Here is a 115343-nt window from a genome sequence, read left to right as displayed (position 1 = left end):
GTTCAATGGGTCATCAACGGTGTGCTTTTGACGACAGTCATCAGCTATGTTCTGTTTAAACTATTAAGGAAAAAAGCCCTCTTTGCCAAAACAAAACAGAAGGATAATATCTGAGAGGACCTCAAATGAATGAGGTCTTTTAACACGTTAAAGTACTAAGGGGGACTGTCCCCCTTAGTGCTTTAACGCGTTAAAATCTGTTTAGGTGGCTATTGTTTACATATTAAGAGAAAGATATAATAGAATTATGTAATAAATTGGCATGGACCAATATTAAAGGGCGATGGTATGGAGAATACAGTAGAAGAATTGAAGGCGAAGATAGAAAAGCTGGAGAAAGAGGTACAGTTTTACCGGGGAATGATGAAGGAACTTCCGGTCAGCTTTACTGACAGCGACCCTCTTTCCAGTAAAAAGATCGTCAAAAATAAGGATGGATTTTCTTTAATCAATGAGGATGAAAAGGGGAAACCAACATCCAGCGTTTCTGGATTAGATATTCCCTTTGAACAGATGGAACAATTCTTAACCCCGATTTTTGATTTGGTTCATCATCATATTGTTTTTATAAATAGCGAAGGAATGATCACTCTCTGCAACATACAGGCTGCTAATGATCTTGGGGTTGATAGGGATGCGATGATCGGCAGGCATATCAGAGAGCTCCTCGGGCTTACAGATTCCAAGATCAACCTTCTCGAAACGTTAAGAACTGGAAAGCCGATTGTGAATCGTGAAGTGTTAGATAAAAATTATGGAATCAACAACACGCATATCATCAGGGATATCAATGGAGAAGTGTTACGGGTAGTAGGGACCTTTCAATTTTTGAACGGAGTCAAGGAAGCAGAGAAAAGGGGGCTGGCAGGAAGGATTGCTGCTGGCATTGCCCATGAGATCAGAAATCCTTTAACAACGGTGAGGGGATTTTTGCAGCTTATGCATACGCAGACAGAACCTGAAACAAGTTCCCTTATTAAAGGTCTCTTAATACCAGAAATAGACAGGGCAAACAAAATCATCACAGACTTTCTTCGGATTTCCAAACCATTAGAAACTTCCACTGAGAAATTAAAGATTGAGTCATTTATCTTTGATTATATAGGCAAGTTTCTGAATAGCGAAGCTTTGTTATATAACATATCCTTCACCTGTACTGTTTCTGAAGATGCGAAAGACTGCATAATTGAAGGGAATAAAGAAGAATTCTTCCAGGTTTTCATCAATTTATTCAGCAATTCATTCCAAGCAAAGCAAGGCCAGCTGGAGATTGTCATTGATGTAGTCAGAAGGGATTCCAATATTGAAATCTATTTTAAAGATAATGGCACCGGAATCAAGCCTTCCATGATTCCGCATGTGTTTGATCCTTTCTTTACAACGAAAGATGATGGAACGGGACTGGGTCTTTCTGTAAGTAAAAAGATCATTGAAAATTATGGCGGGGACATGAACGTAACAAGTAATGGGAATGGTACTACATTCAAGATCACTCTCCCAGTATCGAGCACTTGAACGATCAGTAAAAAAAGACTTGTAATTCATTTGCGATCGTGCTATATTAATTAAGCGATGAGCTGAATTGTGTAAGTCGACAGACAAGCTTTCGAAGCTAAACGTGCGATGTGGCGCACGGTCTCTCGCCTCAATACGCAGGCGCCTGTTTTCGAACAGGCGCCTTTTTATGTTCCTTGGATTTATTTTATTCAAGCCTCTTGATCTAATTCTTCACATGACACTTCCTCTGCATCCGCCCTCAAAGGAATAAAACTCCAATTACCAATCAATTCACTTTTTTATAAAAAGAAAAAATGTTACATTTATAGTATCAATATATGAGCATGTGTTCATATAATAAAATACAAAGCGGGAAAGAGGTTTAACTATTCATGGAAAAAAGCAGACATGATTTTTTATCCGGCGATACGGTAGAGAAGGTGGCCAGGACTTTCAAGGCACTCTCCGACCCAACGCGTGTCAAGATCTTATATTTGCTTACACAGGAAGAATGTTCAGTAGGACATATTGCTGAGGTCCTTAATCTTTCACAGTCTGCAGTTTCCCATCAATTGTCTTTCTTGAAGAACCAAAGACTTGTCAAAGCAAGAAGGGAAGGGCAGTCTTTTTATTACAGCTATGATGATAACCATGTCATCGAGATACTGAAACAGGTTATCAACCATTCACTTCATGACTAGGAGGGATCGATATGCATCACCATCATGGACACGGACATGATCATCATGACCATCACGGACATGACCACGGGCACGCAAGAGAGGGGAACAAGAAAGGCCTTACCATTGCTTTGATCATCACGACGGGAATCATGCTGCTTGAATTCTTTGGCGGATTGATCACAAACAGTCTTGCTCTTTTATCGGATTCTGGACATATGCTTAGTGACGCCAGTTCACTGGCTTTAAGTCTTGTTGCCATGTGGTTTGCAGGACGGGCCGCGACATCTACGAAAACATATGGATATTATCGGTTTGAAATTTTGGCCGCCCTGTTAAACGGTGTCACTTTGTTCTTAATTGCTGGATTTATCGTATACGAAGCGTATAATCGCATGTTTGATCCGCCGACTGTTTCAAGTGGAACAATGATGCTGATTGCTTTTATTGGATTGCTTGCCAACTTACTGAGTGCATGGGCATTAATCAAAAAGGGTGACGTTAAAGACAATGTCAATCTGAGGAGTGCCTACTTACATGTGCTTGGTGATGCGTTAGGATCGGTTGGAGCGATTCTCGCCGGTGCAGTCATGCTTATCTTTGACTGGTACTGGGCTGACCCTCTCATCAGCGTTCTGGTAGCACTGCTTATTCTAAAAAGTGCTTGGGGGATTATATCACATACCGTGCATATCTTGATGGAGGGCACACCAAGTGGAGTTGAAGTAAAGAGCGTGAGAAACGAGTTGGAAAATATTCAAGGGGTTAGGGATGTTCATGACCTTCATATATGGACAATTACTTCAGGAATGAACTCGTTAAGCTGTCATTTGTTAATTGAAGACGAAGAAGACGATCAGGCCATTTTACAGAAAGCCATTGATATAATTGAAGAGAAATTTCATATAAACCATACGACCATCCAGGTGGAACGATCGGATCTTTCACATGGAGAAGTCCATGATTAATTTGAAAATCCCCTGCCGGCAGGGGATTTTGTTTGTTGTATTATTAACTTTTTGCAGATTGAGGCTCTTCAATTGAACGCATCCTATCTATTATCCTTCTTTTGCGGTATAGAAAAGAGCCGGCTTCTGCAATGTCACTGATCATGGCCCTGTTTGTAAAGGCGCCGAATACAATTCCTGCAACAGGCACCATTTGAAACAGCTTCTTCCACCCAAATTGATCTCTGTAAGTATAGACAACTTCACGCCAGCCTTGAATTTGGGCCATTATTTCGTTTGTGGATCCCTCACCGTCATAGTAAGCTGCAAGATTATCCAGGATTGCTCGTTTACCTACAATGTCAGCAGAAGCAAATTGCAAACATTTTATAATAAAAATCCTTTCTTTTTTTTCATTTGGGTCATATCCATGAATTAAGGCGATTTCCTGAAGTGTTTTCAATGAGATGCCGAGCAATGCAGGAATATCGATGGAAAGGGTAAAAAGGCCGCCTATTCCCGTAGTTGCTCCTTGCACAGCAGCTGCTTTTCTTCTGGAGCCGGCAAGGTCTTTACTAAGCATATCCATTTCTTCTAGGCGCAGTTTAGTAATATCTTCTATGCTGTTAATGGGACTGCCACTCTTTTTTTCAATCGATTTGTATACCATCTTCTGGGAAGTCAAATATTTTCCACCATTTTGTATATAGCTCCCCATTTCATCCAGAAAGGCTCCGACCTTTTTGTGTACAAACTCTGGAGTGATCTTATCGAGTAATTTAAATGGCAGTCTGGTCCACTTTTCCCAGAACCAGGCCTTCTTCTGATCCTCGATCCAAAGGTCGGTTTCTTCAAGGGCAGTCTGCAATTCTTGTTTCGTTTCCATACTCTTCCTCCTTCAAGTGAAAACCATTAGAACTTATCACTATCTTAATAATACCCGAAAGACAATTGACAAATCTAAAGAAAGAGGGTGAGACTATTATAATTAATGTTATAATAGTAGGAATCAGAAAGAAAATTACGGAGAGTGGAGATAACATAATGCGACTAAAGAAGAGCATTCCTAACATGTTTACTTTGGGTAATTTATATTGTGGATTTCTTTCCATCGGCTTCGCAGCAAGCGGACAGTTTAAAAATGCAGCAATCTTAATTTTGATCGGTATGATGCTGGATAGCATGGATGGACGTCTCGCAAGGATGCTTAAAGCCGATAGTGTCCTGGGGAAAGAGCTGGACTCACTTGCGGATATCGTGACTTTTGGTGTTGCACCGTCATTTTTGGTTTACTATACATATTTCTATCAATTCGATTTACTGGGATTTGCTGTCGCCGGTTTATTCCCGTTATTTGGGGCGTTCAGGCTGGCCAGATTCAATGTCAGCTCTGACAAAACAGGCCTGAGTTACTTCATTGGAGTTCCTATTACAGCAGCAGGGGGAATATTAGCCCTGCTGACTCTCTTCGGCAACAATATTCCCAGTATTTTAACAACGGTTGTATTCACTGCTCTATGCTTTTTGATGGTAAGCAGGATCCGGATTCCAAGCTTCAAAGATATCCCGCTTCCTAAGTATGGAACAATCGTCACTGTATTCCTGGGATGTTTACTTTTTGTAATTTATAGAGGAACCTACGAACAATTTCCCTATTTAATTTATGTGGCGGCGCCTTTATATATTGCCTATTTATCTTATAGATTTGTGAAGGGAAAGAATAAAAAAGAATAACTTTTGCTGGAAAAACCGCTGATTCAGCGGTTTTTCTATTGAATATATAAGCAAATAGTTATATATTTATATATGCATTTGGAATGGAGGGACATAGATGGTTAATACACTAGTTGATATTGAAAAAGCTTCAATGATTTTAAAACTTCTAGGTGATAAGACAAGATTGACAATGGTGAAACTCCTGGAAATGAATGACTGCTGTGTCTGTGAGTTTGTAGAGATTTTCAAGATGAGCCAGCCTTCAATAAGCCAGCATTTAAGAAAGTTGAAGGATGCTGAGATTGTCAAGGAGACAAGACGGGGGCAATGGATCATTTATTCTTTGAACAGGGACAGTGAATATTATCTTTTTATCATTGAATTGCTTTCACACCTTCCAGATCAAGAATTTAAGATTAAACAATTAGAACAGCAGGGATTGCGAATCTCTTGTGAATAGCTGGGAGGAATGAGTTTGGTTTCTACTTTATTAGCAACAATCATATTTTTGGTTACACTTACGCTGGTGATTTGGCAGCCGAAGGGTCTGTCAATTGGATGGTCGGCCTGCGGAGGGGCAGTGCTTGCCCTGATAGCGGGAGTAGTGGATTTTAATGATGTAATTGATGTAACAGGCATTGTTTGGAATGCTACCCTCGCCTTTATTGCCATCATCATTATTTCACTCATTTTGGATGAAATAGGATTTTTTGAATGGTCAGCATTGCATATGGCCAGGGCCGCTAAAGGAAACGGGGTACTGATGTTTATCTATGTGACCTTCCTTGGGGCTGTAGTTGCTGCTTTTTTCGCCAATGATGGGGCAGCCCTTATTTTGACACCGATTGTTCTGGCGATGGTGAGGAACCTGAATTTCAATGAAAAAATGGTCTTTCCGTTTATCATTGCCAGCGGATTTATTGCTGACACCACTTCATTACCGCTTGTAGTGAGCAATCTTGTCAATATTGTATCGGCTGACTTTTTCGGCATCGGGTTTGTTGAGTATGCTTCGAGAATGATTGTACCGAACGTCTTCTCTTTATTAGCAAGCATTATCGTTCTTTATCTATTTTTCCGTAAAAGCATACCTAAAAATTACGATTTATCTGATTTGAAAGAACCGGCAGAAGCCATTAAAGACCACAAAATGTTTAAATTATCCTGGGTGGTATTGGATGTTTTGCTTTTTGGATACTTTGCAAGTGAATTCATCTCACTTAATGAAGAAATGACTTTGCCAGTCTCATTCATTGCAGGTATCGTGGCCATTTTCTTTCTGCTGATGGCGAGAAGAAGCTCTGCGGTGAATACAAAGACTGTCATTAAGGGAGCGCCTTGGGCAATCGTATTCTTCTCTATCGGTATGTATGTGGTCGTTTATGGTCTGAGAAATGCTGGTTTGACTGATGTACTAGCGAATATCATCCAGTCAGCAGCCGACCAGGGCTTGTTTACAGCAACCATTGGTATGGGATTCATTGCGGCCATTCTTTCTTCAGTGATGAACAATATGCCGACAGTCATGATTGATGCTTTGGCCATCGCCGATACGAATACGACAGGAACAATAAGAGAAGCATTAATATATGCAAATGTCATCGGTTCAGACCTGGGACCGAAAATCACACCTATCGGGTCATTGGCAACATTGCTGTGGCTGCATGTTCTTTCATTGAAAGGCGTAAAAATTTCGTGGGGGACTTATTTTAAGACAGGGATTATCCTAACGATTCCAACACTATTTATAACACTTGTTGGACTTTATATTTGGTTGCTTATCATTTAAAAATCAATCCAAGAGGAGAAATTTATATGTCGAAGAAAACAATCTACTTCTTATGTACTGGTAATTCATGCAGAAGCCAAATGGCTGAAGGATGGGGAAAGCAATACCTTGGGAAAGAATGGGATGTGAAAAGTGCTGGAATTGAAGCGCATGGTCTAAATCCCAATGCAGTGAAAGCAATGAACGAAGCGGGAGTCGATATCTCAGAACAAACTTCTGATATCATAGACCCGGAGATCATGAACACTGCAGACTTAATCGTTACTTTATGCGGTCATGCAGCCGACAATTGCCCCGTAACACCTCCGCATATCAAAAGAGTCCATTGGGGCTTTGATGATCCAGCGAAAGCTGAAGGAACAGAAGAAGAAAAGTGGGCATTTTTCACTCGTGTACGTGACGAGATTGGAGACCGCATTAAACATTTTGCGGAAACAGGAGAATAACAAGAAAAGGGACCAGGAGAATAATCTCTTGGTCCTTTTAAAGTCCCGTATTTTCCTGAATGTTCAGAGAAAATAGAACACAAAACCGGAAATTGTCGACATCGCTGCGACTGAAATTACAAACATGATCACCAGATCCCTTTGGAAAATCGATTTCAAAAGAATCACTTCAGGCAGACTGGCTCCAGCAGAACTGATCATCATAGCCATCACAGGTCCGAGGGCCATTCCTTTCATAATGAGCACTTGAGAAATAGGAATCATGCTTGAAAGCCGTATATAAAGTGGAATCCCGACGAGTGCCGCTATAGGGATCAGCCACCATTTCTCTCCTCCAAACAGATAAGAAATAGTCTCTGTTGGAACTAATCCATGGATGAAGGCTCCAATGGCTGCGCCTATAAGAAGGTAGGGAAGAACGCTTTTCATTAAGCCAGCTGTTTCCGCAATGGCTAATTTTACATTAAACTTCTTCTCTGATTCCACATAACCGGTCATCACTACATGTTTAACAGACCTATCGAACCCTAACCTCTCCAGTGTAAATCCAATCATAATAGAAAGCACTGAGGTGATGACCGTATAAATGATGGTCACCTTCCACCCCAATACGACTGCCATCAGGGTTAAAATCACAGGGTCCAGAACCGGAGAGGAGAATAGGAATACCATCACAATCGAAAACGGTATTTTTTTCTTCAACATATTGACAACAATGGGGATTGTTGAACATGAACAGAAAGGCGTGATGAAGGCGAATATAACAGCAGCGGCTGCTGCGAGGGCTTTATTTTTTCCTATAAGCTTCCTTTCGATCTTTTTATAAGGAATCAAACCCTGCAGTAAACTGATTAAAAAAGAAATGATAATGAATAACAATGTTAATTCTACAGCGATGAACAAAAAACTTTTTAAAGTCTCGATCCACATAACAATTCCTCCTTTATTTCATTAATCAAAAAAAATTGATTTATACTTTTAAAAAGAGGCTGCTGTATTATCAGCAGCTTTTTCTAAACAAACAGCATAGTTCCTCAGACAATAAGTGATTAATTTCTTGAGGGTTTAGATTGTAATAACTCCAGGTTCCCCTGGTTTCCTTGGTGATGATATTTGCGGCCAGTAATATTTTGAGGTGATATGACAGCTTTGATTGACTCATATCCATCAGCGGTGCCAAGTCGCAAACACACATCTCGCCTTTTTCAGTAAGAATGTTCATGATATGGAGCCTTTTTTTATCAGCTATCGCTTTGAATTTTGCTTCATACTTCTCAAATACTTTATCCGTGGGAATATCATTAAGTTCAAATTCTATACTCAAGCAAAACACCTTCTTTTATCAAAATATCTTGATGTAACTATACTAATACCAAAATTTTCTTGTGTCAATTATAAATCAAATATTTTTGATTATTTGTTGCAGAAGAATTGAATTGGTAATATAATGAAATTATAAATATCAAGAAAAGTTGATTTACGGAAAGGGGATGGAGTATATGGAATTTATTAAAAAGTTAATCTGGGGAGGATCTGCAAAAACTTCAGATTGTTGCAGAGTAGTAATTAGAGAGGAAGAGAGCAATGAAGAAAACCCTTCTTGCTGCGGCTCGGATGATCAAAGAAATTGCTGCTGAATACCCAGAAAAAGGCAAGGGGCATGTTGATGCTGCCCCCTTGCCTGTTATTCTTCTTCCAATCCTAGAGCCCATCTTAAGAACTTAATCAATAAAACAGTTTGCTGTTTCAACTCGAGTGACTCATTGTCAAGCAAAGCATGCCCCAACGCAAGGCCGTCAATATAGGCAATGATGGATTTTGCTATGACTTGTCTATCAAACCGAGGAGAAAATTCACCTATTCTTTCCCCCTCCTCCAGTATCCTGGTAGTCATTTCATAGGCGTTGTGATATCTTTGCTGTGCATAATTTCGCCTGTCTTCTTCATTTCTGCCTGTAATGAAATATTCGAGCTTGGATGGAGAGAGAGGGTCCATTTTATCATTTGGCTTCTTATCTTCTCCGAGGAAGGTCATCAGCAGGGCATCCCAGCAGGTGTCCTGCTGTTTTAGCATTCTTTCCAAAGATTCTTCCATTACCTCCCTGTGTTGATCTTCAATGACTGCATGAAAGAGCTTTTCTTTGTTTTCGAAGTACTGATACAACCCTCCGCGGCTGACCCCGGCTTTTTCCATCACATGCTTCATAGTGGTGTTTTCGTAGCCATGTTCAATAAATACTTCTGTTGCAGCGTCGATTAGTTTAGCGCGACGCTGCGCCTTGTGTTCCCGGCTGACTCTCGGTGACATGAGGATCCTCCTGTTCAACTCTGTTTTTAAATAATATAGAAATGAAGAATAGAATGATTAGTAAAGAACTTGTGACAAGAAAGGAAGGAATGATTCCAATCACTGTTGCGAGCGCTCCCCCTGCTAGTGGACCTATGATGGTTGCTGTTGTCGTTGTGCTGTTAATGACTCCGAACACTCTTCCTGTCATATGAACAGGTGTCTTTTCTTGTGTGGCTGCCTGAAAAGGGATAAAAACCAATCCTGCCGATAGACCTGCCACGAGTGCCAGCCCAGGCACCCAAATAATGGAGTGAGCAAGGTCATAGTTAGTAAGTAAGGCCATCATACCAAAACCAAGCCCAATACCCAGCACACCTAGACACATATAAAGGAAAGCATTATAGTTTGTTTTTTTAGAAAGGAAGATACCTGTAAAGAGCATTCCCAAACCTGAACATGTAACTGCATAACCAAAGAGGTCAGGTGATACATTTGTAAGCTGGCGCAGCAATATGATGATTTGCGAATCTGAAAGCTGCAAAATGAGTAAACTCACGCCGAGCAAAAACAAACCGTACATCAGGTAGCTGCTCTGCCTGATGAAAGACAGTCCCTCCATCATTTCTTCTTTAAATGAAGGTCCTTGTTTACCATTGGATTTCCTCGTCATTCCTTCGTTCATTGTTTTCGGCAAAAACAAGATCAGGACTGCTGAAAGAAAAAAGGTTGCAGAGTCTATATAAAAGACATTATATGTTCCAATTGCTGTTACCAAGATTCCGCTTACAAGAGGGCCCAGGACTTTAGTGCTTGAATCGATCATAGAAGTGAGTGACATTGCCCCTTTGATATGTTCATCCTTAACTAACTCTTTCAATTTCCCGTTTTTCGCTGGAATGAAGACCGATGAAAAGATCCCAATTGTAAACAGGCAGGCGTAAACCATCCAGACATTGGCTGCAAGAGTCAGTAAGAGGATGAGCAGTCCCCGTACGACATCTGAAACAATCATCAGCGTTTTTCGTTCCATACGGTCCGCAACTGCACCAGACACAGGACCTAACAATGCCATTGGCAGGGCCAGGCTTAAAATGATGAGTGACATTTGAAGCGGTGTCGCTTCCCATTTTAACCCAACCAGCGTAATAATTGCCACTATACTTAACCAATCACCCAAACTTGAAATGGCTTGAGCCGTCATCAAAGTAATAAAATTCTTGTTTTGGCCTAACTTTTCTCCCATTTGAATCCCTCCGTTTAAATAAAAATGACACTAGTGTCGTTTTTCTTAATTTCATTATATCGACACTAGTGTCGTTTTGCAACACTTTATTTAAAAATGGGCTTGACCTTTTTTAAAGCAGGGGATTATGGACAATAAAAAAAGACCTTTATGCAGGTCTTAATGGTTTATAGATTTCTGGCCAAACCTCGTTCAAAGGCAGCTAAATGATTCAGTGAAGCATTCCTAAGCTGTGTGAATACAAATTGAACATCTTCAGGAAGTTGGTAGGTCAAAAACTTATCATACATTGCTATGTTGTCTATTTCTCCTTTTACGCCAGCAGCATAAGCATCTTTTATCGTTTCAGGAATACTGGCATACATTGTGGACGTATCAGGGGGTAGTGGCACTCCGTATCCCTGGAAAAGCGGCTGCAGTGCAGCTATATGCCTGAGTTCAGCCTGTTTAATCCTGGAAAATGTTCTTATTTCACCGAACTTTTGAAGAATAAGATTGTATCTTGTTTGCGCAAGGTATTCATCCTGCATGGCATAGGTCAGCATTTGAGCAAGGGATAGTGCGGAAGTGTTGATTGCTCCTTCGGCACCAAAGTTAATCGTTTGCCGAAAAAGTCTGTTAGATGTTGGGGAGGTGAGCAAATATAAGAACCAGACAGCGTGATTCTGCTCGTCTGCGGCAGCTCGTTGAAAGATCTTTTTAATAACTGGGTCGTCTGTTTTGTCTGCAATGTCCAAATAAAAATCCACCGTATTCTGTTCATCCTTAAAAGCTGCCTGTAAACCTCTCCTGTATTGTTTCGCACATTCTTCGGTGATTTTTGGTACTGGTTTTTTACCTGTTAACCTTTTATAAAAATTTGTGAATTCTTTATAATGACGTTTTTCATCCTGTTGAATTTCGAGTATTAGTTCCTTTGCTTCGGAGGTTTTTGCCTGCTTGCTTAATTCCTCATAACAAAGGATTGCGGTATATTCCCCATTGATTGCCCGCTGGATGTCATCAGCCAATTCCTTCTGTATTCGCGATGAATCAGTTAAATAGGGTGGATCATGATAAAGGTACATCTCTTAGCCCCTCCTTTGATAAGTCACCTGTATTTTATGTGAAGGACCGGCTCGGTGTTCTAATAATTCTGTATGACATTCTTTTTCGAAAAGTAAAATATAAGAGTAGAAGGAAGTTTCAGGATGAAAAACAGGAGCGCGAAGCGAATGATGTCCCCAAAGAGGGTATGGATAGACCTTTTGAATTTCGCATTAAATATAGCAGCAAGTTTACGAAAAGGGCCTTTAAAAAAGTTTAAGCAGCTGGAACTTCAGCTGCTTCTATACTTGTAGAAATAGGAGGGGAAGTTATGGTCGTCTTATCCATAAAGGGCTGTGTTCCAACTCGCCAGCAAGTCTGAATAAAAGATCTTCTCTTCCGCGTGCAGCCATCACCTGTACCCCGCAAGGCAGGTTTTCTTCCGTCAGATGCAATGGAAGAGACATAGCCGGCTGTCCTGATAGATTGGCCAATTGGGTGAAGGGTGTCCTTTCAAGGCTCTTTGTCACAAGTTCATCAACGAAGCCGCTTCTTTTTAATAGCCCCCCTGCATTCAGGGTTCCAACAGCTTTCATCAATAACTTCTCTAATGGAGTTTGATCAAGCTCTCCTATGCGTGATGGCGGATAGGCCGTTGCAGGAGTGATGTAGAAAGTATACTCTTCATGAAAGGATTCCATTATGATAGCGGACTGGTCCCATACCTGAAGAGCCTGTACAAATTCTCCCGCGGAAACTTTATTGCCCAGCTGGTTCAGAAGCCAAGTTGCAGGTTCTACGTCTTTCATGGACACCCGGCGGCCGATTATTTTCTCTATATTAGCCAAGGTTGCGGCCACTTCACCAAAGTACATCGTCATATAGCTTTCTGCAAGTTGTTTTCCATCAATTTCAGGGGCTTTTTCTTCAATTTCAAAGCCCAATTCTTCCAGTACCTTCATTGTTTTGAGAACGGCTTTTTTACATTCGGGGTGAACCTTTGTTCCAATTGGCGATTCAATGGAGAAGGCAATTTTTAATCCCTTTTCCAAAGGCTTATCAACTAAATCCAGATAGGACCCTCTGAATTCAGGGAGGTGAAAGGCAGCCGTCTTTTCATAACCATGCGTTTCATCAAGCATGGCTGCACTGTCCCTTACCGTTTTGCTGATCACATGGTCAACTGAAGCTCCCTGCCAGGAACGGCCTTTTTTGGGGCCGACAGGAGTTCTGCCCCTGGTAGGTTTCAGCCCGAATAAACCAGTGAATGCTGCAGGGATTCGGATAGATCCGCCTCCATCGTTACCGCCGGCAATCGGCACCATCCCGGAAGCCACTGCAGCTGCTGAACCACCGCTTGAACCACCTGGTGTATGATTCAGATTCCAAGGGTTTCTTGAAGGACCGTAGTGTACAGGTTCTGTTATCGCCAGCAGTGCAAATTCAGGTACATTGGTCTGGCCAAGTATGACAACACCGGTCTTCTTTAAGCGTCTTACATATTCCGCATCCACATCACTTATATAACCTGATAATATTTTGGCACCCAATGTAAGAGGATGACCCTTGATATCCTGCTGTGCATTCTTTAGAAGAACTGGAACGCCTGCAAAAGTTGAAGATAATTCGAGAGATTTTAGAGTTTCTTCAGCCTCTTCATACATCTTATGAATAACTGTATTCAATGAGGGATTTAGTTCCTCTATTTTTTCAATAGCTGATTCTATCAATTCTTTAGGTGTGATTTCTCCTTTCCTTATGAGTGAGGCAAGACCCAGGCCATCATATTGTTGGTATTCATTTAACATGAAATTACGAACCTCCTTTAACATAAATAAGTACATATTTACTATATAATTCGATACTAATATTTATATCCTTTTAATTTCTAATAGAAAAATAATGATTCCAAACTTTCCGGAACCAAAAGAAAGGAACGGCATATATATAAATTAAGTTGTTGACATATAAGAAAATTCCTTATAAAATTATCTCGAATTCGAGATAATTTTATGTTGATGTCTTATAGGGAGATTACTAAATTTTTTTAGTGTAATATCTCGAATTCGAAATAAAAAATTATGGAGGTTTTAGGATGTTAGATTTAGGTTTATTTATAATCAGACTGGTTATTGGTATATCATTCTTTGCCCATGGAGCTCAAAAATTATTTGGCTGGTTTGGTGGTTACGGTTTAAAAGGCACCGGAGGATGGATGGATTCACTCGGTTTGAAACCTGGTGTGACAATGGCTTTGTTCGCAGGGGTAGCTGAATTTGCAGGAGGGATTTTGTTCGTTCTAGGCCTGTTTACTCCATTTGCAGGAATAATGATTGCACTTACTATGCTCGTTGCTATTGGTAAAGTACACTTTGCCAATGGTTATTGGTCCACAAATAATGGGTACGAATACAATCTTGCTCTATTGGCAGTAGCAATTGGCCTGGCCCTTACTGGTGCAGGGAGATTTGCATTGGATGCAGTCTTATTCTAAGACATTTCGAAACTGAAATATTTTTGTGATAGGCTCCTTTTAGCTTATAATGGATGTACTCAATTAGCGGAAGTTTCTTAATCATAAGGAGTGATGAAATGAAGAAAAAGATAAAGGGAATACATCATATAACTGCGATTGTTGGCAATCCCCAGGAGAACGTGGACTTTTACGCAGGGGTTTTAGGACTGAGAATGGTCAAGCAAACTGTTAATTTCGACGATCCGGGGACCTATCATTTATACTTTGGCGATGAACAGGGGAGCCCCGGAACTGTAATTACCTTTTTTCCCTGGGATGGAGCACACCAAGGTAGAATCGGAGGAGGCCAGGTGGGAAGCACTTCTTATGCAGTCCCTAAAGGTTCTCTGCCATTTTGGGAAGACAGATTAAAAGGATTTACTATCTCTTTTAGTAAGAGTAAACGATTTGGAGAAACTTATTTGCAATTTAAAGACCCGCATGGACTTGAGGTTGAACTGGTGGAACGGGAACTGGGGAAGAGCAGTCAGTGGAGTTTTGGGAAAATATCACCGGATGTCGCCATCAAGGGTTTTGCAGGAGCATTTCTTTTATCAGCAAGTCCAGAGTTGACAGCTCAATTATTGGAAGAAGTGATGGGGTTTGAGCTGGTTGATAGAGAAGGAACTGTCACCCGCTTTAAATCCACAGCAGATATCGGAAATATCGTCGATTTGAATATGGAAGCTGTCCACCGCGGAAGAATGGGAGTAGGGACTGTCCATCACATTGCCTGGCGTGCAGATGATGATCAAGATCAACTGAGCTGGAAAGAACACTTGGAAAATAATCGCTACCCGGTTACCCCGGTTCAGGATAGAAATTACTTCAATGCTATATATTTCAGGGAGCATGGAGATATTCTCTTTGAGATTGCAACGGATCCCCCTGGCTTTACCGTCGATGAGACGCCTGATGAATTGGGTATTAACTTAAAGCTTCCTCCTCAATATGAACCACTTAGAGACAAAATTGAACAAGTATTACTTCCAATAAAGGTGCGGAAATTAGACTGAAAAAATCCCCTGTCATCATGGTATGACAGGGAATTTTTTACTCTATCAGTACTTCCTTTCATCCTCAGGAAATAGGAAATACGTTATGATACCAGATACCAACATACCCCCAAATGAGATCAATAGTCTGGCCGGCATGCTGATTTCGCCGTAGTTATTGGACAAAAACCATAGGGATAAAATAAAGACAAGAATAGAAACAGGAAGCACAACGGCCATTCTCTTATTCATGTATATCACGTCCTTCACTTACTAATGCTTATACATTTTATCATAGTTCCCATTAGAAAAAGTACAACTTTAAAAGGATATTAAGGATGAACAGTCCGGATTTAGAAGAAAATAATGTTATGTGATTTTATATGTATAAGTCGACCCAGGCTTGCTGATAAGGAGGATAAGAAATGGAGCCTTTTCCAGTTATACATACAAACTTCTGGGATGCAGTCACTGCCGTCCCCCTGACAATCATTTTGACACAGGTTTTTAAAATTATGTTATCTATCCGGCGGCCGTTTGTCCCGACTTTGGCAAATGTCATTGGTCTTATCATTTCAATCTTCTTCGCTCATAAGGGAAACATTTGGACAGGGATTTTTATGGGCTTCTTCTATGGTAATGCAGCGGTAGGTGTATATTCTTCTTTGAAAACAAGTATCATTGCTTACAGAAGCAGGAAGAGTTGACAGACTCAAAGTGCATGAAGGAACAAATAGGTATGATTGGCATATGATACTTTATAGTTTATAAGGGTAGAAGGGGTGTGCAATGATGCCATCTACTGTCATTAATTTGTACTATCTTAAGGTCAACAGTGTGTCGGGCAACGGCTCCATTACGATTGGGGAAGCGGTGCATAACAGTCATACTGCGAATAGCAAATCACAAGGGACCAATTCTTCCTTTGGAGATACTTCACCGACAGAAGGAATCATGGAAAACATTTTAATTGACCCGGATGTAAATGATATGGCGGCAATCGGGACGGCAGACTCCACAAATATTGGATTTAAGCCGTTAGTCCCCCTATAAGGGAAAGGAGTATGAAAGATGCCTTATGCAATAAATATCTTTAACATGAAGGTCAACGGAACAACGCAGAATGGGAATATTGATATTGGGCCGACTGTGCATAACAGCCATACCGCAAATACCAAACTCTTCGGTGCAAACTTTTCATTTGGTGATCTATCGCCAACAGCCGGATTATTAAACTCCGGAATTTTTGACCCTGATATTAGTGATCAGGACCAAATTGCCAATCCATCTATGCCGATATCTAATCAAATATAGAGGAAAAAGCTGATGGATATCGAAAAAATCAGAAAATGGATGGAGATTACCAATGAATACCGGGCAAGTGATTTTTGGACCAAAGTACTTCAAGAAAAAGGTCCCGACGAGTTTTTCAGGGATCAAAAAACACCGAGGAATTTCGACATTCACCAAAATAGCGAGTATACGTATATTACTTTAGAGATACCGGGTGTACTAAAAGAAGATCTATCTCTTAACCTGCTCTCAGGCACCAGGCTGCAGGTGAAAGGAGTTACACGGCAGGTGTTTCCTGATGAAATGGAACTAAGAAGCGAAAGGAAATATGGTGAATTTGAACAGGTCATTGACTTACCTGAAATCGCCAGAGCAGGGACTTTTACTACACAGATCCATAACGGGTTATTGTTTCTGACCTATCCCCGTCAAGTTGAAAAGATTCGGTTTGACACTTGAAATTCCCACCTATTAATAAATAGTGGGAATTTTTTTATGGAAAAGCATAGAGAAAGGTTTGCTATAATGTTTAAAGATTGGAGGAATTCAATGTTAAAAGAGCCGTTCAAGTTGTCGACAATCATTATCTTTTTTGTATGTTTGGTTGTATTATCTTCCTTACTGATAACCGATCTGCTTATAAGCAATACCACTACGGAGAGGATCCGCGGCAACCAAGAAGAAAAAGCTCAAATTGTTTCCCGGACCGTAGCAGAATCTCAGATCGTAAAGGAAGGATTATTGTCAAAAGATAAGGCCCCGGCAATTCAGGATTATACGAGCGAAGTGCAGTCCATAACGGACATGATGTTCATCGTGGTGATGGATATGCAAGGCGTCAGAAAATCCCACCCCAATCCTGAACTGATAGGAAAGAGGTTCGTAGGAGGAGACGAAGCAGAAGTCTTAAAAGGGAATGAACACATTTCCATCTCTAAAGGGACACTGGGCCAATCATTAAGGGCCTTTACCCCTGTCTACGACAATGAAGATAATCAAATCGGGGCTGTCGCTGTAGGGATTTCCTTAGAGCAAGTACAGTCATCACTATCCGAAGGCCATCAAAATATCATAAAAGGGACAGTGTTTGGAATAATAGCCGGAATTATCGGGGCTTTTCTTTTGGCAAAGTACATAAAGAGAATGCTATTTGGACTCGAGCCATACGCTATATCAAAGCTGCTCGAAGAACGAAGCACCATGCTTCAGTCAGTTCATGAAGGAATTGTGGCAGTCGATCAAGAAAAAAATATTACCCTGGTTAATAAATCAGCACTCAGAATCTTTAAAATGGCCGGATTATCAGATCAACCTGTGGGCATGAAGATTTCTGATTATATGCCAAGCAGCAAATTGGACAGGGTCTTACAGACAGGAAAGCCCGAACGTGACGAGGAACAGGTTCTTAACGGGGTTTCCATTCTTGTAAACCGGGAGCCTCTTATTGTTAACAACCAAGTCATCGGAGCGATTTCAACCTTCAGGGATATGACCGAAGTAAACCATCTGGCAAAGCAATTAACGGGGGTACGTACTTATGCTGAAACGCTCCGTGCCCAGTCACATGAATTCATGAATCGGCTTCATGTCATATTTGGAATGGTCCAATTGGAAGCGTATGATGAATTAATGGAATTTATCCGAAAGCTCGTCGATCATAATAATGAAGAAATCGATATGGTTGCCAAAAGCATAAGAGACCCGGTGCTTGCCGGCTTCCTGATGGGCAAAATAAGTTATGCACGTGAAGAAAATGTAGAGTTAATTGTAAAAAGTGAAGCACCAATAGAGCAAATCTTTGAACCTGAAGTCACTCATGAATTAATTACTATCATTGGTAATCTAATCGACAATGCAATCGAAGCATTAACAGAAAGTGAAAAGAAAGTAATAGAATTAAGCTTGACAGCGCAAAATGGGCGGCTGTCCATTCAAGTGGAAGATACAGGGCCCGGCATTGAAGATGTAAAAGGGGCGGCCATTTTCAAGAAAGGATATTCGACTAAAGGAGAAGACCGCGGTTTCGGCTTGTACTTGGTAAACAAAAGTATTGAACGTCTTAAAGGTGGTATGACAGTTAAGTCCAGTCCAGAAGGGACAGTATTCAACGCAGAAATAATATATGAAACAACGAGAGATGGGATAGAAGATGATTAAAGTATTAATAATTGAAGACGATCCAATGGTGGCAGAATTCAATAAGCGTTATCTGGATAAAGTAGGAGGTTTCTCATTAGTCGGTGTAGTTCATACTACAAAAGACGCTAGATTGGTAATAGAATCAGAAAAGGTGGACTTGCTGCTGCTGGATGTTTTTATGCCAGGAGGTAACGGCCTTGAATTGTTAAGTGAAATAAGGGAAAAAGGAATGGCTGTGGATGCGATATTGATTACAGCAGCATCAGACTCTGAAAAAATCCAGTCCGCGCTTCGATTCGGTGCTGCAGATTACTTGATCAAGCCTTTTGAATTTGATCGATTCAAACAAGCTCTTTTAAGATTTAAAGAAAAATATACTATCTTTCATAATAGTGATAATCTCAGTCAGGAGGAGATTGATCAAAGGTTATTTGAACCTGAAAGCACCCAGAGGAAGATGGATAAATCACTGCCTAAAGGGCTTACCAAAAGCACCCTCTTAGTCATCGTTGAAACTGTTAAGAAATTAAAAAACTTTTCAACAGATGAAATTGCCGAACAGACGAATATTTCCAGGGTCTCAGTCAGAAAATACCTTGTTTTTCTGACTGAAATCAATGTTTTGGAAGAAACGCTGGTATATGGAATTGGCCGTCCGGTTTATCAATACTCATACAAAGATAATGAAAAAATAGTAGAAGGATATTTGTAAGACTGACTCAAGAATCTTTACTGGTTCTTGGGTTTTTTGCTTTTTTAAGTCCTATTTTCAGTTATGCTGCTTTTTTTAATTTCAAAAAGAATGCATTAATTTCATAACCTGTTTATCTCTTTAAGAATTCTCTAAGATGAAAATACATTATGAAAGCGATTACTTGGAGGAGAGATAGAATGTCCAGAAGGAACCTGAGAGATGAAACAATCGAACTTCATCGATTGCATTCAGGAAAAATTGAAGTAAACAGCAAAGTGAATATTAATAGTGAAGAAGATTTAAGTCTTGTATATACCCCTGGGGTTGCGGATGTTTGTAAGGCAATTGCGGAAAATGAGGCAGAAGTCGACACACTGACTTCAAGAGGGAACATGGTAGCGATTGTCTCTGATGGAACAGCTGTATTGGGACTGGGTGATATTGGCCCTAAAGCTGCAATGCCTGTAATGGAGGGTAAGAGCATTCTATTTAAGAATTTTGCGGATATTGATGCTTTTCCGCTTTGCCTGGATACAAAAAATGTAGATGAAATCGTCAACATTATTAAAGCACTTCAACCAAGTTTCGGGGGAGTGAACTTGGAGGATATCTCAGCCCCCCGCTGCTTTGAAATAGAAGAAAGATTGAAGAAAGAACTGGACATCCCTGTATTCCATGATGACCAGCATGGCACTGCAATCGTTGTTTTGGCAGCGCTTTATAATGCTCTTAAAGTAGTGAGCAAAGTCCATAAGAACATTAAGGTTGTCGTTAATGGGGCAGGTGCTGCAGGTATTTCAATTGCGAAACTCTTATTGCATGCAGGTTATAAAAATATCACTCTGGTAAGCTTGGAGGGAGTCGTTTGCAAAGGTGAAAAATGGCTGAATCCTGCACAGGAAAAGATAGCGGAACAGACCAATTTGACTGGTGTCAAGGGGACTTTGGACGAAGCAATAAAAGAGGCAGACGTCTTTATCGGTGTTTCCGCTCCAGGCGTTATGAAGCCTGAGCATATCAAGGCTATGAATGAAAAGCCGATCGTTTTGGCTATGGCAAACCCGATCCCGGAAATCTACCCGGAAGAAGCACTGGAAGCCGGTGCTGCGGTTGTAGGAACAGGACGCTCTGATTACCCTAACCAGGTAAATAACCTTCTGGCTTTCCCGGGAATATTCCGTGGTGCTTTGGATGCTAAGGCAAAAGATATCACGATGGAAATGAAAGTGGCTGCCGCTTATGCAATTGCCGGTGTTATTACTGAAAATGAATTGAGTGCGGATTATATTATTCCAAAAGCACTGGATGAAAGAGTGGCGAGGCTGGTAGCCAAAGCTGTAAGAGTAACAGCTATCCAACAGAAAAAAGGAAGGAGTTCGGTATCATAAACCGGACTCCATCTGACAAAAAGGAGGAAAATTTCATGGGTGAAGCAGCAAGAGAATATGCAAATGCAAATGAAACGAAAAAGGCGTCCAGTTCAAATGTCCAATCATTAAAAGCTGGTAAGATTGCAATCTTTAACACACCTATTGTATGGTTTGGTATTTTTACCGCCATTACACTGATCAGTATGTATACAGGAAATCTGCCTGGCGGTATGATAGGAAGTTTGCTGGTCATGATTGTGCTTGGGGAATTATTTGGATATGTTGGTGACAGACTCCCGATAGTAAAGACTTTCCTTGGCGGTGGAGCAATTGTCGCCATTTTTGGTTCCGCTTACATGGTGTACAGTGGTTTGCTTCCAGAAGAAATCACCACTTCGGTGACTGATTTCATGAAATCGGGAGGATTTCTTAATTTCTATATCGCTGCATTGATAACTGGCAGTATCCTTGGCATGAACTCAAAGATTCTTGTGAAAGTAGGGCTCCGTTATTTCCTTCCTATTGGTGGAGCTGTCATAGGAGCAGTTGCGCTCACAGCACTAATTGGCGCAATGGTCGGATTTACACTGCAGGAAGCTGTACTGGTCATTGCAATGCCAATCATGGGCGGCGGAATGGGTGCCGGTGCTGTTCCGATGAGTCAGATATATTCAGAGCTTCTTGGTAACGAACCGAGTTATTATATCTCCATGTTGGTCCCTGCTTTGGCACTGGGAAATGTTTTCGCGATTGTTCTAGCAAGTATGCTTGATATCATCGGAAAGAAATTCCCATCGCTTACAGGAAACGGTCAATTGATTCAAGGATTCAAGTATGAAAAGCCGGAATTGAAATATGATATTCAAAAAATGGGTGCGGGTCTGCTTGCTGCTTTAACATTCTTTACAGTTGGTACATTACTGGCTTCATTCATCCCATTGCACGCATATGCAATCATGATTATCCTGGTTGCAGTTGCGAAAGTTGCAAACGCAATTCCTGCAGCAGTAGTAGACGGTGCCAGCCAATGGTATCAGTTCGTTGCAAAGAACTGGACCTTTGCATTACTATTTGGTATCGGTGTAGCGTATACGGATCTCGGAACAGTATTGGAGGCTCTGACTCTGCAATATATTTTAACGGTATTCGGTGTAGTTCTTGGTGCGGTTATCGGAGCAGCGCTTCTTGGCAGACTTGTCGGCTTTTACCCTATTGAAGCTGCAATTACAGCCGGTCTGTGTATGGCAAATATGGGAGGAACCGGTGATGTTGCGGTTCTATCAGCTTCCAAGAGGATGGAATTAATGCCATTTGCTCAAATATCTTCACGTTTGGGAGGAGCATTGATTCTACTTCTTGCCGGACTGCTGATACCGCTATTCACATAATAGATAACCATTTGAAAGAGCATTGAGATCATCAATGCTCTTTCTGTTTTAAACGGCTGTTTCCCTCTTTGTTAAGTTTCAATTTTCCTGCCGGCATTTGTTATAGTATTATAAAATGTGACAGAAATAGAAGTGGGGGGCAATATATTGAAGAAGTTGTATGCGGGCGGACTCTTGCTGGCGGTCTTACTCTTATTGGCAGGCTGCGGAAACAAGAAAATTGAGATGATAGAGGCTTCCAGTGTTTCACTATCAGAAGATGGAAAACAGTTGGAGGTTCATATAACTTTGGATGATGTAAATATGGAACCTGAAACATCCTTTCAGGTAAGGCTTTATACAAGCAATGGTGAACTTGCCAGGGCGCTGGGGACAGATATGTTTGTACTTGATGAGGAATATACCAGCCATAAAGAAGGCGAAGAATCTAAAATAGTTGAAATCGAGGAGTCTCTTCCGCTGACAAAAGACATAACGGAAGAGGAATTGACAAAAATCATAGAAAATAGGGAAGAAAACGCCTTAGAGATTGATGTCCTTAATACAGAAAGGGTATTCGCAACAGAAGGGATCCATACGGTGGAATAGGAAGAACCCCTGTGTTAGGGGTTCTTTTTGTTGAAACCTCTTGAAAAGCATTATTTAATAGGCCTTTTAAGAGCATACAAATCATCTTCAAGCTGCAGCATTTTATCCATTAATACTTTCTTGGAATCCATGATCCCCTTATTGTAAAAATAGGGTCCGACTTCCTTCATGAAAAACTCAAAGAGATTTTCGGCCCCGATCATGCCGATCTCTTCCCCATGCTGTTCATAATGGAAGGTTTGAATCCTTCCGATAATTTCTTCTTTTTCTTCTTTGGACATTTTTATTACCAACACTTTTCCACATCCTTCGGGCTCTTTTCTACATGGTAACATAGAAGACCATGAGCCGCCCGCAAGTGTTCCTATTTAAGGAGTTTATGCTCCTCAATGAGATCTGTTTTATATAGGCCTGATACGTATTCCTGTATATACTTTTGAATTTTCGGATAGAGTGTGACTGAATTCAGCTCAGACAGATGAATCCATTCGACGTCTATCTGATGAAGATCAGGTGTTTCCGCCAATGATGGTTTGCTGCCATTATTGATACGACAGTCAAAAAATAGGCTTAGATTTGGTGTCGTTCCATAAAGGTTATCATTTTGATGTGGAGCATATTCATAGATGAAGGCAAGTTGTTCAACGGTCACTTCCACCCCAGCTTCTTCTTTTGCTTCTCTTACAGCTGCTTCTGCGGTAGATTCACCTTTTTCCACTCCGCCGCTTGGAAGGTTATAGTGAACACCGTTTTCATCTTCAAACTTGGCTAACAGTATGCTCTGATCCTGAATGATAAGTGCACCAGCTCTTACTCTAATAGGATAACCCATTACACCACACCCTTTTCAATAATAGAAATATAGTTTACCAGATTTATACTTTACTGGAAATACGGTAAAATAAATTTTAAAGGGAAATAGCAAAGGGTGGTTATATTGATCTCACAAGGAATTATTGTCAGGGATGACTATGTATTAATGGTGAAACAATTCGTTGAAAGGGGAGACGTTGTGTGGAATTTTCCAGGTGGAGGAATTGAAAGCGGTGAAACCCCGGAACAAGCGATGATCAGGGAAGTGCATGAAGAGACAGGGTATTGGACGAAGATGATTGAACAACTCCCCGCCTGCTCCGGTAAACATTCTTTTATCGCTGAAATTGTGTCAGGGGAAATGTTTCTGGACAAAACTCTTTCTGAAAATGATGATATTTTGGAAGTGGCATGGATACATATTGACGACATAGAAAAATTTGATTCATATACATTGCCGATACGGGAACTGATCGTAAACCAACGCGGGTTGTCTGTATGAAACATTCATAAGCAAGCGGTATCTGCAGCCATTCTTGTATCAATTTGCACCTTCTAGTTGGACAAGTTTTCTAATTATTATGATACTATATGGAAGTGTTGAAAGGAATTTTTAGGGGGATGGAAAAATGCATATCGATGACAAGATGTTTTTGATTAAAGAAAAAGACGGGTATCAAAAGGACTTTTCTATTTTGATTTCAATGATGAATTATGCAAGGTTCACTACCTTGGCTGACTTAAAAGATGTATCGCAGGAAGAGGTCGATTTTCGCTACAACGGGGAGTTCAACTCAATAGCCATGCTTCTTGCTCATTTGACAGCTATTGAAAAGGTTTTTCAAAAATTCACTTTTGAAGAAGCCAGTGACGAAGAGGTCGATGAATATGCGGATACCCTTGAGCCGGCAGTCGGATTGGGTGAAGGTGCATCCGTCATTCAAGGAAAACCACTGGAGTACTATCTTGATGAACTGGCGGCTGTCAGACGTATAACAGAAGAAAAATTTGCTTCACTGGATGACAGCTGGCTGTATCGGGAAACCGATTTCTGGTACAACAAAAAGGGGAATAACTTCTTCAAATGGTTCCATGTATTCGAAGATGAAATCAACCACAGAGGCCAGATCAGATTAATCAGGAAACTTTATGCCAAGGAAAAAGGGCTGAGCAGGGTATAGCAGGCTGCTCTTAAAGAAGGGGAAACCAGGAACGAGAATGTTTTATGATTGGATGACTGAGTCAAAATGATTCTTTCGCTTCTGGGGGGACCTTTTTAAACTTATAATTTTACCATATGAAATGATTTTTATGGATTATTCTCTAATTAGAGGGTATGGGCGGATTGGAACGGAAGGTGTACGACCTCCTGCGGAACTAGCGGGACAGGTGAGACCCCGCAGGCAAAGCCGAGGAGGCTCACCGCCCGCCCCGCGGAGTCGGGCGCCTGGAGTGGAAATCAGGTTAGTTTGATACTTTAATAAGGATTATCTTCTCCTTTCCCTGAGTATACTGTATAAGTATCGAAGGAAGAAGGAGAGGAATAGTATGCCTGAATTGATTTTCTTCAGTTTGTTCGTGGCTGTGCTGCTCTTTTACAAGTCAATCAAGATCATGAAAAAGAGAAGAGTGAAGAATCACAAATCAATTTGACAGGTTTATAGCCTAGACTGCATAATCTTCCACTCTCCAACACTTTAATCGGGATGAATTTCCTGTTTTTAGTTGCATTTTCTAATGTTTGCCAATATACTAACAGTAGTTGATAAAGAAAGGACTGAATTTTTGAGCAATGAAGTAATTACCTATCCCACACAAAACGAGAAGTGCCAAAAGCATATTTGTAAAATTAAACTCGTTCCGGATAGGATAAGTATGTCCATTTTTCAAAGGACTCTTTGCTCAAAAAAAGTATACATTCAGCCTTCAAGAAAAAATTCTTGAATATTTTTCTGCACTTGTAACTTTTTTTAAACTTTGAGCATAGAATATTTACTAACCTTTCCGGAGCATTTCGGGGAGGTTTTTTTATGTTATTGATGAAAGCGAAAAATGTTCAATATACAATTGGTGAAAAGAAATTTTTTGATGAGAAGGAATTAAAAGTCTATCAAGGAGATAAAATCGGCTTGATTGGAAAGAACGGCCAAGGGAAATCCCTGCTCCTAAAGTACCTGCAAGGTTTGACCGATGCATTGCCTGATGTAGAGTGGTACGGCAGCAGCGGATACTTTGAACAGCTGAATAAGGAATGTACGACAGGTTACTTAAGCGGAGGGGAAGTGACGATTAAAAAGCTGAATGCCTTATTCTCTGAAGGCCATCAATTGATGTTCTTGGATGAACCGTCCAATAATCTGGATTGGGAAAGGATTGAAGAGCTGCAAACCAGATTGCAAGCATACAATGGAAGCTTTATATTAGCGTCTCATGACCGGGCTCTTCTAGATGCCGTCTGTACAAAGATCTGGGAAATTGAAGATGGCGAACTGAAAGAGTATCAAGGGAGCTATGAAGATTATTTACAGGAGAAAGAACGGCAAAAGAAAGAACTTGAAGCAAAATACGAAAGCTACACTAAAGAAAAGAAGCGTTTAATGGAAAGGTATGAACAAAAAAAGAGGCAGGCGCAGGGGATGGATAAACCGCCTTCACGCATGGGGAATTCCGAGTGGCAGCTGTATAAAGGAAAAGCTGCAGGAAAACGGGCAAAGGTCGAACGTGTATCCACCGTTATCAGAGAGCGGGTTGAAAGGTTGGAGAAAGTGGAAAAACCATTTGAATGGGATGAAGTGAAAATGGAGTATATTCTGCAAACGCCGATTCATAGAAGGACATTGCTTTCTGCCAAAGATATAGAAAAATACATTAGTGGCGAGAAACTATATCAAAGTTCTCACCTTAAGTTGAAAACGGGAAGCAAAACAGCATGTATCGGCCGAAACGGCAGTGGTAAAACGACCTTGATCCGGCAACTGCTGTTAGAAGAGTCAGAACAGGTAGACCTCGCTAAAAATGTAAAAGTGGGATACTTTGAACAGACTCTCGAAAATCTACCTGAAAGCTCAACAATACTGGAGTATGTAACAGAAGGAAGCATCCTGCCGCAGCATATCATCAGAATCATCCTTGCCCGGCTGAGATTTTATGAGGAGGATGTTCATAAGCCAATTCATGTACTGAGCGGTGGAGAGCGTGTGAAAACCTCCTTAGCTAAACTCCTGGTCGGTGACTACAACTTACTAGTGCTCGATGAGCCTACAAACCATGTCGACCTTGATACGCTGCAGGCATTGGAAAGTCTTTTGAAAGACTATCCAGGAACTGTCCTTGTAATATCGCATGACAGAAAATTTGTTGAGAACACGGCTGATAAGCTTTGGAGATTTCAAGATGGTATCGTCAGCATGTTTGATGGAAGTCTGAAGCAGTTCGAAGAGTGGAGCAGGCAGCCTCAATCCGTTGACAGAAACGAAGAAGAAATCTTGAAATTGGAAACAAAGATGACTGAACTGATCAGCAGATTGAGCATCCCTTCTCCTTCTGATGATGTTTCTTTACTGGAAGGCAAATATCAGGAAGTGATTCGTCAGTTAAAGGAGCTGAGAGGATGAGCAGGATTGCTATTGTAACGGGTGCCAGCCGTTTAGAGGGGCTGGGGGCTTCCATCTGCTTGAAGCTAGCTGAACAAGGCATTGATATATTTTTTACAGGATTCAGAGGTTATGACAGGGGTATGCCTTGGGGGGCCGAAGAAGACAGTTTTGAAAAATTGAGAAAGTTAATTTTATCAAAAGGTGTCAGGTGTGAATGGGAAGAGATTGATTTTATGAGTGAGGATGCACCTGACAGAGTTATGGAAACCGTAGTTAATAAAATAGGAAAGCCATCCATCCTGGTGAATAATGCTGCTTATTCAACTGAAACGACGATTGAGAATTTATCAGGTGCTGAATTGGACCGGCACTACACCGTCAATGTCAGGGCAGCTAGTTTGTTAACTGTAAAATTTCTTGATGTTTGTGAGGAAAATAAAGGCGGCAGGGTCGTATTTCTGACAAGCGGGCAATCCCTTGGGCCTATGCCGGATGAACTTGCCTATGCCATGACAAAAAGCGGGGTAGAGACATTCGTCAGATCGGCAGCGATTCCTGCTGCACGGAAAGGAATCACAATCAATGCAGTTAATCCGGGCCCTACACAGACCGGATGGATCAGTGATGAGTTTAAAGAAGATTTGGTAAATCGGTTCCCGATGGGAAGATTAGGGACCCCTGAGGATACCGCTAAGTTGATTGCTTTCCTCGTGTCGAAAGAGGCGCAATGGATTACAGGACAGGTAATTCACTCGGAAGGCGGGTTCATGCATTAAATATATAAGCTGCAATACAGGGAATCATTCTCCTGGGTATTGCAGCTTTTTTAATTAAATGCCTGCCAGGAAGTTATAACTGTAAAAATAAGGGTAAAAGTTTTGAAAAGCCAATTGTCAAGTTTAGATGTTCTTCTTTTCGTTAGGAGGAATTCATGAGACCAAGAACTTTAAAGCAGCTCAGCAATAAACAGCTCATGACTGTTTTGAGGCACGCCAAAAAAGAAAAACTCTCAGACGAATTTATTTCGATGATAAAAAAAGAAATGAGAAGAAGGGTGACCATTACGTATAAGCAGTGATCAGGTCCTCTTTTGACTGAAGCGAAACTCTTTCGGCTTTGTTTGAAATCATGTCCTTGAGGATAAAGGATACATGAGATTAAATGGAGGAGGAATGAATTTTGACGATAAAAGCTTTATTCCTGAATTGTACTTTAAAAAAGAGTCCGGAAACCTCAAATACACAGGGATTGATGGACAAAGTGATCGATATCCTGCAAGATGAAGGTGTGGATACCGAAACTGTCCGGATAGCGGACTATAATGTGGCTCCGGGAATGACCCCGGATGAAGGAATCGGCGATGAGTGGCCTGAAATATTTGATAAAGTGAAAGAAGCTGATATCCTGGTGATCGGAACACCGATTTGGCTTGGTGAAAAAAGCAGCATTGCCAAGCGTGTGATTGAGCGGATCAACGGAGGGGCCAGCCAGACAAACGATAAAGGTCAATACCTGTATTACAATAAAGTCGCAGGTGCCATTGTAACAGGAAATGAAGATGGTGCGAAAAGCGCGGCAAGAGATATCATTTATGGTATGTCCCATCTCGGTTTCACCATCCCTCCGAATGTGGATTCTTACTGGGTAGGTGAAGCCGGACCAGGGCCTTCTTTCTTGGAAGCGGATGGCTTTGACAATGACTTTACCAAACAAAACACGAAAATAATGGCATACAATCTGATCCATTTTGCGAAAATGCTGAAAGAACATCCAATCCCTGCAGAAGGAAATGTAGTAGAGTCGTAGAAAAGAGCGCCCGGTGGCGCTCTTTTTTCCTTTAAGTAATGATCCAAAAACCCTCAGACTGATTTAAAAAATTGGTCCTTTCCTTTGAGTATTAGACCAAAAACCGCTGGCCCGTTTCAAAAATTGGTCCTTTTCTCCACGTATTGAACCAAATTAACAAGAACCTATCATATTATCGGTCGATTCCTACAAGGATTGAACCAAAAACGACGTCTCCATAAAATAATTTGGTTCATTTCTTTGTATTATGATAAAACAACCTTAAGCCCAAACGTCAGTCAGGCATTACACTGACAATCTGGCATGTACGGACAAAGAAGGTTTCATCCCCGACATTCAAAACCACATGATCCGGTTTTACATCCATTAGTTTTCCACGGAGTGTGTCCCTTACCGTTGAAACGATCAACACTTTTCCTATTACTGATCTCAATGTTTCATAGACATATGGCTCAAAATTGAACATAGGCTGTGACTGCATGGATCCCTGGCTCATCGGCATAGACATCGTCATTTCATTTTGCGGATAATTTCTAAAGTGATACATAACATACCTCCTGTTATTTTCCTCTTCCTAACAATATGCAGGACAATTTTTCCCTGAATGGGCCTTGCACTAAAATGGGCAATTCCTTTACCCCTTTAAAGTGTGATAGGGGACAGTCCCTCTTAGTGCTTTAAAGGGTTGAAGGAGGAGATTACTTTAAAATGCAGAATAATAGTGTGGTAGTCATGAATTTGTATAAGGGAGAAATGAAGATGGAAATTAAGGAAGCAGTGCTTGAGCAGGAATGGGATAAGGCATATGAGCTTTTGAAAGAACTTAGGACCGACTTATCCAAAGTTGAATTCACCCATTTATTAAGAGACATGAGGTCTGAGGGGTACCGGGTATTTTGTCTTTATGAGGCTGAGGATATAGTATCGCTCGCAGGGGTTATCATCAGGACCAATTTCTATGCTAAGCGCCACGTGTTTGTTTATGATCTTGTGACTTCCTCTTCTGCCAGGTCAATGGGATACGGAAGAAAACTTCTTCAATTTGTGGAGAAGTGGGGGAAAGAGCAAGGCTGCGAGACAGTAGGGTTGGATTCAGGTCTTCAGAGAAAGGATGCCCACCGGTTTTATGAAAATAAAATGGGTTACCAAAAGTCAAGCTATGCTTTTCGAAAGAATCTTTAGTAGTTCAAAAGTAGGATTTTAAAAATAATAATAAAAAAGCTCATTTAATATTCATTCATTTTTGGCACAGATTTAAGGGGTTTTCAGAATAAACATACAGTATCCTGTGAAAAGATTAATCTTTATGCAAAAAGTGAATAATGCCTGATTTAATCCACTCCATCAAAGGGTTTAATAACGCTTCCGTAATGGGAATATTCTCGTAAAAAGGCAATACTTTATGGAGGGTTAAAAATGGCGACTACCATTCGAAAAAATCAAACGGAATATTGTGATAGTGAATATGACAGGTTGAAAAAGGTTATAGTTTGCCAGCCTCGTTTTATGAAAATCGAAGAAGTCATTAATGAGACTCAAAAACATTTCCTTGATAAAAATATAGATATTCATACCGCATTAAAACAGCATGAGGCATTCGTCAGTGCAATGAAGGAGAACGGTACCGAGGTCATCCAATTGACGCCGGACCAGCAGCTGCCTGAGCAGGTATTCACAAGAGATATAGGGTTCACCATAGGTGATACAATCTATGTATCTGAAATGGGGAGCGATATCCGGGCTGGTGAAGAAGAAGTGTTGATAGATTGGCTGAAAAACAATGGACATAAATATGAAAAGCTGGATATGAGCAGTATTGAAGGCGGAGATGTCATTGTAGACAAGGACAAAGTGTTTGTCGGTGTCAGCCATCGAACCAATTCGGGTGCGATTGATCAATTGAGGGAGCACGCAGAAGGTTATACGGTCATCCCTGTACCGTTCCAGAAAAAATATCTTCACCTTGATTGTGTGTTTAATATCCTCTCTCCAGATGAGGCGCTGGTATTTTCACCGGCTTTCAAACAGAAAGAACTGAATATGCTCAGGAATTACTATAACCTGGTTGAAGTGACTGATAAAGAACAGTTCACCATGGGGACAAATGTATTGTCGATAGGCGACAAAAAAGTCCTCAGCCTTCCACAGAATAAGGAAGTGAATAAGTCTTTAAGAAACCATGGCTATAATGTCATTGAAGTTGATTTTTCCGAAATCATTAAGTCAGGCGGTTCCTTCCGCTGCTGCTCAATGCCTGTGCTGCGAAAATAACGAAGAGATTTTGATGACAGCTTTATATGCCTATGTTATAGTAACATAATGAATAGAAGAATTCTGCAGCTCTGCAGGAGAGGTTCTAGCTTAACCCTCTATAAAAAACTAAGGAAACGGCATCTCCTTAGGTGCCGTTTTTTTCTGTTTACTTTTCATAATGAGGAGAGTAAACCATTATAATCTTATAGAGAACTGCCATGAACTTCCTTCTTCTTTAACTGGCTGGACAGCCAAAAAAGAGAGGAGATTTTATATGAGAAAAGAGAAAGCACTTGTTGTATTCAGCGGCGGACAGGACAGTACCACCTGCCTGATCTGGGCTAAAAAGGAATTTAAAGAGGTGGAAGCCGTCACCTTCAATTATGGTCAGAGGCACTCAGAAGAACTGGAATGTGCAAGGGAAATTGCAGAGGAATTGAACGTCCCGCATCATATTTTGGATATGAGTCTTCTTAATCAACTCGCTCCCAGCGCACTGACAAGGGATGAAGAGATCATTGAAAAGGAAGGGGAACTGCCTTCGACATTTGTACCGGGAAGAAACCTGCTGTTTTTTTCATTTGCCGGCGTGCTGGCCAAGAATATCGGGGCCAAACATATCATAACCGGTGTTTGTGAAACAGATTTCAGCGGTTACCCTGACTGCAGGGATATTTTTGTGAAATCGTTCAATGTAACATTAAATCTGGCTCTGGACGAAGGGTATGTCGTACATACACCATTGATGTGGCTGGACAAAGAAGCTACATGGAAGTGGGCTGATGATATGGGGATGCTCCAGTATATCCGTGAAAAAACACTCACATGCTATAACGGCATCCGTGGAGATGGATGCGGAACTTGTCCTGCCTGCAAGCTGAGAAGCAAAGGACTATCAGACTATTTATCTTCTAGAAAGGGAGAGGGAAAATCATGATCGGACAAATTTACCCGGTACCCCAGCATTCCTTTTCTTATGAACTGAATAAGGACTTCCAATTTGCTGCAGCTCATTATATTCCTTCTGAAGCGGCGGGCAAATGCCAAAAAGTCCACGGTCATACCTATTTTGCCAATGTTACCATTGGCGGGGATACCCTGGATGAGTCCGGTTTCCTTATCAACTTTTCAACCATCAAAAAGCTCATCCATGATCGGTTCGATCACACCATGCTGAATGAGGATCCGCTGTTTTCTGAAAATCCCGAGAGATTTCCAACCACTGAAGTGATGGCTGAACTGATTTATGAATTGATTCAAAACCATCTGGACAAACAGGGGAATCAAGCTCTGTGCCTGCAGGTATTCTTAAGGGAGACCCCAACCAGCTACTGTATATTCCGTCCAAGAAAGGACAAAAAGCGATGAAGAAGATACCGGTTTTAGAAATATTCGGTCCTACAATACAAGGAGAGGGAATGGTCATCGGCCGGAAAACGATGTTTGTCCGTACAGCTGGATGTGATTACTCCTGCTCATGGTGTGATTCAGCCTTTACTTGGGATGGATCGGCAAAAGATGATATCCGAATGATGACAGCATTGGAAATTTGGGAAGAACTTCGCGAGCTTGGCGGCAGCCGCTTCAATCACGTGACAATTTCCGGAGGGAACCCGGCGCTCATAGCAGCCATAGAAGAACTCCTGGCTGTGTTCCACGAAAATGGAATCAAGTCGGCCCTTGAGACGCAGGGGAGCAGATGGCAGGACTGGTTCCTGGACATTGACGAACTGACACTTTCGCCGAAACCGCCAAGCTCAGGAATGAAAACGGATTTTGAAAAACTGGACTTCATCTTAAATAACTTAAAAGCTCATAACAGCTTCAGCTTAAAAGTGGTCATATTTAATAATAAGGACCTGGAGTACGCAACCAATCTGCATGAACGTTACCCTGAGGTGCCATTTTTCCTTCAAGTTGGAAATACTGACCTTGTGGAGGAGGACGGACGGGGACTTTTAAAGCAATTGATAACGGATTATGAGAAGTTGATTGATGCTGTAACTGAAAGCGACCGGCTGAATAATGTAAGGGTCCTTCCGCAGCTTCATACTTATGTGTGGGGAAATAAGAGGGGAGTTTGAGTTTTTTTGAGGTAACTTTCTTTCTAGGGCTTTAGATTTTAAAATCGTTTTATAGAACTTAAATTTACATTTCGATCTTCTAAAGTCCTTTAGAAAATGCCTAGAGGACTTTATTTCTGTTATTCGAATTATTGAGTCCTTTATCTCATGCGGAAGCCTTCCAGTCCGTACGACGCTGAGCGGGGCCTTTCCGCTTTTTAGCAATCCAGCTCCAGCGGCCAGCACCTAGCAGATTTCGGTCTCTCTCCTTGCGATAAGTCAACATCGTCTCACTTTCGTTCGACGTGTTTCCTTTATCTCATGCGAGAGCCCTCCAATCTGTACGGCGCTGAACGGCCGCTACCGCTTTTTAGTTAACAGACTGAGCTTTTTGCTGTATATTAGCATGGAAATAACAGAAAATAGAACCATCAATACATAGAGAAAGCCTAGGAGGCCAAAAATGCAACGTTTTTTACTATCTCATAATGACTTAGATGGTGTCGGATGCGGCATTATCGCGAAAATAGCCTGGGGAGAGAAGGCGGAAGTCCGCTATAATTCCATTGGCGGACTGAACTTTCAAGTGGCGAGATTCTTGAAGAAGCCACAGAAAAATACAAAACTGATCATCACCGACCTCTCAGTGAATAAAGAAAATGAGGAAGCCGTAGAAAACTATTTTAAGAAAGATGGCAAAGTGGAGCTGATTGACCATCATCGCAGCGCTGAGCACTTAAATAAATATAAATGGGCTTCCGTTACGGTCGAATATGACGACGGGAGGCTCGCTTCGGCAACATCATTGCTATATGACGAGCTTAAGGAAAAAGGAGAGATAGAAACCACTCCGATCCTGGATGAATTTGTTGAGCTGGTAAGGCAGTATGATACGTGGGAATGGGATGTTAACAATAATACAACTGCCAAAAGATTAAATGATCTGTTCTTCTTGCTGACGATTGAAGAATTTGAAGAGAAAATGCTCAACCGCCTTCAAAATCACAAGGAATTTTTCTTTGATGAGTTTGAACAGAAACTTCTTGAAATGGAAGAGGATAAGATTGAAAGGTATATCCGCCGAAAAAGACGGGAATTGACGAAATCATTTGTCGATGACTATTGTGTGGGAATAGTCCATGCCGAGTCCTATCATTCAGAATTAGGAAATGAATTAGGAAAAGACAACCCATTTCTTGACTATATAGCCATTATCAGTGTCGGAGGAAAACGGATCAGCCTGCGCACAATTCATGATCAGGTCGATGTATCAGAAGTGGCAGGAAAATTTGAGGGGGGCGGCCATGCCAAAGCTTCCGGCTGCAACCTTACACCTGAAGCATTTAAACTTTTTGTCACAGATGTATTCAATATAGAACCTTTGCCGATTGATGCACCTAAAAACCGCTACAATTTAAAGGAGTCCCCGAACGGGTCTCTTTATAAGAACAGGCAGGAAGATCAGTTATTTGTCTATCCAATCGATGGGGAAAGCTGGAGAGTGGAATATAACAGTGTCTTTGAAGGTGACTTCCCATCCTACCAGGATGCGGAAAATCATATCAAAAAAGAACACTCCGCAGCGCTTGCGAGGGACGATGACTATACTGAATTCTTGATGGAGAATGTGAAAAATAATAAAATACTACAAGCTGCAGCAGAAAAACTGCCTTTCAATGTAATGGCAGATAAACAAGAGAAAAAGTAAAAACAAAGCTGGTCTCTCCCTGGAGACCAGCTTTCATTTGTTATTTTAGTGCATGAATGATTTTCTCAGCAAAGGCAAGGGCTTTCTCGTTATCTCCATGCAGGCATATCGTGTCGGGAATAATGTCTATCTCTTTTCCATCCACGCTTACCACTTTGTGGTCTTTTACCATTTTGACGACCTGGGCGACCGCCTGATCATCATCATGGATGACGGCTCCCTCTTGTGACCGGGGAGTAAGAGTGCCGTCACTCTGATAGGTTCTGTCGGCAAATACCTCGCTGGCTGTTTGCAGTCCGGCTTCTTTACCGGCAATGATCATTTCAGAATTAGCCAATCCAAACAAAGTCAGGTCCGGGTCAAACTCAAAAACAGCCTTAGCGATTGCTTTTGCAGCTGCTTTATCTTTGGCAGCACGATTATACAGGGCACCGTGCGGTTTCACGTGCGATAATTGTCCCCCTTGCGACCTGGTCATTGCATCCAAAGCGCCAATCTGGTAAAGAACCAAAGAATAAATCTCTTCCGGTGAAATATCAATATGCCTTCTGCCAAACCCCTGCAAATCCGGATAGCCGGGATGAGCACCGATTTTTACATTGTTTTTAAGGGCCAGCTGGACGGTTTGCAGCATAATGTTCGGATCCCCAGCATGAAAACCGCAAGCGATATTCGCTGAAGTGATTTTTTCTAATATTTTCTCGTCATTCCCTTTGGAGTAGGCTCCAAAGCTTTCTCCAAGGTCACAGTTCAAGTCGATTTGCATTTTGTTCCTCCATGCCTGTAATTTTTAAAAATTTTCAATCTGCCATATTTTTTTGTCCATGCTTCATTTGAAGGGCGGCTTTTACTATCTTCATTTCAGATTCTGTTTTTTTGAGTGCCTCATAAGCAGCCTCCAGAGTAACTTCCTTGAAGGTCAGCGTTTCATTGGGCTTAAGCTGAGCAATGATTGGAAGGTCGGCACTTATAATATTGGCGATTTTTGGATATCCGCCGGTGGGCTGGCTGTCCGCCATTAGAATGATGGGCTGACCACTGGAAGGAACTTGTATGGATCCCATTGCAATACCTTCTGTTAACAATTCCTGCGGCTTCTTAAGGGAAAGTGCCGGGCCGGTCAACCTGTAACCCATTCTGTCTGAATCCTGCTGTATCGTGAATTTTTCTGATAGAAAGCGGGTTTGAGCTTCCTCTGAAAACCAATCCCATTGCCGGTTCTTTAAGACTCGCAATTCTCTTTTCTCAAGATAGGAGAAAAGGGAGGAGGATAAAGACCAATCAACCTTCTCATCAATTAAACTTTTTGTATTCAACTCTATTTTGTCTCCTGCTTTTAGAGATCTTCCCTTGAATCCGCCGACTTTCGCAAGGGTATTTGTACTGCTGCTGCCCAGCTGCTGATCGATCTTCAGCCCTCCTTTAAAGGCTATATAAGCCCTCATTCCTGCAGAAGCCGTCCCGAACCTTAGAACATCTCCTTTGTGAATGAGCAAAGGTTTGTTATTCACTATCTGTTCATTGTTGATTGAGGGGTTCAAAGCAGCACCGCAGATAGCTATAACGGTGTCAGAAGTGAAATGGAGAACAGGCCCTATCAAGGTAACTTCTAAAGCTGCTTCATTTTCTTCGTTTCCCACGGCTAAATTAGCCATTCGGAATGCGAATTTATCCATTGGTCCGCTTACGGGCATCCCAATGCTGCGGAAGCCGGTCCTGCCGCTGTCCTGAATAGTTGTCAAAAGCCCGCTTTTTTCTACTGCAAATCCCATTTCAGCATTCCTCCCTCCGTTCATATTCCGCTTTCGTAATAGGAGAAAACCTTACTTTGTTTCCTTGTGAGAGAAGGGCAGGCTGGCTTGGGTTATCAGGATCGAATAACTTCACAGGTGTCTTGCCGATGATCTGCCAGCCTCCTGGTGAAGAGATTGGATAAACACCTGTTTGACTTCCAGCAATGCCGACAGAGCCTGCATCAATTCTAATGCGGGGATTATGCCTTCTTGGTGCAGCTATCTTAGGGTCCATTCCTTTTAAGAAGGGGAAACCGGGGGTGAACCCCAGGAAAGCAACAGAATAGACCTGCTGGCTATGCAGTGCAATGACTCTTTCTTCACTTATGCCGTTGTGCTGGGCGACAAACTGGAGGTCAGGTCCTGCTTCACCGCCATATAGAACAGGAATTGTAATGATCTCTGTGCTTATGGATTCCCCTCTCAGCTCAAGTCCCTTTATTTCATCCATCAGAAGGTCCTTGATTCCATTGAAGGGAGAAAGGGATTGAATTTGAAGAGGATTGAAGTGGACTGTCACTGTTTTATATGCTGGTACTATCTCAACGATGGCTTCATGGAGATTTTTTGTCAGTGCATAAGTAAGAGAGGTTATTAAATTTAAGCATTTCTCTTCATCCGATATCTGAAAATCTATTAAAACAGCAGAATCACCCAGTGGATGGATGGAATAATTCATGTAAATTCACTTCCTATCATTCAAACATTCTGAATTCTTATATTTATTCTAACATAAAGAGAACATACAAAAAATGACTGCTCACCAAGGCGAGCAGTCACTAATAAGCAAATGGAATTACATATCTTCTTCAAGTTTCCCAAGCAAAGAGGCTTTAAATGAAGATGGATCATCCAGTTTAATATGAATTTGAGAAACCTTCTTAGTAAAACCATAGAGGTAATGTGCTGTCTGAGGTTCCTTGAGTATTATCTCGAACTGCGGTTTCTCGGGCATGAAATCGGGAGCGATTGCCTGGAAGGTGATTTTTTCCCGAGCTTTCCGAAGTTTTTCAGGACCATTATATTGGCTGACGGCTGCAATACATGACAGCGGGATGTTGATTCTGCTCGCAAATCCAATCCGGATAATTAGGTCCTCATCGGTGATCTTGACAGGATTCAGTCGAAATCCTTGTATTTGAGCAAGGAAGAACAATATAGAATATCCATTTAGAATCAAAAGAATCCAGGAAATGATCGGGTTCCATTGATGCAGGAAATAATGCAGTCCGATTGATTCTATCAATACTGCATGAATGAGCATGACGTAAAGCGCAATGCAGCTCCCTTTTTGGTGGATGGTGAATGAATTGCTTGTAATGCTGGCCTTTTTCTTCCAAGAAAACAGACTGTAGTAAAACAGGGATAATTCAGTAAGATATACCTTGATGAAAAGCGGTGCAGACATGTTTCGGTGAACGGCCTTCTCCAACCGGTGAGGGAAGAAATCACCAGATTCGGATTTGAGGTGTTTTGTATGTCTCCACACTGAGGGGAGTGCTTTAATAATCTTGATGGCGATATATAACTCCAGAAGCAGGAATGCACCTTCAGCCGCAATAAGGAGATACTTGAAAAACGGAAGAGCGGCAAGATGTTCGTTCGGAATGATCAGCCATGCGGCTCCGTACCCTGCTGCAATGACGAGGGAGAGAGCTTTTGCAGAGTGATTTCTACGGATGATAAAAAAGTAGGCCATGAGAGGAATGATGATCATAAGGTCCACTAGCGAACCGATGGCCATTCCTTCTGGAACTTCATCCAGCCGATAAACTGTATAATTTGTAACCAGTACAAGCGCTGACAGTAAAAGAAAAAGAAGCCATCTTTTTTTCGGTTTCACGTTAATTTCTACCATAAAAAGCCCCCCTTGAAAGCGTTCTGCTTACTTCTAGTATACAAAAAAAGGAAAACGTATGCGACGAGCGAATATGTATAATTTTTGAACTGTGTAAGAGGTCCGCGACATGACTTTATAATCCCCGAATATATTAGGTATGACACTGAAGCTAAGAGGCGGTGAAAATGTGGAGTCCTTGATTGGTTCAGGAATATTGAACGTGAGGCAGAAACTGCTCGACAGCCAGGATAGAGATGGAGCCTGGAGGTATTGTTTTGAGAACAGCTTGATGACTGATGCCTATATGATCGTGCTGATAAGGTCACTTCGAATAAAAAATGAGGATTTGGTGCAGGTACTTGCAGAGAGGCTTTTGGCTCTGCAGGAAGAGGCCGGGTTTTGGAAGATTTATAGAGATGAGAAGGAGGGGAATTTAACAGCTACGGTCGAAGCTTATTTCGCGCTGCTTTGGAGCGGGATAGTTAAAATTCATGAGGAGAATATGGTGAAGGCCAGGGAGTATATCCTGTCACGCGGCGGCCTTGATCATGTCCACTCAATGACCAAGTTCATGCTGGCAATCCATGGACAATATCCATGGAACCGCTTCTTTCCAGTACCGGTTGAAGTGATATTGCTGCCATCATATTTCCCTGTGAATTTTATGGATTTCAGTGCCTATGCAAGAGTCCATTTGGCTCCGCTGCTATTACTTAAAAGTGAGAACTATATCCGAAAAAGAAGTTCCACACCTGATCTATCAGACCTGATAGTAGAAAAAGAGAGTTGTTTTATTTTTCGGGAAGATGAAAGGGCATTCCTTGATTCCGTCACAAAAGGAATAAAGGCAATAGCGGCATTTCCCGGAAATTTAAAGTCAATTGCCAAAAAGACTGCTTTGGATTATATGCTCGCCAGGCTGGAACAGGATGGAAGCTTATACAGTTATTTCAGCTCGAGTTTTTATATGATTTTTGCTCTTCTATCACAAGGCTATTCAAAAAGGCATCCATTGGTAGTCAACGCATTTAAAGCGCTGACATCATACCAGTGCAGAGGCGGCGGGTATCCTCATATACAAAATTCAACATCAACTGTGTGGGACACCGCATTGATCAGTCATGCATTGCAATCCTCTGGAATAAGAAGCACGAATCCGCAAATTAAGAAAGCTAATCAGTTTCTTTACAATCATCAGCACATTAAAAAAGGAGACTGGTCTTCAGAAGCGCCGCAGACAGCACCGGGGGGCTGGGGCTTTTCCCTGAGCAACACGATTAATCCGGACGTTGATGATACGACAGCTGCACTGAGGGCAATCAAGGCAGATTCTCTTGCTGATCCAGTAAAGCGAAAGGCATGGGAACGAGGGGTGAAGTGGACTCTTTCCATGCAAAATGAAGACGGCGGATGGCCAGCATTTGAGAAGAATAAGGATAAGGACATTTTGTCAATGGTTCCAATGGATGGAGCAGAAGATGCGGCACTTGATAAATCCTGTTCTGACCTGACAGGACGAACACTTGAATTCCTGGGGAATGATGCAGGGCTGGGCAGAGAGGACAATTGTGTTGATAAGGGAATTGAGTGGCTCATGAGAAATCAAGAAAAAGATGGGTCATGGTACGGTAAATGGGGCATCTGTTATATTTATGGAACCTGGGCGGCGCTGACAGGAATGAGTGCGGTTGGTGTCCACAAAGAACATGAAACAATGGAAAAAGCCAAGAAATGGCTGTGCGAAATCCAAAACAGTGATGGCGGCTGGGGTGAATCCTGCAGGAGTGATAAGGAAAGAAGATATATCCCGCTGGGCGCCAGTACCCCTTCACAAACGGCATGGGCATTGGATGCATTAATTTCTGTGAGTGACCGTCCTTCACAAGAAATTGATCAGGGGATCGAAACTCTGCTTGAGTTGTTAAAGATTGAAGACTGGAGAAAGGAATATCCCACAGGAGCGGGTCTCCCTGGAAGATTTTACATCAACTATCACAGTTATAAATATATTTGGCCGTTGATTACACTGAGTAAGTATAAAACGAAATTTTTAGATTAATTGTATTTGCGTGTTCTCAAGATCATGTAATTGAGGTTTGTATGTGGCAACTGTCATGAGAGCTGGTTTCAAGGACATGAAGCAGTTGAATCAAGGCCGAAACTGTTTTGAGAACTGGTTTCATATACATGAAGCAGTTGAATCAAGGCCGAAACTGTTTTGAGAGCTGATTTCAAATACATGAAGCAGTTGAAGCAAATGTAAAACTGTCTTGAAAGCCCTTTTCAAGAATAACAAAATAAAATCCCCCCTGTAAAAGTGTCTTCAAAATGTTTACTATTCTAGGGATATCCTAACAAGGGTTCCAAAAAAAAATTTGTTCTTGAACTAGTGCTTGTTTGCTTATTCTGGGGTTGATTGGAGCGGAAGCTGTACGAACTCCTGCGGGACTAGCGGGACAGGTGAGACCCCGCAGGCGAAGCCGAGGAGGCTCAACGCACGCCCCTCGGAGTCGTACAGCTGCAGCGGAGATCAACTGAACCTTTGCAAAAAGAGCTAAATGTATAGAAGTCCGCATAATCTTTTATCACTTAATATAAAGTCTTATTTTATTCAAAATAAACAAAAATACAAAATTCTGATAATAACCTATTGACTTCGGATATCACTTCGTATTAATATAAGAATCAATTAAAGAACGGAACGGCGTTGACGAAGAGGAGTAGCTTCCGATAATCACTTCAGAGAGCTAGTGGATGGTGCGAACTAGTGTGAATTATGGATGTGAATGGACTTCAGAGCCTTCAAACCGAAATCTCCCGGCGGAGAAAGTAGGCTTTGACGAATGTCCCATCGATACAAGGGACACATATTAGAGGCGTAACTCTGATATGGTAAAGCGGGCTGTTATGCAGTCAACGAAGGTGGCACCACGGGTTTCCCGTCCTTATTTTTGAGGATGGGGGACCCTTTTTTATTTGAATTAAAAAATTCATAATCATAAATCACTGAACAAGAGTAGTACGTAGTAACAAAATCGTTACAGAAAGCCGGCGCTGATGAGAATCCGGCACGAGGGTTAGTACCGAATGGACTTGTGAGAGACTGCTTGAACACGAGTAGGGCAGTCCGGGATTCCACCGTTAAAAGGATAGGGTATCGGAAAGCAGAAGCATTCCCGTACCTGAAAAAGAGGGAGTTCCCAATGAACTTCAATGCGAGGTGGCACCGCGATTTCAATCGTCCTCCATGAAACAGATGTTTTCTGTATTCATGGGGGACTTTTTTTATTCGACATATTCCGGGTAGTGACTGTCACCAAACAATTAGGAGGAGAAGAGAATGAATGAGACGAGGCAGATTAGGTTTTTTACCAGAGAGATGAACGGAGATGAGTTGACTCCTATAAGTGTTTTTAAAAAGTTGGGCGGCACCAGAAAGTATTTGCTGGAGAGCTCACTTAAGCATGAAAAGGCAGGAAGATATTCTTTCATGGGCAGCAATCCATTTTTGGAATTTAAGTCGGACGGCAGGCAGATAACAGAATTTGACTTTCATACAGAATCCACCGCCGAATATACAGGGAATCCATTTGACAGGCTTAAATCGTTTTTCTCAGAAACATTAGGAGTGAAACAGGATTTTCCTTTCTCGGGAGGAGCCATAGGCTATATTGGCTATGACAATATCCGTCACTTTGAAGAGATAGGGAAAATACCAGTTAATTCTCTGGAAATGCCTGATATCCATCTAATGTTTTATGAGAAGACGATCATTTTTGACCATCTTGAAAATAAAGTGATTTTGCTGACCTCAGAGGGCTTTAATCAACATTCCCAACAAGACCCTGAAGAAATTCTGGATGAATTGGAAACAGCGATCAGGAAGACGGATACCTTCCAGGATGAAGGCGATATAGGGAGACTGGCTTTTGAATCCCAAGTTACAAGGGAGCAATTTATCGACATGGTAAATAAAGCAAAAGAGCAGGTTCTGGAAGGGGAGATATTTCAGGTGGTCTTATCACAGCGTTTTAAATCCTCATTCTCGGGCGAACCATTCAGCTATTACCGGAAATTGAGGCAGACGAACCCCTCACCATATATGTTTTATATCGATTTTGAAGAATATGTCGTTCTTGGGACGTCACCGGAAAGTTTCATCAAAGTGAATGGCAGAAGGGTGATCTCCAATCCGATTGCCGGTACCAGGAGAAGAGGAGAGGATGAAACCGAAGATACGGGGTTGGAAAAAGAGCTGATCGGGGATGAGAAAGAAACCGCTGAGCATAGGATGCTTGTTGATCTGGCCAGAAACGATATGGGAAGGATTTGTGAGGTCGGGAGCATCTATTTGACAAAGTATATGCTTGTTGAACGGTATAAATACGTTATGCATCTGGTTTCAGAAGTTGAAGGCCTGCTTGGTCCATCGTTCTCAAGTTTTGATGTGATTACAGCATGCCTCCCTGCGGGAACTGTCAGCGGCGCCCCGAAGATAGCTGCGATGAAAATCATCAATGACCTGGAAGAGTGCAAACGTGGAGTTTATTCGGGAACAGTCGGTTATATTTCTGTGAATGGTGATATCGACTTGGCGCTGGCCATCAGGACGATGGTGGTCAAAGACAATTACGCATATGTCCAGGCTGGAGCTGGGGTGGTTTACGATTCAGTTGCTGAATCAGAATACGAAGAAACAATCAATAAAGCGAAAGCGCTGATCGAGGTGGCAAAATGATTCTGTTGATAGACAATTATGATTCTTTCACATTTAACCTGTACCAATATCTAGCTGAGCTAGGAGAGGAGGTCCTGGTAAAAAGAAATGATGAATTGACGGTTGAAGACGTAGTTGAACTGAACCCGTCAGGTATTGTTCTTTCCCCCGGACCGGGAAGACCGGAGAATGCAGGTGTTTTGATTGATCTCATACAGAACCTTTATGACAAAATTCCGATTCTCGGTGTTTGTTTGGGACACCAGGCAATCGCAGCGGCATTCGGCGGCGAAATTGTAAGGGCGGCTGTTATCAAACATGGAAAGACCTCGCTGATCAAGCACAACAACACGGGACTGTTTCAATATATTCCCCAGCCGCTTGAGGTGATGAGATATCACTCACTCGTAGTAAGGAAAGACACCTTGCCCCCGGTATTGACAACATCTGCTGTATCAATGGACGATAGCGAAATTATGTCTTTCAAGCACTTTCAATACCCTGTTTACGGTGTCCAGTTTCATCCGGAATCAATTGGAACAAAGCTGGGCAAAAAACTGCTTAAGAATTTTATCGATCTGAAGGAGGAAGCAAAAAATGAAAGAATTTCTTCAAAAATTATTTGATGGGACCTCATTTGAGAAAGGGGAAATGAAAGCGGCAGTGGATCTTCTCCTGGAAGATCATACGAGTGAAAGTGAGGTGGCATCGTTCCTGACAGCATTGAAGATGAAAGGGGAAACAGTCAAGGAGATATCGGGACTGGTCGAATTGCTGCGGGAACGGGCAGACTTTCAGGCCTTCCCGGTGGAAAATGTGATGGATATTTGCGGAACAGGGGGGGACGGTTCCCAGAGTTTCAACATCAGTACGACAACCGCTTTTGTGTTGGCAGGCGCGGGAATCAAAATCGCCAAGCATGGTAACCGCAGTGTATCAAGCAAGACAGGAAGCTCGGATGTGCTGGAACACCTGGGGGTTGCTCTGGACTTTAACAGTGAAGAAGTCAATGAAATGCTTGAACAGAATGGGCTTGCCTTCCTCTATGCCCCATATGTCCATACCCGGTTGAGGAAGATCATGAAAGTGCGGGGAGAACTGAAGATCCCGACCATCTTCAATATGATTGGACCACTTACAAACCCAATTAACATTGATACCCAGTTACTGGGCATCTACAGACGGGATATGCTTGAAACCATGGCATCTGTCCTGCATGAACTGGGAAGGAAAAGGGCTGTCGTACTAAATGGGGCTGGATTCATGGATGAGGCTTCTTTAGCAGGAGAAAACCATCTGGTCCTCCTTGAAAATGGAAAGATAGAAAAATTCACTATCACCCCTGATGAAGCGGGGCTTCCAGTCTACTCCAATGAAGAAATCAGAGGGGGAGATGCAATGGAAAATGCGCAGATCCTGCTTGATGTCCTTAAAGGGAATGAAGGACCTTATCTAGATACCGTTCTGTTCAATGCTGGAATAGCCCTTTTGGCAAATGGCAGGACAACGACAGTAGCCGAAGGCGTCAAATTGGCAAGAGAATCCGTGAAGAGCGGAGCGGCATATGAAAAGCTGCAGCAAACAGTGACATTTTCTCAGCGGAATAGAAAGAAGGTAATGTAAGATGGCAGATATTTTAACCAGAATCTTAGAAAGAAAAAGAGAAGAAGTAGCTCATTTGAAAAAGTATGGTTTTGAGAAAGCAAACCTCTCCCAGGGAGGGAGCCCAACCTTATTTAATGCCCTGCATTCCTCAAAGGTTTTAGGGGTGATTGCCGAGATCAAACGAGCTTCACCCTCCCGAGGGGATATCGTTTCGGCTATAGAACCTGAACAACAGGCCAAACTCTATGAAAGAGGGGGTGCAGCTGCCATATCCGTCCTTACTGATACAGATTTCTTCAAAGGATCTATCGAAGACCTTAAGACAGTGAGAAAAGAAACATATCTCCCGCTCTTATGTAAAGATTTCTTTATCGATGAAATTCAAATAGACAGAGCAAAAGACGCAGGTGCCAATATCATTCTTCTGATTGTGGCCGCCCTGCCGCAGGATAGGCTGGATGAGTTATATCAATATGCTTCATCCCGGGGACTTGAGGTGTTAGTGGAAATCCACGATGAAGAGGAAGCCGATAGGGCAGCTGCACTAGGGGCGTGCATGATCGGGATCAACAACCGGAATCTTAAAACTTTTGAAATCGACCTGGCCAATACTGAAAGGCTTGCATCTTTAGTGAATGACAAAGATAGAGTGATCATCAGTGAGAGCGGAATGAGGTCCAGGGAAGATGCATTGAGGGCTGCAAGAGCAGGTGCTGATGGAATATTGGTGGGCGAGTCGCTGATGAGAAGCGGTGAAGCAGAAAAGACGATCGGTTCATTTGCCGTTAGCAAGGAGGGAGCTCTGCTTGGTTAAGGTGAAAGTATGCGGGATCATGGAAGTCGGCCATGCGCAAGCTGCTGTGGATGCAGGAGCTGACGCAATAGGATTTATCTTTGCACAAAGCAGAAGGAAGGTGTCTCTCGATGCCGCTAAGGAAATTTGTGAAAGCATTCCCAGTTCTGTCATGAAGGTTGGAGTCTTTGTGGACGCAGGGAAGGATGAAATTGAAAAGACAGCGGCGGAATGCAGCCTTGACTATGTCCAGCTGCACGGAAATGAGACACCTGAATTCATTCAATCCCTTTCCGTCCCATCCTATAAAGCATTGCCCATCAAAGAAAAAAGAGACTTGGATGGAATTGAAGAATTTCCCGGCCGCTTCATCTTGCTGGACAGCGGCCATGGATCAGCAAGAGGAGGAAATGGTACAACATTTGATTGGTCCTATCTCAAGAATATTTCTATAGATAAAAAGGTCATTCTGGCCGGGGGCCTGAACTCGAATAATATCGAGATGGCGGTCAAGGAAGTGAATCCCTATATGGTCGATGTATCGAGCGGAGTCGAGACAAATAAAGTGAAAGATATTAGGAAAATAAAAGAATTTATAATCAAAGCGAAGAACATCAGCAGAATGAAGGAGGAAGTGCAATGATGTATACACAACCGGATCAAAAAGGCCTTTACGGCCGTTTTGGAGGACAGTTTGTATCAGAAACATTGATGGGTGCTGTCGCAGAACTGAATGAAGCCTATGAAAAAGCGATGATGGATGAGGAGTTTCAAAAGGAACTACAATATTATTTAAAAGAATATATCGGCAGGGATACCCCTCTTTACTTTGCAGCCAACCTTACAAAGCGGGCAGGCGGGGCAAAAATCTATCTGAAGAGGGAAGACCTTAACCATACAGGGGCACACAAAATTAACAATACGATCGGCCAGGCTTTGCTTGCACAAAGGATGGGCAAGCAGAAAATAGTAGCCGAAACGGGTGCAGGGCAGCATGGAGTGGCAACAGCTACGGTATGTGCTTTGCTTAATCTTGATTGTGTCATTTTTATGGGGGAGGAAGATATCCAGCGCCAGAAATTGAATGTTTTCAGGATGGAACTCCTCGGGGCGGAAGTCATCAGCGTCAAACAAGGAAGCGCAACGCTGAAAGATGCCGTTAATGAAGCGATGCGGTACTGGGTTTCCCATGTAGAGGATACTCACTACATCATCGGTTCTGTTCTGGGCCCTCATCCTTTCCCTAAGATGGTAAGGGATTTTCAAAGTGTAATTGGAAATGAAACGAAGCAGCAATTTTTTGAGAAAGAAAATACTCTTCCGGATGGAGTTGTTGCCTGTGTGGGCGGCGGCAGTAATGCAATGGGGATGTTCTATCCTTTTATAAATGATGCCGGTGTAAAACTATATGGAGTCGAGGCTGCCGGAGCAGGAGTTGATACAAATAAGCATGCTGCCACGATGACGAAGGGTTCTTTAGGGGTGCTGCATGGAGCAATGATGTACGTACTCCAGGATGAACATGGACAGATCCAGGAAGCTCATTCGATTTCAGCCGGCCTTGACTATCCTGGTGTCGGCCCTGAGCACAGCCATTTGAAAGAAACAGAGCGGGTCACATATACTGCTGTCACTGATCAGGAAGCTTTGGATGCCTTCAAGATGCTTTCTGTTGAAGAAGGGATCATTCCGGCATTGGAATCTTCGCATGCAGTTGCATACGGAGTGAAGCTGGCGGCTGCCATGAGAGAAGACGAGAGCATTGTCATCTGCTTATCGGGCAGAGGCGATAAAGACGTAGATACAGTCAAGTCCAGAATAGGAGGACATCAACATGGGTAAAAAATTTCTTGAAGAGTCTTTGAAAAAATTGAGAACGGACGGCCAGGGCATATTTATTCCTTATATCATGGCAGGAGACGGAGGGCTTGATAACCTCCTTGATCAGCTGTCATTCCTGGAAAAGGCAGGAGCCTCCGCCATTGAAATAGGGATTCCCTTTTCAGATCCCGCGGCGGATGGACCGGTAATACAAGAAGCCGGGAAAAGGGCTTTGCAAAGCGGTACCACCCTTTCAGGGATTTTTGAGGTATTGAAAGAGGGGAGAGACAGGATCAGCATACCGCTCATCTTCATGACGTACTTCAATCCAGTTCTGCAGTATGGGTTGAAAAGATTTGCTGAAGACTGCACCAAGGCAGCGATCGACGGTCTGATCATCCCTGATCTGCCTTTGGAACACGGCGATATCTTGAGACCTTATATTCAAAAAGAGGAGATTGCATTAGTTCAACTGGCTTCCTTAACAAGCTCGAATGAGCGCATGAAAGAAATTGCAAACGCAACAGAAGGCTTTCTTTATGCAGTGACAATCAATGGGACAACAGGGGCTGTAAAAGAATTTAAATCGTCGTTGAAGGAACACCTTAAGGAGCTTAAAAATATCTGCAGTGTTCCAGTCCTTGCCGGGTTTGGGATTTCCACACCCGACCATGTCCGGGAGTTTATCGGCATTACAGACGGGGTAGTCGTAGGAAGTAAGATCATTCAGCATCTTCAAGATGGAAATTTGGATGATATTAAGAAACTGATTGAGCCAGTCCGCAATAACGCGGCTGTTTCGTAACTTGACTCTTGATCCAAAAAAGAAAATGCAACGAGCACGGGAAGCAGAAACCTCTCCCGTGCTCGTTCTGATTTTTTTGTACCTAAGTAACCTTTGGCTGCATTTTCCCAGCTTCCTGAGGGTCAGGCTTTATCAATGCAAGGGCAATAAATGAAGAAACAGCACTAACACCGATTAATATCATGAAAGTGACACCCTTTGAAAGCAAAGCAACAATGGGCGGGCCTGCTGCTACACCAATAAAACGCATACTGCTGTAAATGGAGGTAATCGTCCCGCGATGTTCTTTCTCGATTCCTTCTGTGATTAATGCATCAAGGCATGGAAGAGCTGCCCCGACACCGATGCTGGCAAGTGAAAGGAAAATCAACAGCATCCACTTTCCATCAGTAAAAAAGATGGGAACTTGTGCTCCGGCACCCAGCAGCATACCAATGACAATCGCCCACTTCATCATGACCCTGTTTTTTCCGATGAATTTTCCGGTCAAAAAAGAGGTGGCACATAAAAAAAGAAGGGGCATGGCAAGGTACAGCCCTTTAAGGACTCCGTCAATTTTATACTTGCTTTCGAGGACGTTGGATAAAAAGAAAAGAAACCCGAAGAGAATAAACATCGAAACAATTCCTATAAGAAAGATAGCTGAAAGCCACTTGCCTTCTTTTCCGAGTATTTCTTTGATCTCTTTAGTAAACTCCTTGATGGTCTGGCCTTTTTCTTCTTGTTTTTCCTTTTTAGGTACCTTAACCAATAGAAATACAAGCCCGATTGCAACGAGCGAAAAAACCGGAATAGAAAAGAACGGAATAAACCAAATCCATGCAGCCAGCAGTGAGCCAAGCACAGGACTCAGCACTTTTCCAAAGGTATTCGAAGTTTCAATCAATCCCAGTCCTTTTGTTACTTCCGATTCATCTTCAAACATATCCCCGACAGTAGGGATGACGACAGGAAATGCCCCCGCAGCACCAATGCCTTGGACAAAACGCCCAAGTAATACGATCCAGTAACCATCATTCATCTGCCAGGAAGCCCATCCTGAAATAATACCTCCGATTCCCGCAATAATAAGGCTCGGTATAATAATCTTTTTTCGTCCAAAACGGTCAGATAAGTAACCGGCAATCGGAATTAAAATTATTGCTACAAGGGAATATACAGTAATGATCATGCTGGATTGAAATCCGCTTATGCCCAACTTTTTTTCCATTGTTGGAAGTACGGGTATCAACATAGAATTCCCCAGTGTCATGACAAGCGGAATAGAAGAAAGTGCAAATAAGTCCCATTTCTTTTTTTGCTCCATGGTCGTTCCTCCACAATCAAAATGATTCACTGCGTTTAGTGTTATCAAAAAAGCAGATTTCATTCAGTTGTTTTAGAGACGATAAAAATATTATGTAAACTAATTTGTTTGTCTTTATGTTACAGAGTCAAATGAAGGAGGGTACTTGACCATCCCTTTCTTTCCTTGAAGCGATCCTTCCTGAAGTTCCATAACCATGAAGACTTCCTCCGGGACAGGGAAAGGAGGTAATATTCCCTTTGAGGAGGCTTTTTCAAATCCGAACTTCGGATAGAAATCCGGATGCCCCAAAACCACTACATGCTGAAATCCTAATTCTCTGGCTTTTAACAATCCTTCTGATACAAGCTTTGTACCAATCCCCTTATTTTGCCAGTTGGGCAGGACAGCCATTGGGGCCAATGCCAAAGTAGGGATGGAATTCCCTTTTGTTTCTATAAATACAATACTCATCAGAAGGTGTCCGATGATTTCTCCATCATGTGCAACGGCACATAGGGATAGTTCAGGAATAAAAAGGTCTGAGTTTCTTATTGAATTGACTAATTTCCCTTCATTGTCTCCATTAAATGCCGAATCATTGACCCTTTTTATGGCGTCAATATCCTCGTGTGTTTCTTTGCGAATGATCATCATGTCCCGCTCTCCTTATACTCATGACGTGTATAGCATTATCATAATCCGGTGAGCGCAGGATGGCAATTCAAAATGTATTTACATTGGAGGATTTATGAAAGCTGGTTGCGTTGAAAAGAAAAGAGACGTTCCATTATTTTTTCTCTGAAACGTCTATCTCTGTAAATTGAAGGTCGATGCTTTTCGGGATTTTTATTTCCAGGATCCCGTCTTTATATTGTGCGGAAGAGCCTTTTTTCTTTACCAGAGAGGGGAGTGTGATTACTTGCCGTTCACCCGCAGATGGTATGTTTTCAAGAATGGCCTGGTTTGAAGTATGGTACACTTTCATATTCTTTACCAAGTCTTCATCCGTAATCTTGATTTGAATGTAGACGCACTCCAGGGCTTCAAATATATTGACAGGGATCTTTTCACTGCCCGGTTGGACAGGCGCTTCTCTGGCCTGTTCATGGTGCTGTCCGTTCATCCCGTTCATCCCATTCATCATGCTGCTCATATTCTTCATAAGGTCTCCAGGATTCTCCATTCCTTGCCAATCACTCGGAAACATCTGCTTCATGACTCCCTTTACATATTGATCGACATCCTGGGGGTTCATGTTCTTCATCATATCTTTCATGTTCTTATTAAATGGAAAAAAAGAGTTCCAAGGAAACATGTGCTCACCTCTCTATATTATTGAGGTTTATAGAAAACCGTAAAATCTTTTTATAGTGTATGCAGGCGCCTGCCCTGCAGTTCATCCTGAAAATCATGCTGCCGATGTTTGACCGGCCCCTAAGTAGGGATAAGAAAAATAAATGAAAAGCTATCCTATACATGAAGGGGGACCTATTAAATATGAAGGTAAAAATCAAGCGTGAATATTGCTAGTACAGCTTTTATATAAAAAAGGCAAAAAAGTGAATAAAATCAAAAAAAAATATTTGGTTTTTTTAGGTAACAGTAGTAAGATGGTTTATGAAAAATGGTAATATTGCTGAAGCATTGATTGGAGAATGTAAAATGGCATCTCATTTTACTATTTCAGAATAGTCTAAAATTTGAAAAGGGATAGCAGATTGACAATAACTTTTTTCATTTTATTATGGCTTGTTAAGTTGACTAAATTTTAAAGAATTTGTCACAAATGCTTTATCTCTTCACTTTAGAGTGATAAAATGTTGCTGTAAGCGTTTTATATTTCTTTTAAAATACTATACTTACATAGTATTCCAATATTAACAACAAAATTTAGAATGGCGAAATGGTTGGAGGTTTTTCAAAGTGAAAAGACAATCAACAAACCAGGCAGGGCCATGGGAAAGTTTTTATGGACCCAACCTCGGTTATATAATGGAAGTGTATGAGGTTTACCAGGAGAACCCTGAAGAAGTAGATCCTGAATTAAGAGAACTGTTTGAACAATGGGGTCCCCCGACGACTGTTGAAACTGGTTCGGAACAGACTTCTCAAGTGCCTGTCCTTCCTACCGGCAATCATGATCTTGGGAAAGTAGTTGCAGCAGTCAACCTTGCTGATAACATCCGTACATATGGACACCTGGCTGCAGACATCTATCCTTTGAATGACAGGGATAAAGATTCCCGAAGAATTGATTTGAAAGAGTATGACCTGACAGAAGAAGACCTTAAGAAAATACCGGTTGAATTCATTTGTCATCAAGCACCTTCCCATGTTCGCAACGGACTTGATGCAATTAATCACCTGAAAAAGGTATATACGAGCAAACTGGCTTATGAATTTGCTCATGTACATGAGATGGAAGAGAAAAACTGGCTCAAAGAAAAAATCGAGTCGGGTTCCATCCTTTCTGATTACAGTAAAGAGCAAAAACTTGCACTATTGAAGCGTCTTTCTGAAGTAGAAGGGTTTGAAAAATATATCCACCGTACATTCGTCGGCCAAAAACGCTTTTCCATAGAAGGACTGGATAACATGGTTCCTTTATTGGATGAGCTTGTACGTTACTCTGTCGAAAATGGTGCAAGGACCATTAATATCGGAATGGCTCATCGCGGACGCCTGAATGTACTGGCTCATGTGATTGGAAAGCCATATGAGATGATTTTTGCAGAATTCCAGCATGCGCCGAGCAAGGATTTGATTCCTTCCGAAGGCTCAATCGGCATTACTTACGGCTGGACAGGGGATGTGAAGTACCATCTTGGCGCTGATCGAAAAATCGGTGTGAATGATACAGCACGCGCCCGTGTGACATTGGCCAACAATCCAAGTCACCTGGAAGTTGTCAGCCCGATTGTTGCTGGTTATTCAAGAGCGGCACAAGAAGAAAGGGAAAAAAGAGGATATCCTGAACAAAATCCGGAGAAATCTTATGCCATCATGATTCACGGAGATGCGGCATTCCCTGGTGAAGGTGTTGTGGCAGAGACATTCAACATGAGCGGTCTCCGCGGCTTTAATACAGGTGGCTCCATTCATCTGATTGCCAACAATATGATTGGATTTACAACAGAAAGCTATGATTCACGTTCAACTAAGTACGCCTCAGATACTGCGAAAGGCTTTGAAGTTCCAATCGTCCATGTCAATGCAGATGATCCGGAAGCCTGTCTTGCAGCCGCTGTGCTGGCTTATGAATACAGACATAAATTCAATAAGGACTTTGTCATCGATTTAATCGGATACAGACGTTTCGGCCATAACGAGATGGATGAACCAATGGTGACAAATCCATTGATGTATAACAAAATCAATAACCATCCTACTCCACGCAAAATCTATGAGGATAAATTGATTTCAGAAGGTGTAGTGACAAAAGATGAAGCAGCTAAGATGGAAAAGGATGTAGAAGATACCCTGAAGGCTGCTTATGAAAAAGTTCCTACAAAAGATGAAAACCCTGACATTGTCATGAATCCACCGGAAGACGTTACAAACGGATTCCCTGATATCGATACTAGCGTTGATTTTGATCAGCTCCATGCTTTGAATGACGAGCTTCTTCAATGGCCTGAAGGATTCTCACCATTCAAAAAACTCGAGAAAATCTTGCAGAGACGCGGTGGGGTCTTCTCCGGTAAAGGAAAGATTGACTGGGCTCATGCTGAAACGCTTGCATTTGCGACTATCCTGAAAGAAGGTACACCAATCAGGCTTACCGGACAGGATTCCGAGCGCGGAACATTTGCACAGCGTCATCTTGTCTTGCATGATCACAAAACGGGTGAAGAATTGATACCTCTTCATGAGTTAAAAGATTCAAATGCATCCTTCGCCGTATTTAACAGTCCGTTAACCGAAACAGCAGTTGTCGGATATGAATACGGATACAATGTTTTCGCACCTGAAACCCTTGTTCTTTGGGAAGCTCAGTTTGGTGATTTTGCCAATACAGCTCAAGTGATGTTTGATCAATTCATCGCTGCCGGCAGAGCGAAATGGGGACAAAAATCAGGACTGGTTATGCTGCTGCCTCATGGATATGAAGGGCAGGGTCCTGAACACTCCAGCGCAAGGCTTGAGCGTTTCCTTCAGATGGCCGGGGAGTATAACTGGACAGTGGCGAACTGTTCCACTGCGGGACAATATTTCCATATCCTGCGCAGACAGGCAGCCATCCTTCAGAAGGAAGAAGTAAGACCTTTGGTCATCATGACGCCGAAAAGCTTGTTGAGAAACCAATTTGCAGCTGTAACAGCGGAAGAACTCGCTAATGGACAGTTCAAATCGGTACTTGAGCAGCCAGGCCTTGGGGACAACCTTGAAAAGGTGGAAAGAGTCGTCCTTACAAGCGGGAAGATGGCTATTGACCTGGAAGAAAGCTTAAAAGGCAAAGAAGATATGGACTGGCTTCATATCCTCAGGGTCGAAGAATTATATCCATTCCCTAAATCCGATATTTCAGAAATCCTGAAGAAATATCCTAATTTGAAAGAGCTGTTATGGGTTCAGGAAGAGCCTAAGAATATGGGCGGATGGACTTTTGCAGAGCCTCGCTTGCGTGATATTGCGCCAGAGGGTGTAGAAGTCAACTATGCAGGACGCAGAAGACGTTCCAGCCCGGCAGAAGGCGAACCGACAGTTCATAAAAAAGAACAATCAAGAATCATCAGTGAAGCGTTGACAAGATAACTAGGAGGAGGAAGACAAAGTGGCAGAAATCAAAGTACCAGAATTAGCAGAATCCATTACAGAGGGTACGATTGCCCAGTGGCTTAAGCAGCCGGGCGATTATGTAGAAAAAGGGGAATATATCGTTGAGCTTGAAACGGATAAAGTCAATGTTGAAGTGATTTCCGAAGAAGCAGGAACGATCCAGGAACTAAAAGCCGAGGAAGGCGATACTGTTGAAGTCGGCCAGGTGATTGCCATTGTTGGAGAAGGCGGACAACAGCCTGCATCTTCTGATAAAGAAACGGTAGAAAAAGCAGAAGCTCCTAAAGAAGAAGCAAAGCAGGAAGAGGCTTCCGCACCAGCCGATGACAGCAAGAAAGAGCGTGTAATTGCTTCTCCGGCTGCCCGTAAACTTGCTCGTGAAAAAGGAATCGACTTATCTCAAGTACCGACAGATCCACTGGGAAGAGTTCGCAAACAAGATATCGAAGCGTTTGGGAACAAGCCTCAGTCTGCTCCTTCTAAACCGGCAGCATCGGAAAGCAAGCCAGCCGCTGCACCAAAACAAGACGATGGTAAACCGGTTGTACGTGAAAAAATGTCACGCCGCCGTCAAACAATTGCTAAACGTTTGGTTGAAGTACAGCAAAATGCAGCCATGCTGACAACCTTTAACGAAATTGATATGTCTGCGGTTATGGAACTGCGTAAACGCAAAAAAGATAAATTCTTTGAAACTCATGATGTACGCCTAGGGTTTATGTCATTCTTCACAAAAGCGGTTGTAGCTGCTTTGAAGAAGTATCCATATGTAAACGCTGAAATTGATGGGGATGAAGTTGTCCTGAAGAAATATTTTGACGTCGGTGTTGCTGTATCGACTGATGAAGGCCTTGTCGTGCCAGTAGTAAGAGACTGTGACCGCAAAAACTTCGCTGAGATTGAAGGCGAAATCATGGAACTTGCAACCAAAGCACGCAACAACAAATTGGCGCTCAGCGACCTCCAAGGCGGTTCTTTCACCATCACAAACGGCGGTGTATTCGGATCATTGCTTTCTACACCAATCATGAATGGACCTCAAGTAGGTATCCTTGGAATGCACACAATTCAGCTTCGCCCTGTTGCGATTGATAAAGACACCATGGAAAACCGTCCAATGATGTATATCGCACTTTCTTATGACCACCGTATCATTGATGGTAAAGAGGCAGTAGGATTCCTTGTAACAATCAAAAATCTTCTGGAAAACCCTGAAGACCTGTTGCTAGAAGGATAATACCCATAAACTTGAAACCAGCAGAATTGATTCTGCTGGTTTTTTTATGTCTGTTAACAATCTGGATACATGGATTCCGTTCTTTTCGGAAATCCATGCTGTTATATCGACAATCTGGATACACGGATTTCGTTCTATTGGGAAATCCATGCTGTTACATCGACAATCTGGATACATGGATTCCGTTCTTTTCAGAAATCCATGCTGTTATATCGACAATCTGGATACACGGAATCCGTTCTTTCCGGTAAACCATGCTGTTACATTGACAATCTGGCAAAACAAAAAAAGAAGAAAGCCTGATTCATCAGGCTTTCTCCAGATTTTTCTCTTTATGTCACATTCGGCAACTGTACTAACACTAACCTCACTAAGTATTTGGTTCCCGGATTTCCTTATATTTTCCTAACAGGCCTTATTCCTCGACTATGAATCTCCTTCTTAAGCATTTGAATCCAGTCACGGTCAGTACCGCTTTTCTCCGCGTCACGATAAGCTGCAACCAACTGTTCATTACTCATAATCTTCATGGAAAACCTCCTAGGAGAATTTAAAATATAGAATTTTCTATATTTTCTATTTATTCTACAATTAATCCCGTCATCTGAAAAGGGGGTATACGCATTTTTTTATAAAAAATTTTTCCAATTGCATTTTTATTTGTTAATCAGCTCCTTGCTATAACTTGTTATTAATCCGTTTGCCAGCAGCCTTTTACTGGACTAACAATGATAATCAAAAGATTAGTATTTTTAATATTCTAAAATTTATGATAATATAAAGGCGGTGATGTGGAGAAATGAACATCAGGTCAGACAGATGAATTCCTGTTCCACAAGGTAAAAATCTTTTGCTTGATTGGGGGAAGTACGTTGTCGAACTTGTTGAATTTAACAATAGGCAGATTATTGGAAGAAAAGGCTGAACTGCAAGGGGAAAGAGATGCGGTCGTTTATAGTGACCGGAATTTACGTATGTCTTATAAGGAGTTTGATTTATACTGCCGTAAAGTCGCGAAAGGCTTAATGGGGCTGGGGCTGCAAAAAGGGGAACACATGGCAGCTTGGTCGACTAATACTCCTGAATGGCTGGCCAGCCAGTTTGCCACCGGGAAAATGGGAGCCGTTTTGGTAACAGTCAATACAAATTACCGGACTGCGGAGCTTGAATATCTGTTAAAACAGTCTGATGCAACAACCATTCTGTTAATGGATCAGTACAGGGATGCTTCATATATAGATATGCTGTACGAAATTTGTCCTGAATTAAAAGATTCCCAGCCTGGCAATCTTGAAAGCAAACGTCTGCCGGCGCTGAAAAATGTCATTGTTTTAGGGGAGAATCGCTACAGCGGTACATATAACTGGGATGACATCTTAAGAATGGGAGAGTCTGTTGAAGAAATCGAGCTGGATGAGCGGATGGCAGACCTCCATCCAGATGATGTAATCAATATGCAGTATACTTCAGGTACAACCGGATTTCCAAAAGGCGTTATGCTGACTCACAGTAATATCGTTAATAATGCATACAATATTGCGCAATGTATGAAATTGACAAATGAAGACCGACTGTGCATTCCTGTGCCCTTTTTCCATTGCTTTGGCTGTGTACTTGGTACAATGGCATGTGTATCTGTCGGTGCTGCGATGGTTCCAGTCCAGGAATTCAATCCGGGAACGGTTTTACAAACTGTTCAAGATGAAAAATGTACAGGTCTTCACGGAGTTCCGACAATGTTTATAGCTGAGCTGAATCATCCTGATTTTGATCAGTTTGATCTTTCGTCCCTGAGGACAGGGATCATGGCGGGGAGCAATTGCCCTATAGAAGTCATGAAAGGTGTCATCGAAAGGATGGGAGCAGACGAAATCACCATCGCTTATGGGCAGACGGAATCGTCTCCTGTCATAACCCAGACGCGGACGGATGATCCGATTGAACTTCGTGTAGAAACGGTTGGCCGGGCGCTTCCTAATGTGGAAGTAAAAATTGTCCAGCCTGGTACAGATGAAGAAGTGCCTTTTGGGGTGCAGGGTGAATTATGTACAAGAGGATACCATGTCATGAAAGGGTATTACAAAAATGAGGAAGCGACAGTTGGGGCGATTGATTCGAACGGATGGCTGCATACTGGTGACCTGGCTGTAATGGATGAGAATGGATACTGCAGGATTACCGGCCGTTTAAAAGATATGATCATCAGGGGCGGCGAAAATATATATCCAAGGGAGATAGAGGAATTCCTCTACACTCATCCTAAGGTATTGGATGTTCAAGTTGTAGGTATCCCGGACAAAGTTTATGGGGAAGAGGTAATGGCCTGGATCATTCTAAAAGAAGATGAAGATGCAACAGCGGATGAACTACGTGAATATTGTAAAGGTAAGATTTCACGCCATAAGATTCCCCGCTATATAGAATTTACAGATGCTTACCCGATGACGGCATCAGGAAAGATACAGAAATTCAAGTTAAAGGAAGAAGCTGAAAAAAAAGCTCTTCACAGTTGAGGGTATAAAAGAGAAGCTGGCAGGAAACCGCCAGCTTCTCTTTTGGTTGTAATGGATTCGAAGTATTTGTTTGCTAATTCAAGAAAGGATACGTTAATCTGGGAAAAAGGAGAATTTGAAAGCAATGTAGAATGAATTATATAGATAAGTTTTAGCAGTTCTGTATTTTTATATAGTCTACTATATACATATTTTCTAAGACAGGGAGGACTCTAGATACCATGAAGATCTTTGTTTATGGATCGCTAAGAAAAAATCAAAAATACAATTATTATTTGGAGGATTCAAAACTCGTTTCCGAGCAAGCTTGGATTAAAGGTGAACTTTATGATACAGGAGAGGGCTATCCTGCAGTGAAGGAAGGAAACGACCGGGTATTCGGTGAAATATATGAAATTAATCAAACCGTACTGGAGAGTATAGATGACCTCGAGGATTATAAAGAGAATAATGATGACAATCTGTATATGAGGCAGGTTACAGATGCTCAAACAGATAAAGGTCCGGTTGATGTCATCTATTATACTGGTTTTCAATCTTCTCTCTTTAAAAATTACATTGCATCAGGGGACTGGACCCTGCATACATTCATGGAGCAGAAGCCGGAAGCCCTCCTTTATTTTGCCTATGGATCCTGCATGGACTTGGAAAGATTCAAACTTGCCGGAGTCGATCACCATTTCCAGGAACCACTTGGAAAAGGGACCTTGGCTGGATACTCAATGAAGTATACTTTCATTGTAAAAGATGGAGGGCGGGGAGATATCATTGAGGATGGCGGTCTCACAGAAGGTGTCGTTTACAGGCTGCCTTTTGAAGCGGTGGATTACCTTTATGAGAGAGAAGGAGTCGTCCCGGGAAGATATCGGGCAGCACTGGTGAATGTGGAAGTAAATGGTGTTTTGATCCCTAATGTTCTTACATTCATTGTGAATCACAGAGGGGAAGAAACCCGCCCTCCTGCTCATTATGCAAGAGAAATCTTAAGAGGGTCAAAACCATTTGTCAGCCAGGAATATCATCAAAAACTGAAGAAACAGCTCCTTCTTTTAGGGATGTCTGAGGATGAAGTGGAAGGCCTCTTGGAAACTGAAAGATAAATTTACTGAAAGGCAGCAGGAAAAGAAAAATGAATAAATTGGATGTAATTAAAGCGATAGAAGCCCATCACTGGGATTATGAAGAGGAATGGATTCCCTCCTATATCGAAACGATTGAGGAAGAAGGGGTAAAAGCAACCAAGAATCCTAAAATGCATAATGTTTTAAGTAATAAGGTCGTTGAACTTTCTATTGAAGGAAGCCATCTCATGCAGGAACAGTGGGATAAGATCAAAAAATTTTATGGGGATGTTCCTTTTAGTCTTTGGCTTGAGGCTTCAGACAGCGAACGTTTCACTCCTATATTAGAGAAAGATGGATATAGTGTCACAGACAGATATGATGGAGTTGCTTACTTTCTCGACCAATATTCAGGTGAACCATTAATAAACAAGAATATAAATTATATTGAAGTAAAGAGCGATGAAGACATCCGGAGTCTTGTTGAAGTTTCTTCACTTATCTGGAATTATCCGGAGGAGCAGCAGGAATCCATATTCAATCAAAGAAAGAGTTACATTGATTCTCCTTATCGAAACGGGGGATATATTCTTGCTCTGAAAGATTCATTGCCGGTGGCCTACAGTAACTACAGGTACAGCAGTGATGGAAATATCATGTTCATGAATGGAAGCGGGGTCCTCGCTGAATTTCGCCATCAGGGGATTTATTCAGATATGGTTTCATTCCGCCTTGGCCATGCAAGATTGAAGGGAGCATTACTCGCCACTTGCCAGGCAAGACAGGGCCACTCCGCACCTGTTTTAAGGAAACTGGGATTCCAAAAGTACTCCACCTATGATTATTGGGTATATACTGGATAAAATCACTATTTGCTCTTAGGACAGGAGGAAGGGCATGTCACTGTTGATTGAACTTGTGAATGACCTTGGCTACTTTGCCATGTTTATATTCAGCTGGTTGATCTTTATCGGGTTTCCGCTTCCAAATGAAGCTGCAGCCGCTTTTTCCGGCGTTCTAACCGAATGGAAAGGATACTCGCCTGTCGCCGCATTTACAGCAACTTATCTGGGAGTCATCAGCTCAGGAACTTTTGGTTATGGTATTGGCAGGTGGGCAAAGACACGCATCCTTGATAAATTTGAGAAGGCGAAGTCCAGAAGATTGATACAGAAAGGGCAATTTTGGCTGGAGAAATACGGAGCGGCAGGGATCTCTTTCAGTTATTTCATTCCAGGAATACGGCTGTTCATGCCTTACGTAGCAGGTGCTTCAGGAATTTCGGCAGCGAAATTCATGTTTGCCGCTTATCCCGCTGCTTTTGTTTGGTGCATGATCTATTTTCAGATTGGGAGGATTTTTCCCTCCACATTTACGGTTATCATTGAACATCTTTCCACCGCTTTATCGGCAGTGGTGTTATTGATCATCTTGATAAGCGGAATTTTCTTATATAGAAAGAGGAAGAGGGCGGCAAATGGTGTCATCAAAAGTGGGGAATGAGATTAACCGCGCGGTTCAGGGCGGTCAATCTCCTCTACGATCGTATAATAATGTCCAAAGAAACCGATCGCTTTAATGGTTGTCTGTTTCCCCTCCTTGCCCTCAAAAACCCTTGCAACCGTATTGAAAAAAAGATAACCTTCTTTTGTGCGTGAACCAGTAACAATAAGGGTACGTACTTTTCCGGTTTCTTCATCTTCCTTTGTACACGAAATTGAAGCGCAGGAAATATCATATTTATTTTCTAGCCACCTATTAAAATCTTCTTCATTTGGGCGGTGTGCCGTTGAATAAATCAGTAACAGGCAAACCACGACCGCCAGCAGTCGATTTAATAGCTTTTTCATTTTATTCAACCTTTCAAGTCTATATAACTCTACTATACCATCTTAGGACTGATGGAGGTAGACCGGTTTTGAATGCCTAAATGGTGAATTCAGCTGTGTTTTTAAATGAGAGTACAGCAAAAAGGAAACAGACTATTGAAGTGTTCAGCGTTGAAGAATATACTTAAGGGAAAGATCCAGAAAGGAGAAAGATATATGATACATCGTGACTGGACAAACCGTCCATCCATCAAAACAGTAAAGTGTGTACATACCGATGCAGCGAAATATAAGGTGGAAAATGTTTTGACGGCAGGAAAAACATATGAAGTTAAAAATGAATCTGAAGATTACCTTTTCGTGATAGATGACAGCGGAAAAATGGGTGGCTTCTACAAAGATTACTTTGAAGAAGTGAAGTAATATGAAAAAAGCGGTGAATGGCTTATGCGGTTCACCGCTTTTTTATTGTGCAGATTTGGAAAAGGCCAGTATAGAAGGGGAATTCGAGCTGAAGGGGTACGATTTGGAGAAAAACGTGCCGTTATAGAACTGAAATTCAAGCTGAAGAGGTACGATTAGAAGAGAAACGTACCATTACAGAAGGGAAATCAAGCTGAAGGGGTACGATTAGGAGAGAATCGTGCCGTTACAGAAGGGAAATCAAGCTGAAGAGGTTCGATTAGAAGAGAAACGTGCCGCTATAGAAGGGAAATTCAGTCTGAAGGGTACGTTAAGAAGGGAAACGTGCCATTACAGAAGGGATACTCAAGCTGAAGGGGGACAATAACAACTAGATAAACCTATGCGCAAGTAATAAAGGTGACAGGGAAACCCCTCCTGAACTTCCATCGTTGCAGTGAAAACGTTTTTACATGTAGAATGGTTTCTAGTGCAGAATTTTCGTTTTAGGAAGGAAGTAATAAATATGAATATAGAAAACCAACTGCCTGAAGCTGTTTCAGGTATTTTATCAAATAGAAAAGCACAATTTGCCGGAAGTGAAGACAAAACCCTGATCGGAGAGGGAGGCTATACGGCAGAAGATGCTGCAATCATTGAGGATGCTGTCATTGCTCTTGCAATGGGGAAAAATGTCCTTTTGAAAGGGCCGACGGGTTCAGGGAAGACAAAGCTTGCCGACACGCTTTCTTCTATTTTTTCTCAACCGATGCACAGTATTAACTGTTCAGTGGATATGGACGCGGAAGCACTCCTTGGTTATAAAACAATTGCCGAAAAAGATGGTAAAAACACGATTGAATTCATTGAAGGTCCTGTCATTGAAGCAATGAAAAGCGGACATCTTCTTTATATCGATGAAATCAATATGGCTAAACCCGAAACACTTCCGATACTGAACGGCGTCCTGGATTACCGCCGTATGATTACAAATCCATTCACCGGGGATGTCATCAAGGCTTCAGAAACTTTCGGTGTCATTGCAGCAATCAACGAAGGCTATGTTGGAACTGTTCCTCTGAATGAAGCACTCAAGAACAGGTTTGTAGTAATAGATGTTCCTTATATCAGCGGCCAAACACTAAAAACAGTCATTCTATCCCAGAGCAAGCTGCAGGATGAAAAGCTCGTCGAAAAATTCATCTCATTATCTTCTGACCTCCTCGTTCAAGTAAGGAATGGCCAGATATCTGAAGAGTCGGCTTCCATCCGGGCATTGATTGATGCCTGTGACCTAGCTGTGTACCTTCCTCCATTAAGGGCTATTCAGCGTGGAATTATTGATAAGCTGGAAGATGACAGGGAGAAAGCCGCCATCCATAATATTGCGGAAACTCTTTTTGAGTAAGGGTTGATTGTATGCGAAGATTTATACAGTTTAACGATGAAAAGATTGATTCATTCTTATTTATGGAACTGTCTGATCTGGCGAAGACGCTGTCGAAAAACGGGGAAATGGAGCTCGAATACGGCCCGCATTCTTATTTAGACTCCAAAAATAATACAGTCTATGTAACCCATTTTTGGGATCACAGAAGCAAGTTGGAAGAACTCTATGGGTTGAAGAGCGATATTTTTCTAAGGACAATCGGTAACTTGCATTATACTGATTTTGCAGAGACGGCCAGGTATGTGAAAAAGGTAAGGGCGACCAACCTTCCCAGCCTTGGAAAGCAATTGTACGTTCTGGGGGAGGACATCCGCCTTGAGGAAATTTGCAAGAGGGAGAGGCCGGGTACCAAAAAAGCGTTCAATACCCGTAGAAAACTGTACCGGCAGCACTTCCAGTCACAGTTAAAGGTGAATATGGTGAAAAGCGTATTTACTGATGCGCTGTTCAACAGTATGTATCTGATTCTCAACGCACAATCGCCGCTTGAACAGGAGATTTCCATTAATGATCGAATTGATCTTGCCATGCCGTTTATCAAGGATTCTCTTTCAAAATTCTATGAAACCAGGTCTTCAAAAGACGTAAGCAGGATCTGCCTGGAATTAATGGATGTTTTTGAGGAAATTCTTGAGAAGGATATGCTTAATGAATATTTTCACCTGCCGGAAAAAGTGTATGACTTGGATGAGAAGGGCTTGACCATGGATGATCTGAAAAGGAGAGACCCTCTTCAAAACGACGATACTCTAGAAGAAAAGAGTACGGGAGAAGAAGAAGTGTTTGAAGAAGAGATGAGAACCTGGCACAGAGAAACGAGCGATAAAGGTGATGCTTTCCTTCAGTTCGACTTGGATCAAGGGTCGAAGTCTGACTTGATGGGGAATGGAGTCAGAGAAGGGGATGAAGGGGATCAGGCGCTTGGAATGGTGCAGGGTTCTTCACAGGAGACAGCTAATAAAGATTACTCGCAAATGGAAGCTGCACGCCAGGATAAGGAAGACGAAAAAGGTGGAGGAGAGACGGAGTATGGAAAAGAGAACCGATTTGCTTATCCTATCTTCATCACCCCTGACAGGCCTGATTATGAAGAAGTCAAAGCTTATGATGTAAACAAAGGGCTGATCTCTCCTTATCAGAAAAAACTCCAAAAAATGATCGAAAAAACATTGGAGCATAAGAAAATCCAGCCGCGAAGCGATCTTCACTTTGGGCGTTTAAACAAAAAGCTTCTACGGTTCCTGACTGACGATAACCCGAGGTTATTTTATAAGAAGCAGAATCCATCCACTGAAATTGATGCAGTATTTTCACTGCTTGTGGACTGTTCAGCCTCCATGTATGACAAAATGGATCAAACCAAACTCGGCATTACACTGTTCCATGAATCATTGAAATCAGTCAGGGTACCGCACGAGGTTGTTGGGTTTTGGGAAGACACAAACCATGCCACAGAGACCAAACAGCCGAATTATATGAATGCGGTGCTCGATTTCAGAAGCAGCCTTCAGCCGGGAAGCGGTCCGGAAATCATGGGTCTGCAGCCGGAGGAAGACAACCGGGACGGATTTGCCATCAGGCTTATGGCAGAGAGACTTCTGCAGCGAAGCGAAAAGCAAAAATTCCTTCTTGTTTTTTCAGATGGTGAACCCGCTGCATTTGGTTATGAACAAAACGGTATCGTAGATACACATGAAGCCGTTTTGCAAGCGAGAAAACAAGGAATCGAAGTCATCAATGTGTTCCTGTCCAATGAAGAAATTGAAGAGGCGCAACGAAAAATGATCGAGAACATCTATGGTAAGTTCAGCATCCTTGTATCCGATGTAGAAGAACTTCCGGATGTCCTGTTTCCATTGTTAAGGCGTCTGCTTATTAAAAGCTTGTAAAAATTCAACAAACAAACCCGTCACAAATCAATGTGGCGGGTTTTTGTGTTTTACCGACTGCTGTAATGGATAATATAAATAAATATGAACCAAATGAAATAGACTGGGCAACATAGTTCTCATATCAATGTATTTTATAATCATTTGTGACTGGCGGATAATAAGAAACGCTGGTACGGTACATATTTTCTCAGTATTTAAAGAAGGGAAGTCATATCATGCATGAATTGGACCTGCATCATATATTCGAACTTGGGCTGATATTAGTGATGATTGCAGCAGGAATCACTGCCATTGCAAAAAAATTAAAACAGCCTTATCCGATTGCGCTTGTCATTATCGGTGCGTTGATCGGCCTGCTGGATATTCCGGTCTTGGAGCCATTGAAGTTGTTCATAACGGAAGGGGAAGTCTTCAACTTTGTCATCATCACTCTTTTCCTGCCTGCGCTGCTGGGGGAAGCTGCCCTTAAACTTCCATTTTCCCATTTGAAGGATAATAAGGAGCCGATTTTTTCTCTGGCTTTTGCGGGAACTTTTTTATCCTATCTCATCATCGGGTTCAGCACATACTACTTTTTTGATTTCTCCATACCTGCAGCCTTTGTGTTTGCAGCTTTGATGAGTGCGACAGACCCAGTAAGTGTTCTCTCCATCTTCAAGAGTGTCGGAGTCAATAAGAGGCTTGCTGTGGTCATTGAAGGAGAAAGTTTGTTCAATGATGGGCTGGCCGTCGTTCTTTTTAACATTTCTGCTTTTTACCTGCTTTCCTATCTGGATGCTGGATGGGCAGGGCTTGGAAGCGGACTTTGGGAGTTTATCAGAGTCGTGTCGCTCGGCCTGATCATCGGTGGGTCACTTGGTTTTGGATTCTCTATCCTCACAAAGTACTTTGATGATTATCCGTTGGAAATCATTTTCAGTGTCATCTTATTTTATGGCTCATTTTTAATGGCGGAAAGTGTCCATGCTTCAGGTGTTATTGCCGTTGTAGTTGCAGCTTTGATATTTGGTAACTACGGAGCCCGGATCGGTATGAGCCCGACAACCAAGCTGAACATCAACAATTTTTGGGATGTTGCGGCTTTGCTGGCCAACTCCCTGGTTTTCCTGATGGTTGGACTCGAGATTACCAGGATTGATTTAGTTGATAAGTGGCAGCTGATCCTTGCGGCCATTCCACTCGTCCTGATAGCAAGAAGTATTGCGGTATACTCCAGTCTGGCCTTGATCAAGAGTTTCCCGATAAAATGGCAGCATATCCTGAATTGGGGCGGATTGAAGGGCTCTCTTTCAGTAGCGCTTGTCCTGAGCCTGCCAAGGGATTTCCCCGGCAGGGAAGATGTCTTGGTTCTTGCTTTCAGCGTCGTCTTGTTCTCGCTTGTTGTTCAAGGACTATCCTTGAAACCATTGATTGGCTGGCTGGGGGTAAAACCTCAGAAGGAAGGGGCTTTTGAGTTTGAAGAGTTGATAGCTCAGCTTCACCGTTATGAAACAGCCATTACAGAAATCCATAGAGTTAAACGAAAACTTTATATCACCGATCCGGTTTCTGAAGAACTGATTGATACCTATGAAAAAAGGCTGGATATGTTGAAAGCGCAAATAAATGAGTTGTTTGATAAAATGCCTAATCTAAAAGAGGAGCAGATGAATACACTAATAAAACATACGCTTTATGCCGAACATGAAGCAATTGATAATTTACTCAAGGAAGAAATTATCACGAATGAAATAGCTGAAAGGGAACATGAACGAATAACAGATGCCATTGTAAATTTAGAAGGAAAACACTAAATGCAAAATAATGGTATAATGGGGAAAAGGAGGTTAGTGATATGTTTTGGCTGTTCTTCGCTATTCCTTTCGTCTTGGTCCTTGTTTATGCTGTTTACCATGATTTTAAGAAGAAACCTTACTCCACCGACCGCAGCACATCAGATAATCAAGACTATGCCTATGCACAAAGCATGAATGAAGTGAACCGGTATAATAACAGCAGTGGAGGCGGACCACTTTAAAGACACAAAAAAGGCTGTTTAATCACAGCCTTTTTTTGTTGTACTTATTTTAAACGAAGAAGCTTGTTCTTCAGATCATTTTCCATAGAGATAAGTTCTTTTTCAGCCTGCTGCCTCTTTGAACGTCCTTCTTGCTGGATCCTCAATGTCTCTTCGATTGTGGAAATGAGATTTTCTTGTGTTTTTTTCAATGTTTCCATATCGATGATGGCACGCTCATTCTCTTTTGCTGCCTCTATACTGTTGGTTTTAAGCATTTGTGAATTTTTCAATAGCAACTCGTTGGTTGTATCGGACACTTGCTTCTGTGCCTGAACAGCTTTTTTCTGATGAAACAGTGTCAGGGCGATGGCTATCTGATTTTTCCATAATGGAATACTGGTTAATATCGAAGATTGTATTTTTTCTGCCAAAGCACCGTTTGTGTTTTGAATCAAGCGGATCTGCGGTGCTGTCTGGATGGTCATTTGTCTGCTGATTTTCAAATCATGTATTCTTTTTTCCAGCCGGTCCAGGAACTGCAAGGCATCATTGACCTCTTGATAAGCCATGTCATCTTGTGTGGATTCGGCTTTCCTTCTTAAAGCGGGGATTGTCACGGAAGATAATTCTTCGTGCTTTAATTCCGCCGCAGCGATATAGATATTAAGGGATTGGAAATAGGTTTTATTCTTTTCGTAAAGTTCATCGAGGAAGCGGTTGTCATCAATCAGGACATTTTTAGAATGCTCGAGTTTAACCGAAATTCTGTCTACCTGGCTGCCGATCTTTTGATATTTTGAAAGAACTTCCTGGATTGAACTGGACAGCTTGCCGAAAAACCTTTTTACAAATCCTTTCTTCTCATCAGAGAGTTCCTCGGGATTCATTTCTTTCAATCTCTTCATCAAGTCATTCAGTACATCCCCGATTGGGCCGACATCTTTCTTCTGGACATGGTCAAGCATGGAATGAGAGAAATTAGACATTTGGGCTTGCGCTGCCGTCCCGTATTCCAGGATGGCCTGGCTGTTGTGCATGTCGATCTGCTTGGCAATTTCCTGCGCTTTCTGTCTGTGCTCAGGTGTCAGCCGGTCAGCCAGCATGACTGGGGCATTGCTCACTTCATTACCATTTGATGTATTGCTGGCAAAGGGGTCAGCCAAAAGGCTTTCTAAATCATCATTTTTAAAGTCAGTTGTATTGTTTGAGTTCATAAAAAAATGCTCCTTCTTATTTTTTGTTTTTTCGGGCTACATCCAATTCAAAATCCAATGTCTGGATATCATTTGAAAGTACATTCATAAGATCTTCCTGGAGAGAGTCTTCCAAAGTATGCAAGGTTCTTTTTGCATCTTTTATAGACTGGAAAACCTGGTCGTTTTTAATTGGCTGTGTGGCAAGATAAGTATATTTCTCCGAAAGTTCCACGACGGAGTCTAAGTGATAGAAGAAGAATTGCTCGCTCTGATAAAACTTCTTCGGATCTTTTCTAACAATTGTATAGATTCTTTTCGCCAGCCTGTTAAGCTCCAATATTTGTTTAAAGGCGCCGAGAGACCTGACTTGGAATTGTGTCTTTTGAAGGCGTTTGATTTTGGTCTTTGCCTCTTTTAAATTTTTATCAATATAACGGTAATCCTTTAATGTGATTCCGTTTTTCTTAAGAAATCTTTTGGTATACACCCATTTCCCCATAGTGGAAACAAGATAGGCAGCAGCTGCACCGCCGGCTGCTCCAATAAGAAATGGCTGCTCGAATCCAAAAATCAAGACGAGGAAGGTGATAAAAAACCCGTTGATTCCTAAAAACAGCTTTAAGAATGTAAGAGGTATTGATTTCATGTCATCTACTCCTTAAATCTAACTATAATGGTTAACCTCATTACTATTTATTACGATTCAATACTATAAAAGTTTCAAAAATCCTGCAAAAATCGCTGAAATAGTTTTGCCAGTTTTTACTGCAATGATAAAATTCGACATTAAAAAACTGACCATCTTTAGGCCAGTCTTCATTATAATTGTTTTTGCACCTGTTGAAACACCATTTGAGAACTTCATAGAGTCTTGAATATTTTGTCTGCAGTTTCATCTACTTCAAGCTCGTTGATATGACAGACATCCACGCGTGAAGCGGGGCTTGCCCCGTTTTTAACAAAGGTAACAAATTCTTCTATATTGGATTCCTTTCCTTGTGCTTCAATTTCAACTGAGCCATTCGCCAGGTTCTTTGCCCAGCCGGAAAGGTCTAGCTCGTCCGCTTTGCTTTTAGTATAGTAGCGAAAACCGACACCTTGCACATGTCCTTCGATTAGTAAATGCACTCTTCTCTTCATGAAAATCCTCCCGTAACAGAGATAGTACTTTTATTCCCCATTAGCAATGCTGATAATCTTATATATCCCTTTTTACCTCTCTGTTAAATTTCTGTGTCAATGGTTGAGAAACCACTTTTTCTGATAAAATGTTTAGTGTCTTTTTAATTTATCCTATAGGAAGGAGGACCTTCTGTGAAAAAGTTATTAATCGCCATCATATTATTATTGATTACTTCACAAACAGCCTTTGCAGAAGCGGAAGAGAACCAGAAGCCTTCAATGCTCTTCAGCCAAAGCGGGGTCATGATAGATACTGATACAGGTACAATCCTTTATTCGAAAAATGCCAAAAGGCGCATGTCGCCAGCAAGCATCACCAAGATAGCAACTGCAATTTACGCGGTTGAAAAAGGTGATCTGAACAGCATGGTGACAATCAGTAAAGAAGCAGCAGATACAGAGGGCTCCTCAGTATATTTACTGGAAGGTGAACAAATGACCTTAAAGCAGCTGGTTTCCGGAATGATGATCAATTCCGGAAATGATGCCGCAGTGGCCATAGCTGAGCATATAGACGGTTCAGTTGACTCTTTTAGTAAAAATCTCAATGAGTTTCTTTCGGAAAAGGCAGGTGTAAAGAATACTCATTTTAATAATCCGCATGGTCTCTATTCCAAAGACCATTACACGACTGCTGAAGATATGGCTCTCATTACCTCCTATGCCATGAAAAATGACTCATTTAGAGAGTTATTTTCTTTAAAAGAGTTTGACTGGATGGGAGAAGGGTGGGAAACAACCCTTTTTAATCATCATAAGATGGTAAAAGGGGAAATTGTCTACCCGGAAGTGACAGGCGGCAAGAACGGGTATGTAGACGAGTCCAAACATACATTGGTCACGACCGCATCGAATGATGATTTCTCGGTTGCGGTGGTTCTCTTGAAAGCCCAGTCTAAGAAAGCAGCCTATCAAGATACCTCTGCTCTTTTGGATTATGGTTTAAACCAATTCAGCCATCATATTATCCCTAAAGGAGAAACGTTTAGCATTGGAGAGAAGGAATTTTTCACAGATAGAGAAATCGAGTATACGAGCCCTATCGATAAAGAAGCTGAAATTTCAGTAGCTCCCGATGGCGGCCTGGTGTATCTGATGGATGGAAAAGAGCAGCTTATAGGTGAATTGCCTGCTGTCCCTGACAAAAAGGAGCAGAAAGAAGCTGATCAAGTAGAAAGCGGCTTGGTAAAAAGCCAACTGGTTCTATATCCGGTATATCTGTACCTCGGACTGCTGCTCATCGCCGGAACCGCAGTGCTCAGAAAGAAAATCTCAGCGGAATAAAAAAGTTGAGCAGGATACTTTTGGGAAATTAACATGAATATATAGTTATTGAGGAGAACAGAAAAATATTTTAAAAGTTGGAGGCAGAATTCGTTAATGATTTCTGCCTTTTCATTTTTATATATTTCATTTGAGTATTGCTTGGTTTATCATTAGATGAGTGGATATTTATTGTTAATGTCTTTTGTTTCAAGTATAAACCGTATAAACAATGTATGATTGGAGCGGAGGGTGAACGACCTCCTGCGGGAATAGCGGGACAGGTGAGACCCCGCAGGCAAAGCCGAGGAGGCTCACCGCCCGCCCCGCGGAGTCGTGCACCTGTAGCGGAAATAAAAGCACTGTCCTTGTGTTGATTGTTTTGTTATTGACATTCATTCACACATCGTGTATAGTTATTGTTTGTGGGTATAAACCACAATTCAGTCAGGTCTTACTGACTACTAATCTCCGTAGTAGTACATCCAACATTCTTCTGAAGATCAAAACATACTTGATCGATTTTTTTAAATCCTTATCCAGCCGGATTTAGAAGTCCGCTGAAGAATAAGGCAGCTTTTTTCAATCCAGCAAAAAAGCTAAAACATTATCCGATACATGAGATGGATTGTATGATAAATGTTATTGCTAGATTTCCCCCTAATTCTCACTGGCATGGCCTAGGAGCCATAAGGATGATCGAGAGGCAGGGCTTTCATTGTGTTAGGGCAATTTATCAATGATTGAACCCGGTGTGTAAATCATACAATGATTAAACAGATAATAGTAAGACTTGAATAGATGCACACTTCTTTTTATTTTAATCCCGCAGGGTTAGAATAGAGGAGTGTGCTTTTTACTTATACATATTGGAAAGAAGTGTAATGAATGATTTATATTCTGGTAGGTGCCGGCGGAGCTGCAGGCAGTTTATTGAGATACCTTTTGGGTAACCTTCTATTGGGTCTTAATCCAGCCGCCTTTCCATATGGGACTCTTGCTGCCAATCTGGCGGGATCCTTTCTTTTGGGACTGCTGACTGAAACGTGGCTTAAGAATAAGAGGATACCTCCAGGCCTGGCGGCTGCGGTCGGTACTGGAATGATTGGTTCGTTTACGACCTTTTCCGCCTTCAGCGTAGAAACGATAGGGCTCTTGAGTGAAGATCAGTTTACTTTGGCTTTTCTCTACTTTTTCTTCAGTGCGGGTGGCGGTCTGGCCTTTGCCTGGGCTGGCCTTAATGTTTGCAACTTGAAAGGGGATAGGCAAAATTGAATTTATTAGCGGTAGCCTGTGGAGGGTTTATAGGAGCCATCGCGCGTTTTGCGGCAGGCAGCTATTTGAAACAGAAGCTCAATGCCAACAACTTTCCTATTTCAACTTTGGTAGTTAACCTGACAGGCGCATTTCTTCTTGGGATACTATTAGGCCAGGGGATGGCAGGCTTGACTTATGCGTTTTTCGGCGTGGGTTTTTTAGGGGCTTTTACGACCTATTCGACTTTTATGGTGGAAGCATTAAATCTCAATCGATCAGGAAATGGAAGGGACGCTTTATTATACTTGGCTGTCAGCTATGGCGGCGGAATGCTTACAGCCTTTTTCGGACTTATGTGCGGGATGCTGGTATAACAAAGGCTGCCCCGTTTTATGAGGGCAGCCTTTCCTTATTTAACAACAATATACCCAATCATTGGGCCATTTTTATCAATGGTTTCATGGGCTTCACATACCAGCCTGTAAGTTCCCTTTTTATCAAATGTCACATTGAAAACAGACTCTTCTCCCTTTTTGACTGTTCCCTTTATATCGGTCCCTTCAATATGGAACGGATGCGCCATTCCGTTCACTCCATAGATGCGGAATTGGACTTCTTTTCCTTTTTCCACAACAATCGTACCCGGATCCCATCTGTATGCCTCTATCTCTTTACCGTCCTCTGTACTGGAAGAAAACTCACCTGTTACAAGCTGGATCACTTGAACATCAGGATTTTCGCCATTCATTGTCACAGTGGGATAGGATTCCCTGGGCAGCAGCATCCAAACTGCACCAACGGATAGTGCCAGAAATCCAATAATAAATAAAATAAGAGACCCCTTTTTTAAAACAAGAAATTTCATTACACAACCTCCTTTGGACTAGTACAAATATATGCCTTGTCCAACGGCAACTTGTCTAAAATATGAATAATCCTTTATTTGATGGTGATAATGAGGCAGATGATTTTCTAATTGATACAGAATTTTGTACAATTTACCCGTAGGATTCGGAGGTGTTTGAAAGTGGCATCATGGAAGATATTAAGAATGTCTGGAGAAGCAGAGCCCTGGTGGTTTTTTTCCGACTGGGAAAAGGATATTACAGAGGAAACAGTATATACAAATGAGGAAGAAGCGTTTAATCAATTTATAAAATTAGTTGAGGAACTTAAGAATAAGTTTCAGCATACGAAGCAAAAAAAGAACACTGTTGCTTTTTGGAATGAAGATGAAAAGGTATTCTGTGAGGAATGTGATGATGACTTGCAGTTATTTCATGGCCTTCTTCTGATGGAGGGTAAGGACCTTAAACCTTTTACAGAACAAGAAAAAGAAATACTGACAGCAGCACTTGAAAAGTCTTCTTACTGATGAACCGGTCTCAAAAGAGTCCGGTTTTTTCCGCAAAAAAGACAGGGAATAGATTTCCCTGTCAAGAATGTCATTATAAATCTGTACGCAGTTTTATAAACCGGTAAATATGAATGAAAAGGACCTTCAATATTGCATAAGTTGGAACTGCCAACAGCAATCCCAGGAATCCTGCGAATTTCCCGGCAACAACCAATAGCAAAATGATCGTCAAAGGATGAATGTCCAGTTTTCTTCCCATTACTTGAGGAGAAATCAGGTTTCCTTCTATTTGCTGCACAACAAGGATTACGACAATCACCCACAGCGCCATTATCGGCTCCTGGAGGAACCCGACGATGACAGCCGGTACCGCACTGATAAACGGCCCGATGAAAGGAATGACATTTGTCAGCATAGTCAGGATCGCGATGATAAGTGAATAATCCAGCCCGATGATCAGATAACCGATATAGACGAGTACTCCTACACAAAAACTTACGATTACTTGCCCCTGGATATAGGAGCTTAATGCGTCATCCATATCACTCAGAACTTTTTTTCCTTCTCTTTCATGCTTTTTAGGTACAAGCTTCAGAATTTTTCCTGACAGCTTATTTCCATCCTTCAGCATGTAGTAAAGGACAAACGGGATAAGGATGATCAACACAATGATATTAGTAATGGTGCTTATAATATTCATTAGGTTGGACCCAAGTGTCGAAGCTGCTTCGTTAAGAAAGTCCGTCAGCCTGTTGGTGATGTCTTCAAAGGAAAACCTGTCTCCATTTTGAAACCTTGACACCCATTCATTTTGCTGTAAATTTAGCAATGCCTCTCGGAAGCTTTCAATAAGGTCAGGCGTATTATCTATCAAGCTGTTGATCTGTCTTTGAAGAATAGGGCCAACGTAGAAGATGACTCCTGTAATCAATCCGATGACAGCGAGATAGAGAAGCAGTATGGCCACTGCCCTGGGCATCTTTTTGGCTAAAAAGTTGACCAGCGGCCTTAAAAGGTAGTAAAGGATGCCCCCAAGTACAATCGGCCCGAATAATGCTGTCACAAGGACAGTGATGGGTCTGAATATAAAATCGACCAAGGTCCCTAAATAAATGATCAATAATATTAAAGCAACTGCATATCCTCTGCGAAACCATTTTCCCTCCGGCATAATTTCACTCCTATAAAAATGATAAAGAGACTAAAGATAGTCCCATTCATTTTTATATTCTCTTTATTCCATCCCTTAAAACGTAAACGCCGGACTTTATCAAAAAAACCAGCTTCACCGAGGGGCGGAAGCTGGTTCTGTAGTAAACTCCATATTTTGCTGCTGTAAAGAGATAAAGTGGTCCACATAAGAAGGGTCCCACTGAGTGCCTTTTCCTTGTTCGAGAATGGAGAGAGCTTTGAGAGGGCTCATTCCCCGCCGGTAAGGCCTGTCTGAAGTCATGGCATCATAGGCATCGGCTACTGCGATCATTCTGCCAAACGCAGGTATATCCATGCCCGCCAGGCCCTCCGGATATCCTTTCCCATCCAGTCTTTCATGATGATATTTGATCCCGGGAAGAATCGGGAGAAGCTCCTCAGTAAGATTGATTCCCTCCAGAATATTGGCTCCTATAACAGGGTGGAGTTTAATTTGGTTGAATTGTTCCTCTGTCAGCCGTCCATCTTTAAGCAGAACTTCATCTCTTATCCCGATTTTCCCGATATCATGGAGAAGGGCTGATTTTCTAAGTAATTCTATTTTGGAAAGCGGCCAGCCTGCGCGTTCGGCAATCATGACAGAATAATCCGCCACCCGTTTGCTATGTCCGGCAGTATAGGAGTCTCTCGCATCCAATGTCCCCGCAATAACATCGAAGAAGCTGGCTATCAACTGTTCATTCTTCTTATCCTTCTGCTGCAAGGAAATCACCATGTTATTAAAACCGTTTATAAGAAGTGAAAATTCATCAGAATAAGGGTTCTGAAGGTGTTTTGGTCTACCGTGTTCTATATTTTGAAACCCTTTTTGAAGTTCTTTTACAGGCTTCTCAATATTCCTGAATAATAGAATTGTGCCGAAGAATGCGAGTATTAGAATAATGAAGATCAAAAGGCCTGCCCAGTCCCAGTAATCAGATTGGAGCTGTGAGGTGCTCGAAAGGCGGACTTGTAGAGCCAGACTGAATAACAATACGGGAAAGAGGGCAAGGAAAAGCGAACCTGCCAAGAGCTTTCTTTTTAAGCTGATATGAAAATGCTTGGTATTTGAAAAATTTACATTATACAATTTCATCGACTTATCAGCCAAATCACATACTATCGGTGCGGCGGTTTGAAAAGTTAGATAGAATTCAATAAGGGCATGCATAGTGGCGATGAGAAAAGCGCCTGCCCATGCATAGGCTATATATGAATAAGGTAGATCGAGATGACCGTTGACGATAAAGGAATAGGTAAGGATTGTCGCAGGGATGGCAAGCCCCAAAAAATGCGGCAGCATGATCCTCTTAACGGTTAGAACCGGGAAATTCAAGCTGTGAATATAGGCTCTTTCCAATTCTTGAAGAGTTTAATGCTGTTGTCGGTAGACCGCTTTTATTGGCCTTATATGCCTGCTGTAAACTAGATACTCAGCTGAGAACATAATCACCAGGGAGGCAAAAAGTATGAAAAGCATATGCAGAGATTGTCTGCCGGTAAGATCAAGAGTTTGAAATATGAAAACTGAACCGACTCCAAGAACAGCAATGAGTGAGCCAAATATGTAATTATAGAACATTTTTTTCTGAAAAGTATTAAATAGGGTCATGCAAACCTCCATAATTCTGCTATTGATGTCATTATAATGCAAAATTTGGAGGTTTGGTATAGACAATAGACAAATATACCATTGGTTAATCGATAATACCGGTCCTGACGATTTTTAGATCAATATCCAAGTTGAATTCTGCTGAAGGATATTTATCAGCCCACATTTTTTTTGTTACTTCCTTGCCCCTGATGGAGGCGCGGTAGTAGGAACCGAATCCTATGGGATCTGAACCAGTCTCCTGTATCTCTTTTAAGATTTCCATGCCCTTCTTCTCCATTGCTTTCTCTAATTCTTCTTCCAGTTTATTCAGTACAGTTGCTTCTGATAAGTTCAGGGGAAGGCTCATCTCAAGAATTCTTGATTCCAATTTCAGTTTTATCTCAAAAGAAGGCTTGTTTTTATCGATTAAATTGATCTCATAACTGTTTTTGATATTGTCCATGGTAATGTGGATTTTTTCGTCTTTATCTTCTTCTTGCTGCTCGATTTTATCTTCTTGGGCCTCTAGAATTTCTTTTTCGAATTTTTCTTTTTCAAGTTCCACCTCCACACTGCCTGTCTTGATATTATTGAGGAGAGATCTGACATAGAATATTTTTTCCCTTTCAAGGATGGCAACCTGTTTATCATCAGAGAATAGGGCAAACCCCTTGATCCCCACCTTATCCTCGATAATGGTTAGATGGGGGAGAATGGCGTCTTTCCCTACAGATCCATAGCTTGTCAGAAAGGATTGGAGGGTCGGGTTGGGAATGACTTCGTTTTGGATGTTGAGCTGCATTAGGTTATAGAGATAGGTTCCCATATTGGTTGGCTGGCTTTTTGGCTGAAAAGATAAGATCTCTTTAGCGCTGGGGTCAGCGACGGCCAAATAAGTCATATTCCCAATTGCGGAATCCCTTGAGAGGGAGTCCACCAATGAACTGATCCCTTCTCTGGCAATCCCTTCTCCATATAAAGCGACGCGAAGCTGACCTGAAACCAGGTTGTGATCTGTTTCCATGTTTGCAGACATTCTGATCCCCTTGCTTGTATCTGCTTCTCCGGAAATGACGGTTGATAAGTTTTGCATTGAAGGATTGAATTGGTAGAATACAATGGTTCCGGTAATGCGTTTTTCCTCTTCAGATTTATCATAACCGACAGCTGTGATCAAACCCTGCTTCTCAAGGTATCTTGTTTCCACACAGCTCCCGAGGAGGATGGCCGCCGATATGACAACCGCTATCTTAAAATACTTCTTCATGCGGACCCTCCTTTTTGTTTTTTAAATAATTTTTTTACATAAACAATGGCAAGGAGAGCGGCAGGATAAAGAAATGTCAAGGCGAAGCTGACTGTCGCCACCCTGTCGGTGAAGATATTCATCTCAATCCGCTGGTCAATGAGAAAGTTGCATCCCCATAGTACTACTGCAAACAAATAGATGGCCTTTTTATGTTTAAGCCCAAATACTCTTTTGACTCCCCTGGTGGCAGCCCAGAAATACAGGCAGATGTTAGGAAGGATGATAAGCATCCAATAGGAAACTGCAATGAATTCAAACCGCTCCAGATTGGGAATCCTCACAATCTTAAACATTGACAGGACAGGCCAAATCGTCTTTTCGAGTGTCATTTCAGAAAAAAAACCTATGGAGACAAACGTAACTACAAAATAAAGCATTGTCGTATACGCTATGCCGAATAATGAATATTTTAAAGCCTTCTTTTTGTCCTTTATATATGGATAAAAGAATAGGAGGAGTTCGAAACCTATCACAGAAAATGAAGTTTTATAAATACCCATTCCAATCTCTTTAATGCTGTGGTTCCAAATAGGGAAGAAGTGGGTGTAATCCATATATTTTAGCGGCGCTGTAATCATGAAAAGCAGCCAGGCAGTTAGGATGAATGTCATAAAACTTACACCAACTATGATCCTGACACCGCCTAGTACTGCATAAACAGCCAGAAAAATGAGCAGGCCGGATAATAGCCAAGTGGGCATTTGCGGAAAGATCCATGCTTGGACCATTTCGGTATAATGCATGATCACCAGGTAGGCCACCACGAATAAATACCCCATATAAATGACACTGAAGAAGCCTCCCAGCCACTTCCCAAAAAGGTCTTTATGGATACCGAACAAGTCGGCGCTGTCATAGTTTTTTAATAATAAAATGATGATGAAAACGGCTGTTGCCAGAAGAATTCCGGATAGTAAAACGGAAATCCAGGCATCGTTGCCTGATTCCATGAAAACAATTCTTGGCAGTCCTGCAATGCCCACACCTGTTTGAGCAACATGAACGACAAACATAATGAAAAATGAATTAAACATTAAAGCTTTTGGTGGATCCACATTAATTTTCATAGACACTGTCCTTTATTATTCGTCTACGTCTTTTTTCTCGACTTTCTTTTGGTCTTTCATTTTTTCGGAATCGATGGTTGAATTGGCTTCGGGCCTTTTTCCCATGTACTGAAATGGTAGTCTGATTAAGCTGTATCGTAAATCAGAAAGGGTCAACGGATAAATAGGCGACAAATAAGGTCTGCCGAGGGTCGTCAGCTTTAACAGATGAATCAGCAGGAATGAAAAGGCGAATACAATTCCCACTCCTCCATAAAGCCCAGCCATAATGATGATAGGGAACCGGATGATCCTGACAGCTGTCCCGATTGCATAACTTGGTGCGGTAAATGAACCCAAGGCACTTATCGCAATGATGATGATCAAAATGTTGCTCGTGAAGCCGGCTTCCACGGCTGCCTGTCCGATGACGATACCTCCAACGATACCCATTGTCTGACCGACTTTGGTCGGCAGGCGGGCACCGGCCTCACGCAGAAGTTCAATAATGAATTCCAGCAGAAGGGCCTCAAACATGGGCGGGAAGGGCACCTTAGAACGCGATTCACCCAAGGAAACAAGCAGGGATGAAGGTATGACTTCATAGTGATAGGTAAGGACCGCGACATAAGCGGGTGTTAATAGAACCGAAAGAAATATGGCTATGAACCGGAGCACCCTTAAAAAGGTCCCCATGTTCCATCTCATATAAATATCTTCTGTTGATTCAAAGAAATTCAAGAATGTTGAAGGACCGACAATGGCTTGAGGACTTCTGTCTACAAGAATTCCAATCTTTCCATGTAAAAGGGAGATACTGAAACGGTCCGGCAATTCTGTGGTGATGAGCTGCGGAAACACTGTATAGGAATTGTCTTCAATCATTTGGGCCAGAACGGAACTGTCGATTATGCTATCAACCTCAAGATCTTTCATCCGCTGTCTGAAAGTGTTGACATTCTCTTCTTCCGCAATGTCTTTAATATAAATGAGATATGTCTTCGTCTTCACTCTGGATCCCAGGATGAATTCTTCCACACAAAGATTGGGATCATTGACATTGTTCCGGATAACATTCATGTTAGTGGACAGGTCTTCTGTAAATGCCACCTTGGGACCAAAAACCAGCGACTCTGTTTCCGCTTTCTCAAGTGAACGGCTGGCCTTCTCCGCGATATCAGCAAGCACTCCGCAGACTTGACCCTCTGCATAAATGTAGACGTTCCCATTTAGTATCGCTTCTGTTATATCAAACAGACTGTTTGTAATGGAAATTTTCCCTATATTAATATTATTTGCAATCGACCTTGCATCCAGTTCATCCGAAGTACGTTCGAGAGGTTTGACAATATGTTGATGAAGTTGATCTGAATTTATGATATTTTCTAAATAGATTATCAAAATTTGATGATCGTCTTTCTCGATTTCATGGAAGGCTAGATCTGCACTTTGTTTCAAGGAATCTTTTATTTCTTCTTTTAAGCCTTCGAAGTTGAGGCTGTGGGCTATAGATTTCTCTTCCTCTCTTCGTTTCTTTTCGCGCCATCTGAATACCATGCCCAAACACCCTTAACCTGGTTTTTTTAGTATTTTGTCCACGGAAATCTTAAATTATTACCGTATATTGCGGAATTCATTTTGAAAGCAGGAGAATCATGGAGAATTGGAGAAAAGCACTGAAAATTTTTCTGGAAGATTGGCCTTATACTTCTGAATTGGCTGGAGTAATGGTTTGTGGAAGCTACATTACCGGAAACCCATCTGAAAGGTCGGATATCGACGTACATATGGTTTTAAAGGATGGAGAGGATTGGAGGGAGCGGGGAAACAGACTAGTGGAAGGTTATTTGATTGAATACTTCTGCAACCCCCCTGCACAAATCAGAAAATATTTTGAAGGGGATCATGAAGAGAGAAGCACTCATGCAGCAGTACAGTTTGCGACCGGTGAGATCCTTTTTGATCATGAGGGGACAATCGGAGTTTTAAAGAAGGAAGCTCTCCAATGGCTGCAAAGGCCATTTGAACAAACAGGGGAAACGGGAGTGGAATTTATAAAGTACGCTATTTGGGATTCTGCCGATAACCTGCTGGATCTCTACGAAAAAGGGGGAAGCGACTTAAGGTTTGTATACTTTAATTCCCTAAAAGAACTATTCAATCAATACTGTCAGTTCCTTGCGGTGGAACAGATTCCCTTTTATCAAATCGGTGCCTACTTGAGTGATGAAACTTATTTGAAGAAGTATTTGAAAGATCCGTTCCCGGATAAGGATTTTTCTTCCCTTTTCCTGAAATCTTTATCAGCAGGTACAGAAGAGGAAATGGTTTCTTATTTCGAAAAGTTAAGCAGCTATGTGCTTGTGAAAATGGGCGGCTTCACAATCGATGGATGGAAATTGAAAAGCCCCATCGAAAAATAGTGACATAAGTTCCCGGGAGATTTGTCATACTATATTTCGAGGTGATATTTATGGCTAAGAAGAAACAAGATCCATCAAAAGCAGGATTGGGATCGGCTCAGGTTGAAGGTCAAGGTACAACGACCAGCGAACTGCCAGGCGGCGTTCCGGCTGAATCCTCCAGAAAAAGAAACAAAAAATAGGAAAGTCGGGTCTTACTTAGTTAAATTTAATCTGTGATAGAGGAAAGGAAGAAATCTATACTGATTCTTTCCTTTCCATTTACCTTTTTATCAAATTACATAATTAGATTGATTTAAGAAAAATGGAGCACAGTTATAAGGGCAAGAATTCTTGAATTTGGGTGATTGGAGCGGAAGGTACACGACCTCCTGCGGGAGTAGCGGGACAGGTGAGACCCCGCAGGCGCTTCTAGCTTCAGCGGCCAGCGACTAGCAGATTTCGATCTCCTTCCTTGCGATAAGTCATCATCAACTCACTTTGTTCGTTGTGATTCCTTTATCTCATGCAGGAGCCCTCCAATCTGTACGTCGCTGTACGGCCGCTTACGCTTTATATGCAGCCGAGGAGGCTCACCGCACGCCCCGCGGAGTCGTGAACCTGGAGCGTAAATCATAGCACTTTCTATTCATAATCGTACCGGAAACCATTACCATTTACTTATTTGACAAAATCAATTAATGTACTATAATAGGAGTATCAGAATTAATATTTGAAACACCGCAAAACCGAAAGCCATTCACATATTATAAAAAGTGATCGCCTTTCTCAGCCGGTACTTTTTATAATATGTGAATTTTTATTTTAAAAAAGTAACATATTAAATTTTTTTTATTTTTTGGAGGTTTCTACTCATGAAACAAGGTACAGTTAAATGGTTCAACGCAGAAAAAGGCTTCGGATTCATCGAAGTTGAAGGCGAAAACGACGTATTCGTTCATTTCAGTGCTATCACTGGCGAAGGATTCAAATCTCTTGACGAAGGTCAGCGTGTGGAATTTGAAGTTGTTGAAGGCAACCGCGGACCACAAGCAGCTAACGTTGTAAAATTATAATTTTAGTGTGCTGATACTTAAAATAGCTACCCAACAGAAACAGGGTAGCTATTTTTGTAAAAACCGGGTTTAAAAGTTTCACTGAAAATTTTACAAACCGGCTTTGGAATGAAAAAGGAGGTAATGACACGATGGCATTTGGAAGAAGAAATGAAGAAGAAATCAAAACAGAAGAAACTAAGATATGGAAATGTTCATCTGAGGACTGCAAAGGCTGGATGAGGGATAACTTCAAAAGTGAAGAGACGCCTCATTGCCCAATTTGCAAAAGCGAAATGATCCCTTCATCAGAAGTTCTTCAAGTTGTGGATAATCCTCATCCAACAACAAAATAGTACCGTGATCATTCAACTTCCTATTCAATAGGAAGTTTTTTATTTGCCTTCCACTTTATCGCTTTAAAGCAGCGGGGGACAGTCCCCCGCTGCTTTAAAGGAATAAAGTGCTGATTGCGATTTCTGGAATGTTTATATGGGTATAATTCCTTTCCCTTGAATATGCTGTGATATCAAGAATTTTTCCGAAAGGTGGAGTTTGCAATGAAAAGAGTTGTATTATTTGCAGACCCTGGCATAGATGACACGTTTGCCATCATCTATGCTTTAAGCAGTCCGGACATTGATGTTCAAGCGATCGTGACAGGGTTTGGGAATGTCAGTAAAGAGGATGCAACCAAAAATGCCGCCTATATTCTCTCAATGGCGGGGAGGGAAGATATACCTGTCATAACCGGAGCTTCCAGACCGCTGACAGGGGAGTATGAACCGTATTATCCCGAAATACATGGTGAGGACGGGATTGGGCCCATCACAATACCGGATACATTTGTTTATAAAGCCCAGCCATTCAGTTCGATTCTAGCCATCACTTCCAAGTATGATGACTTATATTTTGTAGATATCGGCCGGAACACTTCCATGGCCTTATCGTTTAATTTGTATCCCTTTATCAAAGACAGTGTTAAAGAAGTATATCTTATGGGAGGGGCTTTCCTTGTCCCGGGCAACGTGACGGAAATAGCAGAAGCCAATTTCCATGGCGATCCGACTGCGACTAACTTCGTATTAGACAGCGGGCTCCCTGTTTATGTTGCTCCGTTAAATGTGACCCAGTATGCCCAATTGAAAGAGGAGCATATCAAGCTGCTGGCAGAGAAAAGCCGAAACCCATTCAAGGATATATTCTTGCCGATTTTCACCTATTACCAAAAAGCTTATGAAAAACTTCAGCCAGGGTTAGAGGGGGTGCCGTTGCATGACTTATATACCCTCTATCTCCTTTCCAATCTGGAAAACACAACTATTGTGCAGAAGACTGTGTCCATTTCATCAGAAGATGAGACACAAGGGTTCACCTATGCTGATTTCAGGAACATGAAAGACAACCCAGACTCAAACCACTTTATTAACATTGATTTTAAATATGAGGATTACTTAAAAAATGTTCTGCGGATGCTTATGGGGGAAATTAAACAAAATTGAGTCATTCGCCTAAACGATATGCGCCTCTTTGAATAGTATGTAATGTCGATTTCCTTACCGGATTAAACCGGGAGCAAATTCAAAGGAGGTATATCCATGTCAAAGAAAAATGTTGATATAGAAGCAGAAGTAAATGCTGCTGAGGAAAAACCAAAACATAATGTCTGGGATGTTTTTTGGAGAGGGGCTCCAAGAGCAGAAGAGGAAGCAGTTGAAGAAAATACAGAAGAGAAAGCAGAAGATGAAAAGCCTGGTTTCCGCTGGTTCTAATATAAATCTTTTAAGACCTGTTGATTTGATCAACGGGTCTTATTTTTATGGATGTTTCTGAACAGAGCAATTCCTCACCTCGCTATCATCGACCTCAAAGCCGATGGGGGTTATAATGGATATATAAAGAAAAGTGATAAGCCTATTTGGTTATATTAAGGAGTTTTACAAGCAATGAATATTTTTCATGCAAAAAATTATCTAAAAGAATATTTTGGATATGAAAATTTCAGGCCCGGACAGGATGAGATCATTCAGAGTGTCCTATTTGGAAATAATACAGCCGGCATCATGCCGACAGGGGGAGGGAAATCCATCTGTTATCAGATTCCAGCCCTCCTGATGGAAGGGATCACCCTTGTTGTATCCCCGTTGATCTCTTTGATGAAAGACCAGGTCGATGCCCTTAATCAGACAGGGATATCGGCAACCTTCATAAACAGCTCCCTGACCCAGGCTGAAATCGAGAGGCGGTTGAGTGAAGCGGAACTTGGAGTGTACAAGCTGATTTATATTGCCCCGGAACGGTTGGAGTCCCCTTATTTTGTTCAGTACTTACGCAGCCTTCCAATCCCTCTAGTGGCAGTGGATGAAGCACACTGTATATCACAATGGGGGCATGATTTCCGTCCGAGTTATTTGAGGATAAAAGACTTGCTGCAGGGACTCCCGAGCAATCCGGTTGTCCTTGCCCTGACAGCGACGGCAACGCCACAAGTACAAAGCGATATTTGTTCTTCCTTGGAAATAGAAGAAGAGAACACTTATATCACGGGGTTTTCAAGGGAAAATCTATCTTTCAAAGTCATAAAAGGGCAGGACAGAAGCCAGTATGCCCTCCATTACGTGAGGACCAACAAGGATGAATCCGGAATCATTTATGCGGCAACAAGAAAAGAAGTTGATTCCCTCTATAATAAATTGAAGAAACAGGGTGTCGCTGTGGGCAAATATCACGGGGGCATGAGTGATGTTCAGCGTAATGAAATGCAAGAGGAGTTCCTTAAGGATAACTTGCAGGTCATAGTCGCCACCAACGCCTTTGGAATGGGAATCAATAAATCCAATGTACGCTACGTCCTTCATTATCAGCTTCCGAAAAATATGGAAAGTTATTATCAGGAAGCGGGAAGAGCAGGCAGGGATGGCGGAGAAAGTGAATGTGTTGTCCTCTATTCGCCGCAGGATGTCCAGATTCAGCGATTCTTGATATCACAAAACACACTAGACCCTGCGCGTCACACTCAGGAATTGCTTAAGCTCCGGCAAATGGTGGACTACTGTCATACCGAGGGATGCCTTCAGGAATTCATCCTCCGCTATTTCGGGGATGAAGAAGCAGCTCCATGCGGCAAATGCAGCAATTGTACAGATGAACGGCAGGCAATCGAAGTAACAAGGGAAACCCAGATGGTCCTTTCCTGTATGATCAGAATGGGAGAAAGGTTCGGAAATTCTTTGGTCAGCCAGGTCCTGGCCGGTTCTAAGAATAAAAAAATCAAAGAGTTTGGCTTTGAGAAGTTGTCTACTTATGGGTTGATGAAAGAGCAAAAACAGAAGGATATCAGCCTGTTCATCGATTTTTTAATTTCAGAGGAATATATCACAGTCGTCAGTGGAACATTCCCTGTATTGAGAGTGAGTGAAAGAGGGAAGAGCGTCCTGCAGGGAAAAGAAAAAGTGACTCGGAAAGAAACGATGAAAGTAGAAAAAGTTTCCTACCAGGAAAACGATGAGCTCTTCCAAACTTTGCGTTCGATAAGGAAGGAGCTGGCCGATTCAGAAGGGGTGCCTCCTTTTGTCATCTTCTCTGATGAAACGCTGCGCGACATGTGCAGGAAGCTCCCGTCAGACTCCGCTGCCTTCCTTGAGGTGAAAGGTGTAGGATCTCACAAAAATGATAAATATGGTTCCAGGTTTGTTGAGGCGATAACAGAATATAAGACAAGCAAACAGGCTGAAGAACGTTCAGACAAATCGAGAGGCAGTGATGAAGAGCCATCCCATATGGCAACTTATAAACTTTATTTCAAAGGTAAGGGATTAGAGGAAATCACCGAGGAAAGAAATCTTTCTCTTACAACGGTCCAGAATCACATTCTTCAATCTATAGAAGAGGGAATGGAAGTAAATACAGATAAATTCCTGACAAATGAAGAACGCCAATTGATTGAGGTTGCGGTTGAAAAGGCGGGCCATGAAAAGCTGAAACCTATAAAAGAGGAACTTCCCGATGAAATCAGCTATTTTCAGATAAAGGTATTTCTTCACGAGAGGATAATGGCAGTTAAATAAAAAAACACGTTCAGACGGGAGGGTCTGAACGTGTTTTTTTATTTTGTGAATGAAGAATTAGCGAGAGAACTTTTAAAAGATTTAATCCGGTACAATAAAAGCGGCCTCCCAGATGGAAGGCCGCATATACAAAATATCCTATTAACTCTTCACCGCAGTGGCTTCAAGGAACTCATCATAAGTCATCTGCTTATCAATGATACCCTCAGAGTCAAGCTTGATGATACGGTTTGCGATGGTTTGAATGAACTGATGGTCATGAGAAGCAAAAATCATGGAACCTTTGAAGTTTGCAAGACCATTATTCAATGCCGTAATGGACTCCAAATCCAAGTGGTTCGTTGGCTCATCCAGAAGAAGGACGTTCGCTTCACTCAGCATCATTTTGGAAAGCATGCAGCGGACTTTTTCTCCACCAGATAGGACAGTTGGCTTTTTCATGACTTCTTCCCCTGAGAATAACATTCTGCCAAGGAATCCGCGCAGGAAAGATTCACTTTGGTCATTTGGAGAGTATTGTCTCAGCCACTCAACCAAGTTTGGCTCATTTCCTTCAAAGTACTCCGAGTTGTCTTTCGGGAAGTAGGCCTGGGAAGTCGTCACACCCCACTTGTATGAACCGCTGTCAGGCTCCATTTCGCCCGCAAGGATCTTGAACAGGGTAGTCTTCGCGATTTCATCACTGCCGACCAATGCAATCTTGTCATCCTTGTTCATGATGAAGCTTACATTATCAAGTACTTTTACACCATCGATGGTTTTAGAAATGCCTTCCACTCTTAATAGATCATTCCCGATTTCACGTTCAGGCTTGAAGTGAACATAAGGATACTTACGGGAAGAAGGTCTGATATCATCAAGAGTGATTTTATCCAGGAGCTTCTTACGGGAAGTCGCTTGCTTGGATTTAGAAGCATTCGCACTAAAGCGCGCAATGAATGCTTGAAGCTCTTTGATTTTTTCTTCTTTTTTCTTATTTTGGTCCTGAGCCATTTTAGTCGCCAGCTGGCTGGACTCATACCAGAAATCATAGTTTCCGACATAGATTTGGATTTTTCCAAAGTCAAGGTCGGCAATATGTGTACATACTTTATTCAAGAAGTGACGGTCATGGGATACTACGATAACTGTGTTTTCAAAATTGATCAGGAACTCCTCGAGCCACTGAATGGCAGCGATATCCAAGTGGTTGGTAGGCTCATCGAGAAGAAGGACATCCGGTTTACCGAACAGCGCTTGCGCAAGCAAAACCTTTACTTTGTCTCCACCTGTCAGGTCTTCCATCTTTTTCGAATGAAGTTCTTCTCCGATGCCTAGGCCCTTCAGTAGAATGGCAGCTTCAGATTCTGCTTCCCAACCATTCAATTCAGCAAACTCGCCTTCAAGCTCGGCAGCGCGCATGCCGTCTTCATCGGAAAAATCAGCTTTCATATAGATAGCATCTTTTTCCTGCATAACTTCATATAAACGGGCATGTCCCATGATGACCACTTTCAATACTTCATGTTCCTCGTATTCGAAGTGGTTCTGTTTCAACACGGCCATACGCTCACCAGGAGTCATGGAAACATTTCCTGTTTGAGATTCGATTTCTCCAGAAAGGATTTTAAGGAAAGTGGACTTTCCGGCACCATTTGCGCCGATCAATCCGTAACAGTTGCCCGGAGTGAATTTTATATTTACATCTTCAAATAATTTACGATCACCAAAACGCAGACTTACATCTGATACTTGAATCATTTAGTAATTACCTCCATCATTCATATCTAAAAGATTATAACATGTTCCTTCAATAAATTCACTTCCACATTATAAAATCACTATAAAAGTAAAATATTTTGATGGAATTGTGGTATATAAAAGGTAAGAGTAATTTGAAGGAGGCAGTATTTATGGCCAGGTTTTTCAGCAGGATGAAATTTTTATTCAACATCAGAAGGTCTATTCCATTTCTAGTCGCGTTTTTTAAGTCGCCAGGGGTTAAGGTTTGGAAGAAATTACTATCCGTCGGCTTGATTATCGGTTATATCTTATTACCATTCGATTTGATACCGGACTGGCTGGTCATCTTTGGGATTGTGGATGATATTGCTGTTTTCACACTGATTCTGCAGCAAATTATCAAGATGGCGCCGGATGAATTGAAAGACAAATATGATGTAAGTACCCGTTAAATATAGAAGTGCATTGACAAGGGAATATGTTTCAGCATATTATGGATTTGTAATCAAATTAATCTCTAAAAGGAGAAATGTTGTATGTTAGGTGTCGTTCTTAACTAATCCGTAACTTTATACGGTCATTCATCAAGGTCTGGGCAGAAAAATCTTCTGTTCGACGCTTATTTAAGTGTGCCTTCATGACTGATGAGTTAAGAACAATGATCATAGCATGCAAACATTTGTCTGCAGCACTGTGTTGATTGAACACAGTTTTTTTGTGCAAACCGCACCTGCTGAAGACTTCTCTTTTTTGTATGATAACGACAACCGTAATGGACATTGTTCATTGCGGTTTTTTTATATCCAAAAATCGTAGTGCATGATCATTGTTTGCGGATTAGTTAAATAAAAAAATGTGGTTTAAAAGGTAACTGTAAAGCAATTTCTAAATGGATGATAGTTATGCTTGGCACTTTGTGTGATTGCACCTGGCGCGGAAATCATCCACCATAATAAATACTGGAGGAAATAAAATTGAACGAAAATACGTTTAAACAGTTGGAATTTCACCTTATCAAAGACGAAATCGCAAACTATGCACTTACAGACTCAGGAAAGAGTCTCGTTGACGCCCTTTCCCCATCCTTTAATAAAAAACAAATTGCTTCATGGCTCGCTGAAGTGACAGAAGCAGTAGAAATATTAAATAAAAGTGAAAGTGTCCCCATTCATGCACTGGATGGAATCGAGACCATCCTTAAGCAAATGAATAAAGGAACAGCATTAAGGCCAGAGCAGTTTCAAAAGCTTCTATTGTTCCTTGACTGCTGTTTAAAACTGAAGCGATTCATGAAGGATAAAGAACTCATTGCCCCTAGAGTATCTTCTTATGTTTATTCTATTGAAGATCTGCCAGGCCTGTTAGAGGAAATCCAGCGCTGTATCCGAAATGGACGTGTTGATGATTATGCAACAAAGGAATTATTGAAGGTCAGGAAACAAATCAGTATTCAGGAAGACAGGTTGAAAGAGAAAGTCACCAGCATGATCAAGTCCAATAAATATAAATCATATATACAGGAGGCGATTGTCAGCCAGCGCGGCGACCGTTATGTAATTCCTGTTAAAAAAGAATACAGGGGGAAAATCAAAGGTTCTGTTTTGGATACTTCTGCCTCTGGTTCAACACTGTATATTGAACCTGAAGAAGTAGGGATGCAGCAGGACCAGCTTATGTACTTGAAAATGGAGGAAGAGTCCGAAGCAGAGAAAGTATTGCTATATCTGACGGGATTGGTGCAGCAGCATGAAAGAGAACTGAAGCTTGCTGTAGAAGTCATGATAAACTATGACCTTCTGTTTGCCAAGGCAAAATACAGCAGATCAATAGGGGGGAACCCAGTTGAGCTGAACGAATCACATTATATCTTTCTAAAAAACGCTAAACATCCTTTGATAGGAAAACAAGCGGTGCCTTTGAATATAGAACTGGGCAAAGACTTTCATGCTCTATTGATCACCGGTCCCAATACTGGAGGAAAAACTGTTTCCATTAAGACGGTGGGCTTATTGACACTGATGGTTCAATGCGGGATTCATATTCCGGTGGATAAGGGGAGCCACATTAGCATCTTTCAGAAAATTCTTCTGGATATCGGCGATGGCCAGAGTCTTCAGCAGAATTTAAGTACCTTCAGTTCCCATGTGAGAAATATTATTGGGATTCTGCAAGAAGCGAATGACAGAAGTCTTGTTCTCTTGGATGAATTGGGGTCTGGAACTGACCCCGGAGAGGGAATGGGATTGGCGACGGCCATTCTTCAAAAGCTCTATGACAAAGGAGCCACACTGCTGGCTACTACACACTACAGCGAAATCAAGGAATTTGCAGACAGAGAAGAAGGTTTTACAAATGGATCAATGGAATTCAACCTTGATACACTTGAGCCGACATACCGTCTAATTGTGGGAAGAGGGGGAGACAGCCAGGCCTTTTCGATAGCTCTGAAACTGGGAATGCATCCTGAAATCATTGAAACAGCACACAAAGTCACATATAAAGCGGAAAAGAAGTATGTTCCTGACGTAGAGGATTATTATGAGCGGAAAGAGCTTGAAAAGCAGATTGCTGTCAACCGGCATGCAAGAAGGAACCGGGAACAGAAAGAGGCGGTAAAAGAAACCGCTGCCCAATTCGCAATGGGTGATAATGTCAAGGTGGGTCCAAGCGGAGAGTTCGGCATTATTGAAAATGGTCCGGACAGTAGGGGGAATTACTCTGTTTTCATTAAAGGAGAAAAGAAAGAAATTAATCATAAAAGGCTCGAGCTATATATTTCAGCACAGGAAATGTATCCGGAGGATTATGATTTCGATATCATTTTCAAATCCAAGGAATACCGCAAAAAGAGCCATCAAATGAACCGACGCCATGATGAGCAAACTGTCATCCATTATGAGCCAAAAGAATAATATCCAAAGCTGTTCCTGATCAGGGGAACAGCTTTTTTTAAAAGGAGCGGGCGCTTAAGTTTACAAAATTTTAAACCAAAATGGAACTTTATCTTTGATATAATGAAAGGTGGATATGAGCCACGCACAAAAGGTGGATCTCTGCCAGGCACAACCATGGAAATTAAAAAGGGTGGCGGCAATATGGAACCGAAAAAAGAATTCGAACAACTTGTAGATATAAAGAAAAAGAAAACTATTATCCAACGCGCTAGGAAGCACTCATTGAATATATGGATGTTCATTGAATCTGCTGCAGGCAAGGCTTGGAAGGGTGCTGCTGCCGGTGCTTTACTAATGATTGTACTGTTCGCAGCTTTTTTTGGGGTGGGGCTTGAAACAGGGCTTGGTTCCGTTTCTGATTTTCTGATTGTATTCATACCAATTGTGCTCTCGGCCATCGTAAGTCCCTTTATCGTTTATCCTATGGTCTTGCTTATCAAAAGGTTTAATAACCGCTTCCTGGCTGTAGTCTTATCTTCAGCAATAATATTAATCATTCTTTTATCCCAAGTCAGGAGCACTTATCAAATACTGCCGTTAAGTTATATCTTGATAGGGATCGGCATTATTTCTGGAGGGGCATTTGGGTACTGGTGGAATTCAAAAAGGAACAAAATCCCGTCGATGATGGTTTTGGTGACTGGCATATTCGTTGCGGCCGGATTTTCAGTTTGGTTGACTGCACCAGGGGTGGACAAGTATCCTGTCCCTGCCATTGACACTGTTCCAAAGACTCTTCATGCTGAAGATCCTTCGAAAAAAGGATTCTATAAGGTCCGGACTTTTACCTATGGCAGTGGAACGGATAAGAGAAGGTCTCAATTTGCTGAAGGTGTTGATTATAAGACGGATACTTTGAACGCTTCTTTTGTCACTGGCGGTTGGAATAAGTATCGGACGTGGTTTTGGGGGTTTGACCGAACGGAAATACCTTTGAACGGTACTGTTTGGATGCCTGAAGGAAGCGGTCAATTCCCACTTGTCCTGATTGTACATGGAAATCATATCATGGAGGAATTCTCTGATGAGGGATATGCGTATCTTGGTGAGCTGCTGGCAAGCCGTGGATATATTGCTGTTTCAATAGATGAAAACTTTTTGAATACTTCTTCATGGTCAGGGAGCTTGAATAATGAAATCAGTACAAGAGCTTGGTTGATGTTGAAGCATCTTAATCAATTTGAAGAATTTAATGAATCGAAGAAAACAGAGCTATATAATAAAATTGATTTTGAGAACATTGCCCTGATGGGACACTCCAGGGGTGGACAGGCGGTTGCTGTTGCGACAGAGTTTAATAAGCTTGAGCGCTATCCCAATAACGGCCTTGTCACTTTTAATTTTGATTATAAAATAAAATCAATTGTGGCCATCGCACCAACTGATTATTTTACGCTGGGAGACCAGCCTGTCCAGATTGAGAATGTCAATTATCTGCTTCTGCATGGTTCATATGACAGCGACGTTTCAGAATTCAGCGGAGACCGTCAGTTCAATGGGCTGCAGTTCACAGATGGAAACGAATGGATGAAAACATCCCTCTACATTCATGGTGCCAATCACGGCCAGTTCAATACAGTGTGGGGCGATAATGATACTACTTTGCCTATGAACCTTTTCATTAATAAGAAGCCGCTTCTTGAAGGTGATGAACAGAGGCAAATTGCCAAAACCTATATTTCTGCTTTTCTGGATGCAACGCTGAAAGGGAAGGATGAATATAAGCCAATGTTCCTTGACTACAGCTATGCGCTTCAGTGGCTGCCTGAAACTACTTATATCAATCGGTACAACGATACTGGCTTTACTGTTATCAATGATTATGAAAATGACTATGACCTGACTACCGGCAATGTCCCTGGAATCAGTTTCAATGCCTCAAGGTTGAAGTTCTGGCATGAGGGAGAACTTGATTCAAGGGATGACGGAGATCGAAAGAATCATGGTGTTTATATTAAATGGAATGAAAGTTATTCTGACTCAGGTAAGTATGGAGTGAAACTTCCGGATCATTTCTTGGAGAAGGAGGATGTTGCCAGTGATGATTCTCTGGCTTTTTCAGCTGCCAGTTTGGAAGAGATTAATGAAGTGACAGATTTTACAGTAAGGCTGACAGCGGACAATGGTGAAAGTGCAGAAGTATCGTTGAGCGAAGCACTTCCTCTGGCGCCTGCCCTCCATGTTCAGCAAACCAAAACATGGTTTTATCAAAAATTAAGGTATGGAAACTCTCATGAACCTGTTTTGCAAACGTTCCATATTCCTTTTGAGGAGTTCACCTCGCAAGGAATAGAACTTAAGGATGTTAATAATATTGAATTAGTATTTAATAAAACTTCGAAAGGCCATATCTTTCTTGATGAAATCGGTATATTAAAGGCAATACATTAAAAAACAGAGGCCCTGGGCTTCTGTTTTTTTCTAATAAGACTGAATCCTTTATACCTCATTCAGAGTATGAATCTCATTTGTTTTGGGAACTCTAGGTTGTGAAGATAAAGGAGGTCAGTTTATGAAAAAAATATTATTCTCCCTTTTGGGGGCGGCGGCGCTTCTCACTGGCTGTGCTCTTAATGACGGCAATCTTGGCCAGGAAGGAGAAGAAGGCGGAATGGGGGTTCAGCAGGTCCGCTATAATACAACAAATACAGGTGAAAATAATATATACGGCGAAGCTAATCCAGCTGATCCTACATACGGCATGACGGATAGAATGGCGAACAAGGTAATGAAACTGTATGAGATAGAACGCGCATATGTCTTGACCAAAGGCAGTGATGCTTATGCAGCTGTCGTACTGGAAAACCGGCTGGAAAATCATCTGGATGATGACGTCCAACGGAAAGTTGAAGAAGCCGTCAAGAGTGTAAATGGCAGCATTCAGAATGTATATGTGTCAAATGACCGTGAACTGGTCCAAAATATGAAGAAATACCGTGATCAGGTACATAACGGCGGGCCGGTAACGGATCTCGGAGATCAAATTGGTGAAAGAGTTTCAAAACTTTTTCCGAATGTTGAATGAGGCCTTTTTCCCCTTTCATCCTAGAGCTTGAAAGGGGATTTCCTATTTTTTGATGGAGGATTCAGCCGTTTCACTCTTATATCCGGAACACTATCATTTGAATCTATCCGTATTTTTCATATACACTTTAGTAGTGAAGCTAAGTAGATAACTAATAGAGAAAAGTGCAAAGAGGGTGTTCAAATGTCTAACAAGAAAGTTTTCGAGGAGTTCAGCAAGTTGGTTCAGAAGAAAAGCAGTGAACTTGCTCAAGAGGTAACGGAAAAGCAAAACGAAAAGTATCCTGAGATGCAATCGATCTCGAATGATTTACTGACAATGAGAGAGGAATTAGTGAAGTTATTTGGTGAATCGTTCGTACTGGGTGACGAAGAGCGGAGAAAGAATTTCAAAGCATGGGGTAAAAAAGCGGGGACACAATGCGCTACACTTAATGCAAGCCTTGAAGAAATGCTGAATGAATTTCCTGAATACCGAACAATCATAGGCGAGTTATTGAAGACTCATGCGAAGGAACATGAGTTATCGATAGACGGCTTTTATGATATGTTAAATATTTTGGAAACGGATATTGGTGATGTGACTTGTTATTTCAGCCTTCCATTTGTTGATTATCAAGCCGATCAATTAAAAAATTCAAAGGAAGCACTCTTTGAATTATCAGTACCGGTCATTCCGATTTCTGATGAGATCGCTGTTCTGCCATTGGTCGGAGATATTGACACCAGCAGGGCGAAATTGATGCTTGAAAAGGCACTGGAGAAAAGTGCAAAACTGAAAGTGAACTATTTTATCCTTGATTTATCCGGGGTTCCTATTATCGATACGTATGTCGCTCAAATCATCTTCCAGCTCATTGATTCACTGGAACTGATTGGAGTTAAAGCAAAAGTGACAGGCATGACACCGGATATTGTCCAAACGGTTGTGAATCTAGGCATTGATTTTCAAAAAATCCAAACATACTCAAGTTTGAAACAGGCAATCAATACGATACATGGAAGAGAAACAAGCAAGACTGTGTGACAGGGCATCCTGTCACCAGTCTTTTTTTGCGCTTTCAAAGAGAAAGTCTTTGTATTCAGGGGACGAATAGGATGTTATTATTTTCTAATGGCCCCAAGTAAGCTATACTGATAAAGCTGTATAGGAATCATTTTTATTTTTTTAAAAGAACAGGAGATGAACGAATTGGGACAAACTCTAAGCAAGGAGGAAGCGAGAAGGACAGCTACGGTTTATGGTGTATTGCTGGCCATCAGTTCAGGACATTTTATTAATGATACACTGCAAGCGGTGGTTCCTGCTATGTTTCCGATTGTGGAGAAATCACTCAGCTTAAGTTATACCCAAATAGGCTGGATTGCTTTTGTGCTGAACATGACGTCTTCGCTTCTCCAGCCTGTTTTTGGGTACTATGCAGACATTAAATCCCGCCCGTTTCTGCTTCCTCTTGGAATGCTGTCAAGCTTAATTGGATTGGTCGGATTTGCTTTGTCCAATCATTTTATTTTTCTTCTCTTTTCTGTGTTGTTCATCGGGTTTGGTTCGGCTATTTTCCATCCTGAAGGATCAAGAGTTGCCTACCTGGCAGCCGGCAGCAAGAGGGGTCTGGCCCAGTCGATCTATCAGGTTGGCGGAAATACCGGCCAGTCACTGGCGCCAATCATTACGGCATTCATTTTTGTTCCGCTGGGGCAAAAGGGAGCATTATTATTCTCACTTGCAGCCGGTATCGGTATTATCGTCCTTGTCCGTGTCTCTCAATGGTATAAAAACAGGTTATCTAATGAAAATGGAATAGGGAGGAAAAACAAGAATCAAACGGGGAAGGGTAAAAAAGGGATACATAAAAAAATCAAGCTGGCTATGCTGCTCGTCGTCTTCCTTGTGTTTGCCCGATCCTGGTATGGTGCTGGCATCTCCAATTATTATCAGTTTTATCTTATAGAAGATTATGGATTGACAATCAAGCAGGCTCAACTTTATATCTTCACCTTCATGTTTGCTGGTGTACTGGGGACGTTCTTTGGCGGCCCGCTGGCAGACAGGTTTGGAAAAAGAAATATCATCTTTTTATCCATGCTGGGATCTGCTCCTTTGACGATCCTGCTGCCGTATCTGCCGCTGACATTTGTCATTCCTGTCTTCTTCTTGATAGGATTCATCCTTTCCTCAAGCTTCAGTGTAACAGTCGTATATGCACAGGAGCTGCTTCCGCAGAAAATCGGCATGGTGTCCGGATTGACGGTTGGATTGGCATTTGGGATGGGAGCAGTAGGATCTGTCCTGTTTGGAAGCCTTGCGGATATGATAAGCATCCGTTTTGTCATGATCCTTTGCAGCTTCCTGCCGCTATTTGGCGTGTTGACATGGCTGCTGCCAAAGGATAAAGAAATAAGTGAATATCATGCCTTGTAATATTTGAAGGGCAACTGTTTGGGTAAAGATAAAAAGAACATGATTTTTAGGAGGAAATGTAATGGTGAATGAGTTGGAAGCCGGAACTGTCCAGGTTCTGACGGTAGACAGAGAAGTGGATTTTGGTTATTTTTTAACAAATGGAGAAGAAGATGTATTATTGCACCATTCCCAAGTGGAAGGTGAAATAGAAGTGGAAGATGAAGTGAAGGTATTCTTATTTCATGATAAAGAAGTAAGGTTAACCGCTACCATGAACATACCAAAAGTTCAAATCGGCTCTTATGCTTGGACCGAAGTGGTTGATGTGAAATCAGGACTCGGTGTTTTCGTGGATATCGGTCTCATGAAGGATATCCTGGTTTCTTCTGATGACCTTCCCATCTATGAAGATCTTTGGCCTGCTCCAGGAGACATGTTGTATCTGTCCCTGAGAGGGGATAAAAACGGGCGTCTTTATGGGAAGCTGGCGACGGAAAACATCATTGGCCAGATTGCCAGAAGGGCATCGCAAGAAATGCTGAAAGCTAAAGTGGAGGGCCGTGTATACCGATTACTAAAAGTCGGCACATTCTTTATTTCTGAACAAGGATACCGCTGCTTTGTGCATGAGAATGAAAGAAGGCAGGAACCAAGGCTTGGCGAATTGGTAGAAGGCCGTGTAATTGATGTAAAAGACGATGGAAGCCTGAATGTCTCATTCCTGCCATTGAAACAGGATAAAATGGGGGAGGATGCTGATATTATTACGAATTACATGGACAGCCGTGGAGGAGCCATGCCCCTGTGGGACAAGAGCCAGCCAGAGGAAATCAAGGACAAGCTTGGTTTAAGTAAGGCCTCTTTCAAAAGGGCAATGGGCAAATTGCTTAAAGATGGACGTGTGTACCAGGAGGAAGGCTGGACATATTATAAAAAGTGATTTTACTGAACCGCATTGGGAGCCCCTTTGCGGTTTTTTTCTTTTATTGTCTGGAAGTGAAATTTATGAATTCGTTGATTTGAGTAAAAAAAGAAGCCAAAATCGGCTTCTTCCTCTAAGAAATTATTTTTGGACTGCTGACAGGACTGCTTTTGAAACTTCTTTCTTAACTTTTCTTATCGGTAAAAGTGTTCCGAGCAGCGCAATTGCAGCAGAGCCGTAAAGCACTGCCTCATACCCACTTAATGCAACAACTGATAAAGTCCCGAAAACAACCAGGTCAAGTGCAGAGTCGACGATAGAGAGCAGTGAAATGGTCGTCGCCCTGATACCGGAAGGAATAAGGTCGTTGCTAAGCTGTGAATAAATCGGATAGCGGATTGCTCTCACATATCTCAAGACAAAGAAGGCGCCAATGACCACCCAAAGCGATTGTGAAAGCATAGCTGATAGCAGCAATCCTCCAACAGCGAGTAATCCGGTCGCATGCATTAGAAATATTCTTGTGAATTTACCGGTCAGCCATCCAATTGAATTGGATGCAAAATAACCCAATAATGCAGAACAAGCATACATAACACCAAGCAAATACACAGGCAGCCCGGCATCCGTCATCAGCGGCTGGTCGAAATAGCCGTACACAGCTCCAGCCGGAATGAATACAAGCGTGACATTTAAAAACATCAGCAAAAGCTGAGGTGCTTTGCGAATGACCGTCAATCCTTCTTTCACCTGAGTGAAGGGGTTTTCGCGGTAGGAGCTTTCGATTTTTGGATTTTTAACTGTGAAAACAAACAGGATTTCAATAATGTGAAAAGCCAGTGCAAGCAGGATCAATAATTGAAACTGATCGTCCTGCAAGTCTTTCGCAAGATACGAACCGAAAAGTACAGCAAAGATGGACGAAATAAATCCTGCAGACTGAATTTTTCCCATCGCCCTGTCCATAAAATCATTTTCGCCGCTTTCCTTTAGCGAATCATAAATCAATGCTTCATCAGCACCGGAAAAGAAAGTGACAGAAAATCCATTCAAGGCACTATACAAGAAGAACATCCAAGGTTCATAGGCAAACAATAATAATCCAATGCTCAAAAACTTAAGGATGGACCCCGTGATAAAGGACGCCTTTGCCCCAAAGCGGTCAGCAAAAATTCCGGTCGGTACTTCACCTAGTAATACCGCGCCGCTCCAAAACATCAACACGATCAGGATATCGGAAGAATCCAATCCCCTTTCCATATAGAAAAGTGTAATTACCGGCTGCAGAAAACTTATGGTGCCGAAAAACTGAACCCAAAATAATGCTCTGATATTATGTGATGCGATAGTTTGTTTCTTCAATTTAACATTCTCCTGATCCTAATATTATTTTTTAAATATAAGGCAGGAGTGTGCTGTTAATTTGTCAGGCTATTCATTTCCTGATGTAAATGAAAGAAGCCATTTTTTAGAGCAGAATTAACCGTTCACTCCTCCTTGATTGGCAGAAAATGAAGTGAATGTTTTTGACATGATAATTTCCTCCTTTAATTTATCTTCACTTATATTACCATAATATACTAATTTAGCATACAAAATTTTTGCGTTGAGCGATTCATGAATAAAGGGTGTTGCAAGCGTTAAATCCAGGATCTTTTTTTACATTAAGGTATTGATAAACCCGATAATAATCTACTTCTAAAAAAGGTACAAACGGTCATATAGTGTATAAAAAGCACTGATTACAGATTAAAATCGCTTTTTATTTATAATAATTCTAAAAGAGTATTGATTTTTAATTATTTGGTGGTATTATTACATTATAATCATTATTAACTACAAAATATTCTCAAGAGGTGAATGGATTTGACAAATAATAAATTAACAACCAGCTGGGGAGCCCCAGTAGGAGATAACCAAAACTCAATGACTGCTGGATCACGAGGTCCAACATTGATCCAGGATGTACATTTGCTTGAAAAACTTGCACACTTTAACCGCGAACGAGTGCCTGAGCGTGTTGTGCATGCCAAAGGAACAGGTGCACATGGTTACTTTGAAGTGACAAACGATCTGAGCAAATATACAAAAGCAGACTTCCTTTCAGAGGCAGGGAAACGCACTCCGATGTTCATCCGTTTTTCAACAGTGGCAGGAGAAAACGGTTCTGCTGATACCGTTCGCGACCCGCGCGGCTTTGCTGTTAAATTCTATACAGAAGAAGGGAATTATGACCTGGTTGGGAATAATACACCGATTTTCTTCATTCGTGATGCAATCAAATTTCCTGATTTCATTCACACACAAAAACGCCATCCGCAAACACATTTGAAAAATCCAAATGCTGTTTGGGACTTCTGGTCTTTATCCCCTGAATCTCTTCATCAGGTTACATACTTGATGGGCGACCGAGGGATTCCTGCGACACTCCGACATATGAATGGTTATGGAAGCCATACCTTCAAATGGGTCAATAAAGACGGCGACGGAGTATGGGTGAAATATCACTTTAAGAGTGAACAGGGCGTGAAGAATATTACAAATGAAGTAGCTGCAAAAATAGCGGGTGTTAATCCGGATTATCATACAGAGGATTTATTTAACAGTATTGAAAATGGGGATTTCCCTGCATGGAAGCTGTATGTGCAAATCATGCCGCTTGAGGATGCGGATACGTATCGTTTCGACCCATTTGATGTCACAAAAGTGTGGTCTCATAAAGATTATCCATTGGTTGAAGTGGGACGCATGGTATTGAACCGCAACCCTGAGAACTACTTTGCTGAAGTGGAACAGGCAACATTCTCTCCTGGAACCCTTGTGCCGGGTATTGAAGTATCTCCAGATAAGATGCTTCAAGGACGAATCTTTGCATATAGTGATGCACACCGTTACCGTGTAGGTGCGAATCATAATGCACTCCCGATCAACAGGCCGAAAAATGAAGTGAATAATTATCAGCGTGATGGCCAAATGCGCTTTGATAGCAACGGTGGAAGCTCCGCGTATTATGAGCCGAACAGTGCGGGCGGTCCAACAGAATCACCTGCAGACCAGCAATCCGCATTCCCTGTTTCAGGTGTGGCAGAGAGTGTCGCTTATGACCATAATGATCACTATACACAGGCAGGCGACCTGTTCAGATTAATGGATAAGGATGAACAAGATCGTCTGATTGAGACAATTGTAGGGGCGATGAGCCCTGTGGAAAGTGAAGAAATCAAGCTGCGTCAAATTGGACACTTCTATAAAGCAGATCCTGAATATGGAAGAAAAGTAGCCGAAGGTTTGGGATTATCTGTTCCGGAAGAGGTAAAATAAAGAAGTAAACATTCTCAATTAATGTTGTAATTCTCATTTAAGGACCCCTGTCACTTTCAGCAGGGGTCCTTTTATATTTGTTATAAGCTATCATTTTGCTGTTTGATTTCTTCGCGGGCGATGATCTCATTCGCAAATTCGAGGTCCTGGTGTTCGTTCACGGAATCACCGGGATAGGGTTCATTCGCATCAAGGTAAGCACCGTGTCCAGCATAGGCACCCGCACGTTTGTCCCCAGCCTTGTTAAAGGGTTGTTCTTTTTTCATTGAACTCATCCTTTCCTTTTTCCATAGTATGTCCGCGGAATGAAATCTCAATAAAAATTTTACAGGGAGGAGGGTGTGCGGATTATGCGATTAAGAGGAAAACACAGGATTATAGCTTGAATTTCAAATTATAATGGTGCGATTAAGGGGAAATCACGGGATTATAGCGAGGAATCCAATTTATAATGGTGTGATTAAGGGGAAAACACGGGATTATAGCGAGGAGTCCAATTTATAATGGTGCGATTAAGGAAGAAACACGGGATTATAACAAAGAATTCAATTTATAATGGTGCGATTAAGGGAGAAACACGGGATTATAGCGAGGAATCCAATTTATAATGGTGCGATTAAGGAAGAAACACGGGATTATAACAAAGAATTCAATTTATAATGGTGTGATTAAGGAAGAAACACAGGATTGCAGCGAGGAGTCCAATTTATAATGGTGTGATTAATGGAAATCACGGGATTATAGCGAGGAATCCAATTTATAATGGTGTGATTAAGGAAGAAACACGGGACTATAGCAAAGAATCAAACTTATAATGGTGCAATCTAATCCATATACCTAACGCATTCAACCATAATATATAAAAAAGGAAACAGTCCATTCCACTGTTTCCTTCATCAATTAATTGTTCCAATGTTCTTCTATGAACTCATCTCTGCCTGACTTGGCACGATCCTCTTTATATTCTTTAGGGTTTTTCTTATAGAAATCCTGATGGTAATCCTCAGCTGGATAAAAAACTGCAGCAGGGAGAATTTTTGTGACAATCGGCTTTTTGAATCTTCCGCTGTCTTCAACTTCTTTTTTAGAAGCCTCTGCCAATTCGCGCTGGTACTCATTATGATAGAAAATGGCTGTACGATAGGAATCGCCTCTATCTTGGAATTGCCCACCGTCATCGGTTGGATCAATTTGCGGCCAATATAATTCAAGTAACTGTCTATATGGGAAAAGGGAAGGATCAAATGTAATCTGTACGACCTCGTAATGACCGCTGCCACCCTTTTTTACATCTGCATATGTTGGGTTTTCCAAATGTCCACCGGAATAACCGGAAATGACACTTTCAATACCGGGCATCTGGTCAAAAGGTTTCACCATGCACCAGAAGCAGCCTCCTGCAAAAGTCGCTTTTTCAGTATGTTTCATAGTAAGAGCACACTCCCAGATAATTAACTTTCGTCTATTAAAGTGTTAAACGATAAAAGAATTTTATCACCAATCACCTTCCGCGACAATCAAAATATCCTGGATTTTATAAAAAAAGACAGGATGTTTAACTGACCATACAGAAAGGTATTAGTCATGGATGTTGAAAGAGCTTAGAGTTTGGAGGTAAGTCATGATCAATCAGGATTTGAAACTAAATTTTTCAAAGAGTTACGATTCGCAATCAGAGATACGGAATGAAAAAGAGGCCCCGGAATGGAAGGAAGCAGAAAGGGAAACCTTCTTGAATTGGTTAACGGAAGAAAATAAAGAGACTTTATTGGACCTGGGAGCAGGTCCGGGGAAAGACAGCCTGTATTTTAAAAAGAACGGGATCCAGCCTCTCGCTGTTGATATTTCAGCGAGGATGGTCGCTTTTTGCAAGGAAAAGGGAATACCGTCCAAAGTGATGAGCTTTGATGAGCTGGATTTTGGCGGAAAGAAGTTTGATGCTGTCTGGGCAATGAATTCCCTCCTTCATGTTCCAAAGAAAGATCTTGAAGAAGTATTGGAGAAGATTGATACCGTTTTGAACAAGAATGGCTTGTTTTATATAGGGCTATATGGGGGAGAAGACAGTGAGGGGATTTGGGAAGAGGATATATATGAACCTAAGAGATTCTTCTCCTTCCATTCTTCTGCAGCGATTCAAAAGCTTGTTTCACGTTTTTTTACAATAGAGAATTTTGTGGTTCTGCCTCCGGAGGCGTGGATTCTAAATTTGCGTTTCAGTCACTGATACTGAGGAAAAAAGAAAGAATATAGTGGAATATTCTTATAGGACAAGCTTAATGCTATAACTATTCAAGATTTGTTTGAGGCGTAACCTCAACTGAAAAGCCATGGAAAACCACCAGAGGAGGAATCCCTATGAAGAAGACTTATGATTGTATCATTGTGGGAGGCGGGATTGCTGGTCTTCAGGCAGCCATACAGCTTGGAAGGTATGAACATGATATTTTGGTGGTGGATGCGAATGACGGCCGGTCGGCCATCTGCAGGTGTTATCATAACCTTTTGGGCTGGCCGGATGGTGTCAGTGGTGAACAGCTCCGCTCACTAGGCAGAAAACAGGCGGAGTCTTATGGTGTAGAATTCCAATCGGACCGGATTGTAAACGCAAGAAAGGACAAGGGAGAATTCATTTTAGATGGAAAAGATGGGAATCACTATGTCGCCAGGAAACTTCTTCTGGCAACTGGTGTGAAGGATAACATCCCGAAAATCAAATACCTTGACCCATGCCTCGGTCTGTCTGTTTATGTATGTCCTGACTGCGACGGATATGAGGTTAAGGGTAAAAAAGTCGTTATTCTGGGATCCGGTGAAACGGGAGCCGGGATGGCCCTGACTCTGAATTACTGGAGTGATGACATCATATTTATCAATCATGAAAGCAATGAGGTTTCTGAGGAAACGAAAGCCGAATTAAAGGAAAAGAATATCGGTTATGAGGAAGGCATTATTTCTGAGGCGATAGTAGAAGATGAAAGCGGATTTAAAGGAGTCCTGCTGGATAACGGCGAAGTGATAACCGGTGAAAGAGGGTTTATCGCTTTTGGCGGGAATAAGGTCCATACCGAGCTGGCCGAACAGCTTGGCGTCCACATCATGGATAATAAACATATCAATGCAGATGCCCGCTCTAAGGAAACCAATGTGGAAAATGTCTGGGCAGCCGGCGACATAGTTGCACACTCGGAACAAGTTTCAACAGCAATGGGGGACGGCTCTATCGCCGCAATCTGGATTCATAAGAAGCTCCTTGCTGAAAGAAACAGCTGACTATTCCGTGGAGAACAAATAATGCAAAGCAAGTTAAGAGGCTTACAATGTCAAAATTGGTTGTAAGCCTTTTTTATGATTTTATAAACAAAAGTAGAAAAATTGATAAATTTGGAACTAAAATATTCCCCTGAGGTCTTTTCTTGTGTATAATCTAGCATAGCGGAAAATTTAATACATATTGTCGTATTCAGGTGATTTCAGTCGAAAGCTGAAGTCTTAAAAGGGAAGTTGGTGAAATTCCAACGCGGTCCCGCCACTGTAAATGGGAGCAAGCTGTAAATACCACTGTACAAAAGTATGGGAAGGAACAGCGAGCAATGACCATAAGCCAGGAGACCTGCCTGTTACTGCTTGCACCACAAGCCTACGAGGATAGGGAGGTGTAAATCGCATGATATTTGAGTTCCATCAAAATATGCCTTTTACACGTACATCTCTTTTCTCAAAAGAGATGTTTTTTTATTTTTATTTTTATTTTTTAAAAGGGGAGAAAACCACATGAAAAAGATTCATATTTTATTACTCGCATTGCTGTTTTCTATCGGTGTCGCTGCAGGATGCGGCAATGACGGAAATAATACGAATGAAAATGCTTCGAATGAGAGCCAAACTGATCAGGAGCAGACTCAAGATTCAGAAGAAGCTTCGTTTCCTGTAACAATAACGGATGCTGCTGATAATGAAGTAGTCATTGAGGAAGAACCGCAAAAAATCGTTTCGCTCATTCCAAGCAACACTGAAATTGCCTTTGAACTGGGACTCGGAGATAAGATAGTTGGAGTGTCTGACTTTGATAACTACCCACCCGAAGCAGCAGAAAAAGAAATGATCGGCGGCATGGAATTTAATGTTGAAAAAATCATTTCTTTGACACCTGACCTTGTACTTGCTCATGGCTCTGTGATGGGTTCAGCTACGGAAGGCCTGCAGCAATTAAGAGATGCAGGTATTACCGTCCTGGTTGTTAACGATGCAAAAAGCTTTGAAGAAGTTTATACTTCCATCGAAATGATTGGGAAGGCTGCCGGTGCAAATGAGCAGGCAGAGACAACAATTCAGCAGATGAAGGATGACCTTCAAGCTGTGAAGGATAAAACGGCTGAAGTTTCAGATGAGGAGAAGAAAAGTGTATTTGTAGAAGTATCTCCATCACCTGAAATATTTACTGCCGGCAGCAATACATTCATGGATGAAATGCTGGGTCTGATCAATGCTCAGAATGCTGCAGAAGAACAAGAAGGCTGGGTTCAAATGAATGAAGAAGCAATCATTGCCTTGAACCCTGATGTTATTGTTACAACTTACGGATATTATACAGAAAATCCAAAAGAACTAGTGATGAGCAGAGAAGGCTGGGGAGATGTTCCGGCCATCAAGAACGAAAATGTTTACGATGTCCATTCCGACCTGGTAACAAGAACCGGTCCAAGATTGGTCCAAGGAGTAGAGGAACTTGCAGAAGCTGTCTATCCGGAACTATTCCAATAACAATCGAATACTTTCGTATGGGTTAGCAGCTCTGTTTGTTGTTTGTTCTATATTAGCTGGTATTTCCATTGGCACAATATCTGTACCGGTATCTGATATCCTGTCGATCTTGGGTGCAAAAATTTTCCGCTATCCCGTTCCAGAGTCTGTCGAACAGATGTATATCAATATTGTTTACAGTATACGCCTTCCACGGGTCATACTTGCATTTCTGGTTGGAGCGTCCCTTGCAATAGCGGGGGCCGCTTTTCAAGGTTTATTGAGAAACCCTCTTGCTGACCCCTATACTTTAGGGATTTCTTCGGGAGCGTCTGTCGGGGCTGTCATGACCTTGTTTTTTCATATCAGTATCCCGTTTCTGGGGAATTTCACTCTGCCGGTACTGAGCATTATCACTGCAACTGTTACCATTTTTATTGTCCTGCTGTTCGCCCAGAGAGTCGAACGGTCAATGAAACTAGAGACCATCATTTTAACGGGAATCATATTCAGTTCATTTTTAGGTTCTTTCATTTCATTGATGATAGCCCTTACAGGTGATGAACTCCGCCAGATCATCGGCTGGCTTTTGGGAAGTGTATCAATGCGCGGCTGGGACTATATCAAAATCATCCTGCCATTCTTTGCTGTTGGCACAGTCCTTCTACTTCTTAATGCAAGGGAACTGAATGGAATGAGTTTCGGTGAAGAGCAGGCACGGCACATAGGGATCAACGTCCAGGCAAGGAAACTGATCATTCTGCTGTCAGGATCCGTTTTGACAGGCGCTGCTGTCGCCGTTTCAGGTACAATCGGATTTGTCGGTCTCGTCATCCCCCACCTTATACGGCTGTTAGCCGGAAATGATCACAGGAACCTTCTGCCGCTGTCCATTATGGCCGGCGGGGGATTTCTCGTGCTTGCCGATTTGATTTCAAGAACGATCATTGCACCGACTGAATTGCCGATCGGAGTAATTACAGCATTGATTGGTGCCCCGATATTTGCCTATATACTAATGAAGAAAAGAGGGTAGCCAATGATAAGAGTAGAGAATCTGACAGGCGGCTACGGAGATGTAAATATTCTTAATAATATTAATGTTGAGGTCAAAGCCGGTGAATTCTTTGGTATTCTGGGTCCGAATGGATGTGGAAAGACAACCCTTTTGAAGATGATAAGCGGACTACTCAAGCCGGAAACCGGGAATGTCTTCATCGATGGAAAAGAAATTTCTGCTTATACAATGAAGGAACTCGCCCGGCTGATGGCGGTTCTTCCTCAACTTAATTCCCAGGCTTTCAATTATAAAGTGAAAGATACGGTTTCTCTTGGAAGATATGCTCATCAGACAGGTTTTTTTAAAAATATTACTGCTAAAGATGAGGAAATCATCGATACAGTTATGGAGCAGACAGGAATTACGCGATATAAAGACCATTTCCTCAATGAACTATCGGGAGGAGAGAGACAGAGAGTATTTTTAGCACAGGCACTTGCGCAGGAACCAAAAGTGCTCTTGCTGGATGAGCCGACCAACCATCTGGACCTTTCCTATCAAAAGGAATTGCTGGATTACTTGAAAAAGGCAACAAAGGAAACCGGTTTGACGGTCATCTCAATCTTTCATGATTTGAACCTGGCAGGGCTTTATTGTGACCGTCTCTTACTTATGGAAAAAGGAAGCGTTTCTATTGTCGAGCACCCTGATGAAGTGTTGAAGGAAGACCGTGTTTCCTCTATTTATAAAACGAAAATAGAGAAGAATTCACATCCGAGGGTGGCAAAGCCGCAAATGTACCTGATTCCAGAGAGTACTCAGGAAGATGAGGAAGTATGGGAAATGGATGATAGATATTTATCCGTCGGAGAAGAAATGATTACTTTGTCCCTTCCCCAGCCTGTGAAAACAATGTCATCAGGTGTATGCGGGGCAGGTGTAAGATGGACTTCCACCCTCGTCAACCGCCATGTGCCTGACACCTATAATTGTGATGATTACAAGGAGGATATGAAGAAGTTCTTGTTGGAAAAAGGATTGGACCCTTCACGGACAGTCGGGATGATGACAGCAGTGATGCTGGAAGATGTTTCTTTTAGAAAATTCACAGAGGGTGATTTGTCCGTTTTTGTCATAGTCACTGCCGGAGTAGGAAATGCGGTCGATATCTCACGGAACAGCAAGAATGCAGAAATGAAGCCAGGAACAATCAATACCTGGGTCTTGGTAAATGGCGAGCTGTCCGATGAGGCATTTATCCAGGCAATTGTTACAGCAACAGAGGCGAAGGTCAAGGCGCTGCAGGATGAATCGGTCAAGGACGAAAGCACAAATACCCTCGCAACGGGAACGTCGACGGACAGCATCTTGATTGGTGCCTCCCAACGCGGCGAGCCATTGCCGTTTGCAGGTCCTGTGACACAGGTCGGCCGGATGATCGGTACAGGAGTATATGAAACAACAAGGGAGGCAATCGCTTCTTATAAGAAAAGGAAGGGACAGCTGTGATCGTTCATATTGCTTCCATTACCCTGGCTGTTTGTCTAGATCGTATAATTGGGGATCCTCCGAACCTTCCACACCCGGTAAGATGGATGGGAAGCCTTATCGCTTTCCTTGAAAGAGTTTTGAACAGAGGAACCAATAGAAAACGAAAAGGAATATTCATGCTTGGTCTTCTTTTGGCCCTCGTCTATTCTATTACTCTGTTTTTGACAATCGTAATGTATAAGGTTCATCCGGCTGCAGGCATTATGTTGGAAGGAATCATCATTTCTACCACTATAGCCTCTAAAAGCTTAAAAAAAGCAGCTATGGAAGTCTTTAATCCCCTTGTTAAAGGAGATTTGCAAGAGGCGAGGAAAAAACTTTCTTACATCGTAGGAAGGGATACAGAGAGCCTTGAAGAAAAGGATGTTATAAGAGGAGCTGTTGAAACCGTCGCTGAAAACACCTCCGATGGAATTACAGCTCCTTTATTTTGGGCATTGATCGGGGGAGCTCCCTTGGCCATTGTGTATAGGATGATAAATACCTGTGATTCCATGGTTGGATACAAAAGTGATCGGTATCTTGAATTTGGATGGGCTTCGGCAAAGGTTGATGACCTTGTCAACTGGCTGCCAAGCAGGATCACAGCTGTTGTAATGATTGTTGTCTTTCCTTCCAAATATCATGATAGATTGGAAGCCTGGAAGATCACAAGGAAAGACAGCAGGAAACATCCAAGTCCCAACAGCGGCTGGGGAGAAGCGGCTGCTGCTGTTATCCTTGGAATCAAACTTGGCGGAAGAAACTATTACAAGGGAATGGTCTCTGATAGAGCCATCATGGGAAAAGAAATAGTCCCATTGAATAATGAGCATATCAGGAAAACAATAAATTTAATGGAAAGGACCGTCTTCGGTTTTTATATCTTTCTGTTAGTGGGAGGAATCCTCATTGAATCTGCCTTTACATGGGTCCAATCCGCATTATTTATATGATGCCTTGAACATACCGATGCCTGAGAGATGGTCGGACTTCTCTGTGAATCTAAACCCTCTTGGTCAACCGGACTCTTTGTCTGCATTATTATCGAAGGGGGCAATAGATTTCCGTGATTACCCTGATCCCATACATACCAGCCTGAGGAGAAGAATCTCTATTTCAGAAGGGATTGACCCAGGAGGGATCATCGTTGGCAATGGTGCTGCCGAAGTCATCCATATGATTGCCTGCCTTCTGCGCGGGAAGAAAGTGGCTGTCGTGCATCCCGCTTTTTCGGAGTATGAACTGACATGCAGAGCTTTTTCTTGTTCTATTGAACACGTAATACCCTCCTTGATACCTGAGTTTGAAGATTTTGCAGGTGCAATAAAGGCATCTGATGCCATTTTTATTTGCAATCCTAATAATCCAGCCGGGACTGTAATGGATCCCGTCCTCTTAGAAGAAATCATTGGATATGCAGAAGAGAATGATTGCCTCGTAATTGTGGATGAGGCCTTTCATGATTTTCTTCCTCAGGGAGACAGCTGCAAAAAGCTGCTTGGTGTGCATTTCAATCTGATCATCCTTCGCTCGATGACCAAGATGTTTTCAATGGCGGGTATTAGGCTGGGCTTTGCCTTGATGGCAGAAGAGCTGAAGTCCAAGCTTGAGAAATACCAAACTCATTGGAGTGTCAATAGTTTCGCTCTATGTGCAGGGGAAATCTGTCTTGAGCAGCAGGATTTTGTTATGAAGACCAGGGGGTATGTTGCAAGGGAAAGAGCCAGAATGTTCTGCTTCTTAAAAAAGAATGACTTTTCTTTTTCACGTTCCCAAACGAACTTTTATTTAATGAAGGATAACCGCACCGAACAGCAAATAGATTTGATTATCTTTCTGCTTAAAAATGGAATTGTCCCAAGACATACATATAATTTCAGAGGGCTGGAGGGACGATGGCTCCGAATGGCCGTGAAAGATGAAGAATCAAACAATCTCTTGATGGAGGTACTGGAAAAATGGCGGGAGAACTGATCTTCGTCTGTGGAGGAGTGCGCAGCGGAAAAAGTACATTCGCTGAGGAAGTGGCTGTTTCACTTTCTAGGAGAAGCGGGAACTCCCTTCATTATATAGCCTGTGGAAAAGCGGTAGATGAGGAAATGAAACAGAGGATCAATAGACATCAATGTGATAGAAAGGAATCTCTTGCAAAATGGAAAACATGGGAAAAACCTACTTCAATAGGTGAACTTGCTGACCGGTTTACAGAAAGAGATATCGTCCTTGTGGACTGTATAACCACACTGGTGACGAATGAGCTTTTTGGAGACGGAACTCCAACAAAAGATGTCATTGGAAAAGTAATGAAGGATATTGAGGGAATTGTTTCTAAAGCCGGGAGCGTCATACTTGTCAGCAATGATGTATTTTGTGAACCCCTGTCCGAAGTTGAACTCGTCAAGCGCTTTGTCCGTAACTTGGGAACGGTTCATCAGCAGATTGCAGAAAGAGCTGAGAGAGCCTATTCTGTGAACAAGGGTATCGCTGTCATGAAAAAAAGAGAGAGGAAAATGGGTGGATGAAAATCAGAGAATATCTTCTTGGGCTCATGATCGACTTGCAATTTTTCTCTACACTCCCTGTACATCGTTCCATCAACATGGACCGCCTTTCAATAAGGCGCGCTGTCATGATGTTTCCTTTTTTCGGTTTGATTTTAGGGGTCATAAATGGATTGATATTTATCATTCTGAGTGAGTGGACTCCGCTTTCTCCTTTGGCTTTATCTTTTGTCATTTGGATCCTGCCAATCTTGTTGACAGGCGGGATCCATCTAGATGGATGGATGGATACTAGTGATGCTTTCTTTTCCTATCAGGATAAGGAGAAAAGGCTGGAAATCATGAAAGATCCCAGAGCAGGCGCCTTTGCTGTCATATCTGTGATTGTCCTGCTGGCTTCACGCTTTCTGTTTATCTATGAAAGCCTTGTACATACCATTTTTGGAATGGCAGTTATAATAGCCATAATCCCGGTTTTCAGCAGAAGCGTGATGGGCTGTCTGATGGTGCTCTCCGCAAGTGCAAAAGAAGAGGGGATGGCCTTCTATTTTAAAAAACATACAGAACCCCGATTGCTTTTATCCTATCTGATTCCCTTTTTGTTGATGGGTCTCGGATTGTTAATGTTACTGCCTGAACTTCTGGTTATCTTCCTCTCATTTATCACACTGACTGTAATGGCAGGCTATTGGATCAGCAGACAAACAGTGAAATTATTCGGTGGTATGACCGGGGACACATTGGGAGCTTCAGTAGAAGGAGTGGAGGTGCTCTTATGGATGGCAGTATGGCTATCGGCTTATATCGGCATGCAGTAACGGAAGAAAATCTGGCGCGGCAATATGTCGGTTGGCATGACGCCCCCTTGGTTATTGCAGAAAGTTTAAGATTGAAGGAAATCGCTGGCCGATATCCTGAATATGATCTTGTTTTCACAAGTGATCTGAGAAGATGCAGGTACACAGCAGATTTGCTCTTTCAGGACACGCCCATAATCGAAAGTCCTTTGTTAAGGGAAATTCACTTTGGCGAGTGGGAGACTAAAACTTACGAAGAACTTCAAGGTAAGAGGGTTTATCGGAATTGGCTAGAAGATCAAAGCCTTCCCATTCCAGGGGGTGAAAGCCTGGGGGTATTTGAAGAAAGGCTTGAACAATTTTGGTCGAACCTTTTCAGTGACAGTCACGCCCCGGAAGTTGCAGCAAACTATATACATAGGAAACATAAGGATCTCAGGATTGCTTTTGTTACCCATGGTGGAGTGATCAGGTATTTCCTGAGTAAATGGGTGGCGGAAACCAAAGCATTCTGGGAGTGGAAAATTCCTTTTGCCGAGGGGTATGAACTACATTGGACAGCTGAGGAATGGAGGGAGAAATCAAGATGCAGTTCATTACTGGAGGTACCTTCAACGGAAAGTCCAGGTGGGTAAAAGAAAATATCGACAGGGAGAGAGAATGGCTGAAGCTCTTCCATTCTGAAACAATGCCCCATCCAGCTGGGTATGAAGGATTGGTCGTCATGGAGGGGCTGGAGTATCTTGTTTTATCAGAACTCAGAAAAGGAAGAAACGGTGATGATGTCAGGATGGATTTCCTTTCATTATTTCTGAAATGGAAAAGCTGGGAAGACGTGTCAGCGAACGAGATTATATGGATCGGTTCTGATATCAGCAAGGGAATTGTACCGATTGAGGCAGAGACCAGGCTTTGGCGGGATGTGACCGGATGGGTTTATCAGGACCTGGTACGGGAATCAAAGGAAGTCTATGAAATTTGGTTTGGGCTGCCGACCCTTTTGAAAGGGTGAATGGCAGATAGGAAAGATTATTTAAATAGGGGGTAATCAAAGTGAAAATATATAGCAGAAAAGGCGATAAAGGAAGAACAAGCATCATCGGAGGGCGAGTAGATAAAGATGATTTAAGAGTTGAAGCCTATGGAACGATTGATGAATTGAACTCATTTGTAGGCAAAGCCGCTTCGGAACTTGACGATGAAAAATTTGTGGATATACAGGCAGACCTGGAAAGAATTCAACATGAGTTATTTGACTGCGGCGGGGACCTGGCAAATGCAACAGATAACATTCCTATGAAACTTACACCTGAGTCTATCGATTATCTGGAAGAGAGAATAGATGAATATATTGCGGAAACTCCTCCTTTGGAGAAATTCATTCTGCCTGGTGGTTCAGGACCGGCAGCGACGATTCATATCGCCCGTACTATTACCAGAAGAGCTGAACGGCAGATTGTCAGTTTGGTTAAATCCGAAGCATCGATTTCAGAAGTTACACTCCAATACATAAATCGTTTATCAGATTACTTCTTCGCATTGGCGAGAGCCGTCAATCACCGTCTTGGTATAAAGGATGTTGAGTACGAGAGAAGTGCAAATGTATTTTCTTCAAAACCAAAAAAGGTTCAGAATGATGAAGAAAATCAATAAGGTTACCTTGTTGGCATTATTGACCGCTTTAAGTGCAATCGGCGGTTTAATGAAAATTCCTGCAGCCGCAGGGAGTGTGGCTCTGGATTCTCTTCCGGCACTTCTTGCAGCGTCCATAATGAGCGGTGGGGCAGGAGCGGTAATTGCTTTCTTCGGCCATCTCGTTTCTGCCCTGCTAGCAGGAATGCCTTTGGGTGCCCTTCACCTATTAATAGGAACTGAAATGGCTGTATCCGTTTGGTTGTTTGGTTGGATCTTTCATAGAAATTTTCCAGTCCCCGCTGCAGGTTTATTTTTTATCATGAATGGATTGATTGCGCCACTTCCTTTCTATTTTCTTATCGGGAAGGAATTTTATCTGGCGATTCTGCCTTCACTATGCATTGCAGCATTTCTAAACCTAACAATCGCTCATTTTGCTTACCCGCCATTAAGTAGGATTTTTCAGCTTAGGACAGGGGCAGTGCGATGAGGGATATAAGCCGCATACCATTTTCAAACGAAGAAGAATTCATCATCGGTACAGATAACAGTGGAGGAGTTGGAACGAAGGAAGAAGATGCCGTACAAGCAGAGGATTGTCTTACTGCGTATTTTGCCACAAGGGTGGCTTTGATGGAGGTCCTTTCTGCAAAAGGGATTCCCTTTGCAATCCTCCTTCATAATTTCTCTGGTGATGATAGATGGGAGAGGTATATAAAAGGCATTGAAAAGGCTAAAGAAGAAGCGGGGTTAGAAGGAATTCCTATTACAGGGAGCAGTGAGTCCAACTTTCCTTTGAAACAGTCTGCTATTGGAATCACGGTTCTGGGCAGAAGAAAGATTTGTTATAGACCCCCGCTGTCTGAGAAACGGGAGTGTTATGCGGTTATCGGGCAGCCGTTAGTGGGGCAGAAGGTACTGGAACGAATCGACGAAGCCGCTCCATTACCATTGTTTACCGCATGCTGTCGAAGCCCTTTTATACTGGACATTCTACCCGTAGGATCAAAAGGCATATTTGAAGAATTGAAAGTCTTAAGCGGAAATAATGGATTAATAGACAACAAGGTTTCTTGTGGATTGGACATTAAAGTATCGGGTGGACCTTCGACATGTTTTCTCATAAAATTTAATGAAGAAGACAGGCATTTAGCAGAAGCGCTGGCTGGCTCTTTCTATCACCCGATACTTATTATGCAGTAAATGCTTAATTTCAGGAAAAGTTTCCTTGTTTAAGCATCAGAATGCAAATAAAGGATGTCTAAATTCTAGTATTTTCACAATAACAATCATCCTCCTCTCATGATACGATTTTATTGACAGAAAGTTCCGTCAATAAAAAGGAGGAGGATTTTTTTATGAGTAAAAAGAAAATAGTTAGCTTAACATTGGCGATGGGTCTGGCAGGAAGCATGTTTGCCAGCGGTTCATTCGCTGCCCCCAACATTTTGTCCCAATCAAATTTAAATGAAAAACTGGGAACTCCTGAATTCATTTCCGGTCAACTGACGGCTCCATCGAAAAAGCCACCAAAAGAAATTGTTTTCTCCTACTTGAATGATCAAAAGCAGAAGTATAAATATGGGAAGAATAAAGCGGAACAGTCCTTTGAAGTGATTGATACGACGACTGATCAATTGGGCAATACAATTGTAAGGCTGCAGCAGATGCACGACGGTCTCCGTGTATGGGGCTCGACACAGTCGGCGGTAGTCGGAGAGGATGGGACATTGAAGGCAATATCGGGAACCACGATCCCTGATATTGAAAAAAAGGCAGCCCATGAAGATAAAAGCAGTAAAAAGGTGAATGCTAAAAAGGCAGAAAAGATTGCTTTGGCTGACTTAGGTTTCACTCCTGAACTTGAAAATCCTATCCAACCAGAAATGGTTATCTACACAGACGGAGAAAAAGCATATAAGGCCTATCTCGTTAATCTGAATTTCCTTGCTCCAAAACCGGGGAACTGGAACTACTTCATCGACAGCCTTACAGGAGAAATCATCAATAAATATAATGATCTCCATGAAGTAACTGGTACGAACCAAGTCGGTACAGGAACAGGGGTCCTCGGCGGTACCAAGCAGCTGAATACAACTCTCTCGAGCGGTTCCTATTATCTTCAGGATAATACACGGGGAGGAGGAATCATGACATACAATATGAACAACAGGACCTTTTTCCCTCAATTTTTCCTTCCTGGCTCCCTGTGGAAGGACTCAGATAATGTTTTCAATCAGGCATATGATGCAGCAGCAGTGGATGCACATTATTTTGCCGGAGCAACTTATGATTACTATAAGGACGTTTTTGGAAGGGATTCCTACGATAATAATGGGGCACCTCTCAAATCTTCCGTCCACTACAGCTCGAACTACAATAATGCTTTTTGGAACGGTTCCCAAATGGTATACGGGGATGGAGATGGCAGTACATTTGTCCCGCTGTCAGGCGGACTAGATGTGGTGGCGCATGAACTAACACATGCGGTGACAGATTTCAGTTCCGACCTGGTGTATCAAAATGAATCAGGTGCCCTGAATGAAGCCATTTCGGACATTTTCGGCACGCTTGTTGAATTCCATGAAAATCATGATCCTGACTTTGAAGTTGGTGAAGATATCTATACACCAGGCACGGCTAATGATGCTTTAAGGTCGATGAGCAATCCTTCTAAGTATGGGGATCCTGACCACTATTCCGTCCGATATACCGGCACTGGCGACAACGGAGGAGTCCATACCAACAGCGGAATCATTAACAAACAGGCTTATCTGCTGAGTGAAGGCGGTTCACACTATGGTGTAACTGTAACGGGGATTGGAAAAGAAAAGCTGGGAGCGATTTATTACCGAATGAACACCGTCTACCTGACTTCATCTTCTACTTTCAGTCAGGCACGGTCAGCAGCTGTCCAGGCAGCAGCCGATTTATATGGAAGCAGTTCCCAGGAAGTGCAGTCGGTCCAACAGTCATTTGATGCAGTAGGAATCTACTAAATATGTTGGAAAGTGAATAATTATTATTGACCAGTTCCATAACGTCAGGCACCAGTTCTTAACTGGTGTCTTTTTTATATATAATAAGGAAGAAACCCGAATCTTCTATCGGTGATAAAATGCCTTTTTTACACGGCGGGCAAAATAAGTATTGTTATTTTCATCCCAATGCTATACAATCACTTAGTAG

General features: G+C 42.0%; 119 protein-coding genes, 2 riboswitches and 2 other annotated features (1 of these 123 only partly in view). Of the genes, 86 read left to right on the top strand and 33 right to left on the bottom strand.

Annotated elements, in window-relative coordinates:
* From ACOJQI_RS13960 to ACOJQI_RS13945, 4 genes are all read left to right on the top strand, one after another.
* A protein-coding gene (locus ACOJQI_RS13960) for a DedA family protein (protein WP_421378872.1) crosses the window boundary here: on the top strand, positions 1-114 show its end. It extends 432 nt beyond the left edge of the window; the window shows 114 of its 546 coding nt (coding positions 433-546); its start codon lies off the left edge, out of view; its stop codon occupies positions 112-114.
* 174 nt (positions 115-288) lie between these two features.
* The gene (locus ACOJQI_RS13955) at positions 289-1515 is read left to right on the top strand and encodes a two-component system sensor histidine kinase NtrB (protein ID WP_421378870.1); all 1227 of its coding nucleotides are present in this window, start codon (positions 289-291) and stop codon (positions 1513-1515) included.
* A gap of 374 nt (positions 1516-1889) precedes the next feature.
* Positions 1890-2198 carry an ArsR/SmtB family transcription factor gene (locus ACOJQI_RS13950; RefSeq protein ID WP_421378868.1) on the top strand — a complete coding sequence of 103 codons (309 nt, stop codon included), beginning with the start codon at positions 1890-1892 and terminating at the stop codon, positions 2196-2198.
* Between the two features lie 11 nt (positions 2199-2209).
* Positions 2210-3145, top strand: a complete 936-nt coding sequence (locus ACOJQI_RS13945; protein ID WP_421378866.1) for a cation diffusion facilitator family transporter — start codon at positions 2210-2212, stop codon at positions 3143-3145.
* A gap of 43 nt (positions 3146-3188) precedes the next feature.
* Here the strand turns inward: ACOJQI_RS13945 and ACOJQI_RS13940 are convergent, their stop codons facing one another.
* Positions 3189-4010, bottom strand: a complete 822-nt coding sequence (locus ACOJQI_RS13940) for an EcsC family protein (RefSeq protein ID WP_421378864.1) — start codon at positions 4008-4010, stop codon at positions 3189-3191.
* A 158-nt stretch (positions 4011-4168) separates the two neighbouring features.
* Between ACOJQI_RS13940 and pssA the strand changes: the two genes are divergently transcribed.
* From pssA to arsC, 4 genes are all read left to right on the top strand, one after another.
* On the top strand, positions 4169-4858 hold the full coding sequence (pssA, locus tag ACOJQI_RS13935) for a CDP-diacylglycerol--serine O-phosphatidyltransferase (protein WP_421378861.1): 690 nt from the start codon (positions 4169-4171) through the stop codon (positions 4856-4858).
* Positions 4859-4955: 97 nt separating this feature from the next.
* A complete protein-coding gene (locus ACOJQI_RS13930; RefSeq protein ID WP_421378859.1) occupies positions 4956-5300 on the top strand; it encodes an ArsR/SmtB family transcription factor in 345 nt (114 codons plus the stop codon).
* A gap of 15 nt (positions 5301-5315) precedes the next feature.
* A complete protein-coding gene (locus tag ACOJQI_RS13925) occupies positions 5316-6629 on the top strand; it encodes an arsenic transporter (RefSeq protein WP_421378857.1) in 1314 nt (437 codons plus the stop codon).
* Between the two features lie 26 nt (positions 6630-6655).
* Entirely contained in the window at positions 6656-7075 is a 420-nt protein-coding gene (arsC, locus tag ACOJQI_RS13920; RefSeq protein WP_421378851.1) for an arsenate reductase (thioredoxin), read from the top strand.
* 63 nt (positions 7076-7138) lie between these two features.
* Here arsC and ACOJQI_RS13915 read toward each other — a convergent pair whose 3' ends face one another.
* From ACOJQI_RS13915 to ACOJQI_RS13890, 6 genes are all read right to left on the bottom strand, one after another.
* A complete protein-coding gene (locus ACOJQI_RS13915) occupies positions 7139-8005 on the bottom strand; it encodes a permease (protein WP_421378848.1) in 867 nt (288 codons plus the stop codon).
* A 70-nt stretch (positions 8006-8075) separates the two neighbouring features.
* On the bottom strand, positions 8076-8399 hold the full coding sequence (locus ACOJQI_RS13910; RefSeq protein WP_421378846.1) for an ArsR/SmtB family transcription factor: 324 nt from the start codon (positions 8397-8399) through the stop codon (positions 8076-8078).
* A gap of 360 nt (positions 8400-8759) precedes the next feature.
* Positions 8760-9383: a TetR/AcrR family transcriptional regulator gene (locus ACOJQI_RS13905; protein ID WP_421378844.1), complete on the bottom strand. Its 624-nt coding sequence runs from the start codon at positions 9381-9383 to the stop codon at positions 8760-8762.
* Positions 9337-10608, bottom strand: a complete 1272-nt coding sequence (locus ACOJQI_RS13900; protein WP_421378842.1) for an MFS transporter — start codon at positions 10606-10608, stop codon at positions 9337-9339. Before ACOJQI_RS13900 ends, ACOJQI_RS13905 begins: the two co-directional genes overlap by 47 nt.
* A 167-nt stretch (positions 10609-10775) precedes the next feature.
* Entirely contained in the window at positions 10776-11675 is a 900-nt protein-coding gene (locus tag ACOJQI_RS13895; RefSeq protein WP_421378840.1) for a ferritin family protein, read from the bottom strand.
* 288 nt (positions 11676-11963) lie between these two features.
* Complete coding sequence (locus ACOJQI_RS13890) at positions 11964-13442, bottom strand: amidase family protein (RefSeq protein ID WP_421378838.1); 1479 nt, start codon at positions 13440-13442, stop codon at positions 11964-11966.
* A 287-nt stretch (positions 13443-13729) separates the two neighbouring features.
* Between ACOJQI_RS13890 and ACOJQI_RS13885 the strand changes: the two genes are divergently transcribed.
* Positions 13730-14128, top strand: a complete 399-nt coding sequence (locus tag ACOJQI_RS13885; RefSeq protein WP_421378836.1) for a DoxX family protein — start codon at positions 13730-13732, stop codon at positions 14126-14128.
* 98 nt (positions 14129-14226) lie between these two features.
* Positions 14227-15165, top strand: coding sequence for a ring-cleaving dioxygenase (locus ACOJQI_RS13880; protein WP_421378834.1), 939 nt, complete (start codon positions 14227-14229; stop codon positions 15163-15165).
* A 45-nt stretch (positions 15166-15210) separates the two neighbouring features.
* On the opposite strand, the gene ACOJQI_RS13875 is transcribed toward ACOJQI_RS13880, so the two are convergent.
* Positions 15211-15396, bottom strand: a complete 186-nt coding sequence (locus tag ACOJQI_RS13875) for a histidine kinase (RefSeq protein WP_421378832.1) — start codon at positions 15394-15396, stop codon at positions 15211-15213.
* A 173-nt stretch (positions 15397-15569) separates the two neighbouring features.
* On the opposite strand from ACOJQI_RS13875, the gene ACOJQI_RS13870 reads away from it, so the two are divergent.
* From ACOJQI_RS13870 to ACOJQI_RS13830, 9 genes are all read left to right on the top strand, one after another.
* Positions 15570-15851 carry a hypothetical protein gene (locus ACOJQI_RS13870; protein ID WP_421378830.1) on the top strand — a complete coding sequence of 94 codons (282 nt, stop codon included), beginning with the start codon at positions 15570-15572 and terminating at the stop codon, positions 15849-15851.
* An 85-nt stretch (positions 15852-15936) separates the two neighbouring features.
* Positions 15937-16197 (top strand): spore germination protein, encoded by a 261-nt coding sequence (locus ACOJQI_RS13865; protein WP_421385475.1) that lies wholly within the window; start codon positions 15937-15939, stop codon positions 16195-16197.
* Between the two features lie 18 nt (positions 16198-16215).
* Positions 16216-16458, top strand: a complete 243-nt coding sequence (locus ACOJQI_RS13860; RefSeq protein WP_421378828.1) for a spore germination protein — start codon at positions 16216-16218, stop codon at positions 16456-16458.
* Positions 16459-16470: 12 nt separating this feature from the next.
* Positions 16471-16896 (top strand): Hsp20/alpha crystallin family protein, encoded by a 426-nt coding sequence (locus ACOJQI_RS13855; protein ID WP_421378825.1) that lies wholly within the window; start codon positions 16471-16473, stop codon positions 16894-16896.
* Positions 16897-16986: 90 nt separating this feature from the next.
* On the top strand, positions 16987-18594 hold the full coding sequence (gene dcuS / locus ACOJQI_RS13850) for a DcuS/MalK family sensor histidine kinase (protein WP_421378823.1): 1608 nt from the start codon (positions 16987-16989) through the stop codon (positions 18592-18594).
* On the top strand, positions 18587-19288 hold the full coding sequence (locus ACOJQI_RS13845; protein WP_421378821.1) for a response regulator: 702 nt from the start codon (positions 18587-18589) through the stop codon (positions 19286-19288). Before dcuS ends, ACOJQI_RS13845 begins: the two co-directional genes overlap by 8 nt.
* Before the next feature lie 179 nt (positions 19289-19467).
* Positions 19468-20658, top strand: a complete 1191-nt coding sequence (locus ACOJQI_RS13840) for an NAD(P)-dependent malic enzyme (RefSeq protein WP_421378819.1) — start codon at positions 19468-19470, stop codon at positions 20656-20658.
* A 35-nt stretch (positions 20659-20693) separates the two neighbouring features.
* Positions 20694-22028 carry a 2-hydroxycarboxylate transporter family protein gene (locus ACOJQI_RS13835; protein ID WP_421378817.1) on the top strand — a complete coding sequence of 445 codons (1335 nt, stop codon included), beginning with the start codon at positions 20694-20696 and terminating at the stop codon, positions 22026-22028.
* A 147-nt stretch (positions 22029-22175) separates the two neighbouring features.
* Complete coding sequence (locus tag ACOJQI_RS13830; RefSeq protein WP_421378815.1) at positions 22176-22616, top strand: hypothetical protein; 441 nt, start codon at positions 22176-22178, stop codon at positions 22614-22616.
* Between the two features lie 50 nt (positions 22617-22666).
* On the opposite strand, the gene ACOJQI_RS13825 is transcribed toward ACOJQI_RS13830, so the two are convergent.
* Entirely contained in the window at positions 22667-22912 is a 246-nt protein-coding gene (locus ACOJQI_RS13825; RefSeq protein ID WP_421378813.1) for a DUF2164 domain-containing protein, read from the bottom strand.
* Between the two features lie 68 nt (positions 22913-22980).
* Positions 22981-23448, bottom strand: a complete 468-nt coding sequence (locus tag ACOJQI_RS13820; protein WP_421378811.1) for an NUDIX domain-containing protein — start codon at positions 23446-23448, stop codon at positions 22981-22983.
* A 96-nt stretch (positions 23449-23544) separates the two neighbouring features.
* Here ACOJQI_RS13820 and ACOJQI_RS13815 point away from each other — a divergent pair, with 96 nt between their 5' ends.
* The 6 genes from ACOJQI_RS13815 (at position 23545) to ACOJQI_RS13790 (ending at position 28831) form a co-directional block, all read left to right on the top strand.
* Entirely contained in the window at positions 23545-23931 is a 387-nt protein-coding gene (locus tag ACOJQI_RS13815) for an NUDIX hydrolase (RefSeq protein ID WP_421378809.1), read from the top strand.
* 127 nt (positions 23932-24058) lie between these two features.
* A complete protein-coding gene (locus ACOJQI_RS13810) occupies positions 24059-24610 on the top strand; it encodes a DinB family protein (RefSeq protein WP_421378807.1) in 552 nt (183 codons plus the stop codon).
* An 849-nt stretch (positions 24611-25459) separates the two neighbouring features.
* On the top strand, positions 25460-27043 hold the full coding sequence (gene abc-f, locus ACOJQI_RS13805; RefSeq protein ID WP_421378805.1) for a ribosomal protection-like ABC-F family protein: 1584 nt from the start codon (positions 25460-25462) through the stop codon (positions 27041-27043).
* Entirely contained in the window at positions 27040-27801 is a 762-nt protein-coding gene (locus ACOJQI_RS13800) for an SDR family oxidoreductase (RefSeq protein ID WP_421378803.1), read from the top strand. Before abc-f ends, ACOJQI_RS13800 begins: the two co-directional genes overlap by 4 nt.
* Positions 27802-27956: 155 nt before the next feature.
* Complete coding sequence (sda, locus tag ACOJQI_RS13795) at positions 27957-28103, top strand: sporulation histidine kinase inhibitor Sda (RefSeq protein WP_421378801.1); 147 nt, start codon at positions 27957-27959, stop codon at positions 28101-28103.
* A 101-nt stretch (positions 28104-28204) separates the two neighbouring features.
* On the top strand, positions 28205-28831 hold the full coding sequence (locus ACOJQI_RS13790; RefSeq protein WP_421378799.1) for a flavodoxin family protein: 627 nt from the start codon (positions 28205-28207) through the stop codon (positions 28829-28831).
* Positions 28832-29105: 274 nt separating this feature from the next.
* Here the strand turns inward: ACOJQI_RS13790 and ACOJQI_RS13785 are convergent, their stop codons facing one another.
* On the bottom strand, positions 29106-29378 hold the full coding sequence (locus ACOJQI_RS13785; RefSeq protein WP_421378794.1) for a YuzF family protein: 273 nt from the start codon (positions 29376-29378) through the stop codon (positions 29106-29108).
* A gap of 161 nt (positions 29379-29539) precedes the next feature.
* Between ACOJQI_RS13785 and ACOJQI_RS13780 the strand changes: the two genes are divergently transcribed.
* The 6 genes from ACOJQI_RS13780 (at position 29540) to ACOJQI_RS13755 (ending at position 34855) form a co-directional block, all read left to right on the top strand.
* The gene (locus ACOJQI_RS13780; protein WP_421378792.1) at positions 29540-30013 is read left to right on the top strand and encodes a GNAT family N-acetyltransferase; all 474 of its coding nucleotides are present in this window, start codon (positions 29540-29542) and stop codon (positions 30011-30013) included.
* A 234-nt stretch (positions 30014-30247) separates the two neighbouring features.
* Positions 30248-31102, top strand: a complete 855-nt coding sequence (locus ACOJQI_RS13775; RefSeq protein WP_421378790.1) for a dimethylarginine dimethylaminohydrolase family protein — start codon at positions 30248-30250, stop codon at positions 31100-31102.
* A gap of 73 nt (positions 31103-31175) precedes the next feature.
* A riboswitch (PreQ1 riboswitch) is annotated at positions 31176-31220 on the top strand.
* Between the two features lie 138 nt (positions 31221-31358).
* Positions 31359-32021: a 7-cyano-7-deazaguanine synthase QueC gene (queC, locus tag ACOJQI_RS13770; protein ID WP_421378788.1), complete on the top strand. Its 663-nt coding sequence runs from the start codon at positions 31359-31361 to the stop codon at positions 32019-32021.
* On the top strand, positions 32018-32452 hold the full coding sequence (queD, locus tag ACOJQI_RS13765; protein ID WP_421378786.1) for a 6-carboxytetrahydropterin synthase QueD: 435 nt from the start codon (positions 32018-32020) through the stop codon (positions 32450-32452). Before queC ends, queD begins: the two co-directional genes overlap by 4 nt.
* The gene (queE, locus tag ACOJQI_RS13760; protein ID WP_421378784.1) at positions 32449-33168 is read left to right on the top strand and encodes a 7-carboxy-7-deazaguanine synthase QueE; all 720 of its coding nucleotides are present in this window, start codon (positions 32449-32451) and stop codon (positions 33166-33168) included. Before queD ends, queE begins: the two co-directional genes overlap by 4 nt.
* A 442-nt stretch (positions 33169-33610) precedes the next feature.
* Positions 33611-34855 carry a DHH family phosphoesterase gene (locus ACOJQI_RS13755; protein ID WP_421378782.1) on the top strand — a complete coding sequence of 415 codons (1245 nt, stop codon included), beginning with the start codon at positions 33611-33613 and terminating at the stop codon, positions 34853-34855.
* Positions 34856-34895: 40 nt separating this feature from the next.
* On the opposite strand, the gene ACOJQI_RS13750 is transcribed toward ACOJQI_RS13755, so the two are convergent.
* The 4 genes from ACOJQI_RS13750 to ACOJQI_RS13735 form a co-directional block, all read right to left on the bottom strand.
* Complete coding sequence (locus ACOJQI_RS13750) at positions 34896-35621, bottom strand: LamB/YcsF family protein (RefSeq protein ID WP_421378780.1); 726 nt, start codon at positions 35619-35621, stop codon at positions 34896-34898.
* A gap of 34 nt (positions 35622-35655) precedes the next feature.
* A complete protein-coding gene (locus tag ACOJQI_RS13745; RefSeq protein ID WP_421378778.1) occupies positions 35656-36627 on the bottom strand; it encodes a biotin-dependent carboxyltransferase family protein in 972 nt (323 codons plus the stop codon).
* 1 nt (position 36628) lies between these two features.
* Positions 36629-37327, bottom strand: coding sequence for a 5-oxoprolinase subunit PxpB (gene pxpB, locus ACOJQI_RS13740; protein ID WP_421378776.1), 699 nt, complete (start codon positions 37325-37327; stop codon positions 36629-36631).
* 117 nt (positions 37328-37444) lie between these two features.
* Complete coding sequence (locus tag ACOJQI_RS13735) at positions 37445-38506, bottom strand: hypothetical protein (RefSeq protein ID WP_421378774.1); 1062 nt, start codon at positions 38504-38506, stop codon at positions 37445-37447.
* 169 nt (positions 38507-38675) lie between these two features.
* Here ACOJQI_RS13735 and shc point away from each other — a divergent pair, with 169 nt between their 5' ends.
* The 8 genes from shc (at position 38676) to trpA (ending at position 48229) form a co-directional block, all read left to right on the top strand.
* Positions 38676-40547, top strand: a complete 1872-nt coding sequence (gene shc / locus ACOJQI_RS13730; RefSeq protein ID WP_421378772.1) for a squalene--hopene cyclase — start codon at positions 38676-38678, stop codon at positions 40545-40547.
* 639 nt (positions 40548-41186) lie between these two features.
* Positions 41187-41438: a binding site (T-box leader), on the top strand.
* 47 nt (positions 41439-41485) lie between these two features.
* Positions 41486-41737, top strand: a binding site (T-box leader).
* 91 nt (positions 41738-41828) lie between these two features.
* The gene (trpE, locus tag ACOJQI_RS13725) at positions 41829-43226 is read left to right on the top strand and encodes an anthranilate synthase component I (RefSeq protein ID WP_421378770.1); all 1398 of its coding nucleotides are present in this window, start codon (positions 41829-41831) and stop codon (positions 43224-43226) included.
* Positions 43223-43831, top strand: coding sequence for an anthranilate synthase component II (locus ACOJQI_RS13720; protein WP_421378768.1), 609 nt, complete (start codon positions 43223-43225; stop codon positions 43829-43831). Before trpE ends, ACOJQI_RS13720 begins: the two co-directional genes overlap by 4 nt.
* On the top strand, positions 43803-44828 hold the full coding sequence (gene trpD, locus ACOJQI_RS13715; protein ID WP_421378766.1) for an anthranilate phosphoribosyltransferase: 1026 nt from the start codon (positions 43803-43805) through the stop codon (positions 44826-44828). The genes ACOJQI_RS13720 and trpD overlap by 29 nt, the downstream gene beginning before the upstream one ends.
* Before the next feature lies 1 nt (position 44829).
* On the top strand, positions 44830-45624 hold the full coding sequence (gene trpC / locus ACOJQI_RS13710; protein ID WP_421378764.1) for an indole-3-glycerol phosphate synthase TrpC: 795 nt from the start codon (positions 44830-44832) through the stop codon (positions 45622-45624).
* Position 45625: 1 nt separating this feature from the next.
* The gene (locus ACOJQI_RS13705; RefSeq protein ID WP_421385474.1) at positions 45626-46246 is read left to right on the top strand and encodes a phosphoribosylanthranilate isomerase; all 621 of its coding nucleotides are present in this window, start codon (positions 45626-45628) and stop codon (positions 46244-46246) included.
* On the top strand, positions 46243-47445 hold the full coding sequence (gene trpB / locus ACOJQI_RS13700) for a tryptophan synthase subunit beta (protein ID WP_421378762.1): 1203 nt from the start codon (positions 46243-46245) through the stop codon (positions 47443-47445). Before ACOJQI_RS13705 ends, trpB begins: the two co-directional genes overlap by 4 nt.
* The gene (gene trpA, locus ACOJQI_RS13695; protein ID WP_421378760.1) at positions 47438-48229 is read left to right on the top strand and encodes a tryptophan synthase subunit alpha; all 792 of its coding nucleotides are present in this window, start codon (positions 47438-47440) and stop codon (positions 48227-48229) included. Before trpB ends, trpA begins: the two co-directional genes overlap by 8 nt.
* A gap of 82 nt (positions 48230-48311) precedes the next feature.
* Here the strand turns inward: trpA and ACOJQI_RS13690 are convergent, their stop codons facing one another.
* The 3 genes from ACOJQI_RS13690 to ACOJQI_RS13680 form a co-directional block, all read right to left on the bottom strand.
* Positions 48312-49535, bottom strand: coding sequence for an MFS transporter (locus tag ACOJQI_RS13690; protein ID WP_421378758.1), 1224 nt, complete (start codon positions 49533-49535; stop codon positions 48312-48314).
* 114 nt (positions 49536-49649) lie between these two features.
* Positions 49650-50171 (bottom strand): GNAT family N-acetyltransferase, encoded by a 522-nt coding sequence (locus tag ACOJQI_RS13685; RefSeq protein ID WP_421378756.1) that lies wholly within the window; start codon positions 50169-50171, stop codon positions 49650-49652.
* A gap of 133 nt (positions 50172-50304) precedes the next feature.
* Entirely contained in the window at positions 50305-50832 is a 528-nt protein-coding gene (locus ACOJQI_RS13680; protein WP_421378754.1) for an Hsp20/alpha crystallin family protein, read from the bottom strand.
* A 608-nt stretch (positions 50833-51440) separates the two neighbouring features.
* Here ACOJQI_RS13680 and ACOJQI_RS13675 point away from each other — a divergent pair.
* Both ACOJQI_RS13675 and odhB read left to right on the top strand, forming a co-directional pair.
* Complete coding sequence (locus tag ACOJQI_RS13675; RefSeq protein WP_421378751.1) at positions 51441-54272, top strand: 2-oxoglutarate dehydrogenase E1 component; 2832 nt, start codon at positions 51441-51443, stop codon at positions 54270-54272.
* 19 nt (positions 54273-54291) lie between these two features.
* Positions 54292-55533 carry a 2-oxoglutarate dehydrogenase complex dihydrolipoyllysine-residue succinyltransferase gene (gene odhB / locus ACOJQI_RS13670; protein WP_421378749.1) on the top strand — a complete coding sequence of 414 codons (1242 nt, stop codon included), beginning with the start codon at positions 54292-54294 and terminating at the stop codon, positions 55531-55533.
* A 395-nt stretch (positions 55534-55928) separates the two neighbouring features.
* Here odhB and sda (ACOJQI_RS13665) read toward each other — a convergent pair whose 3' ends face one another.
* Positions 55929-56063, bottom strand: coding sequence for a sporulation histidine kinase inhibitor Sda (gene sda / locus ACOJQI_RS13665; RefSeq protein WP_421378747.1), 135 nt, complete (start codon positions 56061-56063; stop codon positions 55929-55931).
* Positions 56064-56414: 351 nt separating this feature from the next.
* On the opposite strand from sda (ACOJQI_RS13665), the gene ACOJQI_RS13660 reads away from it, so the two are divergent.
* From ACOJQI_RS13660 to ACOJQI_RS13645, 4 genes are all read left to right on the top strand, one after another.
* Positions 56415-58046 (top strand): AMP-binding protein, encoded by a 1632-nt coding sequence (locus ACOJQI_RS13660; RefSeq protein ID WP_421385473.1) that lies wholly within the window; start codon positions 56415-56417, stop codon positions 58044-58046.
* 221 nt (positions 58047-58267) lie between these two features.
* On the top strand, positions 58268-59146 hold the full coding sequence (locus ACOJQI_RS13655; protein WP_421378745.1) for a gamma-glutamylcyclotransferase: 879 nt from the start codon (positions 58268-58270) through the stop codon (positions 59144-59146).
* Between the two features lie 29 nt (positions 59147-59175).
* Positions 59176-59970: a GNAT family N-acetyltransferase gene (locus tag ACOJQI_RS13650; RefSeq protein ID WP_421378743.1), complete on the top strand. Its 795-nt coding sequence runs from the start codon at positions 59176-59178 to the stop codon at positions 59968-59970.
* A 34-nt stretch (positions 59971-60004) separates the two neighbouring features.
* Positions 60005-60610, top strand: coding sequence for a DedA family protein (locus ACOJQI_RS13645; RefSeq protein ID WP_421378741.1), 606 nt, complete (start codon positions 60005-60007; stop codon positions 60608-60610).
* Between the two features lie 2 nt (positions 60611-60612).
* Here the strand turns inward: ACOJQI_RS13645 and ACOJQI_RS13640 are convergent, their stop codons facing one another.
* Entirely contained in the window at positions 60613-60957 is a 345-nt protein-coding gene (locus tag ACOJQI_RS13640) for a hypothetical protein (RefSeq protein ID WP_421378739.1), read from the bottom strand.
* 195 nt (positions 60958-61152) lie between these two features.
* Here ACOJQI_RS13640 and ACOJQI_RS13635 point away from each other — a divergent pair, with 195 nt between their 5' ends.
* The 7 genes from ACOJQI_RS13635 (at position 61153) to ACOJQI_RS13605 (ending at position 66697) form a co-directional block, all read left to right on the top strand.
* Complete coding sequence (locus tag ACOJQI_RS13635) at positions 61153-61359, top strand: DUF6501 family protein (protein ID WP_421378737.1); 207 nt, start codon at positions 61153-61155, stop codon at positions 61357-61359.
* 1 nt (position 61360) lies between these two features.
* Positions 61361-61486 (top strand): hypothetical protein, encoded by a 126-nt coding sequence (locus tag ACOJQI_RS13630; RefSeq protein ID WP_421378735.1) that lies wholly within the window; start codon positions 61361-61363, stop codon positions 61484-61486.
* A 93-nt stretch (positions 61487-61579) separates the two neighbouring features.
* Entirely contained in the window at positions 61580-61726 is a 147-nt protein-coding gene (locus ACOJQI_RS13625) for a hypothetical protein (protein ID WP_421378733.1), read from the top strand.
* 138 nt (positions 61727-61864) lie between these two features.
* Entirely contained in the window at positions 61865-62746 is an 882-nt protein-coding gene (locus tag ACOJQI_RS13620) for an ATP-binding protein (RefSeq protein ID WP_421378731.1), read from the top strand.
* Positions 62747-62757: 11 nt separating this feature from the next.
* Positions 62758-64677: a vWA domain-containing protein gene (locus tag ACOJQI_RS13615; protein ID WP_421378728.1), complete on the top strand. Its 1920-nt coding sequence runs from the start codon at positions 62758-62760 to the stop codon at positions 64675-64677.
* 218 nt (positions 64678-64895) lie between these two features.
* A complete protein-coding gene (locus ACOJQI_RS13610) occupies positions 64896-66473 on the top strand; it encodes a cation:proton antiporter (protein ID WP_421378726.1) in 1578 nt (525 codons plus the stop codon).
* A gap of 41 nt (positions 66474-66514) precedes the next feature.
* Positions 66515-66697 (top strand): hypothetical protein, encoded by a 183-nt coding sequence (locus ACOJQI_RS13605; RefSeq protein ID WP_421378724.1) that lies wholly within the window; start codon positions 66515-66517, stop codon positions 66695-66697.
* Between the two features lie 44 nt (positions 66698-66741).
* Here ACOJQI_RS13605 and ACOJQI_RS13600 read toward each other — a convergent pair whose 3' ends face one another.
* The 3 genes from ACOJQI_RS13600 to ACOJQI_RS13590 form a co-directional block, all read right to left on the bottom strand.
* Positions 66742-67893: a toxic anion resistance protein gene (locus ACOJQI_RS13600; protein ID WP_421378722.1), complete on the bottom strand. Its 1152-nt coding sequence runs from the start codon at positions 67891-67893 to the stop codon at positions 66742-66744.
* Positions 67894-67909: 16 nt separating this feature from the next.
* Positions 67910-68521 carry a 5-bromo-4-chloroindolyl phosphate hydrolysis family protein gene (locus tag ACOJQI_RS13595; RefSeq protein ID WP_421378719.1) on the bottom strand — a complete coding sequence of 204 codons (612 nt, stop codon included), beginning with the start codon at positions 68519-68521 and terminating at the stop codon, positions 67910-67912.
* Between the two features lie 215 nt (positions 68522-68736).
* A complete protein-coding gene (locus tag ACOJQI_RS13590; protein WP_421378717.1) occupies positions 68737-69015 on the bottom strand; it encodes an acylphosphatase in 279 nt (92 codons plus the stop codon).
* Positions 69016-69189: 174 nt separating this feature from the next.
* Between ACOJQI_RS13590 and ACOJQI_RS13585 the strand changes: the two genes are divergently transcribed.
* The 3 genes from ACOJQI_RS13585 to ACOJQI_RS13575 all read left to right on the top strand — a co-directional run bounded on the left by ACOJQI_RS13585 (position 69190) and on the right by ACOJQI_RS13575 (position 71951).
* Positions 69190-70341: a D-alanyl-D-alanine carboxypeptidase family protein gene (locus ACOJQI_RS13585; protein WP_421378715.1), complete on the top strand. Its 1152-nt coding sequence runs from the start codon at positions 69190-69192 to the stop codon at positions 70339-70341.
* 867 nt (positions 70342-71208) lie between these two features.
* The gene (gene crcB, locus ACOJQI_RS13580) at positions 71209-71595 is read left to right on the top strand and encodes a fluoride efflux transporter CrcB (RefSeq protein ID WP_421378712.1); all 387 of its coding nucleotides are present in this window, start codon (positions 71209-71211) and stop codon (positions 71593-71595) included.
* Positions 71592-71951 carry a fluoride efflux transporter FluC gene (locus ACOJQI_RS13575; protein ID WP_421378710.1) on the top strand — a complete coding sequence of 120 codons (360 nt, stop codon included), beginning with the start codon at positions 71592-71594 and terminating at the stop codon, positions 71949-71951. Before crcB ends, ACOJQI_RS13575 begins: the two co-directional genes overlap by 4 nt.
* A gap of 35 nt (positions 71952-71986) precedes the next feature.
* On the opposite strand, the gene ACOJQI_RS13570 is transcribed toward ACOJQI_RS13575, so the two are convergent.
* On the bottom strand, positions 71987-72442 hold the full coding sequence (locus tag ACOJQI_RS13570; protein WP_421378708.1) for a cupredoxin domain-containing protein: 456 nt from the start codon (positions 72440-72442) through the stop codon (positions 71987-71989).
* Between the two features lie 162 nt (positions 72443-72604).
* Here ACOJQI_RS13570 and ACOJQI_RS13565 point away from each other — a divergent pair, with 162 nt between their 5' ends.
* On the top strand, positions 72605-72952 hold the full coding sequence (locus ACOJQI_RS13565) for a DUF1033 family protein (RefSeq protein ID WP_421378706.1): 348 nt from the start codon (positions 72605-72607) through the stop codon (positions 72950-72952).
* Positions 72953-73025: 73 nt separating this feature from the next.
* On the opposite strand, the gene ACOJQI_RS13560 is transcribed toward ACOJQI_RS13565, so the two are convergent.
* The 5 genes from ACOJQI_RS13560 to ACOJQI_RS13540 form a co-directional block, all read right to left on the bottom strand.
* A complete protein-coding gene (locus ACOJQI_RS13560; RefSeq protein ID WP_421378704.1) occupies positions 73026-74105 on the bottom strand; it encodes an AI-2E family transporter in 1080 nt (359 codons plus the stop codon).
* Between the two features lie 114 nt (positions 74106-74219).
* The gene (locus tag ACOJQI_RS13555; RefSeq protein WP_421378702.1) at positions 74220-75428 is read right to left on the bottom strand and encodes an HD domain-containing phosphohydrolase; all 1209 of its coding nucleotides are present in this window, start codon (positions 75426-75428) and stop codon (positions 74220-74222) included.
* A 394-nt stretch (positions 75429-75822) separates the two neighbouring features.
* Positions 75823-76986, bottom strand: coding sequence for a Ger(x)C family spore germination protein (locus ACOJQI_RS13550; protein ID WP_421378700.1), 1164 nt, complete (start codon positions 76984-76986; stop codon positions 75823-75825).
* Entirely contained in the window at positions 76983-78095 is a 1113-nt protein-coding gene (locus tag ACOJQI_RS13545; protein ID WP_421378698.1) for a GerAB/ArcD/ProY family transporter, read from the bottom strand. The genes ACOJQI_RS13550 and ACOJQI_RS13545 overlap by 4 nt, the downstream gene beginning before the upstream one ends.
* A 15-nt stretch (positions 78096-78110) precedes the next feature.
* Positions 78111-79631 (bottom strand): spore germination protein, encoded by a 1521-nt coding sequence (locus ACOJQI_RS13540; RefSeq protein WP_421378696.1) that lies wholly within the window; start codon positions 79629-79631, stop codon positions 78111-78113.
* A gap of 98 nt (positions 79632-79729) precedes the next feature.
* Here ACOJQI_RS13540 and ACOJQI_RS13535 point away from each other — a divergent pair, with 98 nt between their 5' ends.
* From ACOJQI_RS13535 to recQ, 7 genes are all read left to right on the top strand, one after another.
* The gene (locus tag ACOJQI_RS13535) at positions 79730-80497 is read left to right on the top strand and encodes a nucleotidyltransferase domain-containing protein (protein WP_421378694.1); all 768 of its coding nucleotides are present in this window, start codon (positions 79730-79732) and stop codon (positions 80495-80497) included.
* Between the two features lie 50 nt (positions 80498-80547).
* On the top strand, positions 80548-80679 hold the full coding sequence (locus tag ACOJQI_RS13530) for a YuzL family protein (RefSeq protein WP_421378692.1): 132 nt from the start codon (positions 80548-80550) through the stop codon (positions 80677-80679).
* Positions 80680-81351: 672 nt separating this feature from the next.
* Positions 81352-81552, top strand: a complete 201-nt coding sequence (locus ACOJQI_RS13525) for a cold-shock protein (protein WP_006834898.1) — start codon at positions 81352-81354, stop codon at positions 81550-81552.
* A gap of 131 nt (positions 81553-81683) precedes the next feature.
* Complete coding sequence (locus ACOJQI_RS13520; protein WP_421378688.1) at positions 81684-81887, top strand: cold-inducible protein YdjO-related protein; 204 nt, start codon at positions 81684-81686, stop codon at positions 81885-81887.
* Positions 81888-82091: 204 nt separating this feature from the next.
* Complete coding sequence (locus ACOJQI_RS13515) at positions 82092-83033, top strand: nucleoside hydrolase (RefSeq protein ID WP_421378686.1); 942 nt, start codon at positions 82092-82094, stop codon at positions 83031-83033.
* Between the two features lie 96 nt (positions 83034-83129).
* Positions 83130-83303, top strand: coding sequence for a hypothetical protein (locus ACOJQI_RS13510; RefSeq protein ID WP_421378684.1), 174 nt, complete (start codon positions 83130-83132; stop codon positions 83301-83303).
* Between the two features lie 174 nt (positions 83304-83477).
* Positions 83478-85598 (top strand): DNA helicase RecQ, encoded by a 2121-nt coding sequence (gene recQ, locus ACOJQI_RS13505; RefSeq protein ID WP_421378682.1) that lies wholly within the window; start codon positions 83478-83480, stop codon positions 85596-85598.
* Positions 85599-85739: 141 nt separating this feature from the next.
* On the opposite strand, the gene ACOJQI_RS13500 is transcribed toward recQ, so the two are convergent.
* Complete coding sequence (locus ACOJQI_RS13500; RefSeq protein ID WP_421378680.1) at positions 85740-87338, bottom strand: ABC-F family ATP-binding cassette domain-containing protein; 1599 nt, start codon at positions 87336-87338, stop codon at positions 85740-85742.
* A 152-nt stretch (positions 87339-87490) separates the two neighbouring features.
* Between ACOJQI_RS13500 and ACOJQI_RS13495 the strand changes: the two genes are divergently transcribed.
* From ACOJQI_RS13495 to ACOJQI_RS13465, 7 genes are all read left to right on the top strand, one after another.
* Positions 87491-87772: a YkvA family protein gene (locus tag ACOJQI_RS13495; protein WP_421378678.1), complete on the top strand. Its 282-nt coding sequence runs from the start codon at positions 87491-87493 to the stop codon at positions 87770-87772.
* Positions 87773-88294: 522 nt separating this feature from the next.
* Positions 88295-90232, top strand: coding sequence for an endonuclease MutS2 (locus tag ACOJQI_RS13490; RefSeq protein WP_421378676.1), 1938 nt, complete (start codon positions 88295-88297; stop codon positions 90230-90232).
* 183 nt (positions 90233-90415) lie between these two features.
* Positions 90416-92665 (top strand): alpha/beta hydrolase family protein, encoded by a 2250-nt coding sequence (locus ACOJQI_RS13485; RefSeq protein ID WP_421378674.1) that lies wholly within the window; start codon positions 90416-90418, stop codon positions 92663-92665.
* 121 nt (positions 92666-92786) lie between these two features.
* Complete coding sequence (locus tag ACOJQI_RS13480) at positions 92787-93299, top strand: YhcN/YlaJ family sporulation lipoprotein (protein ID WP_421378672.1); 513 nt, start codon at positions 92787-92789, stop codon at positions 93297-93299.
* Positions 93300-93482: 183 nt separating this feature from the next.
* Positions 93483-94325, top strand: a complete 843-nt coding sequence (locus tag ACOJQI_RS13475) for an STAS domain-containing protein (RefSeq protein WP_421378670.1) — start codon at positions 93483-93485, stop codon at positions 94323-94325.
* Positions 94326-94481: 156 nt separating this feature from the next.
* Positions 94482-95720, top strand: coding sequence for an MFS transporter (locus tag ACOJQI_RS13470; RefSeq protein WP_421378668.1), 1239 nt, complete (start codon positions 94482-94484; stop codon positions 95718-95720).
* 61 nt (positions 95721-95781) lie between these two features.
* Complete coding sequence (locus ACOJQI_RS13465) at positions 95782-96642, top strand: S1 RNA-binding domain-containing protein (RefSeq protein WP_421378666.1); 861 nt, start codon at positions 95782-95784, stop codon at positions 96640-96642.
* Between the two features lie 123 nt (positions 96643-96765).
* On the opposite strand, the gene ACOJQI_RS13460 is transcribed toward ACOJQI_RS13465, so the two are convergent.
* Positions 96766-97986 carry an MFS transporter gene (locus ACOJQI_RS13460; protein WP_421378664.1) on the bottom strand — a complete coding sequence of 407 codons (1221 nt, stop codon included), beginning with the start codon at positions 97984-97986 and terminating at the stop codon, positions 96766-96768.
* Between the two features lie 504 nt (positions 97987-98490).
* On the opposite strand from ACOJQI_RS13460, the gene katA reads away from it, so the two are divergent.
* Positions 98491-99945, top strand: a complete 1455-nt coding sequence (katA, locus tag ACOJQI_RS13455; protein ID WP_421378662.1) for a catalase KatA — start codon at positions 98491-98493, stop codon at positions 99943-99945.
* 80 nt (positions 99946-100025) lie between these two features.
* Here katA and ACOJQI_RS13450 read toward each other — a convergent pair whose 3' ends face one another.
* A complete protein-coding gene (locus ACOJQI_RS13450) occupies positions 100026-100211 on the bottom strand; it encodes a hypothetical protein (RefSeq protein WP_421378660.1) in 186 nt (61 codons plus the stop codon).
* Between the two features lie 634 nt (positions 100212-100845).
* Positions 100846-101373 (bottom strand): peptide-methionine (S)-S-oxide reductase MsrA, encoded by a 528-nt coding sequence (msrA, locus tag ACOJQI_RS13445; protein ID WP_421378658.1) that lies wholly within the window; start codon positions 101371-101373, stop codon positions 100846-100848.
* Positions 101374-101566: 193 nt separating this feature from the next.
* On the opposite strand from msrA, the gene ACOJQI_RS13440 reads away from it, so the two are divergent.
* The 15 genes from ACOJQI_RS13440 to ACOJQI_RS13370 all read left to right on the top strand — a co-directional run bounded on the left by ACOJQI_RS13440 (position 101567) and on the right by ACOJQI_RS13370 (position 115153).
* On the top strand, positions 101567-102172 hold the full coding sequence (locus ACOJQI_RS13440; protein ID WP_421378656.1) for a class I SAM-dependent methyltransferase: 606 nt from the start codon (positions 101567-101569) through the stop codon (positions 102170-102172).
* A gap of 131 nt (positions 102173-102303) precedes the next feature.
* On the top strand, positions 102304-103218 hold the full coding sequence (locus tag ACOJQI_RS13435; protein WP_421378654.1) for an NAD(P)/FAD-dependent oxidoreductase: 915 nt from the start codon (positions 102304-102306) through the stop codon (positions 103216-103218).
* A 175-nt stretch (positions 103219-103393) separates the two neighbouring features.
* Positions 103394-103581: riboswitch (cobalamin riboswitch) on the top strand.
* Positions 103582-103719: 138 nt separating this feature from the next.
* Positions 103720-104709, top strand: a complete 990-nt coding sequence (locus ACOJQI_RS13430) for an ABC transporter substrate-binding protein (protein ID WP_421378652.1) — start codon at positions 103720-103722, stop codon at positions 104707-104709.
* A complete protein-coding gene (locus ACOJQI_RS13425) occupies positions 104675-105724 on the top strand; it encodes a FecCD family ABC transporter permease (RefSeq protein ID WP_421378650.1) in 1050 nt (349 codons plus the stop codon). Before ACOJQI_RS13430 ends, ACOJQI_RS13425 begins: the two co-directional genes overlap by 35 nt.
* A 3-nt stretch (positions 105725-105727) precedes the next feature.
* Complete coding sequence (locus ACOJQI_RS13420; protein ID WP_421378648.1) at positions 105728-107197, top strand: adenosylcobinamide amidohydrolase; 1470 nt, start codon at positions 105728-105730, stop codon at positions 107195-107197.
* Positions 107194-108174, top strand: coding sequence for an adenosylcobinamide-phosphate synthase CbiB (gene cbiB, locus ACOJQI_RS13415; RefSeq protein WP_421378646.1), 981 nt, complete (start codon positions 107194-107196; stop codon positions 108172-108174). Before ACOJQI_RS13420 ends, cbiB begins: the two co-directional genes overlap by 4 nt.
* Positions 108131-109195, top strand: a complete 1065-nt coding sequence (locus ACOJQI_RS13410) for a pyridoxal phosphate-dependent aminotransferase (RefSeq protein ID WP_421378644.1) — start codon at positions 108131-108133, stop codon at positions 109193-109195. The genes cbiB and ACOJQI_RS13410 overlap by 44 nt, the downstream gene beginning before the upstream one ends.
* Positions 109180-109743 (top strand): bifunctional adenosylcobinamide kinase/adenosylcobinamide-phosphate guanylyltransferase, encoded by a 564-nt coding sequence (locus ACOJQI_RS13405; protein ID WP_421378642.1) that lies wholly within the window; start codon positions 109180-109182, stop codon positions 109741-109743. The genes ACOJQI_RS13410 and ACOJQI_RS13405 overlap by 16 nt, the downstream gene beginning before the upstream one ends.
* The gene (cobS, locus tag ACOJQI_RS13400) at positions 109740-110540 is read left to right on the top strand and encodes an adenosylcobinamide-GDP ribazoletransferase (protein ID WP_421378640.1); all 801 of its coding nucleotides are present in this window, start codon (positions 109740-109742) and stop codon (positions 110538-110540) included. The genes ACOJQI_RS13405 and cobS overlap by 4 nt, the downstream gene beginning before the upstream one ends.
* Positions 110498-111154 carry a histidine phosphatase family protein gene (locus tag ACOJQI_RS13395; protein ID WP_421378638.1) on the top strand — a complete coding sequence of 219 codons (657 nt, stop codon included), beginning with the start codon at positions 110498-110500 and terminating at the stop codon, positions 111152-111154. The genes cobS and ACOJQI_RS13395 overlap by 43 nt, the downstream gene beginning before the upstream one ends.
* Positions 111106-111531: a bifunctional adenosylcobinamide kinase/adenosylcobinamide-phosphate guanylyltransferase gene (locus tag ACOJQI_RS13390; RefSeq protein ID WP_421378636.1), complete on the top strand. Its 426-nt coding sequence runs from the start codon at positions 111106-111108 to the stop codon at positions 111529-111531. Before ACOJQI_RS13395 ends, ACOJQI_RS13390 begins: the two co-directional genes overlap by 49 nt.
* A gap of 41 nt (positions 111532-111572) precedes the next feature.
* Entirely contained in the window at positions 111573-112172 is a 600-nt protein-coding gene (locus tag ACOJQI_RS13385; protein ID WP_421378634.1) for a cob(I)yrinic acid a,c-diamide adenosyltransferase, read from the top strand.
* Entirely contained in the window at positions 112153-112644 is a 492-nt protein-coding gene (locus tag ACOJQI_RS13380) for an ECF transporter S component (RefSeq protein ID WP_421378631.1), read from the top strand. The genes ACOJQI_RS13385 and ACOJQI_RS13380 overlap by 20 nt, the downstream gene beginning before the upstream one ends.
* The gene (locus ACOJQI_RS13375; RefSeq protein ID WP_421378628.1) at positions 112641-113357 is read left to right on the top strand and encodes an ATP-binding protein; all 717 of its coding nucleotides are present in this window, start codon (positions 112641-112643) and stop codon (positions 113355-113357) included. Before ACOJQI_RS13380 ends, ACOJQI_RS13375 begins: the two co-directional genes overlap by 4 nt.
* 155 nt (positions 113358-113512) lie before the next feature.
* Positions 113513-115153: a M4 family metallopeptidase gene (locus ACOJQI_RS13370; protein WP_421378625.1), complete on the top strand. Its 1641-nt coding sequence runs from the start codon at positions 113513-113515 to the stop codon at positions 115151-115153.
* Positions 115154-115343 lie beyond the last annotated feature (190 nt).

Source organism: Bacillus salacetis (assembly GCF_049177075.1).
Taxonomy (GTDB): Bacteria; Bacillota; Bacilli; order Bacillales; family Bacillaceae_B; genus Rossellomorea; species Rossellomorea salacetis_A.
The sequence above is the reverse complement of the archived record's forward strand: the minus strand, read 5'-3'. Positions and strand labels throughout refer to the sequence as shown.

Coding starts and splice junctions, on each gene's coding strand:
- ACOJQI_RS13955 (WP_421378870.1), top strand. CDS start 289: ATGGAGAATACAGTAGAAGAATTGAAGGCGAAGATAGAAAAGCTGGAG.
- ACOJQI_RS13950 (WP_421378868.1), top strand. CDS start 1,890: ATGGAAAAAAGCAGACATGATTTTTTATCCGGCGATACGGTAGAGAAG.
- ACOJQI_RS13945 (WP_421378866.1), top strand. CDS start 2,210: ATGCATCACCATCATGGACACGGACATGATCATCATGACCATCACGGA.
- ACOJQI_RS13940 (WP_421378864.1), bottom strand. CDS start 4,010: ATGGAAACGAAACAAGAATTGCAGACTGCCCTTGAAGAAACCGACCTT.
- pssA (WP_421378861.1), top strand. CDS start 4,169: ATGCGACTAAAGAAGAGCATTCCTAACATGTTTACTTTGGGTAATTTA.
- ACOJQI_RS13930 (WP_421378859.1), top strand. CDS start 4,956: ATGGTTAATACACTAGTTGATATTGAAAAAGCTTCAATGATTTTAAAA.
- arsC (WP_421378851.1), top strand. CDS start 6,656: ATGTCGAAGAAAACAATCTACTTCTTATGTACTGGTAATTCATGCAGA.
- ACOJQI_RS13915 (WP_421378848.1), bottom strand. CDS start 8,005: ATGTGGATCGAGACTTTAAAAAGTTTTTTGTTCATCGCTGTAGAATTA.
- ACOJQI_RS13905 (WP_421378844.1), bottom strand. CDS start 9,383: ATGTCACCGAGAGTCAGCCGGGAACACAAGGCGCAGCGTCGCGCTAAA.
- ACOJQI_RS13900 (WP_421378842.1), bottom strand. CDS start 10,608: ATGGGAGAAAAGTTAGGCCAAAACAAGAATTTTATTACTTTGATGACG.
- ACOJQI_RS13895 (WP_421378840.1), bottom strand. CDS start 11,675: ATGTACCTTTATCATGATCCACCCTATTTAACTGATTCATCGCGAATA.
- ACOJQI_RS13890 (WP_421378838.1), bottom strand. CDS start 13,442: ATGTTAAATGAATACCAACAATATGATGGCCTGGGTCTTGCCTCACTC.
- ACOJQI_RS13885 (WP_421378836.1), top strand. CDS start 13,730: ATGTTAGATTTAGGTTTATTTATAATCAGACTGGTTATTGGTATATCA.
- ACOJQI_RS13880 (WP_421378834.1), top strand. CDS start 14,227: ATGAAGAAAAAGATAAAGGGAATACATCATATAACTGCGATTGTTGGC.
- ACOJQI_RS13875 (WP_421378832.1), bottom strand. CDS start 15,396: ATGAATAAGAGAATGGCCGTTGTGCTTCCTGTTTCTATTCTTGTCTTT.
- ACOJQI_RS13870 (WP_421378830.1), top strand. CDS start 15,570: ATGGAGCCTTTTCCAGTTATACATACAAACTTCTGGGATGCAGTCACT.
- ACOJQI_RS13865 (WP_421385475.1), top strand. CDS start 15,937: ATGCCATCTACTGTCATTAATTTGTACTATCTTAAGGTCAACAGTGTG.
- ACOJQI_RS13860 (WP_421378828.1), top strand. CDS start 16,216: ATGCCTTATGCAATAAATATCTTTAACATGAAGGTCAACGGAACAACG.
- ACOJQI_RS13855 (WP_421378825.1), top strand. CDS start 16,471: ATGGATATCGAAAAAATCAGAAAATGGATGGAGATTACCAATGAATAC.
- dcuS (WP_421378823.1), top strand. CDS start 16,987: ATGTTAAAAGAGCCGTTCAAGTTGTCGACAATCATTATCTTTTTTGTA.
- ACOJQI_RS13845 (WP_421378821.1), top strand. CDS start 18,587: ATGATTAAAGTATTAATAATTGAAGACGATCCAATGGTGGCAGAATTC.
- ACOJQI_RS13840 (WP_421378819.1), top strand. CDS start 19,468: ATGTCCAGAAGGAACCTGAGAGATGAAACAATCGAACTTCATCGATTG.
- ACOJQI_RS13835 (WP_421378817.1), top strand. CDS start 20,694: ATGGGTGAAGCAGCAAGAGAATATGCAAATGCAAATGAAACGAAAAAG.
- ACOJQI_RS13820 (WP_421378811.1), bottom strand. CDS start 23,448: ATGGGTTATCCTATTAGAGTAAGAGCTGGTGCACTTATCATTCAGGAT.
- ACOJQI_RS13810 (WP_421378807.1), top strand. CDS start 24,059: ATGCATATCGATGACAAGATGTTTTTGATTAAAGAAAAAGACGGGTAT.
- abc-f (WP_421378805.1), top strand. CDS start 25,460: ATGTTATTGATGAAAGCGAAAAATGTTCAATATACAATTGGTGAAAAG.
- ACOJQI_RS13800 (WP_421378803.1), top strand. CDS start 27,040: ATGAGCAGGATTGCTATTGTAACGGGTGCCAGCCGTTTAGAGGGGCTG.
- sda (WP_421378801.1), top strand. CDS start 27,957: ATGAGACCAAGAACTTTAAAGCAGCTCAGCAATAAACAGCTCATGACT.
- ACOJQI_RS13785 (WP_421378794.1), bottom strand. CDS start 29,378: ATGTATCACTTTAGAAATTATCCGCAAAATGAAATGACGATGTCTATG.
- ACOJQI_RS13780 (WP_421378792.1), top strand. CDS start 29,540: ATGCAGAATAATAGTGTGGTAGTCATGAATTTGTATAAGGGAGAAATG.
- ACOJQI_RS13775 (WP_421378790.1), top strand. CDS start 30,248: ATGGCGACTACCATTCGAAAAAATCAAACGGAATATTGTGATAGTGAA.
- queC (WP_421378788.1), top strand. CDS start 31,359: ATGAGAAAAGAGAAAGCACTTGTTGTATTCAGCGGCGGACAGGACAGT.
- queD (WP_421378786.1), top strand. CDS start 32,018: ATGATCGGACAAATTTACCCGGTACCCCAGCATTCCTTTTCTTATGAA.
- queE (WP_421378784.1), top strand. CDS start 32,449: ATGAAGAAGATACCGGTTTTAGAAATATTCGGTCCTACAATACAAGGA.
- ACOJQI_RS13755 (WP_421378782.1), top strand. CDS start 33,611: ATGCAACGTTTTTTACTATCTCATAATGACTTAGATGGTGTCGGATGC.
- ACOJQI_RS13750 (WP_421378780.1), bottom strand. CDS start 35,621: ATGCAAATCGACTTGAACTGTGACCTTGGAGAAAGCTTTGGAGCCTAC.
- ACOJQI_RS13745 (WP_421378778.1), bottom strand. CDS start 36,627: ATGGGATTTGCAGTAGAAAAAAGCGGGCTTTTGACAACTATTCAGGAC.
- pxpB (WP_421378776.1), bottom strand. CDS start 37,327: ATGAATTATTCCATCCATCCACTGGGTGATTCTGCTGTTTTAATAGAT.
- ACOJQI_RS13735 (WP_421378774.1), bottom strand. CDS start 38,506: ATGGTAGAAATTAACGTGAAACCGAAAAAAAGATGGCTTCTTTTTCTT.
- trpE (WP_421378770.1), top strand. CDS start 41,829: ATGAATGAGACGAGGCAGATTAGGTTTTTTACCAGAGAGATGAACGGA.
- ACOJQI_RS13720 (WP_421378768.1), top strand. CDS start 43,223: ATGATTCTGTTGATAGACAATTATGATTCTTTCACATTTAACCTGTAC.
- trpD (WP_421378766.1), top strand. CDS start 43,803: ATGAAAGAATTTCTTCAAAAATTATTTGATGGGACCTCATTTGAGAAA.
- trpC (WP_421378764.1), top strand. CDS start 44,830: ATGGCAGATATTTTAACCAGAATCTTAGAAAGAAAAAGAGAAGAAGTA.
- trpB (WP_421378762.1), top strand. CDS start 46,243: ATGATGTATACACAACCGGATCAAAAAGGCCTTTACGGCCGTTTTGGA.
- trpA (WP_421378760.1), top strand. CDS start 47,438: ATGGGTAAAAAATTTCTTGAAGAGTCTTTGAAAAAATTGAGAACGGAC.
- ACOJQI_RS13690 (WP_421378758.1), bottom strand. CDS start 49,535: ATGGAGCAAAAAAAGAAATGGGACTTATTTGCACTTTCTTCTATTCCG.
- ACOJQI_RS13685 (WP_421378756.1), bottom strand. CDS start 50,171: ATGATGATCATTCGCAAAGAAACACACGAGGATATTGACGCCATAAAA.
- ACOJQI_RS13680 (WP_421378754.1), bottom strand. CDS start 50,832: ATGTTTCCTTGGAACTCTTTTTTTCCATTTAATAAGAACATGAAAGAT.
- sda (WP_421378747.1), bottom strand. CDS start 56,063: ATGAAGATTATGAGTAATGAACAGTTGGTTGCAGCTTATCGTGACGCG.
- ACOJQI_RS13655 (WP_421378745.1), top strand. CDS start 58,268: ATGAAGATCTTTGTTTATGGATCGCTAAGAAAAAATCAAAAATACAAT.
- ACOJQI_RS13650 (WP_421378743.1), top strand. CDS start 59,176: ATGAATAAATTGGATGTAATTAAAGCGATAGAAGCCCATCACTGGGAT.
- ACOJQI_RS13645 (WP_421378741.1), top strand. CDS start 60,005: ATGTCACTGTTGATTGAACTTGTGAATGACCTTGGCTACTTTGCCATG.
- ACOJQI_RS13640 (WP_421378739.1), bottom strand. CDS start 60,957: ATGAAAAAGCTATTAAATCGACTGCTGGCGGTCGTGGTTTGCCTGTTA.
- ACOJQI_RS13635 (WP_421378737.1), top strand. CDS start 61,153: ATGATACATCGTGACTGGACAAACCGTCCATCCATCAAAACAGTAAAG.
- ACOJQI_RS13630 (WP_421378735.1), top strand. CDS start 61,361: ATGAAAAAAGCGGTGAATGGCTTATGCGGTTCACCGCTTTTTTATTGT.
- ACOJQI_RS13620 (WP_421378731.1), top strand. CDS start 61,865: ATGAATATAGAAAACCAACTGCCTGAAGCTGTTTCAGGTATTTTATCA.
- ACOJQI_RS13615 (WP_421378728.1), top strand. CDS start 62,758: ATGCGAAGATTTATACAGTTTAACGATGAAAAGATTGATTCATTCTTA.
- ACOJQI_RS13610 (WP_421378726.1), top strand. CDS start 64,896: ATGCATGAATTGGACCTGCATCATATATTCGAACTTGGGCTGATATTA.
- ACOJQI_RS13605 (WP_421378724.1), top strand. CDS start 66,515: ATGTTTTGGCTGTTCTTCGCTATTCCTTTCGTCTTGGTCCTTGTTTAT.
- ACOJQI_RS13600 (WP_421378722.1), bottom strand. CDS start 67,893: ATGAACTCAAACAATACAACTGACTTTAAAAATGATGATTTAGAAAGC.
- ACOJQI_RS13595 (WP_421378719.1), bottom strand. CDS start 68,521: ATGAAATCAATACCTCTTACATTCTTAAAGCTGTTTTTAGGAATCAAC.
- ACOJQI_RS13590 (WP_421378717.1), bottom strand. CDS start 69,015: ATGAAGAGAAGAGTGCATTTACTAATCGAAGGACATGTGCAAGGTGTC.
- crcB (WP_421378712.1), top strand. CDS start 71,209: ATGATTTATATTCTGGTAGGTGCCGGCGGAGCTGCAGGCAGTTTATTG.
- ACOJQI_RS13570 (WP_421378708.1), bottom strand. CDS start 72,442: ATGAAATTTCTTGTTTTAAAAAAGGGGTCTCTTATTTTATTTATTATT.
- ACOJQI_RS13560 (WP_421378704.1), bottom strand. CDS start 74,105: ATGCCGGAGGGAAAATGGTTTCGCAGAGGATATGCAGTTGCTTTAATA.
- ACOJQI_RS13555 (WP_421378702.1), bottom strand. CDS start 75,428: ATGCTGCCGCATTTTTTGGGGCTTGCCATCCCTGCGACAATCCTTACC.
- ACOJQI_RS13550 (WP_421378700.1), bottom strand. CDS start 76,986: ATGAAGAAGTATTTTAAGATAGCGGTTGTCATATCGGCGGCCATCCTC.
- ACOJQI_RS13545 (WP_421378698.1), bottom strand. CDS start 78,095: ATGAAAATTAATGTGGATCCACCAAAAGCTTTAATGTTTAATTCATTT.
- ACOJQI_RS13540 (WP_421378696.1), bottom strand. CDS start 79,631: ATGGTATTCAGATGGCGCGAAAAGAAACGAAGAGAGGAAGAGAAATCT.
- ACOJQI_RS13535 (WP_421378694.1), top strand. CDS start 79,730: ATGGAGAATTGGAGAAAAGCACTGAAAATTTTTCTGGAAGATTGGCCT.
- ACOJQI_RS13530 (WP_421378692.1), top strand. CDS start 80,548: ATGGCTAAGAAGAAACAAGATCCATCAAAAGCAGGATTGGGATCGGCT.
- ACOJQI_RS13525 (WP_006834898.1), top strand. CDS start 81,352: ATGAAACAAGGTACAGTTAAATGGTTCAACGCAGAAAAAGGCTTCGGA.
- ACOJQI_RS13520 (WP_421378688.1), top strand. CDS start 81,684: ATGGCATTTGGAAGAAGAAATGAAGAAGAAATCAAAACAGAAGAAACT.
- ACOJQI_RS13515 (WP_421378686.1), top strand. CDS start 82,092: ATGAAAAGAGTTGTATTATTTGCAGACCCTGGCATAGATGACACGTTT.
- ACOJQI_RS13510 (WP_421378684.1), top strand. CDS start 83,130: ATGTCAAAGAAAAATGTTGATATAGAAGCAGAAGTAAATGCTGCTGAG.
- recQ (WP_421378682.1), top strand. CDS start 83,478: ATGAATATTTTTCATGCAAAAAATTATCTAAAAGAATATTTTGGATAT.
- ACOJQI_RS13500 (WP_421378680.1), bottom strand. CDS start 87,338: ATGATTCAAGTATCAGATGTAAGTCTGCGTTTTGGTGATCGTAAATTA.
- ACOJQI_RS13495 (WP_421378678.1), top strand. CDS start 87,491: ATGGCCAGGTTTTTCAGCAGGATGAAATTTTTATTCAACATCAGAAGG.
- ACOJQI_RS13485 (WP_421378674.1), top strand. CDS start 90,416: ATGGAACCGAAAAAAGAATTCGAACAACTTGTAGATATAAAGAAAAAG.
- ACOJQI_RS13480 (WP_421378672.1), top strand. CDS start 92,787: ATGAAAAAAATATTATTCTCCCTTTTGGGGGCGGCGGCGCTTCTCACT.
- ACOJQI_RS13475 (WP_421378670.1), top strand. CDS start 93,483: ATGTCTAACAAGAAAGTTTTCGAGGAGTTCAGCAAGTTGGTTCAGAAG.
- ACOJQI_RS13470 (WP_421378668.1), top strand. CDS start 94,482: ATGAACGAATTGGGACAAACTCTAAGCAAGGAGGAAGCGAGAAGGACA.
- ACOJQI_RS13465 (WP_421378666.1), top strand. CDS start 95,782: ATGGTGAATGAGTTGGAAGCCGGAACTGTCCAGGTTCTGACGGTAGAC.
- ACOJQI_RS13450 (WP_421378660.1), bottom strand. CDS start 100,211: ATGAAAAAAGAACAACCCTTTAACAAGGCTGGGGACAAACGTGCGGGT.
- msrA (WP_421378658.1), bottom strand. CDS start 101,373: ATGAAACATACTGAAAAAGCGACTTTTGCAGGAGGCTGCTTCTGGTGC.
- ACOJQI_RS13440 (WP_421378656.1), top strand. CDS start 101,567: ATGATCAATCAGGATTTGAAACTAAATTTTTCAAAGAGTTACGATTCG.
- ACOJQI_RS13435 (WP_421378654.1), top strand. CDS start 102,304: ATGAAGAAGACTTATGATTGTATCATTGTGGGAGGCGGGATTGCTGGT.
- ACOJQI_RS13430 (WP_421378652.1), top strand. CDS start 103,720: ATGAAAAAGATTCATATTTTATTACTCGCATTGCTGTTTTCTATCGGT.
- ACOJQI_RS13420 (WP_421378648.1), top strand. CDS start 105,728: ATGATAAGAGTAGAGAATCTGACAGGCGGCTACGGAGATGTAAATATT.
- ACOJQI_RS13405 (WP_421378642.1), top strand. CDS start 109,180: ATGGCGGGAGAACTGATCTTCGTCTGTGGAGGAGTGCGCAGCGGAAAA.
- cobS (WP_421378640.1), top strand. CDS start 109,740: ATGAAAATCAGAGAATATCTTCTTGGGCTCATGATCGACTTGCAATTT.
- ACOJQI_RS13395 (WP_421378638.1), top strand. CDS start 110,498: ATGGATGGCAGTATGGCTATCGGCTTATATCGGCATGCAGTAACGGAA.
- ACOJQI_RS13390 (WP_421378636.1), top strand. CDS start 111,106: ATGCAGTTCATTACTGGAGGTACCTTCAACGGAAAGTCCAGGTGGGTA.
- ACOJQI_RS13380 (WP_421378631.1), top strand. CDS start 112,153: ATGATGAAGAAAATCAATAAGGTTACCTTGTTGGCATTATTGACCGCT.
- ACOJQI_RS13375 (WP_421378628.1), top strand. CDS start 112,641: ATGAGGGATATAAGCCGCATACCATTTTCAAACGAAGAAGAATTCATC.
- ACOJQI_RS13370 (WP_421378625.1), top strand. CDS start 113,513: ATGAGTAAAAAGAAAATAGTTAGCTTAACATTGGCGATGGGTCTGGCA.